We start from the raw sequence: 115,048 nt of genomic DNA, 5'->3' as shown, positions 1-115,048 counted from the left end.
TGGGTGAGGACCTGGCCGGGGTGGCGGGCGAGGACGGTGAGGAGGTCGAACTGCTTCGGGGTGAGGTGGATCTCTTGCCCACGAACGACGACGCGGTGCTGCGGGAGGTCGACGACGAAGTCGCCGAGCGCGATGACGGACTCGGCGGCGGCGGCAGGGGTGGTGTGGCGGCGGAGCTGCGCGCGGACGCGGGCCTGCAGCTCCTGGATGGAGAAGGGTTTAGTGACGTAGTCGTCGGCGCCGGCATCGAGCGCTTCGATCTTCATGCGGTCCTGGCTGCGGACGGAGAGCACGATGATGGGGACCTGGGAGACGGTGCGCAGCTCGTGGCAGAGCTCGACTCCGTTCATCTCGGGCATAGCGAGGTCGGTGATGACGAGGTCGGGCTTCCACTCGTGCGCCGCCTCAAGGGCCTGGACGCCGTTGCCGGCCACGCGAATCGAGTAGCCCTGCGTGGAGAGCGCGGTGCGCAGCACACGGGTGATCTGCGGTTCGTCATCGACGAGGAGGATCTTCGCTGGCTCGCGTTCGGTTGGGGTCATTCGCGCTCCGGGTGTTGAGTGACGATGTGGACGTCGACGTTGGGGGCCTCGCGGAGGAAGTGCTGGATGGCCCAGTAGTAGAGATACGTCTTGAGGCCGCTGACTGCGGTACGGCCGAAGATGACGTGGGTGATGCGCTTCTCGCGTACAAACTGGGCAATGGCGTGGGGGAGGTTCTTGCCCTTGACGATGAAGACCTGGGCTTCGAGGTTGCGGGCGAACTGGAGGTTGGCGTCGAGCGTGCTCTGTTCCTCCTTGCCGCGGTCGCGATCAGTCTCGACGTGCAGGACGTAGAGTTCGCCATCGACGCCTTCGGCGACGCGTGCTCCGCGGGCGATGAGCATCTGCGACGCGCTGCTGGAGCTGATGCAGACGAGCACGCGCTCGCGCACGGCCCAGTTGTCGCTGATGCGCTTGGCATCCATGTATGCGGTCAGTTTGCGGTCGACGGCCTTGGTGACGTGTTGCAGTGCCAGCTCGCGCAGGGCGATGAGGTTGCCGCGGCGGAAGAAGTTGGCAAGCGCCTTCTCGGCACGGTCGAGGCCGTAGATGTCGCCGCGCCTCATGCGGTTTTGCAGCGCCTCTGGAGTTAGATCGGCCATGACGATCTCGTCGGCGCGCTGGAGGAACCAGTCGGGCACGGTCTCGCGGATCTGGATGCCGGTGACGCTCTGGACGGTGGGCGCGACGCTCTCGATGTGCTGCACGTTCATGGTGGCGAGCACGTCGATGTTGGCGGCGAGCAGCTCGAGCACGTCCTCGTAGCGCTTGCGATGCTTCGAGCCGTCGATGTTGGTGTGGGCGAGCTCGTCGACGAGCACGATCTGCGGCTTGCGCGCGAGGATCGCGTCGACGTCCATCTCTTCGAAGGGGACTCCCTTGTATTCGATGCGGCGGCGGGGGACCTGTTCGATGTGCTGGGCGAGCTCGGCGGTGGGGGCGCGGCCGTGGCTCTCGACGACGCCGATGACGACGTCTTCGCCGCGCTGGTGGCGGCGTATGGCCTCCGAGAGCATGTTGTAGGTCTTGCCCACGCCGGGGGCGTAGCCGAGGAAGAGCTTGAAGGTGCCGCGCATCTTCTCGGGAGCAACCTTCTCGAGCCATTCCTCTGGAGTTCGAGTGGGAGTCTTGACGCCGGGGATGGAGGGTTCGCGTCCTGGCATGGCGTTAGGATAGTTGCGTGCGACGTTCGGTGAAGTGGAGTTTGATTCGGTATGGCATCTCGACGGTTGCGTTAGCTGCCATTGTAGCGGTGTACTTTCGCTGGGCGCATGTCAACGAGACGACGGTGGCGCTGACGCTGCTGATTCTAATTCTGCTGGTCTCGGCCAACTGGGGACTCCGGCAAGCGATTTACCTGTCATTTCTGGCGTCGGCAGCGTTCAACTTCTTCTTCCTGCCGCCGGTGCTGACGCTGACGATCCGCGAAGGACGCAACTGGGTGGCGCTGGCGACGTTTCTGGTGACGGGCATCGTCGCGAGCCAGCTTGCCGAGCGTGCGCGCCAGCAGGCGAAGCTTGCGCGTCGGCGGCAGCGCGAGGCCGAGCGGCTCTATGAGTTCAGCCAGCAGATGCTGGTGAAGGCCAATGTGATCGATCTCGTGAACGATCTGCCGGCGATGATCGCAGGAACCTTCAACCTTGCCGGGGCGGCGATGTACCTGCGGGAGAAAGACCGCGTGTATCGTTCGAGTCCGAACTATATGGACGTTTCTGCCGCTGCGCTGCGCGATGCGGCGTTCTCGCGCGATCACAGGTACGAGGAGGAGCGCGATGTGACGCTGGTGCCAATTCTGCTGGGGACGCGGCCGATCGGTTCGGTGGGGATTACGGGGTCACGTGTCTCGCCCGAGGCGCTGGATGCGGTGTGCGGCCTGGCGGCGATTGCGATCGAGCGGGCCGGGGCGGTGGAGACGCTGACGCGGGTGGAGGCCTCGCGCGAGAGCGAGCGACTGCGCAATGCGCTGCTGGACTCGGTGGCGCACGAGTTGCGCACTCCACTGACCTCAATTACGGCGGCGGTGACAAGCCTGCAGACGGCACCGCTCGACGAAGAGCAGCGCGGCGAGATGATGGAGGTCATCGAGCAGGAGGCCCGGCGTCTGGACCGGCTGGTGGGGCAGGCAATGGAGATGGCCGAGCTCGATGCGCATGAGATTCATCTGGATGTGAAGCCGCACTCGATGCGCGAGGCGGTGGACGAGGCGATGGCGGAGATGGACGGCGGGCTGAAGGTGCATCCGGTGGATGTGAGGCTGCCGGATTCGCTGCCGAAGGTGGAGTTCGATCTTGAGCGAATTGCGAAGGTGGTGCAGCACCTGCTGGAGAACGCGGCGAAGTATTCGCCGGACGGCAGTCCGATCTTCATCAGCGCGGAGGTGGCGAAGAACAGGCTGTGCACGAGCGTGGCGGATCGCGGCTCGGGCGTGGACGACTTCGAGCGGATGATGATCTTCGACAAGTTTTATCGCGGCCAGGGGCAGAGGTATCGGGTGCAGGGGACGGGCATGGGGCTGGCGATCGCGAAGGCGATTGTAGAGGCGCACGGCGGGACGATCGAGGTGACGAGCCAGGCGGGGCACGGGTCGGTATTTACGTTCTGTCTGCCGCTCCAGAAACCTGCATCTTAGGTGGGAGTCGCAGTCAGCTGAGGAGATGGCCGCATGGTGAGACCGTGTTTTCTGGTCGTGGACCGGGAGTTTCCCGGCAGTATCTCGACGCGCAAGCTGGTGCTTGAGACGGCGAAGTTCAACGTGCTGACGGCGTACAGCGGCAGGGAGGCGCTGGAGATGATGCGGCGGTTCCCTGCGATTGACGGCGTGGTAATGGATGGCGAGCTGCATGACCTCCCGGCCGAGCAACTGACGCAGGAGCTGAAGAAGGTTGAGCCGAAGCTTCCGGTGATCGTGATCTGCGCTCCGGGGTTTGTGGACTGCCCGAGCGCAGACGTCTTGCTTGAGTCGTTTCAGCCGGCGAAGCTGCTGGAGACTCTGCGCAAGCTGAAGCCGCGGGAGTCTGCTGAGATCGAGAAGCACGATGAGGACATCAGCACGGAGCCGCTGAACTGAACGCTTTGTCGCGACGGCGCGCCTACTTCTCGGAGGCCAGCGGCTTCCTTGCGAAGTAGTAGAGCGAGTAGGCGAGCAGGCCGAACATGATGACGCTGACGATGTCGTGATGGAGCCAGTTGTGTTCGCTGAAGCGGGGAATGGTTTTTTCGGTGGCGGCTTCGTAGAGCTTGACGCCGACGCCCATGAGGCCGACGATGCCGCCGGCGGCGATGAGGCCGGAGGCGTAGAGGGAGCCGGGGGAGATCTCGGATTCTGCCTCGGACTGCTCGACGCCTGCCTTCGCCAGGGCGCGGTCGACCATCCAGCGCATGACTCCTCCGACGAAGATGGCGAGCGTTGTGCCGATGGAGAGGTAGGCTCCCACGGCGAGGGTCAAGGAGCGGATGCCGAGGAGTTCGACCATGATGACTAGGGCTACTCCGAGCAGCACGAGGGACCAAGGAAGCTTGCGGCTGAGGATTCCGTTGATGACGGTGGCCATCAATCTGCCTTGTGGCGCGGCGGCTTTCTCGCTGCCGATGCCCTGGGTCCACTGGACCTCGATCTGGCCGGTGGCTGGGTTGTAGAGGTACTTGCCGTCGGCGAGGGTGGCGGAGCCGATGGCGTTGAGCAGGATGTAGCTGCGGGCGTGGTCGAGCTCGGTGTGCGCGGCCGAGGGGTTGGAGCTGTCGGTGAGGGCGATGCGGTCGCGGGTGAAGCTGCCCTGGTTCTGCACGCCGTCGGGGAGCGCGGAGAGCGTGATGGCGATGGGCTTGGGCATGCGCTGGAAGGACTCGAGGCCCTTGTTCATGGCGTTGAGCGTGGTGCCGATGGAGAAGACGGAGATGATGACTCCGATCATGATGGCGAGCTGCTGCTTCCACGGAGTTGCGCCGATGAGGTAGCCGGTCTTGAGGTCCTGTGCGGTGTCGCCGGCGTTGGAGGCGGCGATGCAGACGATGCCTCCGATGGTGATGGCGAGGGCTCCGAAGGCGGGGGCGGTCCATCCCTTGACGAGGAAGATGGCGGCGGTGGCCATCAGGGTCGCGATGGTCATTCCGGAGACGGGTGATGCGCTCGAACCGACGATGCCGACGATGCGGGCGGAGACGGTGACGAAGAGGAAGCCGAAGATGACGACCAGGATCGCGGCGGCGAAGTTGGCGAGGGCTCCGACCTGGGCACCGGGGACGGGTTTGAACTGGAGGAAGAACCAGAGGAGGATGACGAGGAGGACGGAGCCTCCGATGACGACGGACCAGGGGAGATCGTGTTCGGTGCGTGGTGGCTGTCCAACCGCAGATCCCTCGACTTCGCTGCGCTCCGCTCGGGATGACACATCTTTCTTTACGGTGCCTTTGTTTTTGCCGATGGATTTGAAACCTTCGGTGAGGGCGGCCAGGATCGTTGGGGCGGTTCGCATCAGGGTGATGAGGCCGCTGCAGGCTACGGCTCCGGCGCCCATGGGGCGGACGTAGGTTCGCCAGAGGTCCGAGGGGGACATGTCATGGATGGGGACGGTGCCGGGGTAGAGCGGTGTGGCGAGGTGCGAGCCGAAGAAGTAAATGGCCGGCATGAGGACGAGCCAGGAGAAGACTCCGCCGGCGAGCATGACGGCGGCGACGCGCATGCCGATGATGTAGCCGACGCCGAGGTACTCGCTGGTGACGTCGGCGCGGATGGCTCCTCCTTTGAGGAGGTGCTGTTCTCCGATGTCGAAGGAACGGTTCGGCGTGGAGGGGAAGAGGCCGAAGAGATTCTCGTTCTGGAAGAGGGTGTAGAGTCCGCCGAGGCCGAGGCCGAGGAAGACTCGGGAGGCGAAGGAGCCGCCGCGCTCGCCAGCCATGAGGACGTCGGCGCAGGCGGTGCCTTCAGGGTAGGTGAGGGAGCCGTGCTCCTCGACGATGAGCTGGCGGCGGAGCGGGATCATGAAGAGGACGCCGAGCCATCCGCCGAAGAGGGCGAGGGCGAAGATGCGGCTGGATTCGAGATCGAAGCCGAGGAAGATGAGGGCCGGGAGGGTGAAGATGACTCCGGAGGCGATGGACTGGCCGGCGTTGCCGGTGGTCTGGACGATGTTGTTCTCGAGGATGGAGGCGCGGCCGAAGGCGCGGAGGATCGAGATGGAGAGGACCGATATCGGGATGGAGGCGGCGACCGTCAGTCCGGCGCGGAGGCCGACGTAGACGGTGACGGCTCCGAAGAGGATTCCGAAGAAGGCACCGAGGATGAGGGCGCGGGCGGTGAGTTCGGGGCGGGACTCCGTGGCCGGGATGAAGGGGTTGAACGGTGGGCGGGTGACGGTGGCCATGGGGCGGTTCTCTCTTTGCGCGTCGGGTGTTGGGGTCTGAGGCTGGATGGGAGTGTAACAGTCGTGGCGTTGGGGTGTGCGAGTGTGCTTCTGGTGGTTGTCATGGTACCCCTCCCCTCCCCCTTATTGTGTGCAAAGTATTCAAAATATTTGACTTAGGTTGGTACTTCGGTTTTGGGTTGTTTTGTAAGGTATTGAAAATGGCAGTTTGTGTTGGCTGGCTCGTGCAAAGTATTGGATTTGCTTGGGTTAGTGGGATGTGATGGAAAGGTCCGGGCGTTGCGCTGGCCTTTTTGTCTTCTATTTCTATTTTAGTGAGTTGGAGGGAATTAATCGGCAACTTGTGGGTGGTGGGTTAGTGGTTTGGTTTGTTGGGTTTGTGGGTGTTTTTGGGTCTGGTGGGGGTTGACAAGCGGTATTCCGGTCGCTTCGCTCCAATACCTTCGGTTCTCACCCAAAGATGCTATTTTGTGTGGTCGCAATCCCTCGTAACGTGACCTGAACAGAGCGTTCCCATTCCAACGGCTACAAAAAGGCGAAAAGAGGACTCATGTTAGATCAGCGCATCGATGCCACACCATCTTCAGTTCCAGATCCGACTCGCCAAGTCCGGCCTTCCAAGTCGAGTTCTTCTCTATCCTCGGTCGGCGTTCAGAGCATTATCGGCAAATCATTGCTCATTAAAGGGGAGATCACCGGCTCAGAATCCGTTCATATCGAAGGGAAAATTGAGGGTTCTATCGAACTACCGGACGATCGTGTGACGGTGGGGCGCAACGGCCGAGTTTCGGCTAATATCGCAGCGCAGGATATCGTCGTGCTTGGCGAGGTACTGGGCAGTTGTACGGCAAGTGATCTTCTTAATATTCGCAGCGAGGGGTCCTTATATGGAGACGTCGTGGTATCGCGCATCTCCGTTGAGGAGGGAGCCTACATGACAGGGAGCATCGACATACGAAGGGAATCCGCGCTTGAGCCAGGGGAGCACGAGCCAGTTGAATCATTGCACGTGAACTGAGGTCGCGATTTCAGACAGCCGTGCCCGGCGATAGCGGAAGGCGAACTCGAGACCGGGGCCGTCTACAATCTAACCTTCGCCGAGGGGTACACGCGGGCGATTGAGATTGGCGGCCCGTGGGGCCGGGACCCCTTGAAGGCCGTAACCGCTCCGGTTGAAGTGAAGTACCGCATATGGCGACACATGCGCATTAACTGCGTCCGCGTCCTGGACTCCGAGGGTAAAGAAGCTACGTACATATTCTCGACGCGGGCCGACGACCCGAAGCGTACACCGAAAGCCGCTTACGGCCCCGCGCCCGTAAAGGGGAAATAAACCACTCACTTGGCGGGTATAATTTCTGGGTTGATGCTTCTTTTCTATGGATATATTGTCCTGCTAATACTCCTCCCCACGGGGAGCGTCTTCGGCGTCAACGTCAAGTTGCTTGCTTTTCTGCCGCTCCTCTTTGGTGCACTGAACCGTATGGCTCGGGAAGATTATCCCCTTAATTCGATGAGCTGGAACCTGTTCGTTCTGTGCGCATTCTTCGCCTGGGCGTTCTTATATTTGTTTCAGCCCATAAACGAACCCGCTTTGGCTTTCTCTCAATTCAAGGACGTCGTGACGACGCTTGCGGGTTGCTGGATCATCCGATTGTTTGCCACCAGCGACAGGGAGAAGTTCATTAGGGTCTGCATATTCGCAATGGCTTTTGCTGGTTTCCTGAAGGTCTTCATCTTCGGTTATGCGTTCATGGCTGGGATACCGGTAAGCGCCATTGTTGAGGGAATATCAAAGCAATTCGGCGTAGTGTTAATGTCCCTCGATATGGGGGATTTTGGCGGAAGAATCTCCTTCGTTTCAGATACTCTTCTTCCGATCTGCATCTTTGCGTTGCTCTGCCTGCGAAACAGGCTAGGCATTACAGCATTCCAGGCTACTGTTGCTCTAGTCTTTCTGCTTGTCTCTGACCTTTACACCTTCGCCAGATTTACCTGGGGGTATACGGCTGTTGCAATCGCGCTGGCCTTTGTGGTGAGCCAGAAGGACAGAATGCATAAGTGGTATATCGCCGCATGTGTCGCGGTGGTTGCATATTTGAGTCAAGCCATCTTTGCGACGATTGCGTTCCGCTTCTCGCTGGATCTCATGACATCTTCGGATGACTTGCGCGTATGGCAAATCAAGGCACTCAAAGAGTTCTTTTGGGATGCTCCCTTTTTCGGTCACGGACTTGGGAGTCACCCCAACCTTATCCGCTCAGATATAACCCCATATTCCTACGAGGTGCAGATTCTGGCCGTAGTGGGTCAAGTCGGGCTTATTGGCTCTGCCCTGTTCCTGGTGATTCTCTTCAACTATTACCGCAAGTCGTTTAATTTCAGCGAAAACAAGCGTTATCAACTCGCGGTGCTAATACTTATCGTTTGCTTCATTGCCAATGGGTTCTTCAATCCTTCTTTGCTGTCCTCGGCATCCGCCGTGAACTTCGGCCTGCTGTTCATGCTCGCGTCGCTAAACCCCAGAATTTCCATTCCAGGCTCAGGGTTGAGGGTTGACATCGTAACCGTAAGGGAGTGTGAAGAGGCGCAACTTACTCCGGTCGGTTAGTAAACATAGAAAAAGCCCGCCTACTTGGCGGGCCTCTTTCGTTTGTCGGCTTTCTCAACGCCAGTGATAGTTGGTTCTCCGTTAGTGCGCAGAGTCGTTCCATTGGAATTTCAATGTGCGGAGAGTCCCGAACCCCTTTGGCCCTCGAACGAATCACGGGCGCTCGAGCATAGAGTTTCGTACTAGTCGCGTTCAACCGTGCCCTTAGGCCAGCCGGAGTTCGTTTTGCTCGATGAGCCATTCTTTGATGTTGGCGCCGATGACATCGGGATGATCCTCCTGCAGGTAGTGAAGGCCTGAGCTGAGCTGGACGAGCCGGCAGTTCTTCAGGCCTTTCGCAAAGCTCTCGGCGAAGGCGGGCGATATGAGCGCTCCGGGATTGCCTGCGAAGAGCAGCTTTGGGTAAGAGGACTGCGCCAGAACCCGATGTGCCTGCTCTACGGTTGCGTATACGTCAGCCGGTTCTCCAGCGATGGGCAGTTCGTTGGGGAAGCGCCAGGTGGGCCGGCGCGACTCGGGTGTGGGAAATGGTGCTCTGTACACGGACATCTCCTCCTCGGACAGCTTTCGTACGGTCGCGGCGGGAAGAATCCCTTCGACGAATGCGTTGCCTTGAAGGATCATCTCTTCGCCTACTCCGGGCGTTCGGAACTTCTGGAAGGTTTCGATTTGAGCTGGGTGAAAGTCGTTCCACTCGGGCATGGGGCGGATGAACTCCATAAAAGCAAGCCCACGGATGAACTGCGGTCGGCGGGCGCCGAGGTGAAATGCCAGCGCGGTTCCCCAGTCCTGCGCGATGACGAAGGCTGATGAGATTCCAGCGTGATCGAGGAAGGCGTCGAGGTAGCGGATGTGGTCGGCGAAGCGGTACTCGATGTCGGGCTTTCCCGATTGGCCGAAGCCGATGAGGTCGGGTGCGATGCAGTGTGCCACGGGCGCAACGCGCGGAAGGATATTTCGCCGGCGGCTTGAGCCTCGGCGATGCAGGCGGCAAACGGAGCACGCCACTCCTGAAAGATGGCCTCGAGCCTCTGGCGGAGGAGTTCGCTCTGGGAGGTGGCCTCGAGACTGAAATCGCCGATCAGGCAGCCGCGATTCCATTTGTCGGCTTCGAGGAGGCCGCTGATGATGTCGAGATAGCGCTTCAGGCGTTGCCGGGGAGTGAGGGAGTTGTCGCCCAAAGCGTCTTTGACGTGCCCCTGGAGGTTGGCAAAGTAGCGATCCAGCACCTCCTGGGCAAATGCCTCTTTGGAACGGAAGTGATTGGTGAAGGAGCCGTGCGGAGCGCCAGCGGCTGCGCAGATGTCGCGTACGCTCGCCCCGTGGTATCCCGATTGGAACATGACCTTGAGGCCGGCGTGATCAGGTTATGGTTCAGAGACTTCGGGTGAGACTGCGGCGGGTTTGCGGGAGAGGGTGTGGCGGAGGAGGACGGCTATCGCGCAGGCCATGAGGAAGAGCATGGGGCCGGTGAGGAGGAAGCGGTCCTGGGCCCAGCGGGGGTCGAGGAGGGCTGGGGTTTGGGCGTTGAGGGTTCCGAAGAAGCGGGCGATGCGGCCGGAGGTGTTGTTGCCTCCGAGGACGCTGGCATTGCGGGACTGCCAGGTGAGGAAACGGATGAGGAAGGCTACGGTGACGGGGAGCCAGGCCCAGTAGATGGGAGGGATGGGGTCGGGTTCGACGAAGCGGGCGAGGCCGGGGGCAATCTCGGTGACGGCCTTGCCGAGGCGGCCGAAGGGGAGGAGGCCGAGAAGGAAGCCGGCGGCGGCGAAGATGGGGAGGAAGGCGCTGAGGAGGAAGACGAGACGGTTCTGGGTGGTCCAGTGGAACTTGGTGGCGACGGCCCAGGTGGGGAGGACGAAGATCCAGGCGAACTTGATGGAGAGCACGGCTACGAGGGCGTAGAGGAAGAGGCACTTGGCGCACCACGTGATGGCTCGGAACATGGCTTTAGGTTTAGCACAGGTGCGGAGGGAATTGGTTCGCCTGATCAGTCGCTTCTCCCTTCGGGCTTCGCTCCGGCCTTCGGCAGAGCGGTGCGCCGCCTTTGGCGGCGGGCGAGAGAGCCAAGCCTGAAAAGGCTTGGCGTATCCAGAAGCAACGGTTTGGCTTACTGCTTTGGCTTTGCTTAGGGATGACGACCTTTGATTGCGATTCATTGCCGTGGAGCACCTTGCGTGGTGCGGAATTCTTGACTTGCTGTAATGGGGCGGGCTTATACTGCGAGCATTGGTGTGGAAATTGCCCATGCCGCGAGTGAGGTGAGTCTTCAGCCAACGCTGGAATGACAATTCGCTCGATAGGAGAACCGGAGCTCCGCCCGGTCCGCCCGGCGGGCGCGCCGGGGAAAGTTCCGGACGTGTGGAGGAATGGCGCGCTGTTTCCCGGGTGCTGAAGAGTCCGGTCGAGCTTGCACGGACGGTTTTTGAGGATCTGGTAACAACCTTCTTTCCCGGCGATTGCAGTGCCTGTGGGGGGCCGCTGCTCGGTGTTGGGTCCACTTCGTTATGTGATGGATGTATCGACGCGCTGCGGGCGCAGCCGGGGACGCTGTGTGCGCGGTGCGGCGAGGCGCTGGACATCGATGGTGTGCGCTATGAGCGGCAGTTCGGCGCGGGGCCGCTGCTTTGTTCGCCTTGCCGGATGGTTCCGCCGGTGTTTGAGCGCGCGGTGGCCTGGGGTGTGTACGAAGACCAGATGCGCGAGCTGACTCAGATGCTGAAGTATGAGCGGGTGCGGTCGGTCGCGGAGCCGCTGGGGAGGCTGCTGGCACGGGTGATTGAAGGATTGGGCGATGCGGCTGGGGGCGGTGTTGCGATGAGCCGCGATGTGGGGGTGGTGGTGGCGGTGCCGCTGTATCGGGCGAAGCAGCGGCAGAGGGGATTCAATCAGTCGGTGCTGCTGGCGGATGTTGCGCTGCGTGAATTGCGGCGGCGCGGGTCGGCGTGGAGGCTGCGCGAGGCTCATGGGGCGATGCTGCGGACGCGCGATACGGAGAGCCAGTTTGGACTGACGCCGGGTGGGCGGCGGAGGAATCTGCGCGGGGCGTTTGAGGTGATCGATCCGGCGGCGGTGGCGGGGCGCGAGGTTCTGCTGGTGGATGACATTTATACGACGGGCGCGACGGCGCGGGAGTGTGCGCGGGTGTTGCGTCAGGCGGGGGCGGAGAGGGTTTGGGTTGCGACGGTCTCGCGCGCGCAGCGGGAGATGGTGGCGGCCTGGGATGCAGGGAACGCGGCAGAGACCGCGGTTTGGGATGCAGGATGAGTTGTTAGAAGAGAAGGACCTGGCAGAGGCGAACGATTTGGACCGGAGGGCAGTGAAGATGCAATCGGGCAAGATGCGGAAGCAAGGATTGACGGGAAAGCGGCACGCGGGACATCTGCCGGGGCATGCGATGCGCGTGGCAGAGGATCCTCGTGCGGGTGTGTTTCGACAACCGGTGATGCAGATGCCGGTGCTGGTGCTGAATGCGTCGTATGAGCCGATCAATATCTGCGGGGCGAGGCGGGCGCTGGTGCTGGTGCTGAAGGGAGTGGCGCGCACGGAGGAGGAGCAGGGTCAGGTGTTGCATGCGGCGCGGATGCGGGTGGCGATGCCGAGCGTGATCCGGCTGCTGGAGTACAGGAGGATTCCGCACCAGACGCGGGCACTGTCGAGGAAGAATATTTTGCTGCGGGACAGGAACTGCTGCCAGTACTGCGATATGGTGCTGACGGCGGCGGAGCTTACGCTGGACCATGTGATTCCGCGGTCGCGGGGCGGGACGTCGTCGTGGGAGAACCTGGTGGCTTGTTGTCATTCGTGCAATCGGAAGAAGGGGAATGCGATGCTGCATGAGCTGACGGACATGAAGCTGAAGAGGGAGCCGAGGCCGTTCTCGCTGCATACGTCGCGGCACATTATGCGGATGATTGGGAGCGCGGACGCGGCGTGGAGGAAGTATCTGTACTTTGAGCACAACGAGCCGGCGGCGTGAGGTGGCTTGTCGCTCGCGCAATGGTGGCGAGGATGAGAACTACTGAGATTCTTCGCCTTCGGCTCAGAATGACGGCGTCTATCTGGGTGTGAGGATGGTGATTGCGCCGTAGGTGGCGCGTGGGGTGTAGTGGGTGCGGATGTAGTCGTCGAGGGCGGTGACGCCGCTGGAGAAGCGGCTCTCGTTGGGCTCGACGTTGTCGTCCCAGGTGGAGTTGAGGACGACGACTTTGGGTGGGGTGCGGCGCATGGCGTCGACGATCTCGTTCTGGATGGGGAGCGTGGTCTGGACGCCGGGGTGGAGATCGTACCAAGGGGTGATGGAGGAGCGTCCGGAGAGGAAGTAGAGGCGGACGTCGTTCCAGAAGAGACGGTCGTGGCGACCGGCGCCGACGTAGATCTTGTCGTCGGGGGCGGTGCGGCGCTGGATGTCTTCGATGGCGGCGAGTTCTTCGGGGTCGAGGATGAGGCAGCGCGCGCGGCTGAGGTTCGCGGGAGGGTTGCAGGTGCGGGAGATGGAGTTGGGGGCCTCGGGGTGGAGGAGGTCGTTGAGGTTGTTGCGCGTGTAGGGGAGGAGATGGAAGGCGAGGGGATAGGAGCAGAGGACAAGATAGAGGGTTGAGACGTAGAGGGCGAGGCGGGAGCGCGTTCCGAAGCGGGAGAGGTGGCCGAGCAGGACGGCGAGGACGATGACGGAGACGACGATGCTCTGCATCATCTGCAGGGGGCTGACGCGGATGAGTCCCTTGAGGAAGAAGAGGGCGCCGAGGAGGAAGAGCAGGGCGAAGGTTCGTCGCTGCCAGACGGTGTCGAAGATGCGTTTGTGGGACCGGCGGGTGGAGACGAGGCAAAGAAGGGCGGAGAGGATGGCGAGGATGGGGAAGAAGACGATGAAGGACTCGAGCCCGAGGCGGCCTTCCCAACCGAAGAAGTGGTGGAGGAGCTTGAGGGCTTCGGGGTCGATGAAGGGGAGGTTGCGGACCCTGGGGTAGACGACTCCGGGAACGTAGAGGAGGTCGTAGAAGAGATTGTGTGCGCCGGCTTTGACGAGGAGCGCGAGGAAGACGGGCAGAGCGATTACCAAGACTCCGGCGAGATAGAGGAGGGCGAGGCGGATGAAGCGTGCGAGTGACTCGCGGGGTGGTGCTGGAGGCGCTGCTGCGATGGCGGGGCGATAGAGGACGGTGATCCAGGCGAGCATGAGCAGCTGCGAGGCGCAGATGTAGAAGCCGGAGTCGTGGCGGATGATGGTGGTGATGCTGACGAGGAGTCCGGACGAGAAGAGTGCGCGGAGGTCTGAGGTGTCGCGGAGGAAGCGGGCGAAGACGAGGCAGCTGAGGAGCGAGAAGAGGAGCGCGGCGTAGGCGGGAAAGTTGTAGGCGGGGTAGTGGATGCAGGTGAGCCAGACGAGGACGACGGCGAAGGCCACGGCGGCCCAGCGTCGCGGAGCCAGCGTAGCGACGAGCGAGTAGGAGACGCAGGCGAGTCCGGCGCGGATGAGCGCGTCCGAGAGGCGGCCCACGAGCGCGTTGACGCCGAAGAGCTTGAAGAGCGCGGCGATGGCGTAGAACTGGGCCGGACCGTACATGGTCCAGAAGTCGCGATAGGGGACGCCGCCGTGGAGGACGCGGTCGGCGCCGTAGAGGGAGAGGAACTCGTCGTACGCACCGGTGGTGCGGCGGATGGCGAGGAACTGAACGAGCAGGGCGAGAAGGAAGAGTGCCCCTGGGATGAGGAATCTTTGAGGGCTCGTTTGCTGACTGCTGTCAGGCTTCACCATTTCTTGCGTGCTGTCAGGCTTCACCATTTCTATCGAGAGCAATGAGGTCAAGAGGCAAGCTCCAGCTGTTGTTTTGCTGTTGCGGCGACGGCGGTGGAGATGGCGTGCGCCATGGACCGGCCGAGGCGGACGCTCTCGGCGATTCCGCGGTCCTCAGGGTAGTAGAAGCAGGTGTCGGCGATCTGCAGACCCTCGATGGGGGTCTGTACGGGCGGGATCTTTGAGGCGAACCCGGGTTCGCAGATGGGCTGGCCGTAGCGGAGTCGAGCGACCTTGGTGGCGATGATGTCGCCGGGACGAAGGGCGGGGTTGAGCATCTGCAGGCAGCCGAAGGCCTCGTCGAGGAGGCGCTGATCGGGCCAGGAGAATTTTTCGTTGGTAGTGGGCATGTAGTAGGGGACGTAGACGATGGAGCTGTCGAGTTCTTTGCGGAGGTTGGAGAGCTCGACGACACCGGGAATGGTGAGATCAGGAACGGAGACGTTGACCCAGAAGTGCGGTGTGACCTGGCGGTGGAGTTTGAAGATGACGCAGATGACTCCGATGTTGTTAATGGCGCGATACTTCTGCTTCCAGTCATCGGGGAGGTCGGGGACCATATCGGCGACATAGGGGGTGGGGGTAGTGGAGATGACGAAGTCGGCGGGAAAGTGGTGCGCGGCGGTAGTGGCTCCGGTGACGCGGTTGTCGCGCGTGGTGACACTGTGGATGGGCGAGCCGTAGTGCAGACGTCCGCCGTGCGACTCGATGGACTGGACGAGTGCGTCGACGAGGGACTGGGATCCGCCTTCGATGTAGCCGAGTTGCTCCTGCATGAGGGAGGAGCGGGAGCGTCCGATGCGGCGGATGCGAGTCCAGATCCAGGCGGCGGAGATGTCGTCGGCGTACTCGTAGAACTTGTAGTCGAGCAGCGATCTCCAGAATTTTTGATAGCCGTCTTCGCCGCACCAGCGGATGATCCAGTCTTTGGCGGATCGATCTTCGAGTTCGGGCCAGCTGTCGCGCCGCACGCTGATGAAGGCGAGGAGGCCGTAGCGGAGCCTGGAGATGAGGCTTGTGCGGGGAAGGCTGAGCAGGGCGAGGGGATTTCCCCAGGGGTGGAGGCGGCCATCGGCGTAGAAGCCCATGGTGGTGGGCTTCCAGCGGAGGCGGTCTTCCATGCCGAGCTCGCGGAGCAGGTCGAAGGTTGGGTAGTCGGTGCGGCAGACGAAGTGGTAGAAGCGTTCGACGGAGTCGCCGTCGAAGTCAAAGTGAGCGGCCATACCTCCGGGTTCGGATGCAGCCTCTACGACGTCGACCTGGTGGCCGTCGCGAACAGCCTGCCAGGCGGATGCCAAACCCATAACTCCTGCGCCGATGACGAGAACCTTTGCCATAGAAAGAGCGTGACCTCGAGGGGAGGATCGAAGTAGTGAACGTTTGTGGATAGGGAGGTTGTATCACGTGCGTTCCGGGGACGCCGTTGTTCCCGATCTGGAGTTGGATGCAGGGAACAAACGCCGGTTTGCCCGGTGGGCCCAGAGAAGGGGGAAGGTTATGATGGTCGAGACAAAGCATCACGCGACACACGAGTTACGGCGGAGGAGTGCATGGAGGCGAAGAAGAGACAGCTGGTTGGGTCCATTGTCTTTAGCGTGGCGGTGATCGTTCTGGTGTGGCACTACCAGGCTCCGACGGAGGCCGACGCGGTGATGGCGGCGTCGAAGCTGGCCGCGACGGGACCGGGGATCGCGGGCGGTGCGGGGCCGACTCCGGTGACGGGGCCGCGGATCGCGGGCTGCCCGGTGTTTCCTGCCGACAATGTGTGGAATACGCCGATCGACACGCTGAAGAAGGACAAGCGCTCGGAGGACTACATACAGCGGATGGGGCCTGCGCTTGTGCTGCATCCGAACTTCGGTTCGGATCCGAACAACGGCATTCCGATCACGATCATCAAGTCGAACCGAGCACGGCTGCCGATCTCGTTTACGTATGGGGATGAGAGCGATCCGGGGCACTATCCGACTCCGGAGGGGGCGCTGGTGGAGGGCGGATGGAACTCGCCGCTGGACTCGGACCGGCACATCATCATGATCGATGAGGCGCGCTGCCTGTTGACGGAGCTGGGTGGCGTGGTGAAGCAGAAGGACGGAAGCTGGTCGGGGGGCGCGGGGATCAAGATGGACCTGACGAGCAACGCGCTGCGTCAGCCGGATAAGACGTCGACGGATGCGGCGGGACTGGCGGTGCTGCCGGGGCTGCTGCGCTACGACGAGATTGTGGCGGGCGAGGTGAGGCACGCGATCCGGTTTACGACTCCGAAGACGCAGAAGGCTTATGTCTGGCCGGCGCGGCATAGGGCTTCTCCGAGAGAAGACCCGACATATCCTCCGATGGGGGAGCGGTTCCGGCTGAAGGCGGACTACGACATCTCGAAGTTCTCGAAGGAGAACCAGGTGATTCTGAAGGGGCTGAAGAAGTACGGAATGATCCTGTCGGACAACGGCGGCCCGTGGTTCATTATCGGCGAGCCGGACAAGCGGTGGAGCGACGTGGACCTGGCGAGGCTCAAGACGCTGAAGGGCGAGGACTTTGAGGCGGTGGACGAGTCGGACTGGCAGATGCTGGCGGATTCCGGCCGCGTGGACCCGGTGGCGCTGCGTTGAAACAGGCAATTTATTCAATGAGAGTGCGATAATTTTCGTAGACAGTCGGAGAGGGCAATGTCTTACAGCGAGAGCTATACGTGTGATGTTTGCGGCAAGAAGAAGGGCGTGGATGAGAGCTGGTGGCTCGCGTGGGTGGACTGCTTTCCCGGAAGGGCGCCGGAGGAGGATCAGCCGCTGATCAAGCTGACGCGATGGCAGACGTACCATGCGCACTCGGATGGGGTGAAGCATCTGTGCGGCGCGCGATGCGCGGGGACGCTGATGGACCGGTGGATGATGGATCAGCATGCTGATCCGGATGCTCATTGCGAGACGGTGTAGGGCGTCGGGCTGTCGCGCGCTGTCTTGCCGGGGTTAGACGAAAAGCGAAATACAGGGGGCTCTCCACGGTGGCGCGACTAAAGTCGCGCCACCGGTCGAGATGACGTTTGTGAAGAGCGCTATTTAGGTGGAGCGGCGGGAGCGGTCTGCTGCTGGGGCTGCTGCGGCTGTTTGTTCTGGTCGCTGTCGGGGGCTCGATTGTTGGTGATGTCCTGGCCGTCGTAGATGATGCGGCTGGTGGCGCGGAACTGCTTGTAGTCCGTGTACTTGACGATGTTCTTCATGTGGACGTCCTGCGCCATCCCGCCGTTTCCGCCGGGAAAGTGGAGGACGCCTTCAGCCTTGGTGTAGGTGGGGAACCAGTATTTGCCGTCGATCTGCTCGTAGTAGGTGGTGAAGGGGGGCTGCAGGTCTTCGTGTCCTTTGCGGGTGTCCTGGGGGACGGTCTGGCCGTTGATTAGGACGATCTGGAAGTCCTGCTGATCGACCCAGACCTTGCCCTGGAAGTAGCGCTTTCCCTTGACGAGGGTCTTGGGTCCGGCGGAGAAGACGTAGGTTTCGAGATCGTCGACCTTCTGGCGGCCGAGGTACTGGATGTCGTACTGGGGCATCTCCTCGGCGGTGAGGACGAAGGGGAGGCGGTGCTCAATCTCCTCGAAGTCGGCGGTGGTCATCTGGACGCGCTCGAGGGTGTTCTGGGGGGCGAAGACGACGCGCTCGCTGCGCTTGCCCTGCTTGTCGAAGGTGATGTCGGTGACCTGGAGGTACTCGCCGTCGGGGCGGCCGTTGTCTTCGGAGAGGGTCTGGACGCGGACGGTCTGGCGGAAGATGTAGTTCTCGCGGGCGCGGCTGAACTCGGACTCGCGCTCACCGAATTTTTTGATGACCTCGGCGACGGTGATGCCGGAGGGGGGCGCGGGGTCGAGGGGGCCGAAGCCGGCGATGTTCTGCGACTGGGCGGCGCCGTCTGGATTCAGGACAGCGGCGAAGGCTACGGCGGGTGAGGCCGATAGCGGGACAAGAGATGCTGCGAGAAGTCCGGCTGCGATGGCTGAGCGATTCATCTGAGTTCGGTGCTCCAGGCACTGTGAGGCAAGGCTACGCCTTTCCTCTGATACAGGATAGACGCGGCGGCGGGAGGTTTGGTTGATGCTGGCGGAATGGCAGAGGGCGGTGCCGCAGGCGGCGCACGGTTCGACCGGGCTGCATGCGGCGTATAGTGCGCTGATTTTGGAGCTGATGGCGATTTTGGCGCTGGCGGCCGCGATGTGGATGATGTGGCGGAGGCTGCTGGCCGCAGGCGCGGAGCGTGATCGCGAACGGCGAGGGCGCGAGGAGATGGAGGCGTATACGCGCCTGGGCCGCGACGGCGACGTGGCTCTGCTGGGGCGGAGAGTCTGCGGCGTGGTGGCGGCGCGAACCTCGTTCGGGCGCGTGGCGATGCTGGCTCGCGACGCCGAAGGAAATCTGTACGTGGCGGCGAGCGAGGGCATGGACGCGGCGACGGTGGCCGCCGTGGAGACGTGGGCGTCGCGCGCGGTGGAGCGTGAGCGCACGGGCGGCGCGGGGATGAGCGGTGGTGTGCGTCTGGGAGCGCGGAGCCTGGTGGTTCCGCTGGGGGAGCTCGGGAAGGCGGTCGTGGTTCCGCTGGGGACGACGAGCGGCCGCATGATGGGGGCGCTGGTGGTTCGCGCCGACAGCGTGATGCAGGTCCGCAGGCGCGTGGCGGAGGAGGCGGTTGCTGCGCTGGAGGCTCTGGGAACGAAGCTGGGCCGGGCGATGGAGAATGCGGAGCTGGCGGAGCGGTTGCTGCGGGCGGAGAAGCTGGCAGGGCTGGGGATGCTGGCGGGAGGCGTGGCTCATGCGCTGAACAATCCTCTGACGGCGGTGATGGGATTTGCGGAGCTGATTCGCGAGACGGCAGTGGAGCCGAGGGTTCGAAGGGACGCGGGCACGATCGTGGATGGGCGAAGCGGATGCGGGAGACGGTGCAGCGGCTGCTGGACTTCTGGCGGCCTCCGGTACAGCGCGAGGAGGCGGTGGATGTGGGCTCTCTGATACGGGAGCTGGCGGAGGCGTGCGAGGCGAAGCTGGCGGCGCGCGGAGTGCGGCTGACGATGCAGGTGGCCGAGGACGCTCCTGCCGTGCGGGGAAGCCGCGACCGGCTGCGGCAGATGCTGGAACATCTGCTGAACAACGCGGCGCAGGCGATTGGAGCGGCCGAGCAGCCAGGAGGAGATGGGCTGCGAGACGATGCGATCCGGATAACAGTGGGGCACGATGCGCGAGCGGTCCAGATGATTGTGAGCGACACGGGGCCGCGGTTTCGCGAGCCGGGGCGGGTGTTCGATCTGTTCTACACGACGCAGGCGCCAGGCGACGGCGACGGGCTGGGGTTGAGCATCTGCTACGGGATTGTGCGCGAGCATGGAGGGGAGATCAGCGCGTTCAACCTGCATCCGCAAGGAGCGGCGGTGGTGGTGGAGCTTCCGATCGACAAGGTGGTGCGCGAGGAGACGAGGGTGGCTTGAAGGCAGGGAGTAGGGAGTAGGGAGTAGAAGACGAGGGAACTGGTTTGGTTCGGCCTTGCGTTGGCTCCGGGTTTTGGAGGAGTAGACTGGCGCGGGAGTGAGGCCGATGAGGATACTTGCGGGTCTGCTTGTGGGGCTGGTGGCCGGGGGTGTGGGGCTGGGACAGGGAGTGGGTTCCGGTGGGAGTGCGACGAGTGGGGTTGCGTTTGCGGGTGCGGCTGCTACGCGCGCGGCGGTGAGCCAGGAGACTGGGAGACGGGCGGGGGTGAGCCAGAATGCCGCTCAGGATGCGGACGAGAGTGCAGGCAGGCGGCCGATGATGTTTGCGGATCTGCAGAGGATGAAGCGGCTGAGCGATCCGCAGATCTCGACGTCAGGGACATGGGTGATGTTCTCGGCGATGGATGTGGACCTCGCCGCGAATACGAAGATCTCGCACTTGTGGGTCGTTCCGCTGGCCGGGGGACGGGAGCGGCAGCTGACGTTCTGGAAGGAGGGCGAGGCGAATGGGAGGTTCTCGCCGGATGGGAAGCGTCTGATGTTTGTGTCGGCGGATGGAGGGATGTCGTCGCAGATCTACCTGGCGGACTGGAATGAGGTCGAGGGAAAGATGGGGACGCCGAAGCAGCTGACGCATGTGAGCACGGAGGCGGATGGCGCGGTGTGGTCTCCGGACTCGAAGCGGATTCTTTTTGTGTCGCGGGTGTATCCGGAGTGCAGCGATGAGGAGTCGTGGCATGAGGAAGACAACTGCAACAGGCGAAGAGACGACGCCGCGGCGAAGAGCCAGGTGAAGGCGATGGTGTTCGACCATCTGCTGTACCGGCACTGGAACAGCTATGTGGGGGCGAAGCGAAGTCATGTGCTGGTGGTGAGCGCGACGGACGGCAACCTGGTTCGCGACCTGACTCCGCGGAAAGATATCGGCGATGCGGAGGCCCCGGTGTTTTCGCTGGGGGGCCCGGTGGGATATGCGTGGGCTCCGGACTCGAAGGAGATTGCGTATGTGACGAACCTCGATGCGGTTCGGGCTGCGAGCACGAACAACGATGTGATTACTCTGCGGTTGGATGAACAGAGAGCGCGGCCGGTGCGGATCTCGACGAGTTCGGGGAGCGATAATGCGCCGGCTTACTCGCCGGATGGGCGATGGCTGGCGTTTCGTTCGCAGGCGCGGGCGGGATATGAGAGCGACCAGTTCCGGCTGATGGTGTTTGACAGAAGCAAGTCAGCGAGTCAGCAAGTCAGCGAGTCAGCGGGGCAACAAGTCGGCAAGTCGGCGGGGCAGAAAAACAGTCGTGCGGCGGCGAGCAGGGCTGCTGAGGAGGGGCCACTGCGGGAGCTTCTGCCTCGGTTCGATCTCTGGGTGGAGGAGTTCCGGTGGGCGCCGGACTCGAAGACGATTTATTTTGTCAGTGGTGAGCTGGGTGATGCCAATGTGCTGTCGGTGGGCGTGGATCTGCCGGAGGCTACGGCGATTGCCAACAGGGCGGAGTATGGTGATCTGCAGATCTCGCGGGACGGGCGGACGATTGTGACGTCGATGATGACGGTGCGGAGTCCGGCGGCGATCTCGGCGATACCGCTGGACACGGAGGGGCATGGCGGCGCGCCGGTGGCGCGGCTGACGCACATGAATGACGCGCTGCTGACGCAGCTGGATCTGCCGCGGATGGAGAGTTTCATGTTTCCGGGGGCAGAGAACACGACGGTGCAGGGATTCCTGCTGCGGCCGCCGGGGTTCGATGCGACGAAGAAGTATCCGGTGAAGTTTCTGATTCACGGCGGGCCGGAAGGGGCGTGGGGGAATGCGTGGAGCTATCGCTGGAATCCGGAGCTGATGGCGGCGAGCGGGTATGTGGTGGTGATGGTGAATCCGCGCGGGTCGACGGGGTATGGGCAGGCGTTTATCGACGGCGTGAACGGCGACTGGGGAGGCAAGGCGTACATCGATCTGATGAAGGGCCTGGACTACGCGGAGCAGCACTACGGCTTTATCGATAAGACGCGCGAGTGTGCACTGGGCGCGAGCTATGGCGGGTACATGGCGAACTGGATCCTGACGCATACGAATCGGTTTGCGTGCATTGTGACGCATGATGGGATGTTCAATCCGCAGAGCGCGTATGGGACGACGGAGGAGCTGTGGTTCAACGAGTGGGAGTTCCGCGCGCCGGGAGACAAAGAGCCGGGGCAGCCGTGGCGGTACTTCGACCGGCCGGTGGCGACGGACCCTTTCCGGAAGTGGTCGCCGATGCTCTCGATCAGGAATGCGAAGACGCCGACGCTGGTGATTCATGGCCAGCGTGATTACAGGCTGGATGTGAGCGAGGGGTTTCAGTTGTTCACGGCGCTGCAGCGGCTGAATGTGCCTTCGCGGATGCTGTACTTTCCGGACGAGGGGCACTGGGTGCTGAAGCCGCAGAACTCGCAGCGATGGTATGAGGAGGTGGGGGAGTGGTGCGACCGGTGGACGCGCTCGAACACCTACTCGGGTACAGTGCAGTAATGGCGTTTGGACGGGCGAAGAAGAAGAGAGAGCCGCTGGGTGAGGCGGCGCTGTTTGAATATGCGGTCGGCGTGCTGGCTCGGAAGATGCGCTCGGTGCGCGACCTGAAGCGGCTGATGCGGACGCGTGCGGAAGAGGGCGAGGCGGGGGAGAAGGCGATGGATCGCGTGGTGGCTCGGCTGAAGGAGCTGAACTATCTGAGCGATACGCGGTTTGCGGCGGACTATACGCGGCTGCGCAAGGAGAACGAGAAGTTTGGCCGCAGGCGCGTGCACCAGGACCTGGTGCAGAAGGGTGTGCACAAGGAGCTGGTTGCATCGACGATTGCGGAGGTGTACGAAGATGTGGATGAGGTGGCGCTGGCGCGGGAGTACCTCGCGCGCAAGCGGATGAAGAAGCCTGAGGGTGAGGATGCGAAGAAGCAGGCGGCGCGGGTGATGGGACGGCTGATGCGCGCGGGGTTTTCGGCGGCGGCGATCTTCAAGGTCCTGCGGGAGTGGGACGTTGAGGTGGATGAGGTGGAAGAGCCTTTGACGGACGTGGACGAGGAGTCCTAGGCGAGCGAGAAAATAATTTTGTTTGTGCGGGAACCTTTTGTGTCCTGATGATGTATACAGTGTATACATGACGGAGAGATCCACCTCGGAGAAGATCGCCTCGGCGGCGCGCAGGCTGCTGGACCGCGAGGGCGCGGATGCGATAACGATGCGGCGCGTTGCAGAGGCCGTGGGGATTACGGCGATGGCGGTGTATCGACACTATCCGAATCGCGCGGGGCTTTTGAATGGACTGGCAGATGAGGGATTTGCGGAGCTAACGTTGCGGTTGGAGGGTTTGCGGCCATCGGGGGATGTGAAGCGGCGTCTGGAGCGTGTGATGGATGTTTTTCTGGATCATGCGCTGGAGCGGCCGCGGATGTTTGAGCTGATGTTTCTGAAACCGCGGGAAGGAGCGCGACGGTTTCCGGAGGACTTCAGAGCGGGCAGGTCGCCGACGGCGAATCCGAGTGCGGCGATTCTGCGCGAGGGGATGGAGGAGGGTGTGCTGCGCGAGGACGATGTTTGGGAGATCGTCTTTGAGATGGGAGCGCTGCTGCAGGGTCTGATCATGCTGTACCTGGGCGGGCGCATGTCGATGTCGGAGAAGGAATTTCGGAAGTTCTGTCGCAGATCGTTTGAGAGGTACATGCATGGCATCTGCAGATAGGGCTGGATGGATAGAGGCAGCGTTGGCCGTGGTGGTAGCGGCGACGCTGAACTGGTTCGGCAATGGGCTGAATCCGGTGTGGCCGCTGATGTGGTCCGCGATGCTGCCGGTGCTTTGGTTCGCGTTGCGTGGCTCCCAATGGGCGACTGCGGTTGCGGCGGTGGCGTCGACGCTGCTCGGTGGTTTGAGCATGTGGCACTACCTGCACAGTGTGCTGGGCGCGCCGGCTGTGGTGTGGATTGCGGCGTATGGGCTCGGGGCGGTGGTGATGGCGGCGGCTGTGCTGCTGTTTCGCGCGCTGGTGCGGCGCGGGCGTGTGTGGAGCGCGCTGGTGGCGGTGCCGGCGATGTGGGTGACGTGCGAGTATGTGCGCAACCTCGTGACTCCGCACGGATCGGCGGGGAGCTTTGCTTATACGCAGCTGAGGTTTTTGCCGTTTCTGCAGCTGGCTTCGGCGACGGGGCCTTGGGGGATGACGTTCTTTCTGCTGTTGTTTCAGAGTGCGGTCGCGATTGGGATATTTCTGTGGGGGACGGAGCGGAGGTTGGCGCTGCGCGTGGTTGGCGTGGGAGTTGGAGCTGTTGTGGCGGTGTTGGTGTTTGGTGCGGTGCGATTGGCGGCTCCGCAGGGGAAGACGATTCGTGTGGGGCTGATCTCGTCGGACGAGCGCGCGTTTGCGACGGTGGCGGATGAGGGTGCGCCGATGGAACAGTTGTTTCGCGCGTATGCAGCTGAGGCGGAGAAGCTGGCGGCACAGGGCGCGCAGGCGATTGTGATGCCGGAGAAGCTCGGTGTGGTAATTGAGCCGGAGATGAGTGCGATGGATGGCGTGCTGCAGGCGACGGCGGACAAGACGGGAGTGGCGATCGTTGCGGGAGTGGTGCGCGTGGCGAAACCACTCAAGTACAACGAGGCGCGGGTGTATGTTCCGCACGTGCAGGTGGCGAGCTACGACAAGGAGCATATGCTGCCTCCGTTTGAGTCCGACCTTGAGCCGGGTACGTCGCTGACGATGCTGCCCCGAGAGCGTGGGGCGATCGGCGTGGCGATCTGCAAGGACATGGACTTTGCGCGGCCGGCGCGGAGTTATGGCGAGGCGGGCGCGGGAGTGTTGCTGGTGCCGGCGTGGGATTTCTTCGTGGACGATGCGTGGCATGGACACATCGCAGTGATGCGCGGTGTGGAGGATGGGTTCAGCGTGGTTCGCTCGGCGAAGGGAGGTTTTCTGACGGTGAGCGATTGGCGTGGGCGGATCGTTGCGGAGGCTCGGAGCAATTCGGCTCCGTTTGCGACGCTGATTGCTGATGTTCCGGCGGAGCATCACGCGACGGTTTATCAGCGGCGGGGGGACTGGTTTGCTTGGGTTTCGGTGGGCCTGCTGGTGTTTGTTTTGCTGCGGGTGTGGCTCTAGATAGCGCGGAGCACGCGGCCAGGGAGGGAGAAGAGCGCGGCGATGAGATCGAAGGTTCCGCCGATCGCGATTCCTACAAGCCGGAAGGGCAGGAGCACGAGCCAGATGAGCGGGTAGAGGATGACCGCGGCGATGGCGAGGGGCCAGCAGGTTACGAGGAGAATGCAGAAGAGGAGCAGCTTGAGCATTGGGGGTTTTCTCTCCTGCGTGAGATACGAAGGCGTGTGCGGGAAAGTTCCTGCGAGTGGGATGATGGTGGGATGGAGCTGGAGCGCGTCGTTGCGGTGGACTGGTCCGGGAGGGTGGATGTTGCGGGTCAGCGGCGGCATATCTGGGCTGGAGTGTGGGCTGCGGGCGAGGTGATGCTGGAGGCGGGGCGGACGCGCGAGGAGCTGGTGGAGTGGCTGATCGCGATGTCGCGGGAGACTCCGCGGATGGTGGTGAGTTTGGATTGCTGCTTCAGCTTTCCGGCGTGGTTCCTGGCTGAGCATGCGTGTGAGACGGTGTTTGAGTTTTGGCGCAAGGTGGCGGAGGGGCAGGGTGAGCGGTGGCTGGCGCGGGAGTGCGAGGAGGTGGCTCGCGATGTGCGGTTTTGGGGGGCTCCGCATAAGCGGCCAGAGGAGTTGTGCGGGGAGAACTTTCATCGCGGTTTGCGGTTGACGGATATGGACAACAAGGTGACGCCGAAGATGGTGGGGGAGGATCCGGAGAGGGCCGCGAAGGTGAGGGGGATTACGCCGAAGTCGCCGTTTCAGATCGGTGGGTCGGGCAGCGTGGGGACGGGGAGCCTGCGGGCGATGCCGTTTCTGCTGCGCATGTGGGAGGCGGGGTTTCGGGTGTGGCCGTATGAGTCGGCGCAGCTGAAAGACGCGAGGCCTAGGCCGCTGCTGGTGGAGATGTATACGCGGCTGATGACGGGTGCGGTGGCGAAGAGTAATGAGTCGGCGCGGAGGAGGTATCTCGCGGCGAAGAAGAGGAAGAGCGATGCGCTGTATGCCGGATTGGGACGTGGGGTTCTGATGAAGGCGCAGGGGAGCGAGGATGCGTTTGATGCGCTGGTGAGCTGTCTGGAGATGGTTCGGTGGAAGGGTGAGTTTGCAGGTTTGAAGGCTACGGAGGATGAGGTGCTGCGGCTGGAGGGGATTACCTGGAGGCCGGGGATTCAGGAAAGCTAGATATTTGCGATCAGGGACTTGAGTTCGCGCAGGGTCATCTTGAAGGGGTTTATGAAGTCCACTCCTTCGAGGGATCGCCCATCCTGAAAATCTTCTGTCAGCAGGACGTGGCAACCAGCGCGCTTGGCTGTTGCCCATAGGAGGGCATCGAAGAAGGACAGGTTATGTGATTGTTGTGCGCGAACCGCAGCAAACAGATCCTCTGTCAGAGGCGATACGATAGGGAATGACTTTTCGTGATATTGGAGAATTTTCACGAGCTGCGAAGCAGCCATCAATCGTTTGCGTGTTACCACAGCAGCAAATTCATTGAGAGATTGCAGCATGAGCGGCTGTCTCATGATCGCGGCACGCACCAGGAGCTTCCCGGCAAGCGTATGCTTGTTGCCCTGACTTGAGTCGATCGCGTAGATCAGGATGTTGGTGTCCAGAGTGAACTTATCGGCCACGGCTATATAGCTCGTCGCGGTCTACGCGCACTCCTCCAAGATCGATCCCTTTCTTCAGAAAGCCTTCGAGTTCGTGAACAGCCGCTTCGTGCTTGAGGTCGCGCTCTTCATGCTCGGCATAAGGCACGATTCTGGCGACAGGCTTGCCGCGTCTCACGAGAACGAGGCTCTCGCCCGATTCGACCTCGGCGATGCAGGACGAGAATTTTTGGTTTGCTTCTCGCAGCGAGACTCGACGCATTGGTTGATTCCTTACAGAAATTGTACTACGTACTACATTATACCGCTTACGGTTGCGGTTCGACGGTCAGGGTCATCTGGCGCATTCCGGTGTAGGTGATCTCGAAGGAGTCGTTGGGGTGGTAGTAGGTGGCTTCCTTGACGGCGAAGTCTTTCTGGTCGGCTTTGATGGTGACGGTTAGGCCCGGGAGGGTCCACTTGTTGGCGGTGATGTCCGCGCGTTTGGCTCCGGCGGCTTTGAGGCGGAAGGTGACGTTGCCTATGGCAACGATTTGCATTGAGGTCTTGTCGACGATGGCGTCGATCTTTGGGGCTTGCGAGACGTAGAACCAGCCGATGCTCTTTGCGGGTGTGCGCCACTGGACGGTGGCGGGGTGGTATTGGGTGGGATTGGGCGCGTCTTTGGTTAGGTTGGTGAACTCGCCGCCGAGGATGACCTTGTCGCCGATCCATGCGGTGGCGCGGCGGTCGCTGGTGATCTGGCGCTTGACGGCGTGCTCGCCGGAGAAGGTTTGGATTTTAGAGAGAGCTTCGGCGGGCGGGTTGGCGCCGAGGATGACGACCTGCGGGGCGAACCAGAGGTCGGGGAGGTGGTCGGTGTGTAGTGTGGGGATGGGCAGGGGGGCTTTGCTGGCGGGAAGGAGCGTTCGCATCCAGACGCCGGTGAAGGCGACGTAGGTCTCCATGTCCATGCCGTAGGAGCGGTCGTAGGGGCCGGCGATGTTGCGGAGGCCTGGGTGGTAGAAGTCGGCGATGTCGCTCCAGAGGGTGGCTTCGATTTTGGTGCCGAGGTCGCGTATCTCGCTGGTTGAGCCGTAGGATCGCCAGAGGGCGAGGCCGTAGAGATCGACACCGTAGTAGGTGGGCGAGTTGTACTCGTTGAAGGCGTTGTGCTCGTGGAAGTACTTGCCGACGGTCGTGATCCAGAGGGCGGACTGCTTCTTCCAGTCTGTGCTGTTGTCGTGGGTGGCGGCGAAGTCCAAGAGGGCGCCGTACATGAGGGCGACGTTGGAGTAGTTGGGGAGGAGGCGGCCCTGCTTCATCTCGCCGACGATGGCGCGGTCGATGGCGCCGTACATGCGGCTGGCGAGCTCGCGCGAGATGCGGTCGGGGTACTCGATGAGGATCATCTGGAAGGTGGTTCCAATGAACTCGCGCCAGTTGGGGTCGTAGTGGCGCCACATCGTTGTGTTGTCGCCGGAGGGTTCGGGCTCTTCGGGGGTGCGGCGGAAGGTTCCGTACCAGGGCTTGCCCTGGTCGGTGAACTGCTCTTTGATGACGGCTTCGAGGGCTTCGGCGGCGCGGGCGCGGTCGCCCTTGGCGTCGCGCATGAGGAGGCCGAGCGCGTAGCAGCTGGTCTCGCGGACCATGTACTTTGCGTGGTGGCTGGAGTCGTGGTCGATGGGGGCCGCCGGAGTGAGAACCAGGTGGGCTTTGGGGTCCCATGCGGCGTCCATCGACCTCATGGCAGCGGTGAAGAGTTGGCGGGCGTTGGGGTCGAGCTTTGCCGGCGTGATGTTGCGGGGCGCGGCGGCTTGGGCGAGGGCGAGAGGAGCGAGGGCCATTGCGAGTGCAATGGCCCTGGTGTTTTGAAGGAGCATGTGCGGTCCTTGTGGTGAAATATGGTGCGTTGGTTAGAACGTCAGTTTGCCACCGAGTTGCAGGGTCCGGTTCGCTCCGTTGGTGGAGGTGATTGTGCCGACAGTCCTGGTGTTGGTGATTGCTGTAGCGGGAAGGGCGAAGGTTGGGTGATTGAAGACGTTGAAGGCATCCACACGAATCTGGAGATTGACGTTTTCGTGAAGGCGAGTGTTCTTCGCAACGGCGGTGTCCCAGTTCTGGTAGCGTGGGCCCCACATCATGTTGTATGCGGAGTTGCCGTACTGGAAGTCAGAGGAGTAGAAGGCGGCTGGGTTGAACCACTGGTTGATCGTCTTGTTGCCGGGGTAGAGAGCGACTCCGGGACGGCGGTTGGCGCGACAAGTTGAACCGGCACAGGAGATACCGCCCTGAAGACTCGACACCTGCGTGACGGAGAAGGGCGCGCCGGACTGGAAGGTGGTGATTCCGGAGATGGCCCAGCCGCTGATCAGCGCGTTGGTGAAGCCGCTTGCATCGCCGAAGAACGCCTTGTTCTTGCCGAACGGCAGGTCGTACAGGTAGCTGACGACGAGCTGATGCGGACGGATGATGCCGATGTTGCCGTAGGAGTCGTTGGTGTGGAGCGAGTCCTGGAAGTTTTCGTTGCCCAGGACGCGGATGTACTGGTATTCGGCGTTGAGGATGAGGCCATTCGAGTAGGCCTTGTGAAGGCCGATCTGCGCGGCGTTGGAGTTCATGGAGAAGATGGGCGCGTCGTACCAGAAGATGTTGGAGAAGGGTTGGATGGGGCGGCGGGGCTGTACGTTGCCCGGCGCAGGCACGACGGCGTTGAGGTCAGGGTTGACGTTGCCGCCGCCGTGGTAGTTGTTCTGCTTGAGCGAGCGTGAGCCGACGTAGCCGAGGCGCAGACCGAAGTTCCCGGGAAGCTGACGCTCGACGGCGAGGTTCCACTGCTCCTGGTAGGGAGTGACGGGCGAGTTCTCGGTGTTGGCGACAGGATTGGTCGCGACGGTCCCGGAGCCCGGGAAGGGGTTGCTCATGGTGATGGAGGGCACTCTGCCGGTGGGCTGGGAGTATGTCTGCACGGAGTAGAAGGGAAGGCCGGTGAAGACGGGGTTGGCTGTGTCGAGGGTGGGGAAGAGGTTGAAGAAGACGCCGAAGGCTCCGCGGACGACGGTCTTCGGTGTGGGCTGATAGGCGAAGCCGAAGCGGGGCGCGACGTTGTTGGTGTCCTGGCCGAGGTAGCTCCAGATGTTCGAAGGCAGCCCGACGTTCTTTGCAAGCACGACGGGTACGGCTGCTGCCACAGAGGGTAGCGTGGCGGTGGGGAACTCCTTGTTGAAGACGACGACCTGCTTGAGCGACGGGACGTACATCGAGTTCAGGCCATAGGGGTTCTCCTGCTGCCACTGCAGGTCGTAACGGATGCCGAGGTTGAGGGTGAGTTGCGGAGTGACGCGCCAGTCGTCCTGGATGAACATGGCGTACTGCGGCTGCAGGATACGGATCGTTGAGGCGGGAGGATTGGCCTTCTGGGTCTGCGTGGGATAGCCGAGCAGGAAGTCCGCGTAGGCGTTGCCGGAGTACTGACCGTTGAAGTTGTAGGCGCCGCGCTGCGGTGACAGTACGGCCTGGTTCCAGTGATTGGAGCGAAGGAACGCGAAGCCGGTCTTGATGTTGTGGTTGTGCAGGACTTTGGTGAGGACGAAGGAGAGCTGGAAGGTCTGGTCGAGGTCCCTCGATCCCTGTTCGGCGACGGTGGTGATGTTGGTGACGGTGAGCTGCGGTGCGCCTTCGAGGGGTTGAGGTCCGAGGCCGGGGATGATGGAGGCGAAGTCGGTGCCTACATTCTGCGGCGTGCGATAGATGGGAACGTGGTTATAGGAGCCGGTGAACTGCGAGAGCAGCGTCGGCGAGAAGATGTGTGTCCAGCCGACGATGGTGTTCATGTTGCGCTCGCCGATGCCGGCCATTCCGCCGAACTTGCTCGTGCCTGAGCCTTGATTCGCGACAGACGGGTTCGGCCCGAAGAGACCAGCGATGTAGGTGGCGAAGAGCGTGTCCTTGGAGGTGAGTCGATGATCGAGCCTGAAGGCATAGCGGTCGACGTCTTCGGCAAGGGGAACGTTTTCAATCAGGTTGACGCCGGTGCCGGGGCGGTTAGGAAGCGGGTAAAGGGAGTTCTGGAGCGCTACAGAGACCGAGTTCTGGCGCGAGGCGGGAATCTTGTTTCCTTGGAATGGTGTCTGCGTGATCGGGTCGATGATTGGCGTGGTGAATTCGGAGAAATCACCGTTGCGCTGGAGGCTGGTCGGCATCTGGCTGGAGAGCGTGACGGCCTGGCGGCGGCGGAAGCCTTCGTAGTTGAAGAAGAAAAAGGAGCGGTCGCGTCCGTTGTAGAGATGCGGAATGAGGATGGGGCCGGAGATGTTTCCACCGAACTCATTGCGGTTGTACTTGGGCAGAGGGCTGGCTCCGGCGAAGTAATTCTTCGCTGCGGTAACGCGGTTGCGGTTGATCGCAAGCAGCATGCCGTGGAAGCCGTTGGTGCCTCCGCGGCTGACGACGATGACCTGCGTGGGCTGCGCGAACTCAGCCTGAGCACCGGTGGTGATGGTCTTGAACTCGCGGATGCCGTCGAGCGGGGGATACTCGCCGTAGCCGCGCTGAAGGAAGGCGCTGGTGTTGGTGGCGCCGTCGATGGTGAAGCCAGCCGAGCCGTACGCTGACGCTCCGCCGACCGACGGAGTGATTCCGAAGACGGGGATGGAGTCCTGCGCGCCGGGGTTCTGGATGCCGGGGGCGAGGGCCATGAGGCCAGTGATGTTGAGGCGTCCGTTGAGCGGCGTGTTGACGATGGTTGCGCTGTCGATGACGAGGCCGACGGAGGAGTCCTCGGTCTGGATGGGCGGGGCCTCGGCGGTAACGGTGACCTTGTCGTTCTGCGAGCCAATCTGGAGGGCGGCGTGGATCTCGACCTTCTGGTTGATCTCGAGGGTCAGCTCCTGCTCGAAGGTCTTGAAGGAGGCCATCTCGACGGTGACGCGATAGCGTCCGGGCTGGAGCAGGGGAATGATGAACTCGCCGGTATCGTTCGTGGTGGCGACTCGGTCTTCGTTGGTGTCGAGGCGTTTTGCGGTGACCTGCGCGTTGGCGACGACTCCGCCGGTCGCGTCGGTGACGACGCCCGTGATGGTGGCGGTGATGCCCTGTGCGTGAGCGAGGGTTGGAGTCAGGAAGGCGAGTGCGATGAAGGCTAGGAGCAGAAGTGGGGAGAGTCGGGCGCGCATTGTGGTCCTCCGAAAGGGGGCAGTCAATTGAGCCTGTGCTTGTTCCGAAAGCGGTAACTTTTCGCGGAAATTTGTTTTTACCTGTTCAGGTCGGGCTACGACTGTAGGCGGGAGGAAAAATGTTGTCAAGGCGAAGCCTGGAACCGGGATTTGCTTCATAAACCTCACCGTACGGGGCAGAGGTGCGCGATTTTGGTGTGCCAATGAGAAGGTTTTAGGCGATCGCGTGAGACGGGTCTCGCTGCGTGGCGCTGATAGACTTAAAAGTTATGAACTACAGGTCAGGCAGCCAGATTCGGGAAGATTTTCTGCGGTTTTTTGAAGGTAAAGAGCACCGCCGTGTGCACTCGTCATCGCTGGTTCCGGCGAACGATCCTACGCTGCTGTTTACCAATGCGGGAATGAACCAGTTCAAGGACGTCTTCCTGGGCCTGGAGAAGCGCGACTACTCGCGCGCGGCGAGCTCGCAGAAGTGCGTGCGTGCGGGCGGCAAGCACAATGACCTGGAGAATGTGGGGTTTACGCGGCGTCATCATACGTTCTTCGAGATGCTGGGGAACTTCAGCTTCGGCGACTACTTCAAGAAGGACGCGATTGCGTATGCGTGGGAGTTGCTGACCTCGAAGGAGTGGTTCGGGATCGACCCCTCGCGGCTGTACTGCACGATCTTTGAAGGAGATGAGTCGGTTCCGCGCGATGCGGAGGCGTATCAGTACTGGCTGGATGTGGGCGTGCCTGCGGAGCGCATCTTCGAGCTGGGCGCGAAGGACAACTTCTGGGCGATGGGCGACACGGGGCCGTGCGGGCCTTGCAGCGAGATCTACTACGACCTGGGGGTTGAGGCGGGCGAGGATCCTTCGGTCGATCGGCCGTTTGGCGAGGATGAGCAGCGCCACGTGGAGATATGGAACCTGGTGTTCATGCAGTTCGATCGCACGGTGACGCCGGGCGGGCCGCTGCTGACTCCGCTGCCGAAGCCTTCGATCGATACGGGCATGGGGCTGGAGCGCATTGCGTGCGTGCTGCAGGGAGTGCTGTCGAACTTCGAGACGGATCTGTTCACGCCGCTGATCAAGCGCGCCGAGCAGCTGACGGGGCACAAAGTTGAGCCGGATCACGAGATCGATGCGCGGTCGCAGGCGAGCCTGCGGATCATCGCGGATCACTCGCGGGCGGCGACGTTTCTGATCTCCGATGGCGTGCTGCCGGCGAATGAAGGACGCGGATATGTTCTGCGCAAAATCATGCGGCGCGGGATTCGGCACGGGAGGCTGCTGGGGCAGGAGAAGCCCTTCATGCACGAGATGGTCTACGCGGTGCGCGATGAGATGAGCGCGGCGTATCCGGAGCTGAAGGAGTCAGCCGATCGCGTGGCGAAGGTGGTGCTGGCGGAGGAGCAGCAGTTTGCACGCACGTTGGAGCTTGGCCTGCGGCAGATGAACGAGGAGACATTGCGCTCGGGCGCGGCGGCGTTCCGGCTGTACGAGACGTTCGGTATGCCGCTCGACTTTATGGTCGATGCTGCGCGTGATGCGGGCATCGCGTTTGACATGGCGGGATTTGAGAAGGCCAAGGAAGAGGAACAGGCGCGGGCGCGGGCTTCGTGGAAGGGCGGGTCGCAGAAGACGGCGGCTCCGGTGTATCGCGAGCTGGCGAAGACGGAGTTTGAGGGCTACTCGGCGCTGAAGGTTGAGGGGGCGAAGGTGCTGGCGCTGGTGAAGGACGGCGTGGGGGTGCCGGAGCTGAAGGCCGGGGAGCAGGGCGAGGTCGTGCTGGATGCGACGAGCTTCTATGCGGACTCGGGCGGTCAGGTGGGCGATATCGGCTGGCTGTACTCGGACGATCACAACACGGTCGTGGCCGATGTGCTGGGCGCGACCAGGCCGGTGCAGGGAGTGTTTGCGCACAAGGTGAAGTCGCGCGAGACGATTGCTGTCGGCGATACCGTGGACACGGTGGTGAATGCGGAGAACCGGCACGCGACGGAGAGGAATCACACGGGAACGCACCTGCTGCATGCGGCGCTGCGCGAGGTGCTGGGCAAGCATGTGAAGCAGGCAGGGTCGCTGAACGATGCGACGCGGCTGCGCTTCGACTTCTCGCACTTTACTGGCGTGGCCGAGGAGGAGATGCAGCAGATCGAGGACATCGTGAACGAACAGGTGCTCCGGAACACGAAGGTCGAGACGCTGGTGGATGTGCCGATCGACGTGGCGGTGAACGAGCTGGGCGCGATGGCGCTGTTCGGCGAGAAGTATGGCGAGCGCGTGCGCGTGGTGAAGATTGGGGACTTCTCGACGGAGCTTTGCGGCGGCACGCACACGGCGGCGACGGGAGAGATTGGTCTGCTGAAGCTGGTAGGCGAGGGGTCGGTCTCGAGCGGCATACGGCGTGTGGAGGCGGTGAGCGGGACGGGCGCACTGAGCGAGTTCCGCAGGGACTTCGATGTGGCGCGTGTTGTGGGGCAGATGGTTGGGGCGAGTGATGTGGCTCCGGCGGATGCGCTGCGGCAGAGGATCGCCGCGCAGGAAGAGGAGATGAAGAAGCTGCGGCGGGAGCTGGAGCAGGTGCGGATGAAGTCGGCCTCGGCTGCGGTGGCGGATGCTGCTTCGTCGGCCATCGAGGTCAAGGGCGTGAAGGTGCTGGCGCAGAGGGTCGACGCGCTGGACAAGAGCCAGATGCGAAACCTCGTTGATGAGCTGCGTGGCAAGCTTGGCTCGGGTGTTGTGGTGCTGGGCGCGGCGAACGAGGGCAAGGTTTCGCTGATTGTCGGTGTGACGAAGGACCTGACCGGTAAGGTGCAGGCAGGCAGGATCGTCGGGCAGGTGGCGGCGCTGGTTGGAGGCAAGGGCGGCGGACGGCCGGATCTTGCGGAGGCGGGTGGGAGCGATGCCGGTGCTCTGGATGGTGCGCTGGGGAAGGCTGCTTCGGTGGTCGAAGGGTTGCTGTAAGGGGGTCGAGAGTCGTCATAGACCGTGGAACGGAGAGGCCTGCTCTCTCCGTTTTGCTTTGGGATTCATAAAATCGTTGGCACCATGTGGGGGTATCGCGGGGAGTACCGGGCGAGTTTTCACAGGGTTGCGGGGTGGGTGGGGCTCTTAAACTGGCGGTGTATGGTTGTGTGCAACCGACTGCGAGGTCTCGGGGCTTGGTGCGCCTTCTGCGCGGTCGGGTTGGTCTGTACGGCTGCGGGGGCGGCTACTCCTTCGAGGCCAAAGGGATCGGGCCAGAAGCATGTGATGGAGATGTCGCCGTGGGAGCAGGCGACGCGCGGGCGCGAGGTGCTGGAGGCGATCCCGAACGCCAGCCGGACGAAGGCTGACTACGCGAAAGCGCTCGACGGGTATCGCGCGATCTATCATGACGAGCCGCAGAGCAGGTATGCGGCCGCGGCGGTGAATGCTGTGGCGGAGCTGCTTGCCGAGCAGGGCCGCGATCTTGGCGATGCGAAGAATCTGAAGGCTGCGGTGGGGCAGTATGAGTTTCTGCGGACGCAGTATCCGGGTAGCTCGCTGCGCGTGGGCGCTCTGCTGGCCGAGGGGCAGATCTACGAGAATGACCTCCACGATGCGGCTGCGGCGAGGGCGATGTATTCGCAGCTGGTGAAGCAGTATCCGCGCAGCTCGCAAGCTGAGGAGGCGCGGGCGGGGCTGTCGTCGCTCGAGCAGGCTCCGAAGCAGCAGGGTGTAGCGAGTAAAGAGAAGACAGCAGCTATATCCAGAGAGACTCTTACATCCAGAGAGACTCTTACGGCGCGGGCTGCCTCCGATGCGCCTGCCACGCAGCCCGCGCCTGTCACGCAGCCTGCGCGTCCTGCGAGCGGGAGTGCTCTTGCTCCGATGCCGACGACCGGGGGGGATGGGGGCGCGGAGCGGCGAGGGACGGCGGCGCCAGTGGACGCGGGCCTGGAGGATGATGCGCAGGCGGCTGCTCCTGCTGATGGTCAGAGGACGGCGCATGTTGCGAAGGCGGCGTCAGGCAGGCGTCCGGGCGCGCTGGCGAAGGTGACGGGGATTCGTCACTGGTCGACGCCGAACTATACGCGCGTGGCGATCGACCTGGGCGACGATGTGACGTACGAGGCGGCGCGGGTTCCGAATCCTGACCGCATCTACTTCGACCTGCATGGGACGCGGCTGGCGCAGGAGCTTGTGGGCAGGAGCTTCACGGTTACGGACGATGGGTTTCTGAAGCGGATTCGCGCGGCGCAGTTCTCGAACGACATGACGCGCGTGGTACTGGATGTGAATGATGTTACGGAGTACTCGGCGTTTCTGCTGCCGAATCCTTATCGGCTGATTATTGATATACACGGCGGGCCGAGTTCGCAGCAGCAGGTTGCCGGCGCGGGGCAGAGGGAGGTGCCGGAGGCTCCGGCGCCGCGGGCGTCGGCGGAGTCGAAGCCCTCGAGCCGGCCGGTTCCGAATACGGTGGCGACGAGAAGCGCGGGCTCGGCGAGTGAGGTTGCGGCGGTGAGCGATCAGCCGGGGAAGGTGGAGGCGACGAGCGTTCCGACCTCGCAGCCGATTGCTGCTGTGGTTCCTTCGGCGAAGGGCAGTGATTCTGGAGCGAAGGACGCTGATTCTGTTGCAAGCACTTCGCCTGCTTCTTCTTCTGCTTCTTCTTCGCGGAAGTCGCGGAAGGAGAAGGCGGATTCGGCGGCTCCGGCGCGGGCGGCGGTGCCTACGGCGGATGGGCAGACTTCGCTGGTGCGTGCGTTGGGGCTGAAGATCGGGCGCATCGTGATCGATGCAGGGCATGGCGGGCATGACTCGGGCACGATCGGCGTTGACGGCATCGAGGAGAAGGACGTGGTGCTCGACGTGGCGCTGCGGCTGGGCAAGATGCTGCACGAGCGGCTGGGCGCGGAGATCATCTATACGCGTTCGGACAACACGTTTATTCCGCTCGAGACCAGGACGGCGATTGCGAACAAGGCTCAGGCGGATCTGTTTCTTTCGATTCATGCGAACTCGTCGAACGATCCGACGGCTCGGGGGGTGGAGACGTACTACCTGAACTTTACCTCGCAGCCGGATGCGCTGGAGGTGGCGGCGCGCGAGAACGCGGTGAGCGATCAATCGGTCTATCAGTTGAGCGATCTGGTGAAGAAGATCGCGCTGAAGGAGAAGATCGACGAGTCGCGCGAGTTCGCGATGGACGTCGAGACGAGCCTGTTCGCGGGGCTTCAGCGAGGAAATGCCGGGCTGAAGAACCGCGGGGTGAAGAAGGCTCCGTTCGTGGTGCTGATCGGGGCGAATATGCCTTCGATCCTTGCGGAGATCTCGTTTGTGACGAACCCGAAGGACGCCAGGCAGCTTAGCCAGCCGGAGTACCGGGAGCGGGTGGCGGAGAGCCTGTATAAGGGCGTCGCGAAGTACGAAGAGGGACTGAGCGCGACGAAGGGTCCGATGGAGCGGGCCAGCACGAAGTAGCATTTTCCGCTTTCGATTATGCGCACTGCTGTCTCCAGGACCTCGTCGCGGCGTTGCGCGATGCCCTGAATCGTGGGGTGGACGACGATGTCGGGCACGATGCCGATGCGCTGGGTTGGGCGATGGACGGGATAAAAGATTCCGAGGCCGCTGATCATGGTGCTGAGTCCTCCGGGAAGCGGGATTGAGGAGACGTCTCCGTCGGCTCCGGCGGTGGTGCTGCCGACGATCGTTGCGTTGGGCATAGCTCGCAGGGCCATGGCGGTGTATTCGGACTGGCTGATGGAGGTCTGGTCGACGAGGATGACGATCTTGCCTTTGTAGTGAATGGGGCCGGGCTCGATGACGGAGCCGTCTTCAAAGTGGAAGGCGCCGGGATTTGCGAGGTCTGCCCGGGTCAAGCTGGCGAAGGGCGTGGGGTTGGTGGCGAGATAGGCGCCCATGGCGAAGGGCATGAATGCGGAGGGGTAGTTGCGGATGTCGACGATGAGTCCGCGGGTATCGATGGCCTTTGCGAAGTAGTCAGGCAGGTCGCCGGCTTTGATGCTGGAGAGCTTGATATAGGCGACGCTGGGCGAAAGAAGACGAAAGGTGTCTCCGGGCAGATCGTGGGTCGAGGATGCTGGGTTGAACTGGGTGCGGCTCGCGGAGATCTTCAGGAGCGCGCCCGCGCGGGTGATTTCGAGGGAGACGATGCCGCAGGCGCCGCGTGTGAGGAAGCGGGCAAGGTCACGCTGACGCGCGGCGTCATTGGAGTCGGCATAGTAGCGGGCGATGTTTTCAATGAGAGCCGCCGTGGAGACTCCGTCGAGGGAGTTGAGGATGTCTCCCGGCATAAGCTGACTGCTGTTGGCGGGATCGGTTCGATAGACGACAGCTTTGTCATCGACAAAGCGCAGATCGACGGGCAGGGCGCAGTCTCCCGTGGGCGGACGAACGGAGAGCGAGCTCCAGAGATTGGCGTGGGTGTCGTTGGCCTTGGCAACGAGCTCGAAGAGGGTGAGCTGATAGGAGTCCTTGTTGTTGGCAAGGGCTATCTTCGGGATGAACCCGGCGAGGGTGGCCTCCCAGTCCTGACCGGCGACGGAGCGATACGGCGCCCAGTACTGAAGGATGTTCCACCAGCGGAAGAGAGCCAGAAGCTGGTAGCCGGAGTCGGGGAGTTTGATCTGCGGGTAGGCAGGTTCGTGATCGAAGGACGGATTGTCAACGCTGGCAACCAGAGAGACAAAGAACTGTTTGCCGGTTCGATTGGCATAGATTGACTCGAGGCGTTGGCTTAGGGGCGCGCCGAGTGAAGTGTGGTCGTGAATCCAGCTGAGGTCCGGCTTTAGATCGAACTCCCCCGAAGGAGCAGAGGCGCAGGGATTGCAGTTGGGTATAGGAGCAAGCCTGTCGATCCAGGCGAGGATTGCATCGTTGGCCTGTTTGCGATCGGGTGCGGCGAGGACGGCGGGCAGGACGCGGAAGCGGTCGTAATCCCAGTGGCGCTGGCCGGAGATGACGGCGGGATGGTGGTACTTGAGGAATCCCCAAACGCGCGCGAGCGTGACCAGATTCGAGATCTGCGTGGGGGAGAGAGTGGTGAGAGCGATTCGGGAGCCGGAGTCGAACTCGTGGTCGGCGGGGAGGCTGATGCGAGGCGGGGCAGCGGGAGCCTGGGCGATGGGCTTGCCGTCGACAAGGAGCTCGAGATCGTCGGCCTACAGCGTGCCGGAGCCGGAGAGGAGGACTCCGAAGTAGAGTTGCTGGGCCTTGGGATTGAGGGGGAGCGTGATGTGGTACTGCGCCCAGTCGCTGGTGCCCTTGACCTGCTGGGACTGCATGTTCTCAAGCGACAGGCTTTGACCGTCGGCGTCCTGGCGGAGCCAGAGGCCAGTGTAGTTTGTAACGTCCTTGAGGCGCAGGTAGCCGCGAAGCTCAACGGAGGTTCCCTGGAAGTCGATGGGCAGAGATCGCGTGATAACGGAGAAGCTGGAGGACTGCGGGTTGAGCTGGAGGCGCGCGGACGAGCGTCCACTATGAGCGATTTCGTTGTCGATCTGGCCGGACTCTTGAGGGTATGTGCGCCAGCCGGTGAGCGCGGGTCCCGTTTGATCTTCGAATCCGAGCGATTGTTGGAGGGTGGCGCGTGGCTGGGGCGATTGTGCCGGTGAGGAGGTCACGGCGAGGGTAAGGAAGATCGCGACGAAGCGAATTTTCATGAACGACGAATGGCCTCAGCGAAGACCTGATCATGGTATCAACTGAACTGGATTGGCCTGGCTATTTCAGTAGCTGCGCTGATACATGCGGGAGATGCGGTCGTGCCAGCCGAGGCGGTCTTCGTCGAGGAATGACCAGAGGAGGCCGAGGCCGAAGGGGGCGGCGGAGAGCATGAGGGCGAAGATGCGGCGGCGCATGGCCTGGCGGGTCGGGTTGTTGTCGGAGAAGGTACAGAGGCCGATGCGGGCGTAGCGCATTCCCGGGGTGGCGTCGGAGAAGGTAAAGAAGACGTAATGGTAGAGGACTCCGAGCAGGACGATGATGCCGGCGCCGGAGAGGGCCGCGGTCTGCAGGCTCATGTGAAGGCCTTCGGGGACGAAGTGTGAGATGGCGAGCACGAAGACCGCGCTGAAGACGAGGAAGCCGGCGAGGACGGCTAGGGTGTCGACTGCGGCGGACATGAGGCGCAGTTCGAGCGGAGCGACGTGGAAGGGGACGGCGTAGAGGTGCCGGGTCTCGGGGGTGGGGTAGAGGTGTTGGGCGGCGTCGGGTGAGGCGGCCGGGGCGTACTCGGCGGGCTGGTGCTCAGGAGCGTAGACGTGTGGGGTGGCCGGGTAGGCGTGGGTGGAGTAGTAGCCGTGGGCTGCGGGCTCGGCGTGGAGCGGGCGGGGGTGGGCGTCGAGGAGGATGGAGGTCCACTCGGGGGCGGAGGCGTCGGAGGCGGGGGCGGAGGAGATCTGCTCGGCCTCGACCTCGAAGATGCGGAGCTGGGAGGGGTCGTGGTGCTGCTCGGCCTCTTCGCGGAGGGGCCCTTCGGCGAGGCGGGGGCGGGCGCGACGGGAGGCGACGAGCTGGCGGGGGAACTCGATGAGGTTGGCGGGGATCCCGACGGGAGGCTCGACGGGCTCGAAGACGGGGGCCTGGCGGAAGGCGATCTCCTCGTCGAGGGAGAGGGTCTCTTCAGGGTTGGTGGGCGAGGTGGTCAGGGGCTCTTCGATGGGCTGGTGGGCGGCGGAGGTGCGGCGGGCGCGGCGCGCGGCGGGGTCGGGTGCGGGGAGGCGGATTTCGGAGGCGAGACGGACGGTGAGGTCGGCGGGGGAGAAGGTGGGTTCGGGGGTGAGGTTGAGCTGGGCGGTGGCGGGGATGACGGTGGCGATGCGGGCAAGATGCGGGGGTTCTTCGGTCGACCCGCCCGATGGGTGGGTCTCCCTCAGAATGACGGAGGCTGGGGCTGTCTCGACGGGGTGCGGACTGTCGGCGGCGTAGCCGTCGAGTTCGGCGAGGAGGTCGTACTGGACCTGGGCCAGGGCCTGGGCGTTGCGCTGGGCGATCTCGGCGGCGGCTTCGGCCTGGCGGGCGGCGGCTTCAGCCTCGCGGACGGCTCGCTCGGCCTCTTCGGCGAGGAAGTCGCGGTAGCTCTTGGAGTGGGCGTAGCGCTCGGCGACGGCGGCTGCTATGCGTGAGGTTCGGGCGAGAGGTGTGGAGGCAGAGGTGTGCGCGGCGGCGTCGGGGGAGGCTCCGGCGCGTCGGGCGCGGTGCGCGGCCAGGCGCTCGGCGACCTGTTGCTTGAGGACGAAGGGCTCGAGGGGAGTGGTCTCGACGGCGGCTGCTGTGGAGGCTTCGTCCAGTGGGTGAATCTTTCGCTCGGCGCTCATGGTGCTTTGAAAACCTCAGACCCGCTCGGGGTGAAATTCGGTTAGCCTCAATAGAGTGGTGGTACGTCTGACACGTTTCGATCCAAAGGAACCGGATGCAAGGGCCCAGGGGCTGTGCCAGGCCGAGGGTCGTGCCTTTGAAGGCGGCGACGGGGCTGGCGTTCGCAGAGGCCGGGGGCGGTGGAGCCGACGGATCCTGCGAAGTGTTTACCTTTTGACAACTATCACGCTGGGGGCGGCGAGTCATCCACAGTTGCGGGCTCAGGAGGTGTCGAATCAGGCACCTGCGGCGAGCGGGGGCCAGTCTTCGAGCCTGGCGCAGCCTTCGAGCTCGGCGGAGCTTCCGGCGGGGCCGGAGGAGACGGCGCGGCGGTATCCGGATGCGATTGTGGAGCCTGCGCAGGACGATGGGTCGACGGTGGTGATCGAGAGCTCGGGCCCGCAGGCGAAGACGGGGTCGAAGTACACGCTGGATGGGGACGTGGTGATCACGTACAAGGACCGCAAGGTGGAGGCGGACCACATCGACTACGACGCGGAGACGGGCGACCTGAATGCGAGCGGGCATTTGAAGGTGACGGGCGGGGAGAACAACGAGAGCATCTCGGCCAGCCACGGGACGATGAATCTGAAGACGGAGACGGGGCGGTTCTTTGACGTGTCGGGCTCGGTGGGGCTGAGGTCCTCGGGGCTGAAGGCGGCGGGGCGGAGGCCGGTGTACGACAACGGGCAGCCGTTTCTGTTCGAGGGCAAGGTGGTGGTGAAGACGGGGCCGAAGGAGTACGACGTGTATGGGGGATCGGTGACGTCGTGTCAGCTTCCGCATCCGGACTGGCAGCTGTTTGCGGGGAAGTTCAGCGTGACGGAGGAGAAGGCGACGGCGCGGAATACGGTGTTTCGCGTGATGGACATTCCGCTGGTGTATCTGCCGTATGTGTCGCACCCGGTGGGGGACGAGCAGCGGCAGACGGGGTTCATGATTCCGGTGATCGGGCAATCGTCCACGAAGGGACTGGTGCTGGGCGAGCAGATTTATGTAGTGCTGGGCCGAAGCACGGACATGACGGTGGGGGCGGAGTATTTTTCGAAGCGCGGATGGCAGCAGTCGGCGACGTTGCGGTACCGGGGGCTGGGGAACGACTTTGCGCTGGCGCACTACAACGGGCTGCAGGACCGCGGGTTTTATTCGGGCGGGCAGTATGTGAACCAGGGCGGAGAGGACGTGGTGTTCTCGGGGCGTCATGACTGGACGAGCCAGACGCGGGTAGTGGCGGATGTGGAGTATCTGAGCTCGTATCCGTACCGCGAGGCGTTTACGGAGAACTTCAACCAGGCGGTGTCGAGCGACATTCTGTCGGAGGCGTATGCGGTGCACCAGACGGATGGGTACTCGTGGGCGCTGCGCGCGGATCGCTACCAGGGGCTGAAGCAGGCGGCGACACCGACGACGGCTGAGCAGCAGATCCGCATCTTTCATGCGCCGTCGCTGGATCTGGCGACAACGGAGCACAGGCTGGGGGATGCGAGCGCTCTGTGGAGCGTCCAGAGCACGGCGGCGGGATTGAAGCGTGTGCAGCCGGACTTTTCGACGACGGGGCTGACGGAGCGGTTCGATCTGAGGCCGGAGATTGCGCTGCCACTGAACGCGGGAGGGTGGAGGTTCCGGTCGTCGCTGGCGCTGCGGGAGACGATCTACTCGCGGAGCCGGGAGCCTTCTCTGTCGCCGGTTCCGGTCGAGAGCGGGGAGGCGGTGAACCGCGCGGACCTAGAGGTTGGAGTGGAGGCGCGGGCTCCGGTGCTGGAGAGGACGTTTCGGTCGCCGCTGGTGGGGAAGCTGTTCGGCGCGGATGCGGTGAAGCATACGATCGAGCCGATGGCGGCGTACCTGTATGTGACCGGCATACACAACTTCAACGAGGTGCTGCGCTTCGACGATGTCGATGTGGTGAGCAACACGAACGAGGTGGAGTACGGGGTGACGCAGCGGCTGTTTCTTCGTCCGAAGAAGAGTGCGCCGTGCGAGACGCCGGATACGGATGCCGCGGCAGGGAGCGGGGCGTGGACGGGCGCGGCGGCTCCGGGCGCGATGGGCGGCGTGGGAGGCAATGTGGCCTCGGATGCGGGCTACACGGCGGCGTCAGGAGGATGCGGCAGCCGGGAGCTTCTGAGCTGGAGAGTGACGCAGAAGTATTTTTTCAATCCGTCCTTCGGCGGGGCGGTGGTGACGGGGAGGAGGAACATCTTCACGACGACGCTGGCGCTTTCGGGGGTGGCGTTTCTGACGGAGCCGAGGGAGATCTCGCCTCTGATCTCGCGGCTGCGGTGGAGGACCTCGGACCACTTCGATGTGGAGTGGGACTGGGACCTGGATACCGGAGCGAAGAAGTTCACGTCGAATAATGTGCTGGTGAACTTTCATGAGGGGAATGTGTTTTCGGGGTTGAGTTATGCGCGGCTGAATGCTCCGGGGCGGTTCAATATTGCGGGCTTCTCGTCGGCGGTCTCGGACTTCAAGCAGCTGAGGGTTCTGCTGGGCTACGGCGGGCCGACGAAGCGCGGGTTTGGAGTGGCGGCGAATGCTGGGCTCGACCTGAACAGTACCCAGGTGCAGTACGGCGCGCTTCAGGTGCAGTACAACTGGGACTGCTGCGGATTGAGCGTGGAGTACCGGAAGTATGAGCTGGGGTCGGTTCGCAACGAGAACGTGTACCGGTTCAACTTTACGCTGGCCAATATCGGGACGGCGGGGAACCTGCGACGGGCGGAGAGGCTGTTTTGAAGCAGGGAGTAGGGAATAGGGTGTAGGGGGTAGAAAGCGGGTTGGGGGCGGGTGGCTGTGGTATGCGTGAGATAATCGGGGGTATTGTGCTGAATGCTGTCCGTCTGCTTCGTCCCTTTGCTTTTTTCCTGATGCTGGCCGCGGCCGGCTGCCACGCCCAGAGCGCTTCGGAGGGCGGAGGGAAGCTGCCGCCGGAGCTGGCGCGAAGGGTGGAGATTCTGATCCGCTCGAAGACCAGTCTGCCGCCGAACTACGACGTGGTGATCGGCCCGCGGGCGCATAGCGACGTTCCGGGCTTCGACGAGATCGTGGTGCTGTTTTCGGCGGAGGGCAAGACGTCGAAGCCGATGACGTTTCTGCTGTCGACCGACGGCAAGACGCTGGCGCAGTTCTCGAAGTTCGACATCAGCAAGGACCCCAAGGAGCTGGTAAGCGCAGAGGGGCGACCGGCGCGCGGAGGCCCGGCGAACGCACCGGTGGTGATCGTGGGGTATGACGACCTGGAGTGCCCGTTCTGCGCGAAGATGCACGCGCAGATATTTCCGGCGCTGACGGAGCGGTACAAGGACCAGGTTCGGATCGTGTATCGCGACTTTCCTCTGGACCAGCATCCGTGGGCGGTGCGCGCGGCGGTGGACGCGAACTGCCTGGCGGCGCAGAGTGCTCCCGGCTACTGGAACCTGGTGGACTACATCCACGCGCACGCGGCGGATATGGGTGGGGCGGAGAAGACACTGGCCAAGGCGAACGAGACGCTGGACACGCTGACAAAAGAAGAGGGCAAGCGTCAGAAGGTAAACGAGGCCGCGCTGAATGCGTGCATCGAGAAGCAGGACGACACGGCGGTGAAGGTGTCGGTCAAGCAGGCGACGGACCTGGGGGTGGACTCGACGCCGGCGCTGTTTATCAACGGCGAGCGGCTGGAGGGCGCGGTTCCGATGGAGTATGTGTACCGTATGATCGACAAGGCGCTTGTGGCGGCCGGGCAGACTCCACCGCCGCCGTCTTCGCCGGCACCGCAGAGCGCTCCCGCAGCCGGGACGCCGGGTCAGCCGGTGCCGCCGGCGGGCAGCCACCAGTGAGAGAAGAACGAGGGGGAAGGTTCGAAGTGAAGAACGTGTCGACTGCGGCAGAGGGTTTGATCTCGACGCGCCGCCTGTTTCGGGCATCACATCCTGCCGTGCTGATCGTGGCTGCCGCCCTGGCGGGCTGCAATCATGCTCACAACGCCGACGTGATGGCCACGGTGAACAGCAAGCCGATCATGAAGGCCGAGATGGACAAGGCGTACCAGGCGCAGCTGGGCGATGCGCAGCAGCAGCAACAGCAGACGCCGACGCGGGAGCAGGCCGATTCGCTACGGCTGAACGTGCTGCGGCAGCTGATCGACGAGGAGATCGTGGAGCAGCGCGCGACGAAGATGAACCTGACCGCGACCAACGAAGAGGTGGACGCGAAGCTGGCCGAGATGAAGGCTCCGTACACCGAGGATCAGTTCAACGAGAAGCTGAAGGCGAGCAACCACACGCTGGACGACGTGAAGCACGACATACGGCGCACGCTGACGATCAACAAGCTTCTGTCGAAGGAGATCGACTCGAAGATCACGGTGACGGACGCGGATGTGGCGAACTACTTCAACGCGCACAAGGCGGAGTTCAACCTGATCGAGACACAGTATCACCTGGCGCAGATTCAGGTGACGAGCGTTCCTTCGGCGCAGCCCGGCAATCTGCAGAACAGCAAGGCGACGAACGACGCCGAGGCGAAGAAGAAGATTCAGGCGCTGAAGAACCGCCTGGACTCGGGCGAGGACTTTGGGGCGCTGGCGATGAACTTCTCCGAGCGTCCAGAGACGTCGTCGAGCGGCGGCGACATCGGGTTTGTCTCGGAGTCGCAGATGAAGGCGGACCCGGCGATCTACACCATGGTGACGAAGCTGAAGGCGGGGCAGATCACCGATATCCTTCCGCTGCTGGACGGGCAGACGAAGAAGCCGGCGGGTTACGCGATCTATAAGCTGATCTCGCGGGAGCCGGCAGGGCAGCGCGAGCTGAGCGATCCTCGGGTGCAGCAGGCGATCCGGCAGCAGCTTCTCAACGGACGTTCGCAGCTGCTGAAGAGCGCGTTCTTCGAGATGCTGCGCGACCAGGCGAAGGTGGAGAACTTCTACGCTGAGCAGATCTTCAAGAACGAAGCGCATTAGTCTTATCAACGAACAACACAGCCGAACTTCCTCCCCGCGGCTGGCCGAGAGCTGTATGCGATCGCTGCCGTAGACTGCATCCCCTAACCGCTTTTTCTGAGGAGACAGTGTATGAACGCACCTGTTCGCTTTGCGATTCTCGGCTTCGGCCATCATGCGGTGCGGCGGCTTCTTCCGGCGTTTGCCCGCTCGGAGAAGACGCAGCTGGTGGGGATGTGGAGGCGCGATCAGAACGCGGCGAAGCAGAACTGCGCGGCGTATCACATCGCGCAGAACTTCCGGACGCTGGAGGAGCTGTGCGGCTCGGCTGAAGTGGATGCGGTGTTTATCACCTCGCCGGATGCGATGCACCGCGCGGACACACTGCTGGCGGTGAAGCACGGCAAGGCGGTGCTATGCGAGAAGCCGGTGGCGATGAACGCCGCCGAGGCTCGCGAGATGGAGGATGCGGCGAAGGCCGCGGGCGTGCTCTACGGGGTGGCGCAGAACTTTCGCTACAACCGCAGCCTGAACTGGATGCGCGAGCAGATTCGCGCGGGGAAGATCGGCAGGCCGCAGCTGGCGGCTGCGGAGTTCGCGTATCCGGCTGAGCTGGCGCCGCGGAAGTGGATCATGGACCCGACGCTGGCGGCGGGCGGCCCGATCGCCGACGTTGGAGTGCACTGCATCGATGCTCTGCGCTATGTTCTGGGCGAGGAGGTGGAGAGCGTGAGCACGCTGGCCACGAAGTCGCGCCCGCAGGACCAGGTGGAGGCGACGGCGTCGCTGCAGATAGAGATGACCGGCGGCGTGATTGGGAACGTGACGGTGAGCGCGCGGGCGCCGTATCGCACATTGATCGAGATCACGGGAAGCGATGGCGTTCTGGTGGCCGAGAACGGCCTGACGGTGGATCGCCCGGTCGACGTTGTGCTGCGGAGAGCGGGCGAGGCGATCGAGACGACGACGCTGGACAACGGGGACGGCTACACGCGGATGCTCGACAGCTTTGCGCTGGCGATGCGCGGGGGTGCAGCGTTTGCCGCGAGTGGAGAGGATGGGGTGCGGAACATGGCCGCGCTCGATGCGGCGTTCCGGAGCTGGAAGACGGGTCGGCGCGAGAAGTTGTGAGTTGCTGGGTTTAGCGGATGGCGGTGGCGAGGGCGGCGGTGCTGCTGTGGGATGTGGCCAGGTCGCGGCTGGGAGCGGGGGTTGAGGGCGTGTACTTTTTGTAGACGCTGATGTGGAAGCAGGCCTGCTGGAACTCCTCTTCGACGTCGATGCGGCCCTGCTGGATGAGAGGAAGAAGATAGCCGCGGAGCCAGGCGATCTCGGTGAGTGAGAGGCCGTGCTTGGCGATGTCGATGGCCTGGCCGGTGAGATGGGGCGAGGCGGTCTCGCCCTCGGCGGGAGCGGCGTTGCCGTTGGTGCGCTGCAGGCGCTGCTGGAACTCGACGGTGCGGACGGCGGAGTTGACCTGAAGCGGGGTGTGGAAGCGTGCGTAGTGGGCGCGGGAGAGCGTGGCGAGGAACTGCGCGGTCCAGGGGCGGCAGTAGCGGCGGTCCGCCGGCAGGCGGTCATCAACGTCGAGCGCCTTGCTGACGGGCAGGGCGACGAGGAGGTGCTGGTTGCGCATGCGGATCAGGTCGGCGTCGTCCTCGATGCGGTCGAGGCCGTCGCGGTCGGCGACGCGATTCTGGCGGACGAGGATCTCGTGCGAGCCCTTGAGTGGCCTGGGGACGATGAGGCGTCCACGCTTGTTGTAAAGCGCGGGAAGGATGACCGGGGTTGCGGCCTCCTCGGAGACGTCGTCGAGCTGCGGTGCGGGCGCGTGGGCGCGCGTTACGCTGACGACGGGCGCGGGTTGGGAGGCGTCTGCGTCTGGCGCGGTGGTGATGGGAGCAGGGGAATCGACGGTGCTGCGGGGTGCGCTGAGGCTGGCCTGGGTGGTGTTGCGGCCGGATGCGCCGGCGGCATCGAGGAAGTCCTGGGAGGTGGCTTTGCGGTGCTCCGGGGTTATGAGGGAGGCAGCGCTGGGAGCGGTCTGCTGGGGCGTGGCCGCGTCGCGTCGCGTGGCCGGCCTGGCCTTCGCGGAACGGGGAGCGGTGTGGACGCGCTGGACGGTGATGCGGTCAGGAGCGTCGTCTGCGGTGCGCTTGCGTGGCTGCTTGCGGTGGCTGTTGCGCGGGGCGCGGGTCACGGAAGCGTCGTCGGCCGACTTCCTGCGGGTGCGCTTTTTGGGCGCGGCGACCGGCGTGGGGGATTTGGGCGCAGCCACGCGATGCGTCGGCCGCGTGGCGGCAGTGAGTGAGGCAGGCCCGAGCAACGAGACAGCGAGAGCCAGGAGGGCTGTGATGGGGGCGTTCAGACGCATCCTGTTTGTGAGAGGCGCGGAACGCCAGAGCAACTTCTACCTTATCGGCAGGTTGTACCCAGTGTAAGTGGCGAGGAGGGTTCCGTATACTCTTCGATTAATAACGGAGGATGGATGAGGAAGATTCTGCTGGGGGTGGGCGTTGCTGCGATGGTGGCTGGGGGTTGGGGGCTGGGAGCGCCGGGGGTAAGGGCGGCTGCGGATGATGAGGCCGCGAAGCCTGAGTTCTACACGACGAAGGTAAAGCCGATCTTTGAAGCGAATTGCTATCGCTGCCACGCGGGGATGAACCATCGCGGTGGGCTGACGCTGTCGACGAAGGCCGGGATGATGAAGGGCGGCAAGGACGGCACGGTCCTGGTCCCCGGCGACTCGTCGGCGAGCCTGCTGGTAAAGCTGATACGGCACGCGGGGCCGGTGAACGACCCGAAGCCGATGCCTCCAAAGGCTAAGCTTACGGACGCAGACGTCGCGACAGTGGAGCGGTGGGTGCGTGCCGGGGCGGTGATGCCGGAGGATGCTCCTCCACAGTAGGGAACCGGGCGGCGGAAGTAGCGGTCCCGTCTCGGAACGAGTCCTCACAACAGATTCAGGTTCCGGGGCGTCTAAGTGGTATGGACCCTATGGATGCTGCGGGGATCGGCTGGGGCGATTTAATGCGAAGGGCCTGTGGCTGGGCCCTGATGGTATTGGGCATCGCGGGATGCGTTCTGCCGGTGATTCCCGGGATTCCGCTCCTGATTGCGGGACTGATCATTCTGGGGCGCGACTATGAGTGGGCACGCAGCGCACTGCACCGCGTGAAGCAGTGGGTGGAGACCCGGCGAAAGGCGAGCGCGAAGCGGGCGGCGGCAGTTGCGCGCTCTCGAGCAGGAGTGAGCGACAAAGGTGTGGGAGAGGCCTAAGCGGCGGCCTCGCGCAGGTGGCGGCGATATACCGTGAGTGCAAGATGGCAGCGGTGGAGGAAGGCTTTGGTCAGGGGCGAAGAGCCGCCGAGCCTGTTGCTTGCGATGTCGGCGAGCACGAGCCAGTCGTGCCAGTGACCGCCCGCCTCCTGGACGGACTCGAATGCGGCGGCGAGCCGGCGCGGCGTCTTGGCGGATTTCGGAGCGTTCTCGGCGATGTAACGCGCCAGTTTGGCGTTTTTGCGCAGGGCGTGGAGATGGTCCGGGTCGTCGGGGTTGCTGTCTGGCTCGGGCGGCGTGTTGTTTGCGAACCAGTCGCGGGCGAGTGTGGTGAGCTGGGAGGGCGAGAGGGCAAGCCTCTGGACGGGCTCGAGGGTTTCGAGCAGCGACTCGAGCAGATTGGCGACATCCGCCTGCCGGCGGCGAAGCTTGCGGAGCAGCTTGTCGGCGGCGGCATCTCTCTGATCTTCCAGTGCTGAGATGAGCTCGGCGGAGTCCCGCTCGAGTGAGGGGGAGGCCTTGTCCGGCGTGATGCTGCGAATGAGGTCGAGTTGCACGTCGAGGTCGCGGACGCGGCCGGCGGCGCGACGAAGCTGCTTGAGAGTTCGCTGGGCCTTGCGCGCGAGCTTGTCGTGCTCCGGAATCTGGGGGAGGAGAGCGAGCATGGCGAACTGTCCTTCGATGCGTCGCGTGGTCGTGCGCAGCCGATGGACGGAGCGAGGCCTGGGGTCGGCGAGGCAGAGGGTGATGGCCGCCTCAAGCGCGGTGACGTGCTCGCGAAGGGTTCGGATTGGGTGCGCCGAAGCCGAGGTCGTCATGGGAGTTGGATGCCCTCCGAGAGATGCGGACTGTTGCTATGGCCCCTGATTGTACGCCCGTCTGCCTGCGCTAAAAGTGAGTGCATCTCTCTGGGGCTTGCTGTCATATTCGGCTTAGTACGGATTGATCACGGATCATATGATTAAGCTTTCTGAGTTCTATGTCCCTTTACGAGCTATTGAAGAAATGCGCCTAAGACCTCCCTCGACATCGTCGCTTCATAAGCACCCAAAAAGAACTTTTCTGCTTCTTTCAGGTGTCCTGGTTCTGTTTCTTTACTGGCGAGCCTTTACGTCTCCATTCATTTACGACGATCTAGATCAGGTTCTTAATAATCCAGATCTTGAATCCTGGAGTCTCCTGGTACAACGTTTTTTTCTGCATCCGGTTGCACTTACAAACTCCTTTTTAGGCTACACAGGCTCAATATATCGCCCACTATTCTGGATTTCTCTGTTCATCGACCGCGCCATGTGGGGACTCCATGCTGGTGGCTTTCACGCAACGAATGTCGCTCTCCACTTTGTAAACGGCAACCTGGCCTTCGCTCTTCTCAGGCGGCTGAAGATGCCTGTCCTTTCAGCCGCTGTCGTGGCTCTGCTGTGGCTCTCGTTGCCGATCGATACGGAAGTCGTGGCATGGATCAGCTCACGATCCTATGCATTGTGCAGTATGTTCATCATGATCTGCCTCCTTTCCGCCTTGAAACGTATCCGCGCAGGAGGATTCATGTGGGGTTTCGCATGCTTTGCAGCCGCTGTTTGTGGCGTCCTCTCACACGAACTCGGGATCGTAATCCTGCCTCTCCTATTTCTGGTCGTACTCATCACAAACCTGCAATATTCAAAGAACTTGCTTGAAACGCTCGGGATCGTTTGCCTTGCTGAGATCAGCGTTGAGGCTTTGCGCTTCGCAATTGGCGTGAAGACCTTCTCCTCAGTTGCTTCGCTCAAGTGGGTAAGTCTTGCGCTCCGGCAATATGTGGTTCTCACGCTCTTTCCGTTGCACATGAGCGTGGAACGTTCCACTACCATTTCCCCAAGCCAGCCATATCGATGGCTGATTGTTGGGATGTTGTGCTTTGCCCTTACGCTTAGTTATGCCGTGCTCCGCCGTCGGAGCAATCCTGCGCTTCTTGGCGGCCTCACATGGTTCGCAATTTGCATCGCGCCTTTTTGCCTGCTCATGAGCTATCAGGGGGTGGCGGAGCGCTTCACCTATCTCGCCTCAATCGGAATCGTCACAGCCGTTATTGCCGTGTGCTCCATTCCAAGTCAGCCACGACTTCGCAATCTCTTGATGATGTTCATAGCGGTCTGGGGCGTATGGAATATTTACAGGACTACGCTGCGGGTGGCAGATTGGTCCGACCCAGTCCGCCTTTACCAGAACTCGTTGCAGGCGACGCCACAAAGTCCATCCGTTCGATACAATCTCGCTTTCTCGCTGCGTGAGCGAGGAGACCTCCATGGAGCGCTTACAGAGTACAACCGCGTACTTCAGGTGGACAGAAATTTCCCTCATGCCTTCGCAAGCCTGGGAGATGTCTACCTACAGCTTGATTTATTCCAGGCTGCCCAGGCGGCGTACAAGCAGGCTCTCGTACAGAATCCGAAAGATATTGCCGTCCTGTTGAACAGTGGGGCAGCTTACCAGGGCGCCGGCGCTTTGAGCGAGGCAGAAACTACATACCAACGGGTGCTACAACTCGATCCGGCCAGTAGTGCAGCCCATGTGAATCTAGGCGTGCTCTACCTCAAAGAGAAAAGATCGAACGACGCTGCACACCAATTTGCATCGGCAATCGATTTGAAGAGCAAAGACCCTGTTCCTTACTATGATCTTGCCATGCTTTTCCAACAGGCAGGTCGCGGGGATCTTGCCCTTGTTCTCTACAAGAAAGTCCTCGAACTGAAGCCGAACGATGAAGACACACTGCAAAATATAAAGACCCTCGGGCAGGCTCATTGAGCTTTGGGTCCTAAGCCCAGGAAAATATTGTTGGGCGACATCTTTGCTATGGTTACAGTCAGTGTTCCCGTTAGATTTCGGCCATGATTGAGGAATATTGTCTGAATCAATTCAAAAAGGCTCTGGAGGCGGCGACGAGCGTGTCTGCGCGGGTGATGGGGCTTGGCGGGAGCGAAGGACGGTCGAGGTTGGGAAATGCGCCGATATGGTTTTGCTGGATGCCGATCCGCTGGCTGACATCCACAACATGAGACGCATCGTAAAGAGTATCGAGGGCGGAGCAGTCTACGATCCCGCTCCGCTGTGGGAGTCGGTTGGGTTCAAGCCTTAGTCGTTCCAAGCCTTAGTACTGTTGCTTTCCTGCCTTGTTCTATTGTTGATCTAGGAGCTTTGGAGCGAGACAACTGATGAAGAATCTCTTTCGTGTATGCGTCGTAGCGGTTTTTGCAGGCCAGTTTGTTCTTGCGCAGACGGCGAGTCACAAGTCGAAGACGGCAGCGAAGCCGGCGGCGGGAGCGGCGGCGTGGACGCCCGACGTGCAGCAGTATCTTGGAGTCCAGCAGGGCAGCTTTACGATGGTGGGGTTGAACCGTCTGTCGAAGGCTCAGCTGGATGCGCTGGTGAATGCGGCGAAGATTGGGACGGCGGGCGATCCGCGCAAGCATCCGCTGACGTGCGGGCCGGCGACGCCGGGGCAGGCGGGGCGTGTGCGGGTTCTGGTGACCGTTGCGGGGGACGATCCGCAGGGGCAGCGGGCGGACGAGATTCGCCAGGCGGTCGGCGCGCTGAGCGGCGTGGACGTGGTGGATGCCGCGGCGAACGCAGACCGCGTGCTGCATGTCGTGATCCAGGAGCAGACGCTGGGGAAGAGGACGATCGGATACACGGCTTCTTACGTCACGGCGACTCCGTGCGTGGATGGAGCGGGCGGAAAGAATGCGGAGGCTGAGCTCAAGGGACAGCTTGGAACGTACACACAGCCGAAGGGGCCGGCTCTGGCTCAGGATCTGGCGAGCATGCTGGATAAGGATGTGCAGCCGCTGCGAGGGTCGCGATAGTTCTGTTGAGGCTGGGCGCCTTGGTACGGCAAGCTAGCTTGAAGTTTCGGGGTGGTGGGTGAAGAGGTCGTAGAGCTTTTCTTCGCCGAGGACGCGGCGAAGCTCGCGGAAGGCGAAGAGAGGAAGGAAGGCGCAGAGGATGATGATGGAGCGGGCGATGAGCTGGTCCCACTCCATCTCGTGGAGGACGGTTCCGGCTGGTTTGTGGTGGATGAGGCGCTTGATGAACTCCTCGAGGATGTGGAAGGCGAAGACGAAGAGGGCGAAGACGAGCGATTTGAGAAGAACGGACTGGTAGAGCGGGCGGCTTTCGGCACTCTTGCCGAGGTGCATCATCTCGCCGATGAGGATGACCTTGCCGATGACCAGCGCGTTGATGATGGCGAAGGTGTAGTTGAGGGTGGCGGGGTCGTCGTAGCGTTGCACGAGGAGGTTGGTGTAGGTGATGACGGCGCAGAAGAGGACGGCCAGGTAGGCGGAGACGATGGCGAAGTCCTTGAGCTCGTGGGCGGCGCGCTGCTTGAAGCCGGGAGCTGCGGATGCTGTTGGGGTGGGTGGATTCCTGCTGGTCATGTGGGGCCTTCCTGGCTGCGGCGACGTCGGTCGCTTCGCGGTGGTTTTGCTTCGGAGCCCAGCGGTGTGGATGATTCTACTGTCGGATGCTTCCCGGCGTCGAGGTGGCGTTCGAGCGGGCGGTGATTAACCCTCCCCCCTCCCCCTTGTTTTGCGCAAAGTATTCATTTTTCTTGGTTTAGGCTGGTACTTTGGTTGCAAAGCGCTGTATTTACAGGGGGGCTATGCCTGTAAAGTATTCGAAGCACATGGTTTATGGGACAGAAATGCCTCGGCGTGGGCCGAGGCTGTTTGTTTTTTCTGACTCTATTTCTATTGTAGCGGGTGGAGGGGGATTGATCGGCACTTGTATGTTGCTGGTGGAGCATGGGTTATTAGGTTTATGGGCTTGACAAGGGTTTTTGCTGGAGTTTCTAGGGTGTTTGGGTGTAAGTAATGGGTGGGGCTGGGGTTATGGGTTGGGGTTATGGGCTGGGTTCAGGGATCGTTTCGGCGCTCTTCGCTCGGATGACGTCGTGGGTGGGCGAGGTTAGTGCTGGTAGCGTCCGGTTGTTTGGCCGTGGGCGAGGATATGGCCGGTCATGGCGTCAAGGAGCTGCCTTCTTGTAGCTCCTGCAGGGAGGTTCAGTCTGGCGTCGAGGGCGTAGAGATCGAAGACGTAGCGGTGGGAGGAGGAGCGTAAGGGCGGGCATGGGCCGTCGTAGCCAATCTCTCCGAAGTCGTTGAGGCCCTGACGGGAGCCGTTGGGGAGCTCTTCGGCCTTTCGGATTGCCTGGGGGAGCTCGCGCATGTCCGGGGGAAGGTTGTAGAGGATCCAGTGGGCGAAGGTGCCGATGGGGGCGTCGCTGTCGGTGACGATGAGGGCGAGGCTCTGGGTGCGGGCGGGCGGGGCCTGCCAGGAGAGCTCGGGGGAGTCGTTGACCTGGCCCTCGCAGGAGGAGAACTGGTTGGGGATGGTTCCGGAGAAGCTGGAGCTTTTGAGCTCGAGGGAGGGGAGTTCCGGGGGGAGCTTTGCGCGGTCGCAGGCGAGTTGGGTAGTGGTGAGGGCGAAGATGAGCGTGGCTCGTAAGGAGAGATGCATGGTGTTGTGAGGTGTCATTTGGCCGGCCAGCCTCTCGATGCGAGATAGAAGGTATCTGAAGTGTGGCGTTTGCGCAATTTGAGGGTTTGATTCGCGCTTTGCGCGAATGACCCACTCATCGCGGTATCCCACGGAATAGTTATTGCGTCGAGAGGTGGCTGACGGTAAGCTTCCTCTACTCCCCCATATTGATTTTGAAGGACTTTTGATGATCCGCTCGTGGACTGCCTGCACGTTGGTTTGCCTTCTCGCCTTTTCCGAATCCCTTACAGCACAACAAACAGCAGTAGCTTCGACAGCCGTTTCCGCTGCCGTTGTCACTCCTGCGGCTGCGACGACTGCTCCGGTGCCATCCGGGCCTGACGCTGCGGGGAAGTACAAGTTGCGTGAGGGTGAAGATGTAAGCCTGCAATTCGCGCAAGACCTGAGTTCAAAGACGGCTGCGGAGGGCGACCCTGTCGCTCTGACGCTGGTGGATGACCTCAAGGTGGGTGGCGTTGTAGTGGCGAAGGCCGGAAGCAAGGCCTTCGGAGAAGTGAGCAAGGCTGAAAAATCCGGAATGATGGGCAAGGCCGGCGAGCTGAGTATTCGACTCAACTACCTGAAGGTGGGGGAAGAGAAGATCAGGCTACGCGGCACCAAAGGCAAAGAGGGTGAGAGCGGTGTTACCAGCACGGTTGTCCTTACCGTTCTCTTTGGTCCGATCGGTTTGATCAAACATGGCAAGAATGTGGAGATCAAACAAGGACAGGCTCTACATGCCTATGTTGCAGACGATATCTCGCTCTTGCCTGTCTCTTAGAAGTTGGCCGTCGTGGTGAGGCGGTCTTCGTTTTCGCGAAGATTGCCTACTCATCTGCGATGAATGGGGCACCCAGCGTGCTTGGATTTGAGGTATGGGCCACCCCGTCCCTATCACGTAAGTTACGCACTATTGATGAGGGCTCGTGCGAATTGAAAGTGTTTCCATCAAGAACCTTCGCTGCATCAAGGATGCGGCAGTAAACCTCGACAATTACACTTGTTTTGTTGGACCTAACGGTGCCGGTAAATCGACTGTCCTCTGTGCTCTTAACATCTTCTTTCGAAATCTAGAAAGCGCGCCGACAGACTTAGCATCGCTAGCGGCGGAAGACTTTCACCTTCAAGACATCTCCAAGCCGATTGAGATTACTGTTACGTTTAAAGATCTTTCTGATGAAGCAAAAAAAGAATTGAGTGATTATGTCCGTCAAGATCGGTTGATTGTTACGACGGAAGCAGTATTTGATCCTAAGACAGGCAAAGCCGAAGTTAAACAATATGGACAAAGGATGGGGATGAAGGATTTTTCCCCATTCTTTAAGAAAATGGGTGACAACGCTACGGCTGGGGAATTGAAAACCATTTTTCAAGAAATTGAAAAGAATAATCCCGAGCTTGCTGCACTCAAATTGAAAACTACCAAAGATGGAATGGCGGATGGCCTCCGGTCTTTTGAGGCAGCACATTCAGATCTTTGCGTACCTCTTAGAAGCGATGATCAGTTCTACGGAGTAAGTGGCGGGAAGGACAAACTCTCGAATTATATTCAATGGATATATATTCCAGCTGTTAAAAATGCCAGTGAAGAGCAAATTGGCACCCGAAATAGTGCTCTGGGGAAACTACTGACAAGAACCGTTAGTGCGCAAACCAATTTTCAATCTTCTATCGAGACAATTGCCGCAGACGCCAGACAAAAGTATCAAACGATGCTAGATGCCAATCAGGGCGCACTCGATGGCATCTCGGTTTCACTACAAAAGAAATTGAGCGAGTGGGCACATCCCGACACAACTCTTCGTATTGAATGGGAACAAGATTCTAACGCAGCAGTTAAAGTTCAACCTCCATTGGCCAGTGTTGTGGCTGGTGAAAACGGATTTGAAGGCAAGTTGGCGCGGTTAGGCCATGGCTTACAGCGCAGCTTTCTTCTTGCCCTTCTTCAGGAACTTTCTACGTTTGATTCCAAGGATGCTCCAACATTGATTCTTGGCTGTGAGGAGCCAGAGCTGTATCAACATCCTCCGCAAGGCAAACATCTTGCAGGAGTCTTTGAACGCCTCGCTGGCGACAATTCACAAATTCTAGTAACGACTCACAGCCCATATTTCATATCTGGAGAAAATTTCGAAAGCGTTCGAATGGTACGTCGAGATCAGCAGAAGATGTCCGCAAACATTCACCAATATACGTTTGAAGCTCTCGCTAAGAAATTTTCTGATCTTACTAACAAACCAATCAAGAACGTCACGGCTACAACCGCTAAGTTGCACCAAGCTCTCCAACCATCACTTTCAGAAATGTTTTTCACGCGGAAGCTGGTTTTAGTAGAAGGTTTGGAGGACGTTGCATATCTCCAAACTTGGATGATTCTGTCAAATCGCTGGGAGGAATACAGGCGATCAGGGGTGCACATAGTCCACGTCAATGGAAAGAGTGAACTCATACGCCCCGCGATTATTGCGAAGGGACTAAATATTCCGTTGCTTGTGATCCTTGATGCGGATGGTGACAAGCTCATGAAGATGAACAAAGTCACCAATCACAAGGAGCTCTGCCCATCTCTAACCGCGGACCACAAGCGAGATAACTTAGCAATGCTCAAGCTTTTCGAAGAAGACGAAACGCAAGTCTTTCCATCAGGGGTTCTATCTTTAGAGAATTTAATCATTTGGCCTTCTGACCTAGCAGACATTGTCGAACGTGAATCTATTGTTGCTTTAGGTATTCAAGGCGCAGAACAGTGGGGATCCATGGTTGAAAAAGCTATTGCGGACACAGGCCATGCAGGTGATCTGCATAAAAACACAATCTATGTCAGCCATCTTCTGCAAAGATTGGCCGAAGCAAAAGCGATTCCGCCCTCATTGGACAGAGCGTGCGAAAAAATTGTGGCATTCGCAACTAGCTGAATGAAACTCCTACTGCAATAATCCCTGCTCTGGTTCTGACTTAGATTCGTCGGGTGGGATGACTACGGCGGCGGCTACCTTGTCGTCGGATTCGAGGTTTAGGAGTTTGACTCCCTGGGTGGAGCGGCCGGCGGCACGGATGGACTTGGTGTCGATGCGGATGATCTTTCCGAACTGGCTGATGGCCATCAGCTCGCTGGTGTCGTTGACGAGCTGGACGGAAGAGACCTTGCCGGTCTTGGTGGTGGTCTTCATGTTGATGACGCCGGAGCCTCCGCGGTGGGTGAGGCGGTACTCCTCGACGTTGGTGCGCTTGCCGAATCCGCTCTCGGTGACGGAGAGGATGAGGCAGGGGCTGAGGCCGAGCTTCTCGTCGAGGACGTCGCGCTTCTCGTAGGCGTCGTCGCGGCGCTTGCGGGCGGCCTTGGTGGCCTCGGTCTCCTTTTCGCCGTTGGAGGCCTCGCGGGCCTTCAGCAGGGCTGCGTCGGCGGCGTCGATCTCGGCGTGGACTTTGGCGAGGTCCTTGACGAGGCTGGTCTCGACGGCGAGCTCGTCGCGGCGGTTGTCGCGGTACTCGGCGGAGGGAGTGACGGCGGTGCCGATGACGTAGTCGCCCTTGCGGAGGGTGATGCCCTTGTTTCCGGCGGCGTTGCGGCCCATGGGGCGCAGGCCTCCGGACTTTTCGGGATCGTAGGCCTCGGAGAAGCGGATGGCCATGCCTTCGTGGGTGGCGAGGAAGATGACGTCGTCGCCGGTGGTGGTGCGGGCGGCGATGAGCTCGTCGTCCTTGTCGATGCTGATGGCGATGATGCCGCGGGCCATGACGTTGGAGAAGTCGGGCAGCGGGGTCTTCTTGACGGTGCCGTTGCGGGTGGCGAAGAAGATGAACTTGCCGTCTTCGGTGAGGTCGCGGATGCCGAGGATGGTGACGACCTTTTCGCCGGGCTGGAGGGCGATGAGGGAGGCCATGGCCTTGCCCTTGCCGGCGGCTCCGACGTCGGGGATCTCGTAGATCTTGAGCCAGTAGACGCGGCCGGTGTTGGTGAAGCAGAGCAGGTAGGCGTGGGTGGAGTCGACGATGAGCTGGGCGACGAAGTCCTCTTCGCGGGTCTTCATGCCGAGGCGGCCGGTTCCACCGCGGCGTTGCTGGCGGTAGGTGGAGATAGGCGTGCGCTTGAGGTAGCCGGTGTTGGAGATGGTGACGGCGACCTGCTCGTCGGCGATGAGGTCTTCGAGCTGGATCTCGGTGGTCTCGTCGACGATCTGGGTGCGGCGTGCGTCGCCGTAGCGGTCGCGGACCTCTTCGAGCTCCTTGACGATGACGCGGCGGAGTTTCTTCTCGGAGGCGAGGATGGACTCGAACTCGGCGATGTTGTCGCGGACGGCTTTGAGCTCGTTCAACAGCTCGTCGATGGAGAGCTGGGTGAGGCGGTAGAGCTGCAGCTCTAGGATGGCGTCGACCTGGCGGTAGGAGAGGATGAGGGTGCCGGTGGTCGAGAAGGTCAAGTCGACGTTGTACTTGGCGGGGTCGAGCTTGACTCCTGCGAGCTCGGTGCCGCGCAGGTTGATGCGCTTGTTCGAGAAGTAGGCGAAGAGGTTCTCGCGGGCGTCGGCGCGGCTCGAGGACTGCCGGATGATCTTGATGACGTTGTCGAGGTGGTCGAGCGCGATCTGGTAGCCGAGCAGGATGTGCTCGCGGTCGCGGGCCTTGCCGAGGAGGAACGCGGTGCGGCGGCGGACGACTTCAATGCGGTGCTCGAGGAAGGCGCGGATGGCGTGGTCGAGCGGGAGGACCTTCGGCTGGCCGTTGTGGACGGCGAGGAAGATCATGGAGAAGCTCTCCTGCATGGGGGTGTGCTTGAAGAGCTGGTTGAGGACGATCTGCTGCTCGGCGCCGCGCTTGAGCTCGATGACGATGCGCATGCCGTCGCGGTCGGACTCGTCGCGGACGTCGGAGATGTCGTCGATGATCTTTTCGTTGGCGAGCTCGGCGATGCGCTTGATGAGGTTGGCCTTGTTGACCTGATAGGGGATCTCGGTGACGATGATCGCCTGGCGGCCGCCGGAGATGTTCTCGGTGCCGACCTTGGCGCGCATGATGAAGCGTCCGCGGCCGGTGTTGTAGGTCTGGGCGATTCCGGCGCGGCCGTAGAGGTAGCCGCCGGTGGGGAAGTCGGGACCCTTGACGTGCTCGAGGACGAGGGCGATGTCGAGGCGGTTGTCGGACTTCTCTTTATTGATAAGCGCGATGCAGGCGTTGATGACCTCGGTGAGGTTGTGCGGCGGGATGTTGGTCGCCATGCCGACGGCGATTCCGCCACCACCATTAATGATGAGGTTGGGGATGCGCGCGGGGAGGACGGTGGGCTCGAGCGTTGACTCGTCGTAGTTGGGGGAGAAGTCGACGGTGTCGGAGTCGATGTCAGCGAGCATTTCGCCGGCGATGCGGGTAAGGCGGGACTCGGTGTAACGCATGGCGGCGGGCGGATCGCCGTCGATGGAGCCGAAGTTTCCCTGGCCGTCTACGAGGGTGTAGCGGAGGGAGAAGTCCTGCGCGAGGCGGACCATGGTGTCGTAGATGGCGGAGTCGCCGTGGGGGTGGTAGTTGCCCATGACATGGCCGACGACCTTGGCGGATTTGGTGTACTTCTTGTTGTACTGGAGGCCCATCTCCTGCATGCCGAAGAGGATGCGGCGGTGGACGGGCTTGAGTCCGTCGCGGACGTCAGGCAGGGCGCGTCCGATGATGACGGACATCGAGTAGTCGAGATACGACCGGCGCATCTCGTCTTCAATATTGATGGGGAGCAACAGCGCCGCACCGGGGCCCCTCATGGTGTTGTCTGAGCCGTTTGGGTTGTCTGGGTTGGTACCGAGCGGGAGCTGGGGGTTCTGATCGTCTGCCATGGTTTCTAACCTCCATTATAGAGGTTTCGCGGGGGTCTGGCCCCATCGGCGTGTGTTGAAGGGTTGACGGAGCGGAGACCCTTGGCGATGGGCGGCAGGCTGCCTGATCTGCCAAGGAGGGTAATTCACAGTCTTCAAGTGCAGAACGATGGTATGAAAAATGCTTTGGAGTCGCATTTTTTGCCACAACTTTTTGTAGGTGCATGTGTCTAAAGCACGACCTACCCTAAGTTAATGCCTATTTTCAGGAATATTATTTTTTGAAGAATGTCGTCCCGAAAATGGAATTGCTAGTTTCCGGTGTGCGAATAGCGCCCATGACAGGCGATTAATAAAGGTTTTATAAAGAGTGATTTGTCCCACTTTGGAGCTGCTTGTCGGAAATGGTCGCTGAAATGCATCGGCAAGTGTGTCCGTCGTCATACAGATTTTGGGGCCCCTCGCTGCAAGCAAGGAAGAGCGCCCGGGTGTGGTGCGCGGCAGAAGGGGGAGCTTCGATCGATGAAGAGATTTGTTGCGCTTGTGTTGGTGCTGTTGTCGGTGACGGCGTTCAGCGTGGGTCAGGCCGTTTCGGTAAACGGAGGTTCGATTCAGGGTGCTATTACTGACTCGACCGGCGCCGTTGTTCCGAACTCGAAGGTACTAATCAAAAACACAGATATGGGTACGGCCCGCGAGATCACGACTGACTCGTCGGGTTATTACAGTGTCGGGCCTCTGACGCCTGGCAACTACACCATTACGGTTAGCGCGCCGGGGTTCCAGACGCTGTCGGTAAACACGGTGGTGAAGACCGGAACGGTGACCAGCGGCAGCTACCACCTTTCGATTGGCTCGTCGAATACGACGGTGGAGGTGAACGCGGGCGCGGTTCAGGTGAACACGGACCAGGCGGGCGTCTCCGACGTGATCTCTCGGGAGCAGATTGACTCGCTTCCGATCAACGGGCGCAACGTTCTGGATGCGGCGCAGCTGCAGCCGGGCGTGATTCTGCAGAGCGGCGACAACTTCGATCCGACGAAGGCTGGATTTTCGGCGATCTCGGTGGGCGGAGTCTCGGGCCGCACGACGCGTATCCTTCTGGACGGCCAGGACGTGACCGACGAGACTGTCGGCACGACACTCTTCAACATTCCGGTGGGGGCAGTGGACGAGTTCCAGCTGAACCGCTCGACGCAGGACGTCTCGGGCGAGGTGACTTCGACCGGGCAGGTTCTGATGGCGACGCGTTCGGGCACGAACGGCATTCACGGACAACTCTTCTATAACTTTCAGGATCACAGCGTGGGCTTTGCGCGGACGACGAACGGCTTCGATGCGCCGTTCCAGCGCAATAACTTCGGCGGCAGCGTGGGCGGACCGATCATCAAGGACAAGCTGTTCTTCTTCGGCGCGGTGGAGCGCGTGAAGCAGGATGAGCAGGCCTCGGCGACGACCAGCCCGATCTTCTCCTCGATCACGACCCAGCATCCGTTCACTCCGGCGCCGTTCCGCGATACGTACTCGACGGCCCGCCTGGATTACAACGGACCCAAGGGCGTTCACTACTTCGTTCGCGGCGTTTACAACGTGAATGCCGACACCTCGAACTACTCGCAGCTTTATTCGCTGTTCAAGTCGCGCAACAACACGCCTGCGATCGTAGGCGGCGCTGACTTTGTCACCGGCCGGTTCACGCACTCGATCCGCGGCGGCTATGAGAAGTTCCACAACATTCTCGGCGACGGAACGGGCGGGCTGACTTCGATCTACAACCCGCTTCCGACTGTTGGCGGCGGCGTGACGCTGTATGACACGGTGGACAACTTCTATGCCGGCCCGAACTACCTTGCACCGCAGGGAACGTTCCAGTCGGACAAGCAGCTTCGCTATGACGGCACGTGGACGAAGGGCACGCACACGCTGAAGTTCGGCGCGAGCATGAACCGGATTCTGGGTGGCGGCTTTGCGGAGTTCTACGGAGCATCGCTGTTCACGCGATTCAGCTCGGCGAATCAGCTGGCGAACTGCGGCGGCGTTACCGGTGCGGGTCCTTGCGCGGGCGATCCGATCAATGGTTATTCGGCTCGCTACTTTACGCTGGGCAACGGCAACGGGTTCTTTAGCGAGAGGTCGGGCTTCGGCCTGAAGGGCGGCGGCCAGCAAGACTGGCGTTCGGGCGCCTACATCGCCGATACGTGGAAGGCTACGTCGTATCTGACGCTGACCGCCGGCGTGCGCTGGAGCGTGGACACCGACCGTGCGAACCAGGACCTTTCGACACCGTTGTGCTCGAGCGTCGATCCTTCGATGCAGTTCACGGGTTGCACGGGCAACACGCCTCTGTTCGATCAGTTCCAGCAGGGTCTGGGCAAGAAGACGCACCAGCCGTGGGCGAACTTTGGACCACAGGCTGGATTCGTGTTCAGCCCCGGGGATCACAAGACTTCGATCCGCGGCGGCATGGGCATCTTCTACGAGAGCGATGTGTTCAACAATTCGTCGAACGCTCGCAGCTCAGTGGTGAACGTGAACGGCAACTACTGGAACGACGTGCGCGTGTGCGGCGGCATCAATGTGATTACCCTGCCGGACGGAACCAACATCAACTCGGTGGATGGCGTCTCGCTGTCGACGATCTGCAATCAGCCGATTGCGCAGGCAGCTCCGCAGATTGCGAAGCTGAAGGCGATGTACCAGGCGGCTTCGCAGACGGGTGGACCGAATCCCGCTTACATCGGTTCGAGCGGCGGCGGCCTGTATGCCAACGGCATCTACGGCGCTCCGTTTGTCAGCCCGTACTCGATCCAGATCAACGGCGGTATCCAGCGTGAGATTGCGCGTGGAACGATCCTGAGCGTGGACTATGTGCACAATGCAACGCTGAAGGTTCCGATGCTGATCGACGTGAACCACGTCGGCGCGGCGCGGTTCCTGAACCAGACGGCGGCGCAGTCTGCGATTGCCGCGACGACGGCTCAGTTTGGCTGCTCGGGCGGCTTTACGACTGCGGCGATCAATTGCGCGATCAACAAAGGCGCTGTGATTGACGACTTCTCGGGCAACGGGCTGGATTCGCTGAACCAGGTCACGGGCGGCTACTCCGCTTCAAACGCCGGTGTTCCGCAGGTTGCGTTTGGCGGAGCGAACCCGAACGTGGGTACAGGCCTGTTCATCCTTCCGGTAGGGCGCTCGGCGTACGACGCTCTGCAGATTGTGCTGAAGCAGCAGGTCACGCATCCTATGCCGGGCGTCACCAGCTCGGTGTTCCAGATTTCGTACTCGCTGTCGCAGGCCGTGAACCCGATCAGCGGCTCGAGCTCGGGCGACCAGTTCTTCAGCTCGTATCCGTATGACTACGACAATCCGAACCAGTACATGGGGCGGTCGGAGCTTGACCACTCGAACCAGATCAGCTTCGGCGGCACGCTTGCGGTGAAGTATGGTCTGAACGTTGGCATGCAGGGTCACTTCTACTCGGCTGGCGCGACGTCGCTGACGCTGGACAACACGTCGGGCGCTCCGGGCGAGATCTTCCGCACGGACGTGACGGGTGACGGTACGACGGGCGACCTGATTCCGGGAACGAATCCGGGTGCTTACATGCACGACGTGAAGGGCGCGGGTCTGGAGAAGCTGATCGGCAACTACAACTCGACGCACGCGGGTCAGCTGACGCCGGCCGGTCAGGCTCTGGTGAACGCGGGCCTGATGACTCCGGCGCAGCTGAAGGCGCTGAACGCGGTGCAGCAGCCGATTGCCGACGCTCCGCGCAACCCGATCAGCAACCCGGCGTTCCGCTCGTTCGACGCGCAACTGTCGTACCCGATCAAGCTGAGCCGCATCCGCGAGGGTGTGAGCCTGGTTCCGACGGTGGCGATGTACAACGTGTTCAACATGGCCAACTTTAGCCGGTTGACCGGTACGCTGGCGCAGGGCAGCGGTCCAGGGACGACGGAGAATTACCTGAACGGACCGAACAATGATGCTGTGCAGAATGGTTTGCGCACGCAGCGTGGTTCGGGAACGTTCTCGTCAGGGGCTCCACGCACGACGGAGTTCCAATTGAAGCTGAATTTCTGACTTGGTTGATTCCTCTTGCTAGAGGAGCGGCGGAGAGCTTGATGCTCTCCGCCGTTTTGTTTTGCTAGTTGAGGCTAGTTCGCTCGAACTCGCGGATGTAGTCGATGACGGCCTCGCTGAAGCCGTCGATGTGGGTCCACGGGCCGTAGCCGACTCCGTTGCGGGCGCTGGCTACGTTGATCATGTAGCCGCGTCCGCGGGGCGCTCCGACACGGTCGTGCGACTGCTCATCAGAGATGACGATGATGCGGTCGTACGGCTCGCGGATGGAGTCGAGCGCGGCGCCAAGCATGGTTCCGCTGTGGCGCTGCGAGAGCTCCATCGCGTTGCGCAGGGCGAATCCGCGGCGAGGCGGAATCGCGACGCAGGTGTTGGAGAAGGTGTAGATGCTGACCTTCTCTGCGACCTCGCTGAGCAGCACTGCTAGGCCATAGGCCGCGTCGGTGCGCAGCATCGTCGAGCGAGCCGAGAGCGGCGCGACCATGCTTCCGGAGACGTCGACGAGCAGGACGGTTCGTCCGACAAGCCGAGGTGCTTCCTCGAGCGAGCGGAACATTGCGCGTTCGAGGCTCGGCTCCCACTCGGGAGCGTGACGCGCCGCGGCGAGGAAGCGAAACGGGAGCACGCGGTCGGTGCGCATCGTCTCGAGCGCAGCGGCGATGTAGTCCTCGCTGACTCCGGCGTCCTTCATGTTGCGAAGGTTGCGCAGGAGGGCGAGGGCGCCGAGGCGTCCTTCGATGAGCAACCGCTCCCAGTGCGCACGCTTGTCTCCACCCGAGGAGAGCGCGACCTCCCAGGTGTCGGGAGTGCGCAGCTCTCCGGCTGCGAGACGCTTCCACAACTCCGCCTGCGCGGCGTCGCGGGGACGCGCGTGTGAGAGGAAGAGGACGTCGCGCAGACGCACTGCTCCGGCGCGGTCGTACTTCGCGAGCGCGTACTCGTCGAAGCCGGTGAAGGCGGCGGCGAGGCCCTTCTTCACCGATGCGGCGAGCGGCGTGCGACCGTCGGCCCAGTAGATGGCGACGAACTCGGCGAGTTCGTCGGCGCGCTGGATGACGCGCACGAGCGTCTCGGCGACGAGAGCGCGGTGCGCGGCGTAGCGGGCCATCTCACGCACGAGCAGAAGCGGCGCGTGACGCAGCTTCATGGCGGTGCGGGCCTCAACGGCGAGCGCGGCGACGACGGCGGGTTCGACCTGGGGGACGAGTGCCCGGATGCGCGCGGCGATGGTCTCGCCGGACTCGTAGAACTCGTTCTCCCAGAGCATGCAGGCGAGCACGCTGCGGCGCAGCGCGGCCTCCGGAGAGATGGGTACGGCGGGCGCTCCCTCGTGGGTGCGGGGGCGCGCCAGCAGGCTCAGCTTGAGTACGTTCAGTCTCATCTCGCACCTCCTTTCAAAGTGCGTTTGGTTTTCGCCGGGGAATGGTCGACGGCGGTTCCCATGAGCCGGTGAGGCTCAAGGCAGGATTCGAACCTGCGTGGCATCCGTCGAAGTAGCCGCTGTCTTCGCCACCGGCGAATGGATTTGGTCAGTAGCTTTGGTTGGTGCGAACCTATGGGGATGAGGGTCGGCACAAACCTAAGAAATACTGAGATTCTTCGCTGTGCTCAGAATGACGGACCTGAGGGGGTCGTTCAGGGCGAGCGATGCGTTAGTCTTCATCGGCGTCTGCGAGGAATCCGGCTCCGACCTTGAAGCCGACGGGCTTGAGCGGCGCGGTGGTGACGTCGATCGCCAGCTTCGTCATCTGCTCCCAGTCGGGACGGTTCTTGTCGTAGTAGCCGGTGCAGTCGTAGATCGAGAACGGTACGACGACGTTCGGATTGACCTCGTTGCAGATGGTGACCATCTCTGACGCGCGATAGCCGCGCATAATGTGTGCGTTACTGCAGGTTCTGCACCGCGACTCGGAGCCGACCGGGGTTCCGCCCTTGATGTATGGCCTGCTCATGGTGAGGCTCCTTTCTGCCAGCGAGTGAGCTGGAGGTTTATGGCCGCGTCGAAGTAACTGCGATCTACACCACCGGCCGAGTTGTGAGTTACAACGATGCTTCGCCAGGGAACTATCGAGTAGAGTTTCGGAGTAAGTGCAACAAGGAACCTTGTAAGTCGAGGTGACGACTCCGTCCTTAACTGTCTTTGCTCCTGCAGGGTTTCTATCCCTGCCGTTCGGGCAGAAGAAGTAACTCTGCTCTATCACCACTGGCGGTTTTGCCATTGCAGGCGCAGATTCGCGGCTGCGCGGGCAGGCGCATCGTGCCGGCGCAGTTGGCGCCGGAGGGCTTACTGAGGGAACGGGCGAGAACAGTGGTTTGATCGATGACAGTCGAAGTAACTGTGCTCTTCACCACTCAGTAAGTTGAGATACGGATCAACGTAGGAGCCGAACTTGGGAGTTATAGCCAGGTAGGATAGAGCGCCCGGCGATCACCCGCGACGAATTGAATCGTCTCCGGGGACCTACGCATCGTGTTGTGCGATGTTACTTTCATCGGGCTAACTCCTACGTGCTGACTAGAGTGACATGGTTAGTGGAAGAAAGCAAGGTTATTTATGGAAATTGTCAAAGCTTTTCGATGAATGAACGACTTACTTGATAGCGAATTATGTATCTAACGCATTAGCGACTCCAGTGCGTGAAGGCTGGTGGGTACGGAGGCGTGAGGGAGTGTGACGGCCTGATGTGTCCGAATACCGACCAAAATCCGATATCAGACTGGATTTGTCGCATATTTTGATTGATCTCGGACTGCTCTTGTCTTATATTCAATTTAACAAGAATTTTGGGGGCTTTGCGCGAGGATCTGGCGGGTCTTTCGCGGTTCGCGAGGAGCTCTGGAGTGGAAGAGAGGCCAGACCCCCGCGGATTTATCTCTTGGCGGAGGCCGCGAGGATCTGGGGTCTACGGTCCATTAGGACGGTAGAGTTGTCTGCGATTATAGGGCGCGCTTCAACTGTTTCAAAGCGAATGCGCCGATCGTTCTCGCTCCATTCCTAACATCACGGTTTGCTGGTGCTTGCGGCGGCCTGAACTGCCGCCGCGGGGCTGGCTTTGAGCGGTCAATGCCTCATTGCGCGCTTTTTTCGGTGCTTTGGGAGGAGAAGAGGCGATGAAGAAGGACCAGAGGCGGGAGAGCCTGCGGAGACGATTTGCCGGATCACGAAGCTGGCTGGCGGTGGGGACGCTGGCGGCTTATACGGTGATGGGGTCGAGCCGGCAGTCGCTGGCGGCGGTGAAGCCGGGCAGCGAGGTTTCTCCCGGGCCGGGCGGACCGGTGGCGAATCTTCCGGTGAAGCGCTTCAACATCGCAGCGGGTGGGCTGGAGGATGGCATCAAGGCGTACGAGCAGGCGACGGGGCTCACGGTGAGGGTGGAGCTTCCGGGCGGAACGCTGGCAGGGTTTCAGACGAAGGGCGTGACGGGGCTGCATACGGTGGAGGAGGGCATGCGGCTTCTGCTGGAGGACACGGGGCTGAGCTATGCGGTGCAGGGCTCGTCGACGATGGTGGTGGGGCTGAAGCGGTCGGAGTCGGTGGAGGTGACGGCGTCGCTGCCGGATACGGTCTCGATGAACAAGTTTACGCAGCCGCTGATCGATACTCCGCAGACGGTGGCGGTTGTTCCGCAGTTTGTGCTGCACGAGCAGCAGAACACGACGCTTCGCGATGCTCTGAGAAATGTTCCCGGCATCAGCATGGCGGCGGGCGAGGCCGGCGCGCAGGGCGACAACCTGACGATTCGCGGATTTACGGCGCGCAACGACATCTTTCTGGACGGCATTCGCGACTTCGGAAGCTACTACCGCGACAGCTTCAACTATGAGCAGGTGGAGGTGCTGGAGGGACCGGCGGGCGTGCAGTTCGGGCGCGGATCGACGGGAGGCATCATCAACCAGAGCACGAAGGTTCCTGCTGCCGATAAGTTCATTCATGTGCAGACGCAGTTTGGGACGGACGCGACGCGGAGGATCTCCGCGGACGTGAATGAGCCGCTGAAGGACTTTGCTGCGGGCTCGGCTGTTCGTGTGAACGCGGTGGGAGTTGCCGGCGGGGTTGCGGGCAGGCCTTATGCGGAGAACAAGCACTATGGCGTTGCGCCTTCGATCAGCTTTGGGATGAACTCTGCGACGCCGGGAACGATCGGGTACTTCCACGTGACGGAGAGCGATACGCCGGACTACGGCCTGCCGTGGCTGTTCAACAAGCTTGCGCCGGCGAACCGTCATGCGTACTTCGGGTTTCCGGACTCGAACAATCTGCATGCGGATGTGGATGTGGTGACCGGGAGGCTGGCGCATAGTTTCAACGAGCATCTGCAGCTGCACAGCATTGCACGCTGGGCGAACTACCAGCGCAAGGCGCAGATTACGGAGCCGCAGATCTGCTCGAATGCGTCGCAGGCGATTCCGGTGGGCAGGTATGTGAGCGCGCTGCCGACGAGCTCGGTGACGGGCGCGCCGTGCACGTATACGCCGGCGACTCCGGCGGATCTGATTGCGGTGAATCGCAATCAGATTGCAATCAAGAGTGTTGAGAGCGACCTGTGGGACCAGACAGAGCTGACGGCACGGTTCAAGGTGCTGGGCGTGCGGAACGATTTTGTGGGCGGCGTTGAGGGCGGGCAGGAGACGTCGAATCCTGTGCGCACGACGTACAAGAATGTGACGCCGACGAACCTGGCGAACCCGAATCCGCACGATGCCTTCACGGGGACGGGAACGGTGTCATCGGTGACGCATGTGAAGTCGCAGAGTGTGGGGCTGTACTTTGTCGACACGGTACACCTGGGGCGCATGTTCGACCTGAGCGGCGGCGTGCGGTGGGACTACTTCGACACGCGGTACAGCCTGTATGTTCCGAACACGACGACTCCTGCGACGCTGGCCTCGCAGGATGTGACCAAGCCGACGTATCGCGCGGCGTTTGTGTATAAGCCGAACGCGCACGGCAGCGTTTACTTCGACTACGGGACGAGCTTCAACCCCTCGGCGGAGTCGTTGAGTCTGAGCGTGTCGACGAGCGTGCTGCCTCCGGAGGAGAACGAGACGTACGAGGTGGGCGCGAAGTACAGCCTACTGAATGACCGGCTGCTGCTGGACGGCGCGTGGTTCCGGACGACGAAGCTGAATGCTCGCGAGACGGACCCGACGAACTCGAACAACATCGTGCTGGCAGGAAACCAGCGTGTAAAGGGCGTGCAGGCGAGCGCCGTAGGCCGGCTGCCGCAGGGCATGGACCTGGTGCTGGGATATGCGTATCTGAAGAGCGAGGTGTTGAGCTCGAAGTTCTTCCCGACGTCGGTGGGATACCCGTTGGCGAATGTTCCGAAGCAGACGTTCAATGCGTTTGTGACGCGGAATGTTGTGGCGCATATCAAGGCCGGGCTGGGCGCGAACTATGTTGCGGCGCGAACGGCGAGCTCGACGGTGCCGTTTACGCCGCTGACGTTCGGGCCGCTGACGACGTATATCGATCCGGCGACGGGGACGCAGAAGAAGGGCTACCAGGTGCTTTCGACGGGCATTAAGCAGGTGCCGGGATACTGGGTCTTCAACGCGATGATCTCGCGGCCGGTGACGGACCGGATCGAGCTGCAGGCGAACATCTTCAACCTGGCGAATCGTTTTTATATTGACCAGCCGCATCCGAGCCACCTGATTCCGGGGGCGGGGCTGAGCGCGCTGTTCGGGGTGAACTTCAAGTTCTAGCGGCTGAAGAGAATTTGTAACGGAGATAGATACAGATGTTGATTACGATTCCCGATGTGTTGACTGCCGAGCAGGTGAGGCAGATGCGCGCGAAGCTGGACGTCGCGGACTGGGTGGACGGCAAGGTGACGGCCGGCTATCAGGCGCAGAGGGTGAAGGACAATCAGCAGCTTCCGGAGGGCTCGCCGCTGGCGGCGGAGCTGGGCGAGGTGGTTCTGGGTGGACTGGCGCGGTCGCCGCTGTTTATGTCGGCGGCGCTTCCTCTGCGGGTGTTTCCTCCGATGTTCAATCGCTATGCGGGAGGCGGTCAGTTTGGCACGCATGTGGACACCGCGATTCGCCAACTCGTAACGACAGGGCAGAGGATCAGGACGGATGTTTCGGCGACGCTGTTTCTGACGGCTCCTGAGGAGTACGACGGCGGCGAGCTGATCGTGGAGGACACCTATGGCGCGCACAGCGTGAAGCTGCCGGCGGGCCACATGGTGCTGTATCCGGCGACGAGTCTGCATCGCGTGGAGCCGGTGACGCGCGGGGCGCGAGTGTCGAGTTTCTTCTGGATCCAGAGCATGATTCGCAGCGATGGAGACCGAGCGATGCTGTTCGATCTCGATCGGTCAATCCAGAGGCTAGCCTTGGATCTGCCGGGAAGCCCCGTGGGAGTGGAGCTGACGGGGGTGTATCACAACCTGCTGCGGCGCTGGACGGAGATGTAGGCGCGAGCGATCCTGTTGCGCATGAGGGGGATGCGGCTGGGGATGAAGTAATTGTGTCGCGGTGATCGCGACGTAGTCTAATGTGTAAGTGTTCCTCCGACAGGAGGGGTATATGGTTGCCACCTCATATCGCCCGATTTCCATACGCGGGCCGATTCCTTCACGCATTCATTCGTCCTGTGACTTCGTTCAGGCCTTGATGAAGCTGCAGCGCGCCGCCCAACTGATTACATCGACCCTGGACATTGATGCCCTGCTCGACCGGGTCGTCAACGATATTGCAGCTACGCTCGGTTGTGTGGAGGTCTCGGTGTGGCTGCGCGACCCTGAGACCGACGAGATGGTTCTGCATGGCGTTCGCGGCTGCACGGTGTACTGCACAGGCGCGCGGTTGAAGATCGGCAAACAGGGGATGGTGGGCCATGTGGCCGCGACGGGCAAGATGCGCTATGCGACGGATGTGACCCTGGACCCGTACTACATTGCATGCGAGCCCGACACCCGCTCCTCGGCAACTTTTCCCCTGAAGGTGCGGGGCGAGGTCATCGGCGTGCTTGCGATCGACCATCGTGAGACGAATGCTTTTACCAAGCAGCAGTTGCAGATCTTCCAGGCTCTGGCTGGGCATATTACGGTCGGAATTGAAAACGCGCGCGCGTTTCAGCGAGAACGTGTGGAGCGAGACCGGATGCAGCGTGAGGCCGACGATGCTCGTGTAGTTCAGCAGGCGCTGTTTCCGAAGGTCTATCCCCTGGTGCCCGGGTTTGCGTTCGAGACGGCGTGGCACCCGGCGGGAAGCCTGGCGGGGGACTGGTTCGACTTCATCGATCTGGGTGAGGACCGCTACGGGATCGTGCTTGCCGATGTCTCAGGCAAGGGTATGCCGGCGGCGCTGCTGATGTCGGCAACGCGAGCGATTCTGCGCACCGTGGCGAAGCTGGACTCGTCGCCGAGCGAGACGCTGGTGCGGGTGAACCAGGCGCTGATGGAAGACTTTCCGATGGGGAAGTTTGTGACGATGATCTATGCCGTGCTCGATGCGAAGTCGCGGGAGATGACCTTCGCCAGCGCGGGTCACCTGCGGCCGCTGGTGATCAACGGCGAGAGCGCGTTTCTGGAGGTCGATACGGGCCTTCCGCTGGGGCTGGGCGCGTCCTCGTACCCGGAGCACAGGATACACATGAAGCCGGGGACGCGGGTGCTCTTCTATACCGACGGGATCACCGAGGCTGAGGATGCCGACGGCGAGGAGTTTGGACCGGCTCGGCTGAGCGAACATTTTCTGCGGCCGGATGCATGCGTGGGGGGTCTGATCGAAGCGGTGCAGCGCCATGGAAAGGGTGCGATTCGCTCCGACGATGCGACAGCGGTGCTGATTCGCAGCCGGTGAGCCTTAGAGCTCGGCGTTCTCGACGCAGGGAAGGAAGAGCGAGAAGATGGTTCCATGGTGGACCGGGTGCTGGGTGCTGCGCAGGCTGATCCGGCCCTGATGCCGCGTGACGATGCCGTGCGAGATCCAGAGGCCGAGGCCGGTGCCGTTGAGTTCCTTGGTGGTGTAGAAGGGCTCGAAGATGCGGGCGCGAACGTCGGGTGACATGCCGTGGCCGGTGTCGGCGATGGTGATGCGGATGCCCCGGCGGACACCGGCGCCGTCGCAGGCGTGGTCGGTGGCGTCGTGGGCGCGGACCAGCAGGCGGCCTCCGGTCTGCCGCATGGCGTCCAAGGCATTGGCGATGAGGTTGTTGAGGACCTGCCGGATGTCGTTTTCGAAGCAAAGGATATGGCTCGAACTGGAGAAGCTGGTCTCGACGCGGATCCCGGAGTTGGCCAGCCGCCCCTGGTAGAGATTGAGGACGGCTTCGACGAGATCCTGTGCGGCGACGTGAGTGGCGCTGACGGCCTGGCGGTGAAAGCGCAGGGTCTGGGTTGCGATCTGGCAGACGCGGGAGAGTTCGCTCTGCGCGGTCTGGACGTAGTCGGCGAGGCTGGTGGGGAGTTCGTCGGAGGTGGCGATGAGGTAGAGAAGATTGGTGATCGCCTCGAGCGGATTGTTGATCTCGTGCGAGATGGAACTGGCGAGGCGGCCGACTGCGGCGAGCTTTTCGCTCTGCACTAGGGCCTGTTCCGCCTTCTTCTGGTGGGTGATCTCCTGGATGACGGCGGCGATGGCTTCAACGTGGCCGTCGGAGCCCTGGATGGGCGAGTAGTTGAGGTTCCAGTAGCGATACTCGCCGGGACGCGTGGGCAGTTCGCCTTCGAGGAGATGGTTGCGGACGGTGCCGCCGGCGGCGACCTGGCGGAAGAGATCTTCGATTCCCTCGAGGGGTGCGAGCTCGGTGACGCGGCGGCCCAGTATCTCTTCGCGTGGCAGGCCGAGGGTCTCTGTCTGGCGATCGTTGACGCGCAGGTAGCGGAACTCCACGGGATCGAAGAGGGCGAGTCCGACGGGCGAGGTGCGGTAGATGGTCTCGAGCTCGGCGCGCTGGCGCTCGGTCTCTTCCTGTCGCTGCTGGAGGGTGTCGGCGAAGGTCTTGCGGTCGTCAATGTCGATGTTGACGCCGATCCAGTGGAGGATCTTTCCCTGCTCGTCGCGGAGGGGCTGGGCGCGGATCCACCACCAGCGGGCGCGGCCGTCGCGGGCTCGGATCATGCGCGCTTCGAGATCGTAGTCGGTGCCAGTTGCGACGGAGTGACTCGAGGCCATGCGCACGCGCTCGCGATCGTCGGGGTGAAAGGCCTTCAGCCAGGTATCTTCTTGGAGATCCTCTTCGGTGAAGCCGAGGTAGTCGAGCAGGATCTGATTGGCGTACGTGAGGTGGCCGTCGGGTGCTGCCATCCAGATGCACTGCGGGTTCAGATCGGTGAGGATACGGTAGCGTTCCTCGCTGGTGGCCAGGGCCTCTTCATTGCGCTTGCGGTCGGTGATGTCGATGGAGAGGCCGCGCAGACGGGTGGGGACGCCGTCGACCATGAGTGCCTGAGCGCGATTCTCGACCCAGAGGATAGAGCCGTCGGCGGCACGGATGGGGAAGTCGGCTACGATCATCTCGCCAGTCTCGCTAGTTCGGCGGATGAAATCGCCGAGGACCGGGAAGTATTCAGGGAGCAGGAACTTCGTGAAGGCCTGGAGGTCGGGCAGCTCGCTGTGAGGGTGACCGAAGACAGGATAGGAGCCGTCGCCCACGGAGATCTTGCCGGTGGCGAGATCGACATCCCAGGTTGCGACGAGGGCAGTTTCCTGAACGACGGCGAGGAGCTCCTGCTGCTGCCTGAGGGCGATGTCGTACTGGCGGCGCGCGGTGATGTCGCGGAAGAAGATAACCATGCCCTCGTCGGAGGGGCGCATCTGGACGGAGAGCCAGAGATTGAGGGGCTCGGGGTAGAAGTCCTCGAACTCACCTGGGAGCCCGTCGTTCATGGCTCGGGTGTAGTAGTTGAGATATTGCCCGTGTCCTCTGACGAAGGGGAATTCGTGCCAGATATTTTTGCCGACCAGGTCGCCTTTGATCGCGAGCAGCTCGCGGGCGCGCCGGTTCAGGAAGGTGAACTTTCCCTCGCGGTTGATGCTGACGACCGCGTCGCTGGTGGCTTCAAGGACCTGGAGGAGCTGGCGCGAGGCGGAGTCGCGAAGAAGCTCGGCGCCCTTGCGGTCGGTAATGTCGCGAAAGTAGATGGTGATGCCCTCTGCGGTGGGAATCACATGGCTGTCGAGCCAGACGTCGCGGAGATCGCAGAAGGATTCGAAGTGGGCGCATTCGCCGGTCTCCATGACCCTGCGGTAGATGCGATCCATCTCCGTACCGATCTTCTCGGGGAAGATCTCCCAGTGGTTCATCGTGCTCATCTGCTCGGGGGTGAGGTGCAGCAGCCCGACGGCCGCGGGATTGGCAAAGGTAATGCGCCAGTCCCGGTCGCAGCAGAGGACGCCGTCGGGCATCTGGTTGAGGAGGCGGCTCAGGCTCTCGTTGAGTGCGTCGCTCTGCCGCCGTCCGAAGCCTCTGCGTCCGGGGGAGATGTCGAGTTGGGGAGCAAGCGGGTTCGACACGGTTGACATAGGCACTCTGAGCTTGGGAAACGATCATCTCACAGGCGTCAAGAGGCAGGGATGAGATTGTTATGACGCCTCGGCCTCCAGGCGTTCGATCCGGGCCTGCAAGGCCTGCAGTGTGGAGGAGAGCGCTGCCAGCTCAGCCTCGATCTCTGCAAAGCGCTGGGCAGCGGAGCCATCGCCGGTCGTCTGGACAGCGGGTAACGGGGCGGCTGCGGGGACGACTGCTTCGCCGGAGAGCAGATGGGTGTAGCGGGCCTCGCGCGAGCCGGGCTGGCGGGGCAGGACAGCGGTAAGGGGGCCCGTGGAGGACGGGGAGGACTCGGAGGCCGGTTCGCGGGCGGCGAGGCGGTCGAGCGTGGTCTGCACGGCGGAGAGGTCGTCGAAGGCATAGAGGCGCTCGGAGCGGCTGCGAAGCTCGCCCGGGGTCTGCGGGCCGCGGAGCATCAGCAGGCAGAGGACGGCGGTCTCGTCGCGGCGCAGGTTCAGCACAGTGCGGATGCGGTGCTCGTACTTGGGGACGCGGGCGTCGTGCAGAGTGCTGACCAGGTCCTGGTCCTCGAGGGCGTGGAGCGCCTGACGGACCTCGTCTTCGGCGAGGCTCAACACAGGCTCGCGGCTGGACTTCTGGTTGCACGCGTTGACCAGAGCGTTGAGGGAGAGCGGGTACGCCTCCGGTGTGGTGATCTCCTTTTCGATAAGGGAGCCGAGGACGCGGGTCTGGACGGGGTCGAGCACCATGCCTCTAGTCTATAAGGCGGCCGCTACTGAGGCTTGGATTTTGCCGCTCGTGGCAGAGTTTGGACGAGGTTTCGCCAGGCGGTTTCTGTTACACAAAAGTTACATGCGAGGCTCCGCTCTAACGTGGTTCTCGGGGGAATAGTCCGGTAAACTGGAACGAGGTAAATGGCGAACGTCGAATCGCATTTGCGACTGCCCATTTATCCGAAGATCGTCCCCCGGGAGTTGGAATAATGACAGGAATCAGGCTGCGCGTTGCGGCAGCGGTAACGGCAGTGGCGCTGCTTGGGCTGAGTGGAGTCTCCCGGGCGAACGATGCGGCGAACGTCGCCGGCGCGGGGGAGCAGTACCGGTTGAAGCTGCACCATCTGCATACGGGCGAGAACATCGACGTGGTGTACCGGGTGGGCGATATCTACCTGCCGGATGCGATTGCGAAGCTGAACTACTTCCTGCGCGACCATCGGACCCAGGCGGAGAACAGCTACGACCCGAAGGAGTTCGACCTGCTGCACGCTCTGTTGGAGAAGCTGGGCAGACCGAACGGCGAGATCGACATCGTCTGCGGGTACCGGACGCCGTGGAGCAATAGCCTTCTGCGGTCGCGGTCGGCGAACTCCGGCGTGGCGCAGCACAGCCAGCACATGCTGGCCAAGGCGATCGACATCCGCGTTCCCGGTGTGGCGACGACGACCCTGCGCGATGCGGCGCTGAGCCTGCACGCGGGCGGCGTGGGGTACTATCCGGTGAACGAGTTCGTGCATGTGGACGTGGGACCAGTGCGGCAGTGGCAGTACGGCCATGCGGCCGGCGAGACGCGCACGGTGGCGAAGTCGACGCGCCGTAGCCCGCACCACGCGGCATCTGCCGTTAGCGGCGAGTAAAGATTGCAATATCAGTGACGAAGGGCTCCGGTTGCGGAGCCTTTCGCAGCTAAGGCTGGTTCGGTATCGGATACACTGCGGTCACCGACTATGAGCCGCGAATATCTTTCGAGCAACCCTGACTCGCCCTTCTCCGATGCCGTGCTGGTGGACGGCAAGACCCTCTATCTTTCAGGCCGCATCGGGCTGATTCCCGGAACGACGACCGTTCCTGAGACCGCCGAGGAAGAGGCGCACCTGGTGATGCAGGAGATTCAGCGCATACTGGCGATGGCCGGGATGACGATGGACAACCTGGTATCGCTGCAGATCTTCGCGAGCGACGTCTCGCTGTGGGAGAGGTTCAACGCGGTCTACCGGACGTACTTCACCGGAAAGCTTCCGGCGCGGGCGTTTCTGGGCTCGGGGACACTGCTGTTTGGGGCGCGGTTTGAGCTGCAGGGAATTGCAGTAAAGGATTAGCGCTTCTCTGGAGAGATGCGGTGAACAGCCTGGCACGGTCACTCAGCGAAGGGCGGTGGGGACTGGAGCGGGCGCGCGAGATGGCGCGTGAGGTGGTGTCGCGGCGCGGCGCGGTAAAGGCTCTGGTCAGCACGATGTTCGCCGAGGAGGCGGAACTACGCAAGAGAGCCTCTGACGTTGCGCGCCGGGTAACGGACATCGATGTGGCGCTGCTGCGACCCTATGCGGACGAGCTCGCCGGTCTGCTGGCGGAGACGCCGCCGGAAGAATCCCGGACGCTATGGCACCTGGGGCTGGTGGTTTCGCGTACGGCGCATACGCGCGAGCAGCGGCTGCGGGCTGCCAGGATGATGCAGGTGCAGCTTGAGAACGAGAGCAATGTTGCCCGCTGCGCTGGGGTGGAAGGGATCGGTTTGCTGGCGAGCGAGGAGCCAGAGCTTTACGAGATCGCCGGCGAACTGATCGAAAAGGCGCTGAGGGACGGTACGCTCGCGATGAAGGCCCGGGCGCGGCACGCGAAGCGGCGGTTGGAAAAAGCACGGAAGCGGGCTGGAGATTTGGGATAAATGGCTGCGTCTGAGGGAGGAATCTGGGCTAGACTCGCCCCATGCCAAAGTGGCTTGTTTCTGTCGGTCGCGCCTTCTACGCTGTCGGCCTGATTTCAATCGGGCTCGAGCATTTCTTCTTCACGAACTTTATTCCAGTGATCCTTCCGGAGTTTCCGGCTTGGATACCGCTGCGGACGCTCTGGGTGTTTGCAGTCGGTGCGGCGCTGATTGGCTCCGGCATCTGCATCCTCTTCGACTGGAAGGGACGGAAGGTAGCGGCCTGGACAGGCGCGATGCTAGTGATCCTGGTGCTGATCGCGCATCTTCCGAATCAGCTTACGGGAGCGTTTGCGGCCGTGCTCGGCGCGTGGACGAATGTGTTCAAGGAGCTGACGCTGGCGGGTGGGGCGTGGATCGCCGCGCTGTCGTTTGCGGAGGGAAGACCGGAGTTGCCGAAGTGGCTGGAGAGGGTTTTGCCGCTTGGACGATACTTCTTCGCGATAACCCTGATCGTCTTCGGCATCGACCACTTCCTGTACCCGAAGTTCGTGGCATCGCTGGTTCCGGCGTGGATTGGCGCGCAGATGTTCTGGACGTACTTTGCCGCCGTTGCTCTGATTGCGGGCGGCTTGGGGATCATGGTGAAGCGCGTGGCTCGGCTGGCTTCGCTGCTGGTGGGAGTGATGATCTTCTTGTGGCTGATCATGCTCCATATTCCCAGGGCAATTGCAGACCCTTATACGAATGTGGGGAACGAGTGGACGAGTGTCTTTGAGGCGCTAGCGTTCAGCGGGATGGCGTTCATGCTGGCCACGCTATCCGGGGCCAGCATGAACGCCGGGATCGATACGAGAGATGCGGCGGCGGGGATGAGCGCTTCTGGGCCATCGGATAGCAAGGATTCCACCCTTTCAAAACGTTGAAAAACGGTGTATCGTACGGGCGCATAGAGTTTGTGGGGAGATGCACGCTCGTAAAGCTTGGCAAGGAGGTTGTCTCCCCAAGGGCCCCGGTTGTGTGAGGACGGCATTCCATGAATGGGAACGCTACCCCCAGGGCGATGCAGCTCCTCCGCTCGATGGAGCGGATATTCCTGATTGCAGGCCTCTTTATGGTCTGCAGCTACGCCGCAGTGCGCCTGTATAGCTTTGTGGCGGCGCGTACCGTCATCGCAGCGTTCAAGCAGACGTCTGCGAGTGTCTTCCCGGCACATGCCGGCAGTGATACGGCTGGGGGAGCTGCCGGTGTCGATACAAGTCTTTGGAGCGACAAGCGGATTCGCGCCTACAACACCAGCCTGGGCCATGCCTTCGGCACGCCTCTGGCCGTGTTGACCATTCCTAAGATTCATCTTGAGGTGCCTGTCTTTGAGGGCACCGACGATCTTACGCTGGACCGCGGCGTGGGACGCATTGTTGGGACGGCTCATCCTGGCCAGCCTGGAAACCTCGGAATCGCGGGGCACCGGGATGGCTTCTTTCGTGGCCTGAAAGAGATCGCTCCAGGCGATGAGATCAAGCTCGTTCTCCCCGATGCAGTAGCAACGTACGAAGTCGATCAGATAACCGTAGTGACCCCCCAGGATGTCTCTGTCCTTCAACCCGGGCCCGTCTCCTCAATCACTCTGGTTACTTGTTTCCCGTTCTATTTTGTCGGGAGCGCGCCGGAGCGGTACATCGTCTCTGCGTCATTGCGAGCAGATGCACAGCCAGCCGCACGCGGAAATGCGCGGCCTAACCCCTAAGGAGGATCTATGGCAATTGCACATTGGAATATCAGAAGCAGATGGATCGTACGCGCAGCGCTGTGCACATTTGGCTGCGCCATGTTGTCCTCGGGTGTCCGGGCCCAGGATACTAGCTCGACAACAACCCAGAAAGGGCCGGCGCAGTATGAGAGCGTAGTGAAGGGCGGCACCGTGATCTATGTATCCGGCAATGACGTTGTGGTGAAGATGGACGGCACCGGAGAGGTGAAGCACTTCACTGTACCTGACAGCCAGACGTTCACTGAGAATGGCAAGACGATGAACGTTCACCAACTCAAGGTTGGCACCCACTTAACACAAACGGTCACAACGAAGACGGTTCCCACAACGGTAAAGACGGTACGGACGATCGACGGCAAGGTCTGGTACGTGAACCCTCCAAGCATGGTGATCCTCACGCTGCCCGATGGAACGAACAAGGAGTACAAGGTTCCAAAGGGGCAGATGTTCAACATCGACGGCACGCAGCAGTCGGTGTTCCATCTGAAGAAGGGGATGACTGTAAGTGCGACCGTGGTGACGGAAGCGCCGACAACGGTGGTTACGCAGCAGAAGTTGGTCGCAGGCGTTGCGCCCCCGCCGCCACCTCCTCCTGCGCAACCGATGCCGGATACAGTGGACGTGCTGCTGATCGAGACTTCGAACCCTGCGCCTCAGCCAACGCAGACTGCTGCGGCTGAACCAACCCCAGCGGCACTGCCAAAGACGGGCAGCGAGTGGCCGCTGGTTGGGCTGCTCGGGCTTGGCAGTCTGGCAGCGGGAATGCTGACACGCCGGATTCGGATGGCGTTGAAGTAACTTCGGGTCAACAGCTAAAAAGAAGAAGGCCGCCAGCGATGGCGGCCTTTCTACTGATCTGAAGCGGTTGATCTTGGAGCTGAGCCTGGAGAAGCTGGCTCTGAAGGACATCGCCCCGTGGGGCACATACTCGTAACGATCGGAATCGAACTCGCAAAATTGCAGCTGCGTTCTACGCAGACCCTAATTCGACCAGATCAGGCTTGCAACGGAGGCACTCGATTCTGTTCAGGAGGTCATCGATCATGATCTGCAAGCGCTCATTTTCTGCTGCTAACACAGCGATCGCGCCATGCAGGGATAAAGAATAATCGCCGGTCGTCGCATCCCGATAGTAGGTTATCTCTCCCATCTTCGCGTCCCTTTCCATGAGATTCATCACGGCCGTCTCCTTGTTTCATCCAATCAAGCACCTGGGATTTGTGTACTTCGAATACTTTCTCACCGTGCCTTCAAGGACACATCCCCAGAAGGAAGACTTTTGGGATAGCGGGGAAGGCTTGCGGCTGAGTAACACTTTTGGGGGTGGCCGAGATTGGAATTGCGGCCGGAGCGCCTGTTTGCGAGCGTAAAAAGGCCGCCATTGCTGGCGGCCTTTCTTTTACCAGGAAAAAGGGTTAGTCGCCAGCGACAGTCTCTTCGGACTGGACCTTCGCGGGTGCCGGGGCTGTCTTGATCTCGCCGAGCGAGATGAAGCCGGGCTGCTCCTGCTCCTTGAGGATCTCCTTGCGGTAGAGCTTGGCCATCTTCGCGTTCTCGGCGTCCTGCTTGATCTTCGCGTCGCGCGCCCGGATCTTCTCCTCGCGGGCGTTCTTGGCGATGCCGCTCTTGTCGAAGGTGTCGTTGGCAGCAGCGTTGACGTGGGCCTCGTTCAGGACCAGGTCATACTTCTCCTGCTTCTCGATACCGACCTTCTTACCGCCGGCGAAGATCTCATGACGGCCGTGCTCCTCGTACCACTTGGTGAGGGTAGCGGTCATGTGCATCTTCTCGATGATGTTGCGCCAGCCCACGCCGGTGTTGTACGCGCAGAAGCTGATCTCGCCTTCCTGGGTGGCGTAGGGGATGATGCACTGCTCGGTGCGGCGGAAGTCGTAGTTGAAGAGGTCCTGGAACCACATGCCGGCGATGAAGAGGAAGTTCCAGCGGTCGCCGCGGCGCTTCTCGATATCGGCCATGGTGCGGTCAGCGGTCACCTTGCCGTAGTTGCGGCCGGTGGCGCCGAAGCACTTGTCGAACTTCTGGAGCAGGTCAACGATCTTGAAGTGCGTAGGGGCCTTGGTGGGATCGTAGTTGCGCAGCAGCGCGAGCGAGACGCCGAGGATGGAGAGGAACTTGCCACGGGCGGCGTCGTTGACGCGGGCGACGTCCTTGGCCAGCTGCACGGCGTCGAGGAATGCGGTGACGGGAACGGCTTCCTTGGTCTCCTTGTCGATCATCAGCGCCATGCCGATGCCGCAGTTCGGGTGGCATCCGCAGGAGAGCTGGCCCCAGTCGTGATCCGGTCCGTGTACGAGGTCGGCCCAGTCAGAGAAGGTGCTCATGAAGGAGATGGGGAACCAGTCGCGGGTCGATTCGCCGAGGCCGGTCTGGTTGCGGATGTCGTGCGCGAGGTGCGAGAGGGTGTAACGCTGTGCGGCGCGGCGCTCGTCGGAGACCTCTTCGTCGCGGCCGGTGAAGGAGACGGGCTGGAAGGAGAGGAAGTTGATCTTCTTCGGGTTGTCGAGCGCGAACTCGATGATGCGGCCAACCTGCTCGTTGTTGATGCCGTTGACGATCGTCGTTACGGGAACGATGTCGACGCCGGCCTCGTGCAGGTTGTGGATGGCCTGGAGCTTCACGTCGAATGCGTTGCCGACCTTGCGGTGCGAGTTGGCAGCGTTGCCGATGCCGTCGAACTGCAGGTAGGCGTAGCGCAGACCGGCCTCAGCGGCGGCCTTGGCGAACTCCTTGGACTTCGCGAACTCGATGCCGTTGGTCGCGGCCTGCACGGAGTTGTAACCAACCTTGCGGGAGTAGGCGACGGCGTCGAGGAAGTAGGGGCTCAGCGTGGGCTCGCCACCGGAGAACTGAACGCTCATCTGACGACGCGGCTTGATGGTGATCGCGTTGTCGAGCATGGTTTTGATCTCGTCCCACGTCAGCTCGTGGACGAAGCCGACCTGGTTGGCGTCCATGAAGCAGGGGTCGCACATCATGTTGCAGCGGTTGGTCAGGTCGATGGTCAGAACCGAACCGCGGCCGTGCGTCACGGTCGAAGTACCGTGGTTGTGGAGCTTCTCGTCGTTGTGGGCGCGGATGTCGCGGCCGGGGAAGACGTCTTCGAGGTGCTTCATCATCGGCGGGTCGATGGACATAACGTCCTCGAAGTGGCCGTGGATGGGGCAGTCCTTGACCATCAGGATCTGGCCGTCGCGCTCGATGATCTGCGCCTTGATCTCGCCGACCTTCTCGTTGAGCAGGATCTCGTGGGGCAGCTTGCCATCTACGATCTGCTGGCGGATCTCAGGGACGCACTTGGGGCAGAGGGAGTCGGTGGTGCGGGGCCAGCCTAGCGGGGGCTTCTCTTTCTGGTAACTCTTCAGGAGGGGCTTGTCGCTCCACTTGGGGGTGAAGCTCGGGTTGGGCGAGATCGAGTTCAGCTTGTCGAACACTGCCCAGGCGGCCTTTGCGCCGTAGGTGAGCGCCTTTTCAGCTAACTTCGCGGACTTTGCCATATGCGTTTTCTGTCTCCTGATGGTTTCCGTCTTCGGAAAAACTTGTTTGAAGCCTGAACTTCGATCGTATCGGGCCCGGGGTGCTGCCGGAAGTAGACACCCTGATTCTGCCCCACGGCGCTGCACGGATAAGTCGATGCAGGCAATGGGCTTGAGTCCAGTTAAGACTACGCAGATCGGGGGCGGAATCGAAGGTCGGACAAGCGAACGGGGAAATTCTGCATTGAACGGCGACAGCTGATGGCTGAGCGGAAGGGTGAAAAAAGATGCAAAAGCCCGCGACGGGGAATATGGGAGACTACAGGCTGCCTTGGTTGGCGGCGATCTTGTTCAGGATTTGCTGAACGAAGATGATGCGGACGTGAACGTGTTTGGCGACGTCGGGCAGAAACTCGTTGATGACGTTGTTGACCGGGTCAAGCGCGAGGCCGGTGACGATGCGCTCGGCGGTGGAGGCGCCGTCGCTCTCGATGCCGGGGACGTAGAGGTTCGATATCTCGGCGGCGACGAGGTACCCGCCGAGGACGCCGTAGTTGGGGATGGTCTTGCCGGAGTCGCTGCGCGAGATGTAGCTGCGCGTGAGGGAGTAGATCAGCCGCTTGGGGAAGGGAGCGTGGGGCATGCGGTAGTAGCGTGGGTCCTGGTGGGTGAGGGCGGGGATGGCGAAGGTGCCGAAGAACTCTCCGGTGGTGTTCTGGAGCATGCTCACTCCGGCGAGCCCGCCGAAGCCCTCCAGTCCGGGCCCATAGGCGGTATGCGAGTCGGCGGCGATGCTGATGGCCGAGATGCCGATGATGGTTCCGAGCGTAGCGGGATCGGTGGCATTGTGCAGCGCCAGGTAGCCCTTCTGCTTCCGGGTGAGCGGAATGATGACGTTGGTGTCGAGGAAGCGCTGGTAGGGGTAGACGAGTTCGCTGCAGGGAGGAGGAGGCTGATCGACCTTGTTGGGATCGTAGGTAATCATCCAGAGGGCGTGCCGGGGACTGCAGGCGCCGGGCTTTTTGCCGCTGGCCTTGAGCGAGGCCTCACCGACGGAGACGACGTCCGCCTGGCGGCGCGCGACAACACCGGGGGAATCCGGCAGCTTGCCGGAGGAGCTGTCTGCGTTGGCGGCACTCGACTGTGCGGCCGCCGTCGTCTCTGGTCCAGGAGTCTTCTCCGGTCCAGGGGTCCTGGTAAGTGGTGGCTCAGTTGTCTGGGCTACAGCCGTTCCTAGGGAGAGCAATAGCCCCAGTATGAAAACCCTGTCCATGTTCACCCGTTCTTCCCTTCCTAAGGTTCAGACGCAGGAAATCGGGAAGGATTATTCGTATTTTCCGAGGCGCAGCCAGCCGATCACCTGGCCGCCGAACTCACTCACAAGAGATCCGAGGGCTGAGCCGCCCAGCGAGGTGGCCCAGGTTTGAAAGACTTTGCCGGTCGTCTGATTGCGCTCGGGATAGTAGGTACGGGTGAGCGCCGCCGCGCCGCCGGTTCCAAGGATAAAGGCATAGTTGGGGATCGTCTTTCCGCTGTCGGTGCGTCCGACGATGGGCCGGGTTCCTGCATAGAGAGCGCGATTGATGAATTTGTGGCTCTTGCCGAGCTGGTAGTACCGCGGATCCTGGTGGAAGGCCGTCGCCAGGACGGCGTCCGAGAAGATCTCCTTGCTCGTGCCGAGAGCCGCAGCCGCCCCGAGGCGCTGGGCAAAGGCCTGGCTATTGGTTCCGTAGTTCGGCATACCGTCGATCAGCTGTGACCAGCCGGCCGAGAAGACCCAGCCCAGCATACTGAACGGAGTCACCGACTCGCGCAGTCCCAGCAGGATCTTGTCGTGCGCCTCCTGCTTTGGCACCGGCTGCCCAGCATAGATGAGTTTCACGCGGGGAAGCGCCATCGGCTTGGTGCTTGTCCCAGTGGCCTGCCCGGCAAACCCGGCCTGGCCGGTAGCTTCGGCAGTCAAGGAGCTGGAGTCGAGCGGGGAAGAGAGCATCGCTCCCGGCGAATCCGGAAGCGTAACCGCGGGCGGGTCAGTGCTCGGCGATTCGACCACATATCCAAAAGCACGATAAGTTGCAGGCAAGGTGAGAAGCGCCAACAGCAAGGGCAAAGAGAAACGGGAGAGTGGTGTCGTCACTGGAGAACCTCACGAAAGAACTTACGGTCTCGCGTTCTCTCCAAAAAAAGAAGCGGCGAATACCCGGGGCCCTACGCCACTGGAGTATTTGGCGTCTGCCTCTAATAGAAAAGACGCCTGCGAAGAGCCGTACGTTGCGCTGGTCGGTGCGATTTATCCGTTATCTTCATGACGTTACCACCTCGGCACCATATGTGGAATCGCCGCGGGAACGATTGACCCGCCGTTTTCCTCATTTCGATAATGAAGGGTGGAGACGTGTCGGTCATGGCCAACGAGAATCCAAGGCGTCCATGGGAGGAGCGGCGGCACGAAGCGGGCGCCCGCATCGAAGAGGATGTGCGCGACTTTGTTCGCTACTTCAACGACGAGATCGTTCCCGACATCCGTAAGAACGGATCCGAGGCTCTGCGCGCCGCGGCGCGCGAGCTGAACCGGCTGGCCCAGCGGATGGATGAGCGGGCCGGGAGAACGCCTCCCTCACCAGGCGAAGCCCCGGAAGACCCAAAGGATGAGCCGAAGCCGTGAAGCGCGCGCGCCTCGCGTCCACCGCACTGGTGACGGCGCTTGCGCTGGCGGCGAGCGGCTGCCATAAGAAGACGGCGCGCGCCTATCATCCGCCGCCTCCCCCTGCCGCCGGCTCGGGAACCTACGCGAAGCCGGATACGCGCCCGGCATCGCCGGGTTCGAGCAAGTCATCGGCAGCAAACGCGCCGTCGCTGCCTGCGCCTCCGCCCGATGTTCGCGGAAAGCCTTCCCTGGTGGAGACCGGCCTGGCCAGTTGGTACGGCCCGCCCTATGCCGGCCGCAAAGGAGCCGACGGCAAGGTCTACGACCAGAACGCCATGACGGCGGCACATCTGACGCTGCCGTTGGGCTCGATGGTGCGGGTGACGAACCTGACGACGAATCAGTCGGCGATGGTGAAGATCACCGACCGCGGGCCGTTTGTACACGGCCGGATCATCGACCTTTCGCTGGCCGCCGCCAAGGCCACGGGCCTCTATCGCATGGGTGTGGCGAAGGTACGGGTCGAGGCGTGGACTCCGGGGCCGAGCACCAGCCCGAGCGCGATCCCCGGCGGCCGATGGTGCGTCCAGGTGGGCGCGTTCCAAACTGAGAAAGACGCGGTGAAGCTGAAGAACGAATTGATGCGCCGCTACACGACCGCGAAGGTGATCGAGTTTCCGGGCCCGACGGGGCACTGGGTGCGGATCAATCTGGCGAGGCCGGATAAGGCTCACGCCACCGAGGTCGCCGACAGCATTCACGTCTCCGGCGCCGAGCCCTATCTCATACGGACTGACTAACCGCTAGCGGAAGACGCGCTTTCCGGTCCGCCGCTCCAGCTCCTTGCGGAACTGCTCGGAGGCGCTGTGATTCCAGGTATGCGTGATGGTGACGCGGTTGTCGCCCAGCACGCGAGTCATTCGCCCGGCGCCGATGATCTGGATGCTCATCACCTCGCCGTACCGGATGGTCTTGTCGCTACGCAGCCAGAAGCGCTGCACCAATGCGGTCGGGGTCAGCACGATGGTGCCGGGCATCTGGTAAAGGATCAGCGCGACCAGCGCCACGATGAACAGCGGCAGCCACAGGGGGATGTTATGCCGGGACTGCCACATCGGCCAAGCGAAGAGCGCGAAGTAGAGCGGGAGCACGATGCCGCGGCTCCACACCACGAGCGGCTTCAGAGGAAAGGCCAGACCCTCGGCGGTCTCGCGCGGCGAGCCCTTCACCATGCGTCCGGCGTAGAGCATGGCGAAGAGAGCGGCGAGAATGAACAGCTGCAGCGTCTTCAGATCAACAGGCATCTCGTTCGGTCCTTTGTCGTTTGCGCGTTTACTTCGTCGCCGGCGGCGGCGGGTAGTAAGGGAGCTTCTGCTGCTCCTCGGTCGCGCGCTTCACGCCGATGTCGCCGAAGAGCAGGCTGGGCACGATGGTCGTCTGGGGCAGGGTGCCGAGCGAGTCGTTGACATAAGGATCGTCGCCGGCGGCGAGGATCTCCGAGCGCAGACTGCGGTTGTCCAGCTCGTCGAAGGCGGCTCCGCGCACCAGCTGCCGCGTGCCGTCGGGGTGAACGAGATACAGCAGCCGCGGGATATCGCCGCCCATCGTCTCTACGGCATAGACGTCGCGTTTCTGCTCCTTCGCCATCGCCAGCAGGCGCTGGCGAAGCTCGGCTACCGGGACCGGGTTGCTTGGCTTGAAGATCATGACGCCGCTGCGCGAGTGGGCGGGCGCTCCCGGTGCTGCGCGGCCGTGGCCGTTGGAACTGGGGAAGTCCCTCACGGGTTCGCGGCCGATCAGATAGTTGTCGAGCCTGCCGTTGGAGACGACAGGCACAGCGTGCGCTGGAACGCCCTCATCATCGACCTGGTAGGTGCCGACGACCGACCGGCCGGCGAAGGTCGACTCTGCCGGGTTGTCGATGACGCTGAAGAACGCAGGCAGAACGCGCGCCTTGTAGCTGGAGTTGTAGATCCCTGTGGTGCGCGCCGTTGTTCCCAGCTCGGGACGGTCGGCCTCGACGTTCGGTACAAAGAACCGGTTCATCACATCGGAGGCTGCGTCTCCGGAGAAGAGCACGGGGCCGTGATAGTCCTCGGCATCGACGACCGGGGCGTTGCGCAGAGCCTCGAGGCTCTTCAGGTCGTCGATGACGCGCTTGCGGAACGCGGGCCAGCTCTCAAGCTCTGCTGCCGTCACTGCGACGGAGCCGTTGTCACGCGCGAGGCGCATGCCGTCGGACGCCTGGCCGCCGACGCTGATGGCGTTCGTGTATCCGCTCAGGCTGTAGCGCAGCGTGGTGCCCTCGGTGTTGACCAGGTAGCGGTTGAGGACCATGGCGCGAACGTTCGCGGTCGAGTATTGCACCTGATCGGCGGAGGCGCAAACCTCGGGCGCGGTGGCATAGAGGCCGCTGGCCTCGACGATGCGCCGCTTCCACTCGGCGCGATCGATCTCCAGCCTGCGGAGCGGCTCGATGAGAACCACCGGCTTCTCCTGGGAGAAGTCCTTCTCGGCGCGCGACTGCTGGAACCGCTCGAGCGTCGCCCGCTTGGTCGAGTAGGCGCGGAGCGCGTTCTTGTACGCATCGTCGGTGGCGATCCACAGCGCATAGCGCAGGGCGTCGGGGTTGTTGTCCTGCGGGGCCATCTGTACGGTGCCGTCGCCGCGGCCCGAACTCGAGTCGGTGGTGTAGCTGCCGATCCGCACGGTGACGCGAACCACGCGTTGGCGGCCTTCCTCTTCGCGCGTCAGTGCGCCGTAGTTGGCCACGGCCTCATAGCTCGAAAAATCGTCCAGGCGGTACTCGATAAAGTACGGCTGCTGCATCCCGGGAATCACAAGCTGCGTCTTCTCGCGATTCAGCTCCTCCTGCATCGCCTTCAGCATGGGGTCATCTGTTTGGGCCGCGCAGATCCTTGTAACCGATACCGTGACAAATAGCGCCGCAACGGACAGCGCGCTGCGGAGGGAGGGCCGGAGCCTCGGATGGGAAAGAGAGGTCTTCATTATTTGTTCTCCTTTCCGGATCCGCTTACCGGCGGCGGCGGAAGAATCGGCGGACGCGTCGTGCCTTGCGCCTGGCGCTGGGTCTCGATCTCGCTGACGAGCATCGCCGGGGCCACAGCGCTGACCGGAATGCTGCCGGACTCGGCCCCGCAGATGCCGTTGAAGACGTCCTGTTTGTTGCTCGTTGCGACGATGCGGTTGAGCGCCGCCTGCGGCGTGCCGACGATCGAGACGCCGCGCACCAGCTCATCAGGTCGCCCATCGACGTAAACCCGGTAGACCACCAGCGGGATCACCTGGAAGGCCTGCGGCGAGCGCCGCGTCGTGACCGCGAAGCCCGAGGAGATGTCCTCGAAGTAGAGCCCGTAGGTCTTGCCCTGCTTCTTCGCCTCGTCGATCAGCATCTGGCGCAGCTCCTTGTCGCTGACCGTCTTGGTCGAGCTGACGATCAGGTTGCCCTGCCGCCCCGTGGGCATGCGGCCCGTCTCGGCGCGACCGTGGCCGTTCGAGTTCGAGAAGCTGGCGATCGGTAGCCGCGACATCAGGAAGGTATCGAGCACGCCGTCCTTGATCAGGTCCACGCGGCGCGCCTGCTGGCCCTCGTCGTCGTAGTTGTAGTGGCCGCTCAGGGGCTGCCCGTCGAAGGTCTTGAGCGTCGGGTCGTCCGTAACGCTGATAAAGCTGGGAAGAATCTGCTTACCCAGCAGCTTGGTGAAGGTCTGGCCCTCGTCATCGCCGCGCTGGCGCTGGCCCTCCAGGCGATGGCCCAGGACCTCGTGGAAGAAGACAGCCGAGGCGCGGCCGCTGAGGATCGCCGGCCCGTTGAAGGGTTCGGTGACCGGCGCGGTGCGCAGCGCGACCAGGTTCTTGGCCATCGTCGTCGTCTTCTCGACCAGCGTCTTCTGGTCCGGCAGGTGCGCCAGCGTATCAGCCTCGAAGGTCTCCGTACGGAAGAGGTCCATGCCGTCGGCGGCACGGGTGCGGGCGACGATGACCAGCCGCGCTACTTGGTTCGGCGAAGCCACCTTTGTTCCCTCCGACGAGAGGAAGTACGCGGTCTCCGTGGTGGCCTGCACCACAACGTTGTTGAAGAAGATGTCCGGGTACTGGCGGAAGACGCCGGAGAGATCGCACAGACGGCTCTCCCATGCAGCCTTGTCGACGGCGAGCGGCGACGAGGCGGGAAGCACGGCCGCCTTTGGCTGCTCCGCTGAGAAGTCAGCGGAGCCGTCCTCCTCTTTGGCGCGCACCTGCTGCTCGGTCTTGACCTTCAGGTAGCTGTCGAGCGCCTTGGCATAGTCGCGGTTGGTGGCGAACCAGAGACTGCGGGCGATCGCCTCGCGGTCGTCGGTGAGAGGCAGCGGAATCGTCGTCAGTGCGCTGCTGCGATGGTCGCCGTGGGTGTTGTCTTCCTGGGGCGTCCCGATGCGCAGCTGCACGTCGGCGGTGCGGCGGCGGCTCTGGTTGTTCTGAACGATCGCGCCGTACTGCGCGGTCATGTTGAAGCTGTCTGAGTCGCTAACCGCATAGCTCAGGAAGTAGGGCTTTGGCTGGCCGTTCTCGCCCGTACTGCCCAGCGAGGACATTGCGCGATGCAGCTCGGCATCCATCGCGTCCATCAGGACTATGTTGGCCTGCGGCCGCGGAGGTGTCGTATCCGTCGCGCGGCTCAGGGGACAGAGAACGATCAAGGCAAGGCCGGTGAGGCCGGAAGGAACTGCACGGAATCGCATCATCGAAGGAGAGCTCGTTTCACCTGCGGGAATCTGACTAGGCCGAGTGTATCGAAAGTGCCTCGGCGGTGCTTGGTCGAGAGGTTCTCGACAGGGGACGCTCGACTTGGCTCTTGGGCGCGACTGGCTGTTGGACGAAGCATGAGTGGATTTAGCTTCGCAGATACCCAAGGGCCAATCCTCTTCGGCCCACCAGCGAGAATAGATTGCAGTCCGCGAGGCGATCGTGCAAACTGACTCAACCTCAAGCATAGAAAGACTCCGCATGCGCACCCGTATCCTTGTTGTTCTCTTCCTCGTCTGTGCCGCCGTTCTCGCGGCTTTGCCGCTTTATGGCCAGGCTCCTCCGCAGCCCGAATCGCAATCCCAAGCGCAAGCCCAGACCCAGCAGCCGCCGGAGGCGTCGACCGCCAAGCCCGCCTACTCGCTACCGCCGGAGAAGCTCCAGCAAGCGATCGACTACTCGCGCATTCGCGTCATCCTCGACTTTCTTGGCAGCGGCTGGGGCATCCTGCAGCTCATCCTTCTGCTGGCGCTCGGTGTGATCGCCCGCATGCGCAACGTCGCGGTCAATCTCAGCAAGAGCCGCTGGGTCCAGGGATTCACCTTCATTCTCCTGCTCCTGCTGGCGAGCACGCTGCTCGATCTCCCGCTGGACCTCTACGGCCACCACGCCGCGGTCGCCTACGGCCAGTCCGTGCAGGGGTGGGGAAGCTGGGCCTGGGACGCGGCTAAGAGCCTTCTGCTCACCTTCGTCTTCGGTGGCCTTCTGGTGATGCTGCTCTTCTGGGTCATCCGCAGATCGCCCACGCGCTGGTGGTTCTGGTTCTGGATTCCGGCCATGGTCTTCGTGCTGCTCTCGGTCTTTGTGGCGCCGGTGCTGATCGACCCGCTCTTCAACAAATTCGAGCCACTCGCAAAGACTAACCCCGCGCTGGTCGATCGGCTGGAGCAGGTCGTCGCCCGCGGCGGCATCGAGATTCCGGCGGAGCGCATGTTTCTGATGAAGGCCAGTGAGAAGGTCACCACGCTGAACGCCTACGTCACCGGCTACGGAGCCTCCAAGCGCGTCGTCGTCTGGGACAACTCCATCACGAAGGCCACGCCGGACGAGATCAGCTTTATCTTCGGCCACGAGATGGGCCACTACGTGCTGAACCATATCCCGCAGACCCTTGTCTTCCTCGGGGTCCTGCTGCTGGTCGAGTTCTACCTCGGCTACCGCGGTATTCAGTGGCTCATCGCGCGATACGGCGCACGCTGGCGCATCCCTTCGCAGAACGACTGGGGCGCGCTGGTGGTTCTCCTGCTGGTGCTAGCCGTGCTTTCCTTCTTCTCTGAACCCATCGTCAACGGCTACAGCCGAATGCACGAGCACGAGGCCGACGTCTACGGCCAGGAGGCCATTCACGGCATCGTCGCCGACCCGCAAACTACTGCGCAGCAGTCTTTCCAGCTATTGGGCGAGATGTCGCTCACCGATCCCAACCCTAACCCCTTTGTTGAATTCTGGACCTTCAGCCATCCCTCCGTTTCGAGCCGCGCGGCCTTCGCGGCCGCATACAACCCATGGTCTCCGGGCCAGCATCCGAAGTACTTCGCGAAGTGAAGTTTTGCAGCGAAAAATGAGCACCTGACAGTACAAAAAAATGCACACTGACTGCTTGTTCTGCAAGATTCTCGCTGGTGAAATCCCTGCAAACCGCATCTACGAGGACGAGTTCTGCATCGGATTTCCCGACATCAATCCGCAGGCCCCTACGCATCTGCTCATCGTTCCCAAGGAGCACATCGCATCCCAGGCCAAGGCGCTCGCCGAGCACAAGCCTCTGCTCGGCCACCTCGTGGCGACCGCCGCCAACCTCGCACGCGATCAGAAGCTCGACAAGGGCTACCGCGTCGTGATCAACACCGGCGAAGATGGCGGTCAGACCGTGCATCACCTCCATCTGCATCTGCTGGGTGGCCGACCCATGAAGTGGCCTCCCGGCTAACCTCGCCGGCGACGCGTTTGTACAGCATGTTTTGCGAATATCTTGTACCGCCGCGGCGGTACAACTTCGTCCCACAGCGGCCATCGGCCGAGCGAAGTCAGAGCATGCTTCATGTAGCGCGGATCATTGCTGTTGCGCAGCTCAATCGAGAGTTCGTGATGAATTCGGGCCTCGATCCTCCGCCTCCAGATCGCTCTCTCAAGTCCTGACCGATCCTCAAGCAGAGTGTGATCCATCAGGTCCAGCATCCCTTTGGCGTATCGGATGTGGTTGTTCGTCGCGTTGCCATCCCACTGGCGATAGAGAAGCAGGCTCTCCGGCAGCTCGTGAAAGGCTGCGGCCGAGTGCTTCCTGACCAGCCGGAACCTAGGTCCCAATCCTCAATGAAGACCTTGCGAAATCCTCCTGCCGCCAGAAGCACGCTCCGCCGAATTGTCGCCGTCGAAGGCAGGACCGGGGAGCGGTAGCGCAGAGCAGGCCAAAGCTCACGCGCCGGAAACACAGGAAAGAAGATGCGTGTGCCGTCCTCGTTCAAATAGTCGAAGGCCGAGTAGACGACGACCAGGTGCGGGTTCGCCTCGATCGCCTCCGTCGCGCGGCGAAGACGATCCGGCAGAAATATCGTCGCTGTCCAACGGAGCAATCCATTCTCCGGTCGCGGCGTGAATGCCTGTGTTCCGTGCGATCGCCTGTCCCTGGTTCTCCTGCCGGAGATAACGAACCGCATTGCCGTACCTGCGGACGACCTCTGCCGTGTCATCGGTCGAGCCATCGTCGACCACAATGATCTCGTGGGCCGGACAGCTCTGTGCGAGCACGCTGTCAAGCGTTTCGCCTATCAGCGAACCGGCGTTATACGCGGGGATGACTACACTGATCGTGACCGAACTGTGTTCGTTCGCCATCCGCTTACAGGCCTTCGTCACAGGTGGTGGAATCCGTAGTCCCTACTGGTTGTAGTTGTTGTCGTCCTCTTCGATGGTGCCGTAGCGGCGCAGAAGGTTCGGCAGGTTTTGCGAGAACGCTGCGCGCGGCATCACCGTGTCGCAGCCTACCTCGACGGCCTTGGCTTTCAGGTCGCCCTGAACGTGCGACAGGAAGCCGACGATCGAAGTGCCCTTCTTCAGCTTCGCCTTCAGCTTGGGAATCAGCGTCAGCGGCTTGGCGCTCGCATTGTTCAGATCGAACACGATCAGTCCCGGACGGTCCTCTTCCTCGCCGCCGGTCAGCTGCGCGAAGACCTCCTTGTCGTTCTTCACGAAGGCGACCTTCACTCCCAGCTTGCGCGCGGTCTCCTGGATCTTCGCCAGGAAGAACAGGTCTTCGATAAAGAAGAAGATCTTCGTCGGCGCGTCCTCGGGAATGGGAATTGCGCGGCCCTGCGAGTAGTCGATCGGCTGCGAGTCGCTGACATACTGGCGACCGCCATTCGAGCGGCGGAAGTTGCCCGTCTCAATCGTCGAGGGAGGAGCGTCGGCGAAGTTGCCGTTCACCTCGCGGTAGCTGTGGTCCATCGGACCCACAAAGCTGCGCGGGCCGCGCTGCTGCTGCTTTCCGCCCTTGGAACGCTTGTAGGCGTTGTTGCCCGGCTGGTGCGTCTCACCGCCGCGGAAGCCGCTGCCGCCGTTGAAGTCGGCGACGTTGCCGGGATTCTGCTGCGCGTGCGAGCCCCGCTGCCGGTCGCGGTCACGGAACCTCTTCTTCCAGCGCTTGCCTCCGCCGGAGCCCTGCTGTTGCTGGCCACCGCCCTGGTAGGGCTGGCCGGAGGGCTGCTGAAATCCCTGCGATGGCGCCGCCGCCTGAATCGCGGGGACCTGGCCGCTCTGCTCAGCTCCGGGCTGGGTTGCGGGAGCGCCGGCATCGATACCTTTGTTCTTCCGCTTGCGCCTCCGCCGGCGGCTGCTCTTGGACTGGCCCATGCCGTGGGGAATCTGTGCCCCGGTGTACTGCGACTCGCCATCCTCGATGGGCGCCGCCGAGGAACCCTGGTGCGACTGCACGTCGGGCATATTCTGCTCTGAAGTCATGCTTCCACTTCCTGTTGCGCCGGAGCGCAATTAGCGATTTACTCCCACGACAACGAGTACATCCGTCTTCGTCGAGACAACGAAGCGCGAACCAAACTCGAATTGCAGCGTCGGAGAAACCGGTCTCAAGTTGTACTCAAAACGGACGTCTAAATTGCCGCTACTCGCTCCCCGGCCGGCTGGCCTGCCAAGCCTGGGCAGCACGGAACGCCTGATATGGCCGTTCCTTTCACCCTCTCATCCTTTGCAACATTGCCCGACCACGCCAGTGCACTGTAACGAATGCCTCCACCACTCCCAAACTTCGTCGGTGGTTATGCAGGATCGGCACCCACAGCCGGTTCTCGAGGCAAGACACAGGGTACGCGCAAAGCCTTATGCTTTGCAAGCACTCTCTTCAGAGTCATCCTTATTTTACATCGAAGGGGGTAGAGCGTCTATCCCGACCGGCCTCGTCTGCCCTGATCCCCGTTTGGCACCTGGGTTGCTTGGATTATGCGGACCTAAAATTAAAAGACCGAAAAAGACGAATCAATGAGCAATATCTATATCTATAAGGATGGCAGCCGCTTCCAGGGAAGAAAGCGGCCGATGCTCCTAGGGCCAGTCACTGGCCTCCCAGAAAAGTGACTCCCGGGCGGGAATCCCAACGACCGACTCACGGCTGTCCGTCATGGGAGCAGCTTCTTTCGGGCCGGCAGTTGGTGTAGCGAACTGGACTTCAGGGGCCTCCCAGGCACGCGACACGACTAAGGCGAAAGCAATCCTGAGGCCAAATAAATTTGTTCCATCTTCCGCGACTTTACGCCCTTTTTGGGGTCGAGCCGTCCAAAAACAGGAGACCGTCACTCAAAGGTTCCATATTTTGGGATTAGCCACGACGCCTGAAGGGTTTTGTTTGACCCGCCTCTGGCCCGGACCTATAATCGGACCTGTTCTGGCAGCCCTCTCGCTCCCTGTCGGCGAAAACGTAATTTCGCCGGATGGTCGAGGCACAGGTGGTCCACTCTCGAAGGGTGCATCATCGAGCGGATGCAGGGCCATTGGCTCGGAAGGTCGCGATGCTGCACCTACGGCCGGATGATTTCTTGGACGATCCCCGAAGGAGTACCAAACACCGCATGAATCGCTCCCTTGTTCTTGTCTCCGCCCTTAGTGCGGGACTGTCGACTGCCGCTGCGATGGCGCAGACGGCTGCAACGCCCGCTCCCGCTGCCGCTGCACCCGCCGCCGCTCCTGCAGCCAACACGCCGCCCCTGCCGCCGCAGGCCGTGCCCGCAAAGATCGCTCTCATCGCCTTTGAGCAGTGTGTCTTCGCCACGAACGAGGGCCAGAGGGCCGTTCAGGAAGTTCAGAAGAAGTACGAGCCCAAGAAGGCCCAGATCGACACCCTCGCGCAGGAGGTCGATTCGCTCAAGAAGCAGCTTCAGAGCGCCCCTGCAACTCTCAGCGATGAAGAGCGCGCCAACCGCCTGAAGAGCATCGACACCAAGGAAAAGCAGCTTAACCGCGACGCCGAAGATGCCAACAACGCCTACCAGGCGGATCTGCAGGAGGCCTATGCCAAGGTCGCCCGCAAGGTCTCGGGCACGGTGCAGAGCTACGTCGCGCAGAACGGCTACACGCTGCTGCTTGACGTCAGCAACCAGCAGAACAGCAACGTCATGTGGGCCAGCCAGAACCCAAACATCGACATCACCCTGGCGGTCGTGAATGCCTACAACGCCTCGTCGGGTGTCGCGGCTCCTCCGCCGTCCGCTCCGTCGGCCGGTGCGCCCGGGGCACGTCCGCGCACGACCCCCCCGGCCGCGACCAGGCCCGCACCCCCCAAACAGTAAGGGCTGATCAACCAGCCTCACGAATACGCTATCTGGAGGCTCTCATTGAGCTTCCAGATAGCTGTTTAAGTTTTTCTCTGATCAAGGCCATTTCTGTGGAAAACCTGTGCATCCTGTGCCAGGCACTTTTCCGCGGTCCGTTTCGGAGGACCATTTGTTAAGATGTCGCAATAAATTGCCGGATCGTAACATACGGAAAATACAGTAGGTTGTGCGACTTGGTCTGCGTTGCAGACCAGACCAAGTCCCCTCTCGCGCCAAATAACCCGATTTCAGGGGTTTCCACAGATAAAAGTTACTGTCGTGTTAATCGAAACCGCCGATAGCAACTGAGCCCCGGTAGTTTAGAGCGATCCGCCCAAGGGTCGAGATTATTCTTCGCCGACCTTCAGGACCGCCAGGAAGGCCTCCTGCGGAATGTCGACCTTGCCGATCCGCTTCATCCGCTTCTTGCCTTCCTTTTGCTTCTCCAGCAGCTTGCGCTTGCGGCTAATGTCGCCGCCGTAGCACTTCGCGATCACGTTTTTGCGGATCGCCGAGACCGTCTCGCGCGCGATGATCTTCGACCCGATCGCTGCCTGGATCGCCACCTCGAACATCTGACGCGGAATCAGTTCCCGCATCTTCGCCACCAGAGCCTTGCCGCGATCGTAGGCGAAGTCGCGATGCACGATGATCGACAGCGCATCCACGGGCTCGCCCGAAACAAGGATGTCCATCTTCACCATCGGCGAGACCCACGACCCCGCAAGGTGGTAGTCCAGCGAAGCATAGCCGCGCGAGACCGACTTCAGCCGGTCGTAGAAGTCCAGCACGATCTCGTTCAGCGGAAGCTCATAGGTCAGCATCACGCGCGTCTCGCTCACATACTCGAAGTTCTGCTGGCGCCCGCGCTTGTCCTCGACCAGCTTCAGGATGCCGCCGACGTACTCTTCGTTCGTCAGGATCTTCGCCGTGATCACCGGCTCTTCGATCGTCTCGATCTCGCTCGGGTCAGGCCAGCGCGAAGGGTTGTCCACTTCGACGACGGAGCCGTCCGTCAGCGTGATCTTGTAGCGCACGCCCGGCGCAGTGGTGATCAGGTCGAGGTTGTACTCGCGCTCCAGCCGCTCCTGAATGATCTCCAGGTGCAGCAGCCCCAGAAAGCCGCAGCGGAAGCCGAAGCCAAGCGCCACCGACGACTCCGGCTCGAAGTTGAACGAGCTGTCGTTCAGCCGCAGCTTCTCGAGCGCATCGCGGAGCATGCCGTGCTCGTGTGAGTCCACGGTGTACAGCCCGGCGAAGACCATGCTCTTGATGTCTTCAAAGCCCGGTAGCGCCTCCGCACACGGCCGCTCGACGTCGGTGATCGTGTCGCCCACCTTCGTATCCGCGACGTTCTTGATCGTAGCGACGAAGAACCCGACCTCACCTGCGCTCAACTCTTCCAACTCCACAGGCTTCGGAGTCATCACGCCCATGCTCTCGATATCGAAGACCTTGCCGTTCGACATCAGCTTGATGCGCTGCCCCTTGCGCATGCGTCCGTTGATCACGCGCGCCAGCACGATCACACCGCGATACGGGTCAAACCACGAGTCGAAGATCAGCGCCTGCAGCGGAGCGTCCGCGTCGCCCTTCGGCGGAGGCAGCAGGTGCACGACGGCCTCAAGAATCTCATCGACGTTCTGCCCGGTCTTCGCGGAGACGGGAATCGCGTCGTCCGCCGGCAGCCCGACAGACTTCTCGATCATCTCCTTGGTGCGCGGAATATCGGCGCTCGGCAGGTCGATCTTGTTGATGATCGGAATGATCTCAAGCCCGTTTGAGATGGCGAGATACGCATTAGCCAGCGTCTGTGCCTCGACGCCCTGCGAGGCGTCCACCACCAGCAGCGCACCCTCGCACGAGGCCAGCGAGCGCGAGACCTCGTAGCTGAAGTCCACGTGGCCCGGCGTGTCGATCAGGTTCAGCTGATACGTCTCGCCGTCCTTCGACTTGTACACCATGCGGACCGTGTGGGCCTTGATGGTGATGCCGCGCTCGCGCTCCAGGTCCATCGCGTCCAGCACCTGCGCCTGCATCTCGCGCGAGGTCAGCGAGCCGGTCAGCTCAAGCAGCCGGTCCGACAGGGTGGACTTGCCGTGGTCGATATGCGCGATGATCGCGAAGTTGCGGATGTGACTGGGATCCATACGGTGTGACGCGACGCCTCAATCTTCAATGATACCAGCGCATCTCTAACGTCCGCGCCACACTCTCTAACATCTGCTCAGGTTTCTGAGCCCCACGCGTCATACAATGAGCAGGAACGATGCATCGGCCAAATCGATACAACCTTGCGCGGCGGTGGGCACTGATGGCGGTGTGCATGCCGCTGGTTCTGCTCACCGGCTGTCCGCAGGACAAGACCGCGCAGACCGGAGCGCCGGGCAAGGTTCCCGCTCAGGCCACAGCGCCCTCTGCCGGCACCGCCGCTGCTGCAAGCGCCTCGCAGACCCCGCAACCATCCACAGCGCAGACCGTGCAGGACGCGGCCGCCGCCTACAAGTCGCAGCAGCTCATCAATCGCGTGGAGCAGACCTACCGCAGCGGCGTGGACAACTACCGCGCCGGCCATCTCGAGGCTGCGCGCGCCGACTTCGACTCCGCCGTCGACCTGATGCTCACCAGCGGCCTTGACCTCAAGCACGATCCGCAGCTCTCCGATGAGTTCGAACATCTGCTCGATGCCATCAACTCGCTCGAGATCGCCGCGCTCAAGCAGGGCAATGGCCTCTCGCCCGCCATCGAGGCCGCGCCGCTCGACGCCGCCAGCGAAGTCACCTTTCCCGCCAACGCCGAGCTCACCGCCAAACTCGCCGCCGAGCTGAAGACCACGCAGTCCGACTTTCCTCTCGTCGTCAACGACTACGTCGCCGGCTTCATCAGCTACTTCTCCAATTCGCCCGGCGGCCATGCCCATCTGCTGCGTTCGCTCGAGCGCGCCGGCAAATACAAGGACATGATCTCCCGGTACCTGCGCGAAGAGGGCGTGCCGCAGGACCTCATCTACCTCGCCGTCGCCGAGTCCGGCTTCCAGCCGCAGGCCCTCAACGCGCGCTCCGGCGCCGGAGGCATGTGGCAGTTCATGCCCTTCGCCGGAGCCTACGGCCTCACCCGCAACGGATGGTTTGACGAGCGCTTCGACCCCGAGAAGTCCTCGCGCGCCTACGCCCGCTACATGAAGGAGCTCTACAACCAGTTCGGCGACTGGTATCTCGCCATGGCCGCCTACAACTGGGGTCCAGGCAACGTGCAGCGCGCCGTCATGAGGACCGGCTACGCCGACTTCTGGGAGCTCTATCGCCGCAACGTGCTGCCCGGCGAGACCAAGAACTACGTTCCCGGCATCATAGCCGCCATCATCATGGCAAAGAACCCGACGCAGTATGGGCTCGACAACCTCGTCCCCGACGCGCCGGTGTTGTTTGACACCGTCACGATCGACTACGCCATCGACCTGCGTCTCGTCGCCGACGTCACCAACGCGTCTCTCCAGGAGATCGTCGCCCTCAACCCGAGCCTACTGCGCATGAGCACGCCAAACGATGTTCCCCTTGACCTGCATCTTCCTGTCGGCACGCACGACGCCTATCTCGCGCGTATCAAGGAGATCCCCGAAGAGAAGCGCTCCAGCTGGCGCTTCCATGTCGTCCGCGCCGGAGAATCCCTCGACGCCATCGCCGCCATGATGCACGCGCGCGCCTCCGAGATCGCCGAGACCAACAGCATCGCTCCCGGCGAATCGCTCGACGAGGGCGACGAGCTCGTCATCCCTGTTGCGACCGCTACGAGCTCGCACGCGCAGCGCTACACCGTGCGCCGCGGCGACACGCTCATCACCGTTGCCGATCGCTTCGGCGTGTCGGTAGAGGATCTGCGGCGCTGGAACCATCTCTCCTCCAACACAGTCGCATCTGGCCGTACGCTCACAGTTGCCGCGCCCGTAAAGCTCGCGCCCGGCACGCGTGTGCGCGGCAAAAGCTCGCGCGGGAAAGGCGCGCAACGCACGGCGTCCACCTCATCGCTTGCGAAGACGAGCCGTGCCTCGTCAAAGCAGTCCAGTGCGAAGTCTTCTGGAGGCGCCCACGCGAAGACAACATCGTCCAAGTCGAAGGCCTCCTCTTCCAAATCGAAATCGAAAGCTGCACGATAAGCTTCCTTGTCAAAAAGAAAGCTTGCCATTGCTGGCACATAAAGGCATCCTGTTGCTAGAATCTCGTGCGCAGGATTGCAACGAAGATTCAACGTTTGCATCAAAAGGCGATGAAGAGCGATGCAAGCTGTGGGGCCGCAAGAAAACAAGCAGAAGGCTAACGCAGCAAGGGGATGAGTGATCATGATGTTTGATGACGAGACGATCAAGTTCTACGCGACGGCCGCAGACGACCACGACCACGACTACGATGACGATGATGACCTGAGCCATCGCTTTCTCGAGGACGAGGAAGAAGAAGAGGAAGAGGTCCTCGTCTCCTCAGACGACGACGAAGATTCTCTTGACCGCGAGGACAGCGACGCGGGCGCGGAGGCTTTGGGAGCCGAAGAGACCGAGCGCGAGGATCACGCGGAGGACGCGCAGATCTTTGCTCCACCACCGACTACGACCGAGCCCTACACGCCTCCCACCCGTGAGTCGGAGCTCCCTGTGAGTAGCGTTCCGACCCCGGCAGTAGTGAAGGCCCCGGCAAAGAAGGCGCTCGCAACGAAGGCCGCCCTGAAGAAAGCAGTCAAGAAGGCGGTCTTGAAGAAGGCCGTTAAGGTTGCGGTGAAGAAGGCGGTTGCCAAAAAGGCCGTCAAAAAGGCCGCAGCGAAGAAGACATTGAAATCTGCCGCGAAGAAGACCGGGGCCCAGCGCGGCGGTAAGGTCGCTCCTAAAAAAGCGGCCGGTAAAAAGGGCACCTCAAGCACCACAAAACCTAAGAAGAGAGGTATCACCTTGGCAACGAAGAAAGCAGCGAAAAAGGCAATCAAGAAGGCAGTTGTGAAGAAGGCCATCAAGCGGGCAGCCGTCAAGAAGGCCGTCAAGAAGGCCATCGTCAAGAAGGCCCTCAAGCGGGCCATCGTGAAGAAGGCCATTAAGCGAGCCATCGTCAAGAAGGCCATCGCTAAGAAGATGGTCTAACTTAACCGCAACTCAACCATTCTAGGCAAGCAAAAAGGCCCGGTCTGCTCCCCGTGAGCGCCCGGGCCTTTTTGCGTCTGCAGAAAATCGCTTCTGCTTTGAAGCGTTACTTCTTGTTCGCCGCGATCTCCGCCAGCACCTCTTCGCTGTGCGTCTGCACGTCGACCTTCGGCCAGAACTTCACCACCTTGCCCTCCGGCGAGATCAGAAACGTCTGCCGCGCCGCAAACTTCATGTCGCCATGCGAAGCCACCGGAACGCCGTACATGTCCACTACCTTGTGGTCCGGATCGGCCAGCAGCTTGAAGCTGAAGGTGTCCTTCGCGCACCAAGCCTTGTGACCCTCCACCGTATCCAGGCTCACGCCCAGCACTACTGCATTGGCGGCGTCGTACTTCGGCATATCGCGCTGGAAGTTGTGCGCCTCAATCGTGCAGCCCGTCGTCTGGTCCTTCGGGTAGAAGTACAGCACCACCCACTTGCCCTTGTAGTCCTTCAGGCTTACCGGCTTGTCTTCCTGCGAAGGCAACGTAAAGTTCGGCGCTGCCGCGCCCACTGCCGGTGCATCCGAGGCGGCTTTCGCCTTCAACCCAAAGCCGCACGCCATTACTACTGCAACTAGAACCGCAGTCCACATCCCTTTGCGCATCATCGTTCCCCTTCTGTTAGTAGAGCTTCAATCTATATACGAGTATCAGGCCGGTAAGACGCGCGCCCTCGCTGGCGCACCGCAATTTTACTCCGCCGAAACCTGCACGCGACAAACCGGTGACAAACATCGCTCGCGCAGCTACTCCGCGACGATGGCGATCCCCGCAGCGTCGGCAGCCGTAACGATCGCCGCCGGATCAAACATCAGCGTCCTCCCGGCCTCGAGCGCAAGGCACGTTGCGCCCGCCTGCTGCATCGTCCGAATCGTTGGGACCCCAACCACCGGAACATCGAAGCGCATGTCCTGGTTCGGCTTGGCCACCTTGACTACCGTCAGTGCGCGCCGCAGCGTCGTGCCCTCGTTCGCTCCTTCGCGCACGGCGTCCTCGGCCTCCAGTGAGCGGAACAGTGCCCCGGCGCGCTCAATCGTCGCGTCGGTCCCCTCCATCGCCTCCACGGCCACGCACGCCTGCCCCGCGATCACCACCGTCTGTCCCAGGTCGTAGCCCGCAATCGCGCGCGCGACCATCCGCCCGTACGTGATGTCCTTCTGCTCGTGTTCATCCGGAGAGCGTTTCGTCAGCACACCAGCCTTCGCCAGCAGAGGCTCCAGAAACTGCGTCGACGAGATCAGCTCGATCCCCTCGTCGCCCAGCACCTTCGCCACCGCTCCCAGCAGCACATCGGTCGACCGCGTCCGCAGATTCAGTAGCAGCTTCGCCAGCCGCCAGTCGGGCCGTATGCTCGAGAAGATCTGCTTGTGCTTCACCTGCCCGGCCATCACAGCGCGTTTCACACCCTCTCTTTGAAAGGTCTCGATCAGCCGCGACAGCTCACCCAGCGACATCCAGTACACATGCACGTTGGTATCGGCTTTTGCGCGCATGTCCATCGCAGGATCGGTCTCTTCCTTGATCGCCGCAACCACGACCGTAAGCCCATGCGCTCGAGCGGCATCCAGCAGCAGAAAAGGGAAGTGCCCGTTGCCTGCAATCAGACCGAGTTTTGCTCCGTAACTCAAAGGCGCTCTCTCGTCCACGCTACTTAATCACGCCCCGCTCGCTCTTCGCGATGAACTCCGCCAGATACGCCACCTTCTCGCCAAACTCGCCGGACGCAATCTTCTCGCGCATCGCTTGAACGGCCTCCGCCGTGTTCAACTTCGAGCGCTGCAGCACGCGGTACGCCGCGCGCAGCTGCTTGATCTCTTCCGGAGTAAAGCCCTTCCGCTCCAGCCCAACCTTATTGATCCCGTAGGCATGATTATTCCGCTCGATGCTCGTCAGCGAGTAGGGAAGCACGTCCTGCGTAATCGTCGTCCCTCCGCCGATGTACGCATATCTCCCGATCGTGCAGAACTGGTGCACCGGATTCAGCGCGCCCACCACGGCGTAGTCCTCAACCGTCACATGCCCGGCCAGCGTCGCCGCATTGGCCAGAATCACGCCATCGCCAATCACCGAGTCATGCCCAATGTGCGTGTAAGCCATAATCAGGCAGCCCGAGCCAACGCGCGTCACGCCGCCGCCGCCCGCCGTACCGCGCGAGATCGTCACGTATTCGCGAAAGTCGTTCTTGTCGCCGATCACCAGCCGCGTCGGCTCGCCCTTGTACTTCAGGTCCTGCGGCGCGACCCCCAGGCACGCGAACGAAAACACGCGATTGTCCGCGCCCATCGTCAGGTGGCCGTCCAGCACCACGTGCGAGACCAGCTCGCACCGCTCGCCCAGCACGACATTTGCGCCCACCGTGCAGTAAGGCCCCACCGTGCAGCTCTCGGGAATCTTCGCGCCTTCAGCAACGATCGCCGTGGGATGAATGCTCACTCTGGCTTTGCCTCAGGCTTCGCCGCCCGTGGAACCAGCGCGCACATCACCGTCGCCTCGCACACCACCTTGCCCTCGACGGTCGCTATGCCCTGCATCCTTACCGCGCTCGTGCGCCAGTTCAGCACCTTCACCTCGATGCGAACCTGGTCGCCAGGAACCACTGGCCTGCGAAACTTCGCGCTGTCGATCCCGGTAAACACCATCAGCTTCTGCTCGCGGTCCGGAATCTCCGTCAGCAGCAGCGCTCCGCCGGCCTGCGCGATCGCCTCCACCATCAGCACGCCCGGCATAATCGGGTAGTCCGGAAAGTGCCCCTGGAACTGCGGCTCGTTGAACGAGACATTTTTGATGGCAACGATCCGCTGCTTGCGCTCGATCTCCACCACGCGGTCGATCAGCAGAAAAGGATAGCGGTGTGGCAGGATGGACATGATCTCGAGGATGTCCATCGTCTGCTTCGCGGCAGGGGTTCCGGTCGCCGTCGGCGCAACGGCAAGGCTCTCAGTCGATTCACTCATGACAACCTTGAGTATAAACCGCTCAGCTTGCGCTCCGCGCCCGCTCCCGCGCACCTTCAGTATCCCGGCTATTTTTTCTTCAGCAAGTTATCCGGGTTGAACAGCTCCGCCGAAAGCCCCATGTTGTACTCCACCTTCATCAGAAAACGCTGGTTCACCATCTCGCCATTCTTATAACGAGCCACGTTGTACGCCGTCGGTAATCCCTGCACCGTGTGGTAGTCGCTATACGTCTCCGCGTCCTCGTCGAAGTCGTTAAACTGCGGGTTGCGGAACCTGAACGCCCGCCGCAGCGGCAGATGCGTCGCCGCATCCAGCTCGATCGTCACAGCGTCGTTGTCCGCGCTCAGCACCGTCACCTTCTCTGCGATGCGGCGGTCCACCATCGTCGACCCCTCCGACAGAATCATCACCCCCGGAGCCTTCAGCCAGTCGTTCACCACGCTCTCAATCGAGTGCTTCTTCCTCCGCTGATAGTCCTCGACGATCTCCTTCGGCATCGTCGTTCGTCCCTTGTACGTCACCTCGTAGCCGTTATCGGCGGTCCATATCTGCACAATGTCGATCTTCTTGCCCGGCAGAATCATGCTCTTGTCGCTAAGAAATCCAATGCGCTCCGCCCCACCCTGCGTAGCGTCCGGAAACCTCCGCCATCCCGTGTACTCGATCACCGTGCCGTTCGGCTGGCCGCGAAAGAACGCCGCCGTCCGTCCCAAGACCTGCATGTCCTTGCGGTCCTTCCACGCCTGCCCGCCCAGCGCCTCGACCATCTCGTCCAGTAGCTTGCGCCCCTGTTCCTCAGGGCTCCCCGTCGCCTGCGCCGGCGCTGCGCTCGGAATCTCGCGCGCCTGCCCCCACACCCGTCCCGAGCTCACAACCGCCAGCACCACCAGCAGAAGAACAGATCGCCTCATCGCAGCTCCCATCAACCAACCAGCACAGCGCCGCCGTTAACATTGAATATCTCACCCGAGACAAACCCCGCCAGCGGCGTGCACAAAAACAGTATCGGTCCAGCGATCTCCTCTACCCGCGCCGCTCGGCCCAGCGGTATCGTCGCCAGCACCTTCTTGGACGTCTCCGGATGCCTCAGGGCAGCGGCTGACATCTCCGTCTCCACCCATCCCGGAGCCACGCAGTTCGCATAGATCCCCTGCCCGGCCAGTTCGCTCGAGAGGCTCTTCGTCAGGCTCAGCAGCGCGCCCTTGCTCGCCGCATAGTCAGCATGAAACGCCTCGCCCCTCTGCGCTGCCGTCGACGCCACCAGCACGATATGTCCGCGCGCTCCGTCCAGCGGCTGCTGCCGCTGCATCTCGGCGACGCCCGCCCGCACCAGCCCAAACACGCTATCCAGGTTGATCCCCAGCGTCGAGCGCCACTGCGCATCCGTCATCTCGCTGATGGGAGCGTCATGCGGAGGCCACACGCCATGATTCACCACCAGGCAGTCCAGCCGCCCAAACGCCGCTACCGCCGCCTTCACCAGAGCCGCTCCATCCGCCGCCGCCGCCAGCTCCTGATTCACCGCGCGGCAAACCTCCTCGCCACCGCACTCCGCAACCAGCGCGCGAGCCTGCGCCTCCGCCGCTCGATAGCTGAACACAACCCTTGCTCCCGCCCTGCGAAACATCCTTACCGTCGCCGCTCCGATGCCACGCGAGCCTCCGGTCACCAGCGCCACGCGTCCCTCCAGCGAAAGCGCCACTCCTGCCAAATTCATAATTTCCATACGCTGACCCTACCCAAATCCTCTATTATGGTGCAACTTATTCCCCGGGTCTTACGCAGGTCACTCCAACTCCAAAGGAGAACCGCTCGTGAAGATTGCCGTCCTCATCGCCCGCCTCCTCCTCGGCCTCATGTTCACCGTCTTCGGCCTCAACGGCTTCTTGCACTTCATCCCCATGCAGCTTCCGCCCGGCGACGCCGGAACCCTCTTCACCATCATGTTCAAGTACGGATGGTTCACCTTCTTCAGCCTGCTCTATGTCATCGCCGGCGTGTTGCTCCTCATCGGCCGTTACATCGGAGTGGCCCTCACCATCCTCGGCCCCATCCTCGTCGTCATCTTGCTCTACCACATCACCATGGACCCCAAGGGGATCGGCATGGCCCTCTTCGCCGCCCTGCTTGTGATCTTCCTCATCTACGCCCACTGGCACCACTTCGACGCAGTCGTAAGACCCGGCAGGCCGTCTGTGTAGGCGGTCAGCGCTTCGCTGCGGCACGCCTCGCCAGCAGAGCCTTGCGCTCCGCGATCAGCCGCCTGCGCTCGCCCGCTGGCATCGCCAGCACGTCGCGCGTCCGCTTCGGCAGCCTGGCATGAATCAGCGCATGCGCCGCCTCCAGCTCGCTCTGCCACTCACTCGCGCGAAACACATCCCACCGCTCCACCGCCACCCAGTACGCCCGCGCAAGATACGGAGCAGGAATCACGCCGTCACGCTCCACCAGCTCCGCATACCGCTCCGGCCCCGCCGCATACGAGATCACCGGCCCGCCCCTGTCATCCAGGTCCACCAGGGCAAACATCTTCCCGCCAATCGCCTTGTCAGCCACCCAGAAGACAAGGTTCGCGCCCCACTGCATCGTCTCCGCCACATGCGGCAGCTTCAGCAGCATCGCGCGCATCTTCTCCGCATCCATGCGCCAAAGTATAGACGTGAAGTCATGATGCGAGTCTCCGTTGTCACACCAAGGAAGTGTCATCCTGAGCGAAGCGCAGCGAAGTCGAAGGATCTGCGTTTCGCCGTGGGAGCTATACCCTTCTAAGGCGCAATGGCACACTGAACCACGGTTACTACCGCAGCCGCAGCCGCAGATCCCCCTTCGCCCTCTCCGAATCCACCACCCTGCCGTTCTGCATCACCACAATCTTTCCCGCCTTCACCAGCCTCCGCACTGTCTCACGCGTAGGCTGCATCAGCCCCTCCCAGTCGCGACGAGCCGCAGTTCCACCCACCCGCTTCGCCGCCTCCGAAGGACAGATCGTCTTCCCCGCACCTCGCTCCGCCAGCAACTCCAGAATCGCCGCCTCCAGCTCGGCATCCCGCTCACCCTTCGCATACCCGCTGCACACCTGGCTGCAGTACTTCGCCACATCCCAATCCCGCGCCCGAGCCTCGCTCCAGGCAAACGCCCTCCCGCACGTCCTGCAGATCTTCTCCTTCCTCGGAGTCTCCCTCTCGTGCTTCCGCACCCTGTCCGGCATAGCCTCTTTATACTGACCCGTCTTTATACTGAAAGACAGACCATGCCGACATTCCCCTCCGTAGAAGACCAGCTCGACCTCATCACCAAGGGCACCGCCGAGATCATCCCCCTCGACGCACTGAAGGAGCGCATCCAGCAATCCATCGCCTCCGGAAAGCCCATGCGCATCAAGGCCGGCTTCGACCCCACCGCTCCCGACCTCCACCTCGGCCACACCGTCCTCATCCGCAAGCTGCGCCACTTCCAGCAGCTCGGCCACACCGTCATCTTCCTCATCGGCGACTCGACGGCCCTCATCGGCGACCCCACCGGCCGCAACGTCACCCGCAAGCCCCTCACCCGCGAAGAGATCAACCGCAACGCCGAGACCTACAAGGAGCAGGTCTTCAAGATCCTCGACCCTGAAAAAACCGAGGTCCGCTACAACTCCGAGTGGCTCGACAAGCTCTCCTACTACGACCTCGTCAAGCTTCTCGCCCAGTTCACCGTCTCCCAGATGCTCGAGCGCGAGGACTTCCACAAGCGCTTCAACGACGAGCAGCCCATCGCCCTGCACGAGATGATCTACCCCATCGCCCAGGGCTACGACAGCGTTGCGCTCCAGTGCGACGTCGAGCTAGGCGGCACCGACCAGAAGTTCAACCTCATGCGCGGCCGCGATCTCCAGCGCCACTTCGGCCAGCCCCAGCAGATCATCCTCATGAACCCCATCCTCGAGGGCCTCGACGGCATCCAGAAGATGTCGAAGTCCCTCAACAACGCCATCGGGATCCACGAGCCCCCCGCCGAGATGTACGGCAAGCTCATGTCCATCTCCGACGACCTGATGTGGAAGTACTGGACACTCCTCACCGACCTCCGCGGCTCCGAGATCGTGAAGATGCAGGAAGACGTCGCCTCCGGAGCCCTGCACCCCATGCAGGCCAAAAAGAACCTCGCCCACACCATCACCCGCGACTTCCACTCCCAGGCCGCCGCCGCCGCCGCCGCCGAGGGCTGGGCCCGCCAGTTCCAGCAGAAGTCCGTCGCCGAAGACGTTCCCGTCGTCAAAATCCCAAAGTCCGCCGAAGGCCTCTCCGCCTCCCCTGACGGACAACCAGCCGGCCAGCACGTCGAGGCCCTCCGCACCACAAAACTCCTCCAGCTAGCCGGCCTCGCCGCCTCCACCGGCGAAGCCACTCGCAAGCTGTCGGAAAACGCCGTCAGCATCAACGGCGAAAAGTTCTCCGACCGCACCATCGACCTCGAAAAACTGGGCGAATCCCCCATCCTTCGCCTAGGCAAACGCGCCGTCCGCATCGAGTGGACCACCTGAACAATCCAAAGTCGGTGTCCTCGTTTTTGCTGTTGTTATTGCAATTGCCGTTGTTTTTGCCTTTGCTTCTGAGGTAGGCCGGGGCTTTTTAAGCCCCGGCATTACGGTCCCCCCAAAAAGGGGGCTTCAGCCCCTGAGGTATTGCCTCTCCCGCCCCAAAAACCTTGTCAAGCCCCAAAACCGCGCATCTCCCTCATTTAAAAGAAATATAAAGTGCCGATTAATTACCTCCACTTTGCTATCCTTAAATCAGACTTAAAGAAAGAGACACTGGCCTTAAACAGAGCCGGGGACCTTTCCCGTTTAGAATCAATATTGATATCTAAACTGCATAGAATCAATACTTTGCGATCGAAGTGCCAAGATAAGCCATTATAAATCAATATTTTACGCAAAAAGGGGAGGGGGTCCCCTCAATGCGTTACTGACGAATACCGGCCGGTTCGCATCCAACACCACAGAACGAGGTCAAGGGACGTAAATGAGATCTGGCTTACTCGGTTGCACAATTGCTGTCTCGCTTCTTTCCGCTGGTCTGCTTGCATCGGCACAACAAACCAAACAGGACCCGCTCGCTCAAGCCATTGTTCGCAACGCGGTCCAGACTGAGCTGGCCGCAGACCGAGACGACCACTCCCGCTGGCGCTATCGCTCCACAGTCACCAAACCGGAGGGCACCTTCGTCTACGCCGTCGTCGAGACCGATCACGGCTCCGTAAAGAAGAAGATCCAGCAGGATGGCCGGCCGCTCGACTCCGCCCGCCTCAACGAGGAGATGCAGCGGATCGAGTCCTTCGTTCACGATCCTTCCCAGCAGGCCAGGCAGCGCAAGGACAGCCAGCAGGACGACAAGCGAGCTGAAAACATGCTCCGCCTCCTTCCCGACGCCTTCCTCTGGACCGTCAAGAACGATGGCGCGGACGGCATAGCGCTCGCCTTTACGCCCGACCCGAACTTCGATGCCCCATCGATGGAGGCCCGCGTCTTCGCTTCGATGGCCGGCGAGATCGTCGTCTCCAAACCCGGCAATCGCATCCTGAACATCAAGGGCAGGCTCATCCGCGAGGTCAAGTTCGCCTACGGTCTCTTCGGCCATCTCGACGAAGGCGGAACCTTCAACGTCAAGCGCAGCCAGCTGGCGCCAGGTATCTGGCAGATCACCGAGTCGCACATCCACATCACCGGCCGCGCCCTGATCTTCAAGTCCATCGGCGAGCAGGAGGACGAGGTCAAGACCGACTTCCGCCCGACTCCGCCCGCAACCACGCTCGAGCAGGCCGCGAACCTGCTTCGCGGCGAGCCGACCGCTCTCGCAGCGCAGCGCTGACGCTCGCTCGCGTATCCTTGGGTGAATGTCCGGACATCCTTACAAGTTCACCGATCGCGAGCTGATCAACCGCATCGACCGATCCGCCGGACAGCGCGCCGGCTACAAGCAACTCGTCCGCGAGCTCGGCCTCGGCGGCGGCCGCGAGCGTCGCCTGCTGCTCGAGCAGCTCGCCCGCATCACCGCCCGCGGAGCCCTGGTCAAGATCGACGACGACCACTGGAGCCTTCCGTCCGCAGTCCCGGCCAGAACCGCACGCGCTCCGCGGAACTCCAACGCGCTCGAGCCGCACCCCACACGCGAGCGCCTCGTCGCCGGCCGCATCGACCTGCACCGCGACGGCTACGCCTTCGTCCGCCCCAACGGCAGCAGCAACCGTGAAGACGACCTGTTCATTCCTCCGAATGAGCTCAACGGAGCCATGCAAAGCGACGAGGTCCTCGTCGACGAAGCCCCGCGCGGCCGTGACGGACGCCGCTCCGGCCGCGTCGCTCGCGTCCTCACACGCCGCAACCCGACCGTCGTAGGAATCTTCCACTACGCGCGCTCGCACCGCCGCAGCCCGTGGGAAGACCTTCCGCTCGCGAAGGGAAACTACGTCACGCCCTTCGACGACCGCATGACGCAGCCGATCCTCATCGCCGAAGGCGACGAGATCGTACCCGAGTCCGCCGCGACGCCGCACCGCGTTCTTGGCGAAGAGGCACAGGAGCAGCAGCGCCGCTGGACCGCAGCCGAGAGCCCGCTGACTCCGCTCGAAGGCCTCGCCGTCGACGTCGAGATCACCGCCTTCCCAACTCCCGGAAGGCCGGCTCGCGGACGCGTCATTGAGGTCCTCGGACCGCCCGACGCCTTCGGAGTCGACGTCGAGATCGTCATCCGCAAGCACCATCTGCCGCACGTCTTCCCGGCCAACGTGCTCGCCGAAGCGGTAGATTCAGCGCAGCAGACCGTCGACAAGCTCGCCGCTGACGAGCTCGCAAGACGCCGCGACTTCCGCCGCCTCCCCATCGTCACCATCGATGGCGAGACCGCGCGCGACTTCGATGACGCCGTCTACGTCGAGCCGCTCGCCAACGGCAACTGGCAGTTGCAGGTCCACATCGCCGACGTCAGCCACTACGTTCGTCCGGGAACGTCGCTCGACCTCGAGGCGCGCCTGCGCGGAACCTCGGTCTACTTTCCCGACCGCGCCATCCCGATGCTGCCCAACGAGCTCTCGAGCGGCCTGTGCAGTCTCCGCCCCGACGAAGACCGCCTCGTACAGAGCTGCCTGATGGAGATCGACGCGCGCGGCGAGATCGTCGGCTTCGAGGTCTGCGAAGGCATCATCCGCAGCGCGCGCCGCATGACCTACACGCAGGTGCAGGCGGTCCTCGACGGCAACCAGGTCGCGAGGTTTGAGTTCAGCGAGCTCGTCCCCGAGTTCGAGCGCATGCACGAGCTTGCATTGAAGCTGAACGCCAAACGCAAACGCCGCGGCTCCATCGACTTCGATCTGCCCGAGCCAGTGGTGCAGTTCGACCCCGAAGGCAACATGCAGGCCATCGTGCGCTCCGAGCGCGGCTGGTCGCATCGTCTGATCGAGGAGTTCATGGTCTCGGCCAACGAGTGCGTCGCGCACTGGATCGAGGCGCAAGGAATTCCCGGCATCTACCGCATTCACGAGACGCCCGACCCCAAGCGCATCGTCGAGTTCGAAGACACCGCCGCGCAGTTCGGCTACACGCTGGGCTTCAGCAACCTGCCCGTGAAGCGTGTGACGACGAAGGGCGACCGGCGCGACGCGCGCAGCTCAGGCCGCAGTGTTCAGACGCACGAGATCCCTGACGCGATCCCGGTCACGCCGCAGATGTATCAGCGTTTGACGGCAAAGATCCAAGGCAAGCCCGAGGAGCGCATCCTCTCGTACCTGATGCTGCGCTCGCTCAAGCAGGCGCGCTATGCAGAGAAGAACGCCGGCCACTTTGCGCTGGCTTCGCCTAGCTACACACACTTCACCTCGCCCATCCGGCGCTATCCGGACCTGATCGTCCACCGGCTTCTGCGCTATCTGCTGCATGCAGGCGCCGACCCGAAAGGCTTCGCGATCCCGAGCACCGAGCCGCAGCCCTGGGGAGAGAAGGCAGCGACTCGTGCACCGCACGGACGACAGGCGAAGGAAGGCCCGCTTCCCGACAGCGAACTCGACTCCATCGCCACCGAGTCCAGCCAGGCCGAGCGCCGCGCCGACGACGCCGAGCGCGAGCTGATCGAGTGGAAGAAGATCCGCTTCATGCAGGACCGCGTCGGCGAGGACTTCACCGGCATCATCCTCTCCTGCACGAAGTACGGCTTCTTCGTCGAGTTGGATGAGCTCTTCATCGAAGGAATGGTTCCCCTCGCCAGCCTTCAGGACGACCGCTACTTCTTCCGCGACACCGATCGCACCATCGTCGGCGCGAGTAACGGACGAGTCTTCAAGATCGGCCAGAAGGTCCACGTCCTGCTCGACCGCATCGACCGCCAGCAGCGCCGCCTGCAGTTCGCGCTGATGCCCTCGGAGTACGAGAACGCGAGCGCGCCGCGGTCGCTCCGAAGGTCCAGAAAGGATGCCACGCACACAAGCCCGGATCGCTCCGGCAAACCAAAATCGAAGGGCAAGACGAAGAGCCGCGCGCGTGACCGAAAGGCAAAGGGAAAGCGCAGGTAAGCGAGTCCCTCGCCGCAGGAACATCGTAGAATAAGGAAGTTTGAAGGAGTGAAGGCGAACAATGGCGCATATGGTGTTCTGCACGAAGTACAAAGCCGAGATGGAGGGTCTGGACGAACCACCGTTCGACTCCGACTTTGGTCAGAAGGTCTACAAGAACGTCTCCAAGAAGGCCTGGGGCGAATGGGTGGAGCGGCAGAAGATGTTGCTGAACGAGTACCGCCTGCAGCCCTGGACCCGCGAGGCACAGGAGTTCCTGGTGGAGCAGATGAACGAGTTCTTCTTCGGCGAAGGCGGAGCGCTGCCAAAGGAATACGTTCCTCCCACCAAGTAACCCGCTCGGTGTACACTTAACGGAACAACCCCGCCGCTGTCCGCTTGGACTGCGCGCAAAGTGTCGGGACGTGGCTCAGCCTGGTAGAGCGCACCCTTGGGGTGGGTGAGGTCGCTAGTTCGAATCTAGTCGTCCCGACCATTAATTCATTTATTTTCAATGGTTAGCCGCGAAACTCTTGATCCGTTTTGGCCAAATTGACACTTTATATTGCCTCTCTCTCCAAAAACTCTTTCAAGCGTGAATCTCCGCGACTTTGAGTCCAAGCTTGGCAGCTCTTTTTCGGAGTAACTGGATTTGTTGTTGGCGGAATCTTTCTTCATAGTACTCAGTCCCTCTGTCGATGTATGTTTGACCGTACTTCAGCATGCGGTAGACAAGTCGGGCGAGTCGATGAGCCATAGCGGTGATGGCCTTGGGAGCGCCTAGCTTGGTACGCAAACGGCGGTATTGAGCACCCAGGTAGCTGCGGCTTCGCATCAGGGTGTTAGCAGCCTGTCGTAGTGCAGTAGCGGCGCGGTTGACCACGCGACGCGTACCTCTGCCCAGCACCTTATCTCCACTGATACGGTTATCCGGGCAAAGCCCCAACCAGGAGGCGAAGTGTGACTCGGTTTTCCACCGACTCATGTCCAGTCCCACTTCGCTGAGCAGCGTCTGGGCGACCATCACGTCTACGCCGTCAATGCGGGTGAGGTCGACGCCTGTGAGCGCTGCAGTTCGCTGCTGAGATCGAAGTGTGGGGCATTCTTGGCTGCTGGCTTCTTTGTCTTGGGCTTTTGTGTCGGGGGTTGGACTGGGAGGGGATGTGTCAAGCTGGCGAGGTGCTACTGCAGTCGCTGGTCGCACTCGGCGATTCGTTTCTGATAGGTGTCGTACATGTCTACTTCCTGTTGCAGCACGAACAGCAGTTCCGGACGCCAGTTGCCCTCCAGGCTTTTGGCGATTTCTTCCTGGCTGGCTTGAACCCGCGGATCACTGAGCGTAGCCAGCTTCCGTGGATTGCGTTCGCCGGCCACGATCGCCCGTATGATCGCCTGTCCGGTCAGCCCGCTTATGTCGCTGATCACGTTGGCTAATTGCACGTTCATCTGCGTCAGGGCTTTTTGCATCCGCTGAATGCAGGTCGCCGCTTGACGCACGTGTTCTCCCCTTTGCCGCCAATAGGTTCGAAGCATCCGAATCTCGGACACGGGTTGGAAGGAGTTGTTCAGTAGCCCATAGGTGTGCAATTTCAGCAACCACTGGCTCTCTTGCACGTCGCTCTTGCGTCCTGGCAGGTTCTTGGTGTGCCGCGCATTGACCAGATAAACCTCCAGGCCACGCTCTTCCAGAATCTCGTAGAGCGGAATCCAATAAACCCCAGTCGACTGCATAGCGACTGTCTTTACTTCACAACTCTGTAGCCAGTCGGCCAGACGATGCAGGTCCGCCGTAAAACACTCAAACCGGCGTACTGGTTCTGGATCTCGGTCCGGCCGCACCGCGACGTAATGCGCGCTGTTCCCACATCAATCCCCGCGGCGTGCGGATGAACCACCTCCAGGCCTGGGTCCTCCGATTGCAATCGTCGCGCCCATTTCTTTCTCTCCTTCCGGTTTCGCCACAACTTCTTACCTGCCGTCATCGGTCGTCTCCTCGATGGAAAATTAGGATCCGATTCAACCCGGTGACGATAGGTTGAAAAGTCTCTCCAACGGGGTCAAAGGGCTGCCGCTATGACCGCCCTTGCCACCATGCCAGCGATCGCCAGTACCGGAGCCATGCTCTTAATCCGGGCACAAGAGCACCAGTAGGAAGTCGG

Annotated in this window: 94 protein-coding genes, 1 tRNA gene and 3 pseudogenes (1 of these 98 cut by a window edge); 52 read left to right on the top strand and 46 right to left on the bottom strand. The window is 61.9% G+C overall.

All coding sequences use genetic code 11. The annotated features are described in order from the left end of the window. Both Q363_RS08935 and Q363_RS08930 read right to left on the bottom strand, forming a co-directional pair. Window positions 1–542, bottom strand: the 5' portion of a protein-coding gene (locus Q363_RS08935; protein WP_035349444.1) for a response regulator transcription factor. The gene continues 172 nt to the left of window position 1, outside the view; 542 of the gene's 714 nt are visible here — the first part of the coding sequence; its start codon is at window positions 540–542; its stop codon lies off the left edge, out of view. Next, window positions 539–1,705, bottom strand: a complete 1,167-nt coding sequence (locus tag Q363_RS08930; RefSeq protein WP_035349443.1) for a universal stress protein — start codon at window positions 1,703–1,705, stop codon at window positions 539–541. The genes Q363_RS08935 and Q363_RS08930 overlap by 4 nt, the downstream gene beginning before the upstream one ends. A gap of 17 nt (window positions 1,706–1,722) precedes the next feature. Between Q363_RS08930 and Q363_RS08925 the strand changes: the two genes are divergently transcribed. Both Q363_RS08925 and Q363_RS08920 read left to right on the top strand, forming a co-directional pair. Continuing rightward, window positions 1,723–3,171, top strand: a complete 1,449-nt coding sequence (locus tag Q363_RS08925; protein WP_064742617.1) for a sensor histidine kinase — start codon at window positions 1,723–1,725, stop codon at window positions 3,169–3,171. A gap of 33 nt (window positions 3,172–3,204) precedes the next feature. Then, window positions 3,205–3,609 (top strand): response regulator, encoded by a 405-nt coding sequence (locus tag Q363_RS08920; RefSeq protein WP_035349442.1) that lies wholly within the window; start codon window positions 3,205–3,207, stop codon window positions 3,607–3,609. Between the two features lie 22 nt (window positions 3,610–3,631). Here Q363_RS08920 and Q363_RS08915 read toward each other — a convergent pair whose 3' ends face one another. Further along, the gene (locus Q363_RS08915) at window positions 3,632–5,902 is read right to left on the bottom strand and encodes an OPT family oligopeptide transporter (RefSeq protein WP_035349441.1); all 2,271 of its coding nucleotides are present in this window, start codon (window positions 5,900–5,902) and stop codon (window positions 3,632–3,634) included. Window positions 5,903–6,452: 550 nt separating this feature from the next. Here Q363_RS08915 and Q363_RS08910 point away from each other — a divergent pair. Both Q363_RS08910 and Q363_RS08900 read left to right on the top strand, forming a co-directional pair. Continuing rightward, the gene (locus Q363_RS08910; protein WP_051978575.1) at window positions 6,453–6,920 is read left to right on the top strand and encodes a bactofilin family protein; all 468 of its coding nucleotides are present in this window, start codon (window positions 6,453–6,455) and stop codon (window positions 6,918–6,920) included. Window positions 6,921–7,244: 324 nt separating this feature from the next. Beyond that, window positions 7,245–8,513, top strand: coding sequence for an O-antigen ligase family protein (locus tag Q363_RS08900; protein ID WP_035349439.1), 1,269 nt, complete (start codon window positions 7,245–7,247; stop codon window positions 8,511–8,513). Window positions 8,514–8,717: 204 nt separating this feature from the next. Here the strand turns inward: Q363_RS08900 and Q363_RS08895 are convergent, their stop codons facing one another. The 3 genes and pseudogenes from Q363_RS08895 to Q363_RS08885 all read right to left on the bottom strand — a co-directional run bounded on the left by Q363_RS08895 (window position 8,718) and on the right by Q363_RS08885 (window position 10,459). After that, window positions 8,718–9,614: a haloalkane dehalogenase gene (locus Q363_RS08895; protein WP_084080158.1), complete on the bottom strand. Its 897-nt coding sequence runs from the start codon at window positions 9,612–9,614 to the stop codon at window positions 8,718–8,720. Next, a pseudogene (locus tag Q363_RS46150) lies at window positions 9,524–9,856 on the bottom strand (TetR/AcrR family transcriptional regulator); the annotation flags it as partial. The gene Q363_RS08895 and the pseudogene Q363_RS46150, both read right to left, overlap by 91 nt. Window positions 9,857–9,880: 24 nt before the next feature. Continuing rightward, entirely contained in the window at window positions 9,881–10,459 is a 579-nt protein-coding gene (locus Q363_RS08885; RefSeq protein ID WP_035349436.1) for a hypothetical protein, read from the bottom strand. A gap of 442 nt (window positions 10,460–10,901) precedes the next feature. On the opposite strand from Q363_RS08885, the gene Q363_RS35935 reads away from it, so the two are divergent. Next, window positions 10,902–11,780 carry a ComF family protein gene (locus Q363_RS35935; protein ID WP_051978574.1) on the top strand — a complete coding sequence of 293 codons (879 nt, stop codon included), beginning with the start codon at window positions 10,902–10,904 and terminating at the stop codon, window positions 11,778–11,780. Window positions 11,781–11,838: 58 nt separating this feature from the next. Beyond that, window positions 11,839–12,492 (top strand): HNH endonuclease, encoded by a 654-nt coding sequence (locus Q363_RS08875; protein WP_035349482.1) that lies wholly within the window; start codon window positions 11,839–11,841, stop codon window positions 12,490–12,492. Between the two features lie 78 nt (window positions 12,493–12,570). On the opposite strand, the gene Q363_RS08870 is transcribed toward Q363_RS08875, so the two are convergent. Then, window positions 12,571–14,322 carry a hypothetical protein gene (locus tag Q363_RS08870; RefSeq protein WP_157466665.1) on the bottom strand — a complete coding sequence of 584 codons (1,752 nt, stop codon included), beginning with the start codon at window positions 14,320–14,322 and terminating at the stop codon, window positions 12,571–12,573. Continuing rightward, window positions 14,319–15,647 carry an NAD(P)/FAD-dependent oxidoreductase gene (locus tag Q363_RS08865; RefSeq protein WP_051978573.1) on the bottom strand — a complete coding sequence of 443 codons (1,329 nt, stop codon included), beginning with the start codon at window positions 15,645–15,647 and terminating at the stop codon, window positions 14,319–14,321. The genes Q363_RS08870 and Q363_RS08865 overlap by 4 nt, the downstream gene beginning before the upstream one ends. Window positions 15,648–15,860: 213 nt before the next feature. Here Q363_RS08865 and Q363_RS08860 point away from each other — a divergent pair, with 213 nt between their 5' ends. Together Q363_RS08860 and Q363_RS08855 are read left to right on the top strand one after the other, a co-directional pair. Next, a complete protein-coding gene (locus Q363_RS08860) occupies window positions 15,861–16,919 on the top strand; it encodes a hypothetical protein (RefSeq protein ID WP_211256147.1) in 1,059 nt (352 codons plus the stop codon). Between the two features lie 57 nt (window positions 16,920–16,976). Continuing rightward, window positions 16,977–17,243 carry a hypothetical protein gene (locus tag Q363_RS08855; RefSeq protein WP_035349434.1) on the top strand — a complete coding sequence of 89 codons (267 nt, stop codon included), beginning with the start codon at window positions 16,977–16,979 and terminating at the stop codon, window positions 17,241–17,243. A 119-nt stretch (window positions 17,244–17,362) separates the two neighbouring features. Here Q363_RS08855 and Q363_RS08850 read toward each other — a convergent pair whose 3' ends face one another. Further along, window positions 17,363–18,307 (bottom strand): hypothetical protein, encoded by a 945-nt coding sequence (locus Q363_RS08850; protein WP_035349432.1) that lies wholly within the window; start codon window positions 18,305–18,307, stop codon window positions 17,363–17,365. Between the two features lie 85 nt (window positions 18,308–18,392). Between Q363_RS08850 and Q363_RS45370 the strand changes: the two genes are divergently transcribed. The 6 genes from Q363_RS45370 to Q363_RS08820 all read left to right on the top strand — a co-directional run bounded on the left by Q363_RS45370 (window position 18,393) and on the right by Q363_RS08820 (window position 24,900). Further along, window positions 18,393–19,301, top strand: a complete 909-nt coding sequence (locus tag Q363_RS45370; RefSeq protein WP_035349431.1) for a histidine kinase dimerization/phospho-acceptor domain-containing protein — start codon at window positions 18,393–18,395, stop codon at window positions 19,299–19,301. Continuing rightward, window positions 19,289–19,774, top strand: a complete 486-nt coding sequence (locus tag Q363_RS08840; protein WP_035349430.1) for a sensor histidine kinase — start codon at window positions 19,289–19,291, stop codon at window positions 19,772–19,774. The genes Q363_RS45370 and Q363_RS08840 overlap by 13 nt, the downstream gene beginning before the upstream one ends. A 106-nt stretch (window positions 19,775–19,880) precedes the next feature. Next, window positions 19,881–22,283, top strand: a complete 2,403-nt coding sequence (locus tag Q363_RS08835) for a S9 family peptidase (RefSeq protein WP_245632120.1) — start codon at window positions 19,881–19,883, stop codon at window positions 22,281–22,283. After that, complete coding sequence (locus Q363_RS08830; RefSeq protein WP_342667400.1) at window positions 22,232–22,840, top strand: regulatory protein RecX; 609 nt, start codon at window positions 22,232–22,234, stop codon at window positions 22,838–22,840. Before Q363_RS08835 ends, Q363_RS08830 begins: the two co-directional genes overlap by 52 nt. A gap of 67 nt (window positions 22,841–22,907) precedes the next feature. Further along, window positions 22,908–23,489, top strand: a complete 582-nt coding sequence (locus Q363_RS08825; protein ID WP_035349427.1) for a TetR/AcrR family transcriptional regulator — start codon at window positions 22,908–22,910, stop codon at window positions 23,487–23,489. Further along, a complete protein-coding gene (locus Q363_RS08820) occupies window positions 23,473–24,900 on the top strand; it encodes a nitrilase-related carbon-nitrogen hydrolase (RefSeq protein WP_035349426.1) in 1,428 nt (475 codons plus the stop codon). Before Q363_RS08825 ends, Q363_RS08820 begins: the two co-directional genes overlap by 17 nt. Here Q363_RS08820 and Q363_RS08815 read toward each other — a convergent pair. Next, entirely contained in the window at window positions 24,897–25,088 is a 192-nt protein-coding gene (locus Q363_RS08815; protein ID WP_035349425.1) for a hypothetical protein, read from the bottom strand. The two genes, Q363_RS08820 and Q363_RS08815, sit on opposite strands and share 4 nt — an antisense overlap. A 72-nt stretch (window positions 25,089–25,160) precedes the next feature. On the opposite strand from Q363_RS08815, the gene Q363_RS08810 reads away from it, so the two are divergent. Further along, entirely contained in the window at window positions 25,161–26,075 is a 915-nt protein-coding gene (locus Q363_RS08810; RefSeq protein ID WP_035349424.1) for a hypothetical protein, read from the top strand. Here the strand turns inward: Q363_RS08810 and Q363_RS08805 are convergent. From Q363_RS08805 to Q363_RS08790, 4 genes are read right to left on the bottom strand one after another with little or no spacing between them, the layout of a single operon-like run. Further along, window positions 26,072–26,524, bottom strand: a complete 453-nt coding sequence (locus tag Q363_RS08805) for a PIN domain-containing protein (RefSeq protein WP_051978572.1) — start codon at window positions 26,522–26,524, stop codon at window positions 26,072–26,074. The two genes, Q363_RS08810 and Q363_RS08805, sit on opposite strands and share 4 nt — an antisense overlap. Beyond that, window positions 26,514–26,765, bottom strand: a complete 252-nt coding sequence (locus Q363_RS08800; RefSeq protein ID WP_035349422.1) for a type II toxin-antitoxin system Phd/YefM family antitoxin — start codon at window positions 26,763–26,765, stop codon at window positions 26,514–26,516. The genes Q363_RS08805 and Q363_RS08800 overlap by 11 nt, the downstream gene beginning before the upstream one ends. 46 nt (window positions 26,766–26,811) lie before the next feature. Continuing rightward, on the bottom strand, window positions 26,812–28,365 hold the full coding sequence (locus tag Q363_RS08795; protein WP_035349420.1) for a hypothetical protein: 1,554 nt from the start codon (window positions 28,363–28,365) through the stop codon (window positions 26,812–26,814). Between the two features lie 33 nt (window positions 28,366–28,398). Beyond that, a complete protein-coding gene (locus Q363_RS08790; protein WP_035349419.1) occupies window positions 28,399–31,656 on the bottom strand; it encodes a TonB-dependent receptor in 3,258 nt (1,085 codons plus the stop codon). A 269-nt stretch (window positions 31,657–31,925) separates the two neighbouring features. Here Q363_RS08790 and alaS point away from each other — a divergent pair, with 269 nt between their 5' ends. Together alaS and Q363_RS08780 are read left to right on the top strand one after the other, a co-directional pair. Further along, on the top strand, window positions 31,926–34,607 hold the full coding sequence (alaS, locus tag Q363_RS08785; RefSeq protein ID WP_035349418.1) for an alanine--tRNA ligase: 2,682 nt from the start codon (window positions 31,926–31,928) through the stop codon (window positions 34,605–34,607). Window positions 34,608–34,901: 294 nt separating this feature from the next. Further along, window positions 34,902–37,091 (top strand): N-acetylmuramoyl-L-alanine amidase, encoded by a 2,190-nt coding sequence (locus Q363_RS08780; protein ID WP_425387649.1) that lies wholly within the window; start codon window positions 34,902–34,904, stop codon window positions 37,089–37,091. Window positions 37,092–37,183: 92 nt separating this feature from the next. Here the strand turns inward: Q363_RS08780 and Q363_RS43860 are convergent. Further along, window positions 37,184–37,927: pseudogene (locus Q363_RS43860) on the bottom strand (S41 family peptidase); the annotation flags it as partial. Window positions 37,928–38,053: 126 nt separating this feature from the next. Between Q363_RS43860 and Q363_RS08775 the strand changes: the two are divergent. Next, window positions 38,054–38,356, top strand: a complete 303-nt coding sequence (locus Q363_RS08775) for a hypothetical protein (RefSeq protein ID WP_035349416.1) — start codon at window positions 38,054–38,056, stop codon at window positions 38,354–38,356. 438 nt (window positions 38,357–38,794) lie between these two features. On the opposite strand, the gene Q363_RS08770 is transcribed toward Q363_RS08775, so the two are convergent. Both Q363_RS08770 and Q363_RS35930 read right to left on the bottom strand, forming a co-directional pair. Next, the gene (locus Q363_RS08770) at window positions 38,795–39,295 is read right to left on the bottom strand and encodes a hypothetical protein (protein WP_035349414.1); all 501 of its coding nucleotides are present in this window, start codon (window positions 39,293–39,295) and stop codon (window positions 38,795–38,797) included. A gap of 66 nt (window positions 39,296–39,361) precedes the next feature. Continuing rightward, window positions 39,362–40,951 carry an RDD family protein gene (locus Q363_RS35930; RefSeq protein WP_051978570.1) on the bottom strand — a complete coding sequence of 530 codons (1,590 nt, stop codon included), beginning with the start codon at window positions 40,949–40,951 and terminating at the stop codon, window positions 39,362–39,364. A 214-nt stretch (window positions 40,952–41,165) separates the two neighbouring features. Here Q363_RS35930 and Q363_RS08760 point away from each other — a divergent pair, with 214 nt between their 5' ends. From Q363_RS08760 to Q363_RS08745, 4 genes are all read left to right on the top strand, one after another. Further along, window positions 41,166–43,730 carry an LPS-assembly protein LptD gene (locus tag Q363_RS08760; protein WP_245632119.1) on the top strand — a complete coding sequence of 855 codons (2,565 nt, stop codon included), beginning with the start codon at window positions 41,166–41,168 and terminating at the stop codon, window positions 43,728–43,730. Window positions 43,731–43,792: 62 nt separating this feature from the next. Next, entirely contained in the window at window positions 43,793–44,812 is a 1,020-nt protein-coding gene (locus Q363_RS08755) for a DsbA family protein (RefSeq protein ID WP_084080148.1), read from the top strand. Window positions 44,813–44,838: 26 nt separating this feature from the next. Next, window positions 44,839–45,936 (top strand): SurA N-terminal domain-containing protein, encoded by a 1,098-nt coding sequence (locus tag Q363_RS08750; RefSeq protein WP_084080147.1) that lies wholly within the window; start codon window positions 44,839–44,841, stop codon window positions 45,934–45,936. A gap of 111 nt (window positions 45,937–46,047) precedes the next feature. Beyond that, complete coding sequence (locus tag Q363_RS08745; RefSeq protein WP_035349413.1) at window positions 46,048–47,046, top strand: Gfo/Idh/MocA family protein; 999 nt, start codon at window positions 46,048–46,050, stop codon at window positions 47,044–47,046. Between the two features lie 10 nt (window positions 47,047–47,056). Here Q363_RS08745 and Q363_RS08740 read toward each other — a convergent pair whose 3' ends face one another. Continuing rightward, window positions 47,057–48,289 carry a DUF5715 family protein gene (locus Q363_RS08740; protein ID WP_035349412.1) on the bottom strand — a complete coding sequence of 411 codons (1,233 nt, stop codon included), beginning with the start codon at window positions 48,287–48,289 and terminating at the stop codon, window positions 47,057–47,059. Between the two features lie 114 nt (window positions 48,290–48,403). Between Q363_RS08740 and Q363_RS08735 the strand changes: the two genes are divergently transcribed. Together Q363_RS08735 and Q363_RS08730 are read left to right on the top strand one after the other, a co-directional pair. Then, window positions 48,404–48,823 carry a c-type cytochrome domain-containing protein gene (locus tag Q363_RS08735; RefSeq protein ID WP_035349411.1) on the top strand — a complete coding sequence of 140 codons (420 nt, stop codon included), beginning with the start codon at window positions 48,404–48,406 and terminating at the stop codon, window positions 48,821–48,823. 80 nt (window positions 48,824–48,903) lie between these two features. Further along, window positions 48,904–49,194 (top strand): PGPGW domain-containing protein, encoded by a 291-nt coding sequence (locus tag Q363_RS08730; protein WP_084080146.1) that lies wholly within the window; start codon window positions 48,904–48,906, stop codon window positions 49,192–49,194. On the opposite strand, the gene Q363_RS08725 is transcribed toward Q363_RS08730, so the two are convergent. After that, window positions 49,191–50,012: a CHAD domain-containing protein gene (locus tag Q363_RS08725; protein WP_035349408.1), complete on the bottom strand. Its 822-nt coding sequence runs from the start codon at window positions 50,010–50,012 to the stop codon at window positions 49,191–49,193. The two genes, Q363_RS08730 and Q363_RS08725, sit on opposite strands and share 4 nt — an antisense overlap. A 139-nt stretch (window positions 50,013–50,151) precedes the next feature. Here Q363_RS08725 and Q363_RS08720 point away from each other — a divergent pair, with 139 nt between their 5' ends. The 3 genes from Q363_RS08720 to Q363_RS08715 all read left to right on the top strand — a co-directional run bounded on the left by Q363_RS08720 (window position 50,152) and on the right by Q363_RS08715 (window position 53,042). Then, on the top strand, window positions 50,152–51,984 hold the full coding sequence (locus Q363_RS08720) for a tetratricopeptide repeat protein (RefSeq protein ID WP_084080145.1): 1,833 nt from the start codon (window positions 50,152–50,154) through the stop codon (window positions 51,982–51,984). A gap of 97 nt (window positions 51,985–52,081) precedes the next feature. Further along, window positions 52,082–52,315 carry a hypothetical protein gene (locus tag Q363_RS40320; protein WP_157466657.1) on the top strand — a complete coding sequence of 78 codons (234 nt, stop codon included), beginning with the start codon at window positions 52,082–52,084 and terminating at the stop codon, window positions 52,313–52,315. Window positions 52,316–52,391: 76 nt separating this feature from the next. Then, entirely contained in the window at window positions 52,392–53,042 is a 651-nt protein-coding gene (locus Q363_RS08715) for an LPS-assembly lipoprotein LptE (protein WP_035349405.1), read from the top strand. 33 nt (window positions 53,043–53,075) lie between these two features. Here the strand turns inward: Q363_RS08715 and Q363_RS08710 are convergent, their stop codons facing one another. Together Q363_RS08710 and Q363_RS08705 are read right to left on the bottom strand one after the other, a co-directional pair. Further along, on the bottom strand, window positions 53,076–53,615 hold the full coding sequence (locus tag Q363_RS08710) for a hypothetical protein (RefSeq protein ID WP_035349403.1): 540 nt from the start codon (window positions 53,613–53,615) through the stop codon (window positions 53,076–53,078). A gap of 529 nt (window positions 53,616–54,144) precedes the next feature. After that, on the bottom strand, window positions 54,145–54,714 hold the full coding sequence (locus tag Q363_RS08705; RefSeq protein WP_211256146.1) for a YbhB/YbcL family Raf kinase inhibitor-like protein: 570 nt from the start codon (window positions 54,712–54,714) through the stop codon (window positions 54,145–54,147). A gap of 190 nt (window positions 54,715–54,904) precedes the next feature. On the opposite strand from Q363_RS08705, the gene Q363_RS08700 reads away from it, so the two are divergent. Next, window positions 54,905–55,498 (top strand): hypothetical protein, encoded by a 594-nt coding sequence (locus Q363_RS08700; protein WP_245632118.1) that lies wholly within the window; start codon window positions 54,905–54,907, stop codon window positions 55,496–55,498. Between the two features lie 145 nt (window positions 55,499–55,643). Further along, the gene (locus tag Q363_RS08695) at window positions 55,644–57,632 is read left to right on the top strand and encodes an ATP-dependent nuclease (RefSeq protein ID WP_035349401.1); all 1,989 of its coding nucleotides are present in this window, start codon (window positions 55,644–55,646) and stop codon (window positions 57,630–57,632) included. A gap of 9 nt (window positions 57,633–57,641) precedes the next feature. Here Q363_RS08695 and gyrA read toward each other — a convergent pair whose 3' ends face one another. Further along, on the bottom strand, window positions 57,642–60,539 hold the full coding sequence (gene gyrA, locus Q363_RS08690; RefSeq protein WP_035349400.1) for a DNA gyrase subunit A: 2,898 nt from the start codon (window positions 60,537–60,539) through the stop codon (window positions 57,642–57,644). 501 nt (window positions 60,540–61,040) lie between these two features. On the opposite strand from gyrA, the gene Q363_RS08685 reads away from it, so the two are divergent. Continuing rightward, window positions 61,041–64,601, top strand: a complete 3,561-nt coding sequence (locus tag Q363_RS08685; RefSeq protein ID WP_035349399.1) for a TonB-dependent receptor — start codon at window positions 61,041–61,043, stop codon at window positions 64,599–64,601. Between the two features lie 64 nt (window positions 64,602–64,665). Here Q363_RS08685 and Q363_RS08680 read toward each other — a convergent pair whose 3' ends face one another. Together Q363_RS08680 and Q363_RS08675 are read right to left on the bottom strand one after the other, a co-directional pair. After that, a complete protein-coding gene (locus tag Q363_RS08680) occupies window positions 64,666–65,982 on the bottom strand; it encodes a TROVE domain-containing protein (RefSeq protein WP_035349398.1) in 1,317 nt (438 codons plus the stop codon). A 271-nt stretch (window positions 65,983–66,253) separates the two neighbouring features. Continuing rightward, the gene (locus Q363_RS08675) at window positions 66,254–66,553 is read right to left on the bottom strand and encodes a hypothetical protein (RefSeq protein WP_035349397.1); all 300 of its coding nucleotides are present in this window, start codon (window positions 66,551–66,553) and stop codon (window positions 66,254–66,256) included. Window positions 66,554–67,712: 1,159 nt separating this feature from the next. On the opposite strand from Q363_RS08675, the gene Q363_RS08670 reads away from it, so the two are divergent. The 3 genes from Q363_RS08670 (at window position 67,713) to Q363_RS08660 (ending at window position 72,416) form a co-directional block, all read left to right on the top strand. Continuing rightward, window positions 67,713–70,310, top strand: coding sequence for a TonB-dependent siderophore receptor (locus tag Q363_RS08670; protein ID WP_035349396.1), 2,598 nt, complete (start codon window positions 67,713–67,715; stop codon window positions 70,308–70,310). A 35-nt stretch (window positions 70,311–70,345) separates the two neighbouring features. Further along, window positions 70,346–71,026 carry a Fe2+-dependent dioxygenase gene (locus tag Q363_RS08665; protein ID WP_035349395.1) on the top strand — a complete coding sequence of 227 codons (681 nt, stop codon included), beginning with the start codon at window positions 70,346–70,348 and terminating at the stop codon, window positions 71,024–71,026. A 112-nt stretch (window positions 71,027–71,138) separates the two neighbouring features. Next, entirely contained in the window at window positions 71,139–72,416 is a 1,278-nt protein-coding gene (locus Q363_RS08660) for a GAF domain-containing SpoIIE family protein phosphatase (protein ID WP_035349394.1), read from the top strand. A gap of 3 nt (window positions 72,417–72,419) precedes the next feature. Here the strand turns inward: Q363_RS08660 and Q363_RS35925 are convergent, their stop codons facing one another. Beyond that, window positions 72,420–75,080, bottom strand: coding sequence for a PAS domain-containing protein (locus Q363_RS35925; RefSeq protein WP_051978569.1), 2,661 nt, complete (start codon window positions 75,078–75,080; stop codon window positions 72,420–72,422). Between the two features lie 60 nt (window positions 75,081–75,140). Then, entirely contained in the window at window positions 75,141–75,815 is a 675-nt protein-coding gene (locus Q363_RS08650) for a YceH family protein (protein WP_035349393.1), read from the bottom strand. 233 nt (window positions 75,816–76,048) lie between these two features. Here Q363_RS08650 and Q363_RS08645 point away from each other — a divergent pair, with 233 nt between their 5' ends. The 6 genes from Q363_RS08645 (at window position 76,049) to Q363_RS08620 (ending at window position 80,275) form a co-directional block, all read left to right on the top strand. After that, a complete protein-coding gene (locus Q363_RS08645) occupies window positions 76,049–76,699 on the top strand; it encodes a peptidoglycan L,D-endopeptidase MepK (RefSeq protein ID WP_084080144.1) in 651 nt (216 codons plus the stop codon). 90 nt (window positions 76,700–76,789) lie between these two features. Next, window positions 76,790–77,161 carry a RidA family protein gene (locus tag Q363_RS08640; RefSeq protein ID WP_035349392.1) on the top strand — a complete coding sequence of 124 codons (372 nt, stop codon included), beginning with the start codon at window positions 76,790–76,792 and terminating at the stop codon, window positions 77,159–77,161. 20 nt (window positions 77,162–77,181) lie between these two features. After that, entirely contained in the window at window positions 77,182–77,727 is a 546-nt protein-coding gene (locus Q363_RS08635; protein WP_157466655.1) for a hypothetical protein, read from the top strand. A 41-nt stretch (window positions 77,728–77,768) separates the two neighbouring features. Further along, on the top strand, window positions 77,769–78,632 hold the full coding sequence (locus tag Q363_RS08630) for a hypothetical protein (protein WP_035349389.1): 864 nt from the start codon (window positions 77,769–77,771) through the stop codon (window positions 78,630–78,632). Between the two features lie 110 nt (window positions 78,633–78,742). Beyond that, window positions 78,743–79,453 (top strand): class D sortase, encoded by a 711-nt coding sequence (locus Q363_RS35920; RefSeq protein ID WP_084080143.1) that lies wholly within the window; start codon window positions 78,743–78,745, stop codon window positions 79,451–79,453. A gap of 9 nt (window positions 79,454–79,462) precedes the next feature. Further along, window positions 79,463–80,275, top strand: coding sequence for an LPXTG cell wall anchor domain-containing protein (locus Q363_RS08620; RefSeq protein WP_035349388.1), 813 nt, complete (start codon window positions 79,463–79,465; stop codon window positions 80,273–80,275). A gap of 172 nt (window positions 80,276–80,447) precedes the next feature. On the opposite strand, the gene Q363_RS08615 is transcribed toward Q363_RS08620, so the two are convergent. From Q363_RS08615 to Q363_RS35910, 4 genes are all read right to left on the bottom strand, one after another. Next, window positions 80,448–80,657 carry a hypothetical protein gene (locus Q363_RS08615; RefSeq protein WP_157466653.1) on the bottom strand — a complete coding sequence of 70 codons (210 nt, stop codon included), beginning with the start codon at window positions 80,655–80,657 and terminating at the stop codon, window positions 80,448–80,450. Window positions 80,658–80,892: 235 nt separating this feature from the next. Next, window positions 80,893–82,992, bottom strand: coding sequence for a radical SAM protein (locus Q363_RS08610; protein ID WP_035349386.1), 2,100 nt, complete (start codon window positions 82,990–82,992; stop codon window positions 80,893–80,895). 298 nt (window positions 82,993–83,290) lie between these two features. Further along, window positions 83,291–84,244: a hypothetical protein gene (locus tag Q363_RS35915; protein ID WP_051978567.1), complete on the bottom strand. Its 954-nt coding sequence runs from the start codon at window positions 84,242–84,244 to the stop codon at window positions 83,291–83,293. Window positions 84,245–84,295: 51 nt separating this feature from the next. Then, window positions 84,296–85,024 (bottom strand): hypothetical protein, encoded by a 729-nt coding sequence (locus Q363_RS35910; protein ID WP_157466651.1) that lies wholly within the window; start codon window positions 85,022–85,024, stop codon window positions 84,296–84,298. Window positions 85,025–85,375: 351 nt separating this feature from the next. Here Q363_RS35910 and Q363_RS08595 point away from each other — a divergent pair, with 351 nt between their 5' ends. Continuing rightward, window positions 85,376–85,636 (top strand): hypothetical protein, encoded by a 261-nt coding sequence (locus Q363_RS08595; RefSeq protein WP_051978579.1) that lies wholly within the window; start codon window positions 85,376–85,378, stop codon window positions 85,634–85,636. Then, entirely contained in the window at window positions 85,633–86,418 is a 786-nt protein-coding gene (locus tag Q363_RS08590; RefSeq protein ID WP_051978565.1) for a septal ring lytic transglycosylase RlpA family protein, read from the top strand. The genes Q363_RS08595 and Q363_RS08590 overlap by 4 nt, the downstream gene beginning before the upstream one ends. Window positions 86,419–86,421: 3 nt before the next feature. Here Q363_RS08590 and Q363_RS08585 read toward each other — a convergent pair whose 3' ends face one another. The 3 genes from Q363_RS08585 to Q363_RS08575 are packed head-to-tail and all read right to left on the bottom strand — an operon-like array spanning window position 86,422 to window position 90,363. Then, window positions 86,422–86,922: a hypothetical protein gene (locus Q363_RS08585; RefSeq protein ID WP_035349385.1), complete on the bottom strand. Its 501-nt coding sequence runs from the start codon at window positions 86,920–86,922 to the stop codon at window positions 86,422–86,424. 28 nt (window positions 86,923–86,950) lie between these two features. Next, on the bottom strand, window positions 86,951–88,627 hold the full coding sequence (locus Q363_RS08580) for a metallopeptidase TldD-related protein (RefSeq protein ID WP_051978564.1): 1,677 nt from the start codon (window positions 88,625–88,627) through the stop codon (window positions 86,951–86,953). Beyond that, window positions 88,627–90,363 carry a metallopeptidase TldD-related protein gene (locus Q363_RS08575; RefSeq protein WP_035349384.1) on the bottom strand — a complete coding sequence of 579 codons (1,737 nt, stop codon included), beginning with the start codon at window positions 90,361–90,363 and terminating at the stop codon, window positions 88,627–88,629. The genes Q363_RS08580 and Q363_RS08575 overlap by 1 nt, the downstream gene beginning before the upstream one ends. 262 nt (window positions 90,364–90,625) lie before the next feature. Between Q363_RS08575 and Q363_RS08570 the strand changes: the two genes are divergently transcribed. Both Q363_RS08570 and Q363_RS08565 read left to right on the top strand, forming a co-directional pair. Continuing rightward, window positions 90,626–91,969 (top strand): M48 family metallopeptidase, encoded by a 1,344-nt coding sequence (locus tag Q363_RS08570; protein WP_035349383.1) that lies wholly within the window; start codon window positions 90,626–90,628, stop codon window positions 91,967–91,969. A gap of 40 nt (window positions 91,970–92,009) precedes the next feature. Beyond that, a complete protein-coding gene (locus Q363_RS08565; protein WP_035349382.1) occupies window positions 92,010–92,354 on the top strand; it encodes a histidine triad nucleotide-binding protein in 345 nt (114 codons plus the stop codon). Here Q363_RS08565 and Q363_RS08560 read toward each other — a convergent pair. The 3 genes from Q363_RS08560 to Q363_RS08550 form a co-directional block, all read right to left on the bottom strand. Further along, window positions 92,351–92,731, bottom strand: a complete 381-nt coding sequence (locus Q363_RS08560) for a hypothetical protein (RefSeq protein ID WP_035349380.1) — start codon at window positions 92,729–92,731, stop codon at window positions 92,351–92,353. The two genes, Q363_RS08565 and Q363_RS08560, sit on opposite strands and share 4 nt — an antisense overlap. A gap of 108 nt (window positions 92,732–92,839) precedes the next feature. Then, on the bottom strand, window positions 92,840–93,259 hold the full coding sequence (locus tag Q363_RS08555; protein ID WP_035349378.1) for a glycosyltransferase family 2 protein: 420 nt from the start codon (window positions 93,257–93,259) through the stop codon (window positions 92,840–92,842). 42 nt (window positions 93,260–93,301) lie between these two features. Further along, window positions 93,302–94,381 carry a thioredoxin domain-containing protein gene (locus Q363_RS08550; protein ID WP_035349377.1) on the bottom strand — a complete coding sequence of 360 codons (1,080 nt, stop codon included), beginning with the start codon at window positions 94,379–94,381 and terminating at the stop codon, window positions 93,302–93,304. Between the two features lie 1,121 nt (window positions 94,382–95,502). On the opposite strand from Q363_RS08550, the gene Q363_RS08545 reads away from it, so the two are divergent. Continuing rightward, window positions 95,503–96,219: an OmpH/Skp family outer membrane protein gene (locus Q363_RS08545; RefSeq protein WP_035349376.1), complete on the top strand. Its 717-nt coding sequence runs from the start codon at window positions 95,503–95,505 to the stop codon at window positions 96,217–96,219. A gap of 371 nt (window positions 96,220–96,590) precedes the next feature. Here Q363_RS08545 and lepA read toward each other — a convergent pair whose 3' ends face one another. Continuing rightward, window positions 96,591–98,393 (bottom strand): translation elongation factor 4, encoded by a 1,803-nt coding sequence (gene lepA, locus Q363_RS08540; protein WP_035349374.1) that lies wholly within the window; start codon window positions 98,391–98,393, stop codon window positions 96,591–96,593. A 119-nt stretch (window positions 98,394–98,512) separates the two neighbouring features. Here lepA and Q363_RS08535 point away from each other — a divergent pair, with 119 nt between their 5' ends. Further along, window positions 98,513–100,396, top strand: a complete 1,884-nt coding sequence (locus Q363_RS08535) for a lytic transglycosylase domain-containing protein (protein WP_245632117.1) — start codon at window positions 98,513–98,515, stop codon at window positions 100,394–100,396. Window positions 100,397–100,579: 183 nt separating this feature from the next. After that, entirely contained in the window at window positions 100,580–101,365 is a 786-nt protein-coding gene (locus Q363_RS42700) for a hypothetical protein (protein WP_157466649.1), read from the top strand. A 106-nt stretch (window positions 101,366–101,471) separates the two neighbouring features. On the opposite strand, the gene Q363_RS08525 is transcribed toward Q363_RS42700, so the two are convergent. The 6 genes from Q363_RS08525 to Q363_RS08500 all read right to left on the bottom strand — a co-directional run bounded on the left by Q363_RS08525 (window position 101,472) and on the right by Q363_RS08500 (window position 106,083). Beyond that, window positions 101,472–102,017, bottom strand: a complete 546-nt coding sequence (locus Q363_RS08525) for a peroxiredoxin (protein WP_035349372.1) — start codon at window positions 102,015–102,017, stop codon at window positions 101,472–101,474. Between the two features lie 138 nt (window positions 102,018–102,155). Further along, on the bottom strand, window positions 102,156–103,037 hold the full coding sequence (locus tag Q363_RS08520; RefSeq protein ID WP_035349460.1) for an LpxI family protein: 882 nt from the start codon (window positions 103,035–103,037) through the stop codon (window positions 102,156–102,158). A 19-nt stretch (window positions 103,038–103,056) separates the two neighbouring features. Further along, window positions 103,057–103,842 (bottom strand): acyl-ACP--UDP-N-acetylglucosamine O-acyltransferase, encoded by a 786-nt coding sequence (gene lpxA, locus Q363_RS08515; RefSeq protein ID WP_035349371.1) that lies wholly within the window; start codon window positions 103,840–103,842, stop codon window positions 103,057–103,059. After that, on the bottom strand, window positions 103,839–104,363 hold the full coding sequence (gene fabZ / locus Q363_RS08510) for a 3-hydroxyacyl-ACP dehydratase FabZ (RefSeq protein ID WP_084080142.1): 525 nt from the start codon (window positions 104,361–104,363) through the stop codon (window positions 103,839–103,841). The genes lpxA and fabZ overlap by 4 nt, the downstream gene beginning before the upstream one ends. A gap of 68 nt (window positions 104,364–104,431) precedes the next feature. Continuing rightward, window positions 104,432–105,277, bottom strand: coding sequence for a hypothetical protein (locus tag Q363_RS08505; RefSeq protein WP_157466647.1), 846 nt, complete (start codon window positions 105,275–105,277; stop codon window positions 104,432–104,434). Between the two features lie 11 nt (window positions 105,278–105,288). Next, the gene (locus Q363_RS08500; RefSeq protein ID WP_425387644.1) at window positions 105,289–106,083 is read right to left on the bottom strand and encodes an SDR family NAD(P)-dependent oxidoreductase; all 795 of its coding nucleotides are present in this window, start codon (window positions 106,081–106,083) and stop codon (window positions 105,289–105,291) included. A gap of 97 nt (window positions 106,084–106,180) precedes the next feature. On the opposite strand from Q363_RS08500, the gene Q363_RS08495 reads away from it, so the two are divergent. Further along, window positions 106,181–106,567 carry a hypothetical protein gene (locus tag Q363_RS08495; protein WP_035349366.1) on the top strand — a complete coding sequence of 129 codons (387 nt, stop codon included), beginning with the start codon at window positions 106,181–106,183 and terminating at the stop codon, window positions 106,565–106,567. A gap of 4 nt (window positions 106,568–106,571) precedes the next feature. Here the strand turns inward: Q363_RS08495 and Q363_RS08490 are convergent, their stop codons facing one another. After that, the gene (locus Q363_RS08490; RefSeq protein WP_245632116.1) at window positions 106,572–106,985 is read right to left on the bottom strand and encodes an MmcQ/YjbR family DNA-binding protein; all 414 of its coding nucleotides are present in this window, start codon (window positions 106,983–106,985) and stop codon (window positions 106,572–106,574) included. A gap of 178 nt (window positions 106,986–107,163) precedes the next feature. Beyond that, window positions 107,164–107,574, bottom strand: a complete 411-nt coding sequence (locus Q363_RS08485; RefSeq protein WP_035349364.1) for a DUF3253 domain-containing protein — start codon at window positions 107,572–107,574, stop codon at window positions 107,164–107,166. A gap of 42 nt (window positions 107,575–107,616) precedes the next feature. Between Q363_RS08485 and tyrS the strand changes: the two genes are divergently transcribed. The 5 genes from tyrS to Q363_RS08460 all read left to right on the top strand — a co-directional run bounded on the left by tyrS (window position 107,617) and on the right by Q363_RS08460 (window position 113,385). Then, entirely contained in the window at window positions 107,617–108,891 is a 1,275-nt protein-coding gene (gene tyrS, locus Q363_RS08480) for a tyrosine--tRNA ligase (RefSeq protein ID WP_035349362.1), read from the top strand. 481 nt (window positions 108,892–109,372) lie between these two features. Beyond that, a complete protein-coding gene (locus Q363_RS08475) occupies window positions 109,373–110,218 on the top strand; it encodes a hypothetical protein (protein WP_035349360.1) in 846 nt (281 codons plus the stop codon). 25 nt (window positions 110,219–110,243) lie between these two features. Beyond that, on the top strand, window positions 110,244–112,910 hold the full coding sequence (locus tag Q363_RS08470) for a ribonuclease R family protein (protein WP_035349359.1): 2,667 nt from the start codon (window positions 110,244–110,246) through the stop codon (window positions 112,908–112,910). 61 nt (window positions 112,911–112,971) lie between these two features. Continuing rightward, a complete protein-coding gene (locus Q363_RS08465; RefSeq protein WP_035349357.1) occupies window positions 112,972–113,244 on the top strand; it encodes an oxidative damage protection protein in 273 nt (90 codons plus the stop codon). 64 nt (window positions 113,245–113,308) lie between these two features. Beyond that, window positions 113,309–113,385 (top strand) — tRNA-Pro (locus Q363_RS08460). 93 nt (window positions 113,386–113,478) lie between these two features. Here the strand turns inward: Q363_RS08460 and Q363_RS08455 are convergent. After that, window positions 113,479–114,811, bottom strand: a pseudogene (locus tag Q363_RS08455) (IS110 family RNA-guided transposase). Between the last annotated feature and the right edge of the window lie 237 nt (window positions 114,812–115,048).

The organism is Edaphobacter aggregans DSM 19364, assembly GCF_000745965.1.
Classification (GTDB): domain Bacteria; phylum Acidobacteriota; class Terriglobia; order Terriglobales; family Acidobacteriaceae; genus Edaphobacter; species Edaphobacter aggregans.
The sequence above is the reverse complement of the archived record's forward strand: the minus strand, read 5'-3'. Positions and strand labels throughout refer to the sequence as shown.

What these genes read in the sequence shown, in the direction of transcription:
- Q363_RS08930 (WP_035349443.1), bottom strand. Translation starts at nt 1,705, where the DNA reads ATGCCAGGACGCGAACCCTCCATCCCCGGCGTCAAGACTCCCACTCGA.
- Q363_RS08920 (WP_035349442.1), top strand. Translation starts at nt 3,205, where the DNA reads ATGGTGAGACCGTGTTTTCTGGTCGTGGACCGGGAGTTTCCCGGCAGT.
- Q363_RS08915 (WP_035349441.1), bottom strand. Translation starts at nt 5,902, where the DNA reads ATGGCCACCGTCACCCGCCCACCGTTCAACCCCTTCATCCCGGCCACG.
- Q363_RS08910 (WP_051978575.1), top strand. Translation starts at nt 6,453, where the DNA reads ATGTTAGATCAGCGCATCGATGCCACACCATCTTCAGTTCCAGATCCG.
- Q363_RS08895 (WP_084080158.1), bottom strand. Translation starts at nt 9,614, where the DNA reads ATGGAATCGCGGCTGCCTGATCGGCGATTTCAGTCTCGAGGCCACCTC.
- Q363_RS08885 (WP_035349436.1), bottom strand. Translation starts at nt 10,459, where the DNA reads ATGTTCCGAGCCATCACGTGGTGCGCCAAGTGCCTCTTCCTCTACGCC.
- Q363_RS08875 (WP_035349482.1), top strand. Translation starts at nt 11,839, where the DNA reads ATGCAATCGGGCAAGATGCGGAAGCAAGGATTGACGGGAAAGCGGCAC.
- Q363_RS08865 (WP_051978573.1), bottom strand. Translation starts at nt 15,647, where the DNA reads ATGGCAAAGGTTCTCGTCATCGGCGCAGGAGTTATGGGTTTGGCATCC.
- Q363_RS08860 (WP_211256147.1), top strand. Translation starts at nt 15,861, where the DNA reads ATGGAGGCGAAGAAGAGACAGCTGGTTGGGTCCATTGTCTTTAGCGTG.
- Q363_RS08855 (WP_035349434.1), top strand. Translation starts at nt 16,977, where the DNA reads ATGTCTTACAGCGAGAGCTATACGTGTGATGTTTGCGGCAAGAAGAAG.
- Q363_RS08850 (WP_035349432.1), bottom strand. Translation starts at nt 18,307, where the DNA reads ATGAATCGCTCAGCCATCGCAGCCGGACTTCTCGCAGCATCTCTTGTC.
- Q363_RS45370 (WP_035349431.1), top strand. Translation starts at nt 18,393, where the DNA reads ATGCTGGCGGAATGGCAGAGGGCGGTGCCGCAGGCGGCGCACGGTTCG.
- Q363_RS08835 (WP_245632120.1), top strand. Translation starts at nt 19,881, where the DNA reads ATGAGGATACTTGCGGGTCTGCTTGTGGGGCTGGTGGCCGGGGGTGTG.
- Q363_RS08825 (WP_035349427.1), top strand. Translation starts at nt 22,908, where the DNA reads ATGACGGAGAGATCCACCTCGGAGAAGATCGCCTCGGCGGCGCGCAGG.
- Q363_RS08820 (WP_035349426.1), top strand. Translation starts at nt 23,473, where the DNA reads ATGGCATCTGCAGATAGGGCTGGATGGATAGAGGCAGCGTTGGCCGTG.
- Q363_RS08815 (WP_035349425.1), bottom strand. Translation starts at nt 25,088, where the DNA reads ATGCTCAAGCTGCTCCTCTTCTGCATTCTCCTCGTAACCTGCTGGCCC.
- Q363_RS08810 (WP_035349424.1), top strand. Translation starts at nt 25,161, where the DNA reads ATGGAGCTGGAGCGCGTCGTTGCGGTGGACTGGTCCGGGAGGGTGGAT.
- Q363_RS08800 (WP_035349422.1), bottom strand. Translation starts at nt 26,765, where the DNA reads ATGCGTCGAGTCTCGCTGCGAGAAGCAAACCAAAAATTCTCGTCCTGC.
- Q363_RS08795 (WP_035349420.1), bottom strand. Translation starts at nt 28,365, where the DNA reads ATGCTCCTTCAAAACACCAGGGCCATTGCACTCGCAATGGCCCTCGCT.
- Q363_RS08790 (WP_035349419.1), bottom strand. Translation starts at nt 31,656, where the DNA reads ATGCGCGCCCGACTCTCCCCACTTCTGCTCCTAGCCTTCATCGCACTC.
- alaS (WP_035349418.1), top strand. Translation starts at nt 31,926, where the DNA reads ATGAACTACAGGTCAGGCAGCCAGATTCGGGAAGATTTTCTGCGGTTT.
- Q363_RS08780 (WP_425387649.1), top strand. Translation starts at nt 34,902, where the DNA reads ATGTCGCCGTGGGAGCAGGCGACGCGCGGGCGCGAGGTGCTGGAGGCG.
- Q363_RS08770 (WP_035349414.1), bottom strand. Translation starts at nt 39,295, where the DNA reads ATGAAAATTCGCTTCGTCGCGATCTTCCTTACCCTCGCCGTGACCTCC.
- Q363_RS35930 (WP_051978570.1), bottom strand. Translation starts at nt 40,951, where the DNA reads ATGAGCGCCGAGCGAAAGATTCACCCACTGGACGAAGCCTCCACAGCA.
- Q363_RS08755 (WP_084080148.1), top strand. Translation starts at nt 43,793, where the DNA reads ATGCGTGAGATAATCGGGGGTATTGTGCTGAATGCTGTCCGTCTGCTT.
- Q363_RS08745 (WP_035349413.1), top strand. Translation starts at nt 46,048, where the DNA reads ATGAACGCACCTGTTCGCTTTGCGATTCTCGGCTTCGGCCATCATGCG.
- Q363_RS08740 (WP_035349412.1), bottom strand. Translation starts at nt 48,289, where the DNA reads ATGCGTCTGAACGCCCCCATCACAGCCCTCCTGGCTCTCGCTGTCTCG.
- Q363_RS08735 (WP_035349411.1), top strand. Translation starts at nt 48,404, where the DNA reads ATGAGGAAGATTCTGCTGGGGGTGGGCGTTGCTGCGATGGTGGCTGGG.
- Q363_RS08730 (WP_084080146.1), top strand. Translation starts at nt 48,904, where the DNA reads ATGGACCCTATGGATGCTGCGGGGATCGGCTGGGGCGATTTAATGCGA.
- Q363_RS08725 (WP_035349408.1), bottom strand. Translation starts at nt 50,012, where the DNA reads ATGACGACCTCGGCTTCGGCGCACCCAATCCGAACCCTTCGCGAGCAC.
- Q363_RS08720 (WP_084080145.1), top strand. Translation starts at nt 50,152, where the DNA reads ATGATTAAGCTTTCTGAGTTCTATGTCCCTTTACGAGCTATTGAAGAA.
- Q363_RS08715 (WP_035349405.1), top strand. Translation starts at nt 52,392, where the DNA reads ATGAAGAATCTCTTTCGTGTATGCGTCGTAGCGGTTTTTGCAGGCCAG.
- Q363_RS08710 (WP_035349403.1), bottom strand. Translation starts at nt 53,615, where the DNA reads ATGACCAGCAGGAATCCACCCACCCCAACAGCATCCGCAGCTCCCGGC.
- Q363_RS08705 (WP_211256146.1), bottom strand. Translation starts at nt 54,714, where the DNA reads ATGACACCTCACAACACCATGCATCTCTCCTTACGAGCCACGCTCATC.
- Q363_RS08700 (WP_245632118.1), top strand. Translation starts at nt 54,905, where the DNA reads ATGATCCGCTCGTGGACTGCCTGCACGTTGGTTTGCCTTCTCGCCTTT.
- gyrA (WP_035349400.1), bottom strand. Translation starts at nt 60,539, where the DNA reads ATGGCAGACGATCAGAACCCCCAGCTCCCGCTCGGTACCAACCCAGAC.
- Q363_RS08685 (WP_035349399.1), top strand. Translation starts at nt 61,041, where the DNA reads ATGAAGAGATTTGTTGCGCTTGTGTTGGTGCTGTTGTCGGTGACGGCG.
- Q363_RS08680 (WP_035349398.1), bottom strand. Translation starts at nt 65,982, where the DNA reads ATGAGACTGAACGTACTCAAGCTGAGCCTGCTGGCGCGCCCCCGCACC.
- Q363_RS08675 (WP_035349397.1), bottom strand. Translation starts at nt 66,553, where the DNA reads ATGAGCAGGCCATACATCAAGGGCGGAACCCCGGTCGGCTCCGAGTCG.
- Q363_RS08670 (WP_035349396.1), top strand. Translation starts at nt 67,713, where the DNA reads ATGAAGAAGGACCAGAGGCGGGAGAGCCTGCGGAGACGATTTGCCGGA.
- Q363_RS08665 (WP_035349395.1), top strand. Translation starts at nt 70,346, where the DNA reads ATGTTGATTACGATTCCCGATGTGTTGACTGCCGAGCAGGTGAGGCAG.
- Q363_RS08660 (WP_035349394.1), top strand. Translation starts at nt 71,139, where the DNA reads ATGGTTGCCACCTCATATCGCCCGATTTCCATACGCGGGCCGATTCCT.
- Q363_RS35925 (WP_051978569.1), bottom strand. Translation starts at nt 75,080, where the DNA reads ATGTCAACCGTGTCGAACCCGCTTGCTCCCCAACTCGACATCTCCCCC.
- Q363_RS08650 (WP_035349393.1), bottom strand. Translation starts at nt 75,815, where the DNA reads ATGGTGCTCGACCCCGTCCAGACCCGCGTCCTCGGCTCCCTTATCGAA.
- Q363_RS08645 (WP_084080144.1), top strand. Translation starts at nt 76,049, where the DNA reads ATGACAGGAATCAGGCTGCGCGTTGCGGCAGCGGTAACGGCAGTGGCG.
- Q363_RS08640 (WP_035349392.1), top strand. Translation starts at nt 76,790, where the DNA reads ATGAGCCGCGAATATCTTTCGAGCAACCCTGACTCGCCCTTCTCCGAT.
- Q363_RS08630 (WP_035349389.1), top strand. Translation starts at nt 77,769, where the DNA reads ATGCCAAAGTGGCTTGTTTCTGTCGGTCGCGCCTTCTACGCTGTCGGC.
- Q363_RS35920 (WP_084080143.1), top strand. Translation starts at nt 78,743, where the DNA reads ATGAATGGGAACGCTACCCCCAGGGCGATGCAGCTCCTCCGCTCGATG.
- Q363_RS08620 (WP_035349388.1), top strand. Translation starts at nt 79,463, where the DNA reads ATGGCAATTGCACATTGGAATATCAGAAGCAGATGGATCGTACGCGCA.
- Q363_RS08610 (WP_035349386.1), bottom strand. Translation starts at nt 82,992, where the DNA reads ATGGCAAAGTCCGCGAAGTTAGCTGAAAAGGCGCTCACCTACGGCGCA.
- Q363_RS35915 (WP_051978567.1), bottom strand. Translation starts at nt 84,244, where the DNA reads ATGGACAGGGTTTTCATACTGGGGCTATTGCTCTCCCTAGGAACGGCT.
- Q363_RS08595 (WP_051978579.1), top strand. Translation starts at nt 85,376, where the DNA reads ATGGCCAACGAGAATCCAAGGCGTCCATGGGAGGAGCGGCGGCACGAA.
- Q363_RS08585 (WP_035349385.1), bottom strand. Translation starts at nt 86,922, where the DNA reads ATGCCTGTTGATCTGAAGACGCTGCAGCTGTTCATTCTCGCCGCTCTC.
- Q363_RS08580 (WP_051978564.1), bottom strand. Translation starts at nt 88,627, where the DNA reads ATGAAGACCTCTCTTTCCCATCCGAGGCTCCGGCCCTCCCTCCGCAGC.
- Q363_RS08575 (WP_035349384.1), bottom strand. Translation starts at nt 90,363, where the DNA reads ATGATGCGATTCCGTGCAGTTCCTTCCGGCCTCACCGGCCTTGCCTTG.
- Q363_RS08570 (WP_035349383.1), top strand. Translation starts at nt 90,626, where the DNA reads ATGCGCACCCGTATCCTTGTTGTTCTCTTCCTCGTCTGTGCCGCCGTT.
- Q363_RS08565 (WP_035349382.1), top strand. Translation starts at nt 92,010, where the DNA reads ATGCACACTGACTGCTTGTTCTGCAAGATTCTCGCTGGTGAAATCCCT.
- Q363_RS08555 (WP_035349378.1), bottom strand. Translation starts at nt 93,259, where the DNA reads ATGGCGAACGAACACAGTTCGGTCACGATCAGTGTAGTCATCCCCGCG.
- Q363_RS08550 (WP_035349377.1), bottom strand. Translation starts at nt 94,381, where the DNA reads ATGACTTCAGAGCAGAATATGCCCGACGTGCAGTCGCACCAGGGTTCC.
- Q363_RS08545 (WP_035349376.1), top strand. Translation starts at nt 95,503, where the DNA reads ATGAATCGCTCCCTTGTTCTTGTCTCCGCCCTTAGTGCGGGACTGTCG.
- lepA (WP_035349374.1), bottom strand. Translation starts at nt 98,393, where the DNA reads ATGGATCCCAGTCACATCCGCAACTTCGCGATCATCGCGCATATCGAC.
- Q363_RS08535 (WP_245632117.1), top strand. Translation starts at nt 98,513, where the DNA reads ATGCATCGGCCAAATCGATACAACCTTGCGCGGCGGTGGGCACTGATG.
- Q363_RS42700 (WP_157466649.1), top strand. Translation starts at nt 100,580, where the DNA reads ATGATGTTTGATGACGAGACGATCAAGTTCTACGCGACGGCCGCAGAC.
- Q363_RS08525 (WP_035349372.1), bottom strand. Translation starts at nt 102,017, where the DNA reads ATGATGCGCAAAGGGATGTGGACTGCGGTTCTAGTTGCAGTAGTAATG.
- fabZ (WP_084080142.1), bottom strand. Translation starts at nt 104,363, where the DNA reads ATGAGTGAATCGACTGAGAGCCTTGCCGTTGCGCCGACGGCGACCGGA.
- Q363_RS08505 (WP_157466647.1), bottom strand. Translation starts at nt 105,277, where the DNA reads ATGAGGCGATCTGTTCTTCTGCTGGTGGTGCTGGCGGTTGTGAGCTCG.
- Q363_RS08500 (WP_425387644.1), bottom strand. Translation starts at nt 106,083, where the DNA reads ATGAATTTGGCAGGAGTGGCGCTTTCGCTGGAGGGACGCGTGGCGCTG.
- Q363_RS08490 (WP_245632116.1), bottom strand. Translation starts at nt 106,985, where the DNA reads ATGCTGCTGAAGCTGCCGCATGTGGCGGAGACGATGCAGTGGGGCGCG.
- Q363_RS08485 (WP_035349364.1), bottom strand. Translation starts at nt 107,574, where the DNA reads ATGCCGGACAGGGTGCGGAAGCACGAGAGGGAGACTCCGAGGAAGGAG.
- tyrS (WP_035349362.1), top strand. Translation starts at nt 107,617, where the DNA reads ATGCCGACATTCCCCTCCGTAGAAGACCAGCTCGACCTCATCACCAAG.
- Q363_RS08475 (WP_035349360.1), top strand. Translation starts at nt 109,373, where the DNA reads ATGAGATCTGGCTTACTCGGTTGCACAATTGCTGTCTCGCTTCTTTCC.
- Q363_RS08470 (WP_035349359.1), top strand. Translation starts at nt 110,244, where the DNA reads ATGTCCGGACATCCTTACAAGTTCACCGATCGCGAGCTGATCAACCGC.
- Q363_RS08465 (WP_035349357.1), top strand. Translation starts at nt 112,972, where the DNA reads ATGGCGCATATGGTGTTCTGCACGAAGTACAAAGCCGAGATGGAGGGT.